The sequence below is a fragment of the Pseudomonas medicaginis genome (assembly GCF_965119365.1).
In the GTDB taxonomy this organism is placed as follows: domain Bacteria; phylum Pseudomonadota; class Gammaproteobacteria; order Pseudomonadales; family Pseudomonadaceae; genus Aquipseudomonas.
In genome coordinates this window covers 3,030,541-3,145,150 of sequence record NZ_OZ221631.1, presented here as the reverse complement: position 1 = coordinate 3,145,150, position 114,610 = coordinate 3,030,541, and the positions used below count along the sequence as shown (strand labels likewise).

Annotated in this window: 104 protein-coding genes and 4 pseudogenes (2 of these 108 running past the window's edge); 59 read left to right on the top strand and 49 right to left on the bottom strand. The window is 58.1% G+C overall.

The window, feature by feature from the left end; translation table 11 throughout:
• On the bottom strand, positions 1-302 hold the beginning of the coding sequence (locus tag ACMTA2_RS14045; protein WP_413795292.1) for an ABC transporter substrate-binding protein. 457 nt of this gene lie to the left of the window's left edge; 302 of the gene's 759 nt are visible here — the first part of the coding sequence; its start codon is at positions 300-302; its stop codon lies off the left edge, out of view.
• 164 nt (positions 303-466) lie between these two features.
• Between ACMTA2_RS14045 and ACMTA2_RS14040 the strand changes: the two genes are divergently transcribed.
• Positions 467-1,243: an IclR family transcriptional regulator gene (locus ACMTA2_RS14040; protein WP_413795291.1), complete on the top strand. Its 777-nt coding sequence runs from the start codon at positions 467-469 to the stop codon at positions 1,241-1,243.
• A gap of 39 nt (positions 1,244-1,282) precedes the next feature.
• On the opposite strand, the pseudogene ACMTA2_RS14035 reads toward ACMTA2_RS14040, so the two are convergent.
• Positions 1,283-1,423: pseudogene (locus ACMTA2_RS14035) on the bottom strand (LysR family transcriptional regulator); the annotation flags it as partial.
• Positions 1,424-1,674: 251 nt separating this feature from the next.
• Between ACMTA2_RS14035 and ACMTA2_RS14030 the strand changes: the two are divergent.
• Positions 1,675-2,430 (top strand): hypothetical protein, encoded by a 756-nt coding sequence (locus ACMTA2_RS14030; protein WP_413795290.1) that lies wholly within the window; start codon positions 1,675-1,677, stop codon positions 2,428-2,430.
• Positions 2,431-2,569: 139 nt separating this feature from the next.
• A complete protein-coding gene (locus tag ACMTA2_RS14025; protein WP_413795289.1) occupies positions 2,570-4,261 on the top strand; it encodes a thiamine pyrophosphate-binding protein in 1,692 nt (563 codons plus the stop codon).
• A 120-nt stretch (positions 4,262-4,381) separates the two neighbouring features.
• On the opposite strand, the gene ACMTA2_RS14020 is transcribed toward ACMTA2_RS14025, so the two are convergent.
• Positions 4,382-5,209 (bottom strand): SDR family oxidoreductase, encoded by an 828-nt coding sequence (locus ACMTA2_RS14020; RefSeq protein ID WP_413795288.1) that lies wholly within the window; start codon positions 5,207-5,209, stop codon positions 4,382-4,384.
• A 111-nt stretch (positions 5,210-5,320) separates the two neighbouring features.
• Between ACMTA2_RS14020 and ACMTA2_RS14015 the strand changes: the two genes are divergently transcribed.
• Together ACMTA2_RS14015 and ACMTA2_RS14010 are read left to right on the top strand one after the other, a co-directional pair.
• The gene (locus ACMTA2_RS14015; protein ID WP_413795287.1) at positions 5,321-6,244 is read left to right on the top strand and encodes a LysR family transcriptional regulator; all 924 of its coding nucleotides are present in this window, start codon (positions 5,321-5,323) and stop codon (positions 6,242-6,244) included.
• A gap of 65 nt (positions 6,245-6,309) precedes the next feature.
• Positions 6,310-6,624, top strand: a complete 315-nt coding sequence (locus ACMTA2_RS14010; protein ID WP_413795767.1) for a hypothetical protein — start codon at positions 6,310-6,312, stop codon at positions 6,622-6,624.
• Positions 6,625-6,738: 114 nt separating this feature from the next.
• Here the strand turns inward: ACMTA2_RS14010 and catA are convergent, their stop codons facing one another.
• The 3 genes from catA to ACMTA2_RS13995 are packed head-to-tail and all read right to left on the bottom strand — an operon-like array spanning position 6,739 to position 9,140.
• Complete coding sequence (gene catA / locus ACMTA2_RS14005; protein WP_413795286.1) at positions 6,739-7,668, bottom strand: catechol 1,2-dioxygenase; 930 nt, start codon at positions 7,666-7,668, stop codon at positions 6,739-6,741.
• A 41-nt stretch (positions 7,669-7,709) separates the two neighbouring features.
• Entirely contained in the window at positions 7,710-8,000 is a 291-nt protein-coding gene (catC, locus tag ACMTA2_RS14000) for a muconolactone Delta-isomerase (RefSeq protein WP_413795285.1), read from the bottom strand.
• Between the two features lie 12 nt (positions 8,001-8,012).
• Positions 8,013-9,140 carry a muconate cycloisomerase family protein gene (locus ACMTA2_RS13995; RefSeq protein WP_413795284.1) on the bottom strand — a complete coding sequence of 376 codons (1,128 nt, stop codon included), beginning with the start codon at positions 9,138-9,140 and terminating at the stop codon, positions 8,013-8,015.
• A gap of 114 nt (positions 9,141-9,254) precedes the next feature.
• On the opposite strand from ACMTA2_RS13995, the gene ACMTA2_RS13990 reads away from it, so the two are divergent.
• Complete coding sequence (locus tag ACMTA2_RS13990; protein ID WP_413795283.1) at positions 9,255-10,130, top strand: LysR family transcriptional regulator; 876 nt, start codon at positions 9,255-9,257, stop codon at positions 10,128-10,130.
• A gap of 253 nt (positions 10,131-10,383) precedes the next feature.
• Here ACMTA2_RS13990 and ACMTA2_RS13985 read toward each other — a convergent pair whose 3' ends face one another.
• Both ACMTA2_RS13985 and ACMTA2_RS13980 read right to left on the bottom strand, forming a co-directional pair.
• On the bottom strand, positions 10,384-11,874 hold the full coding sequence (locus tag ACMTA2_RS13985; protein WP_413795282.1) for an aldehyde dehydrogenase family protein: 1,491 nt from the start codon (positions 11,872-11,874) through the stop codon (positions 10,384-10,386).
• Positions 11,875-11,921: 47 nt separating this feature from the next.
• Positions 11,922-12,311: a c-type cytochrome gene (locus ACMTA2_RS13980; protein ID WP_413795281.1), complete on the bottom strand. Its 390-nt coding sequence runs from the start codon at positions 12,309-12,311 to the stop codon at positions 11,922-11,924.
• Positions 12,312-12,588: 277 nt separating this feature from the next.
• Here ACMTA2_RS13980 and ACMTA2_RS13975 point away from each other — a divergent pair, with 277 nt between their 5' ends.
• The 4 genes and pseudogenes from ACMTA2_RS13975 to ACMTA2_RS13960 all read left to right on the top strand — a co-directional run bounded on the left by ACMTA2_RS13975 (position 12,589) and on the right by ACMTA2_RS13960 (position 16,492).
• Positions 12,589-13,911, top strand: coding sequence for an alginate export family protein (locus ACMTA2_RS13975; protein ID WP_413795280.1), 1,323 nt, complete (start codon positions 12,589-12,591; stop codon positions 13,909-13,911).
• Positions 13,912-13,964: 53 nt separating this feature from the next.
• Positions 13,965-15,236 (top strand): annotated as a pseudogene (locus ACMTA2_RS13970) (methyl-accepting chemotaxis protein); the annotation flags it as partial.
• 90 nt (positions 15,237-15,326) lie between these two features.
• On the top strand, positions 15,327-16,091 hold the full coding sequence (locus ACMTA2_RS13965; protein WP_413795651.1) for a methyl-accepting chemotaxis protein: 765 nt from the start codon (positions 15,327-15,329) through the stop codon (positions 16,089-16,091).
• A gap of 245 nt (positions 16,092-16,336) precedes the next feature.
• Positions 16,337-16,492 carry a hypothetical protein gene (locus tag ACMTA2_RS13960; protein WP_413795279.1) on the top strand — a complete coding sequence of 52 codons (156 nt, stop codon included), beginning with the start codon at positions 16,337-16,339 and terminating at the stop codon, positions 16,490-16,492.
• A gap of 44 nt (positions 16,493-16,536) precedes the next feature.
• Here ACMTA2_RS13960 and hpaC read toward each other — a convergent pair whose 3' ends face one another.
• On the bottom strand, positions 16,537-17,049 hold the full coding sequence (gene hpaC / locus ACMTA2_RS13955) for a 4-hydroxyphenylacetate 3-monooxygenase, reductase component (protein WP_413795278.1): 513 nt from the start codon (positions 17,047-17,049) through the stop codon (positions 16,537-16,539).
• A gap of 258 nt (positions 17,050-17,307) precedes the next feature.
• Here hpaC and ACMTA2_RS13950 point away from each other — a divergent pair, with 258 nt between their 5' ends.
• Positions 17,308-17,937: a response regulator transcription factor gene (locus tag ACMTA2_RS13950; protein ID WP_413795277.1), complete on the top strand. Its 630-nt coding sequence runs from the start codon at positions 17,308-17,310 to the stop codon at positions 17,935-17,937.
• Between the two features lie 52 nt (positions 17,938-17,989).
• Here the strand turns inward: ACMTA2_RS13950 and feaR (ACMTA2_RS13945) are convergent, their stop codons facing one another.
• The 9 genes from feaR (ACMTA2_RS13945) to ACMTA2_RS13905 form a co-directional block, all read right to left on the bottom strand.
• The gene (feaR, locus tag ACMTA2_RS13945) at positions 17,990-18,910 is read right to left on the bottom strand and encodes a transcriptional regulator FeaR (RefSeq protein ID WP_413795276.1); all 921 of its coding nucleotides are present in this window, start codon (positions 18,908-18,910) and stop codon (positions 17,990-17,992) included.
• A 151-nt stretch (positions 18,911-19,061) separates the two neighbouring features.
• The gene (locus ACMTA2_RS13940; RefSeq protein ID WP_413795650.1) at positions 19,062-20,012 is read right to left on the bottom strand and encodes a PDR/VanB family oxidoreductase; all 951 of its coding nucleotides are present in this window, start codon (positions 20,010-20,012) and stop codon (positions 19,062-19,064) included.
• 88 nt (positions 20,013-20,100) lie between these two features.
• The gene (locus ACMTA2_RS13935) at positions 20,101-20,841 is read right to left on the bottom strand and encodes an SDR family NAD(P)-dependent oxidoreductase (protein WP_413795275.1); all 741 of its coding nucleotides are present in this window, start codon (positions 20,839-20,841) and stop codon (positions 20,101-20,103) included.
• 11 nt (positions 20,842-20,852) lie between these two features.
• Positions 20,853-21,353: an aromatic-ring-hydroxylating dioxygenase subunit beta gene (locus ACMTA2_RS13930; protein ID WP_413795274.1), complete on the bottom strand. Its 501-nt coding sequence runs from the start codon at positions 21,351-21,353 to the stop codon at positions 20,853-20,855.
• The gene (locus ACMTA2_RS13925; protein ID WP_413795273.1) at positions 21,350-22,633 is read right to left on the bottom strand and encodes an aromatic ring-hydroxylating oxygenase subunit alpha; all 1,284 of its coding nucleotides are present in this window, start codon (positions 22,631-22,633) and stop codon (positions 21,350-21,352) included. Before ACMTA2_RS13925 ends, ACMTA2_RS13930 begins: the two co-directional genes overlap by 4 nt.
• Before the next feature lie 23 nt (positions 22,634-22,656).
• Positions 22,657-23,805: an amidase gene (locus tag ACMTA2_RS13920; protein WP_413795272.1), complete on the bottom strand. Its 1,149-nt coding sequence runs from the start codon at positions 23,803-23,805 to the stop codon at positions 22,657-22,659.
• Entirely contained in the window at positions 23,802-24,272 is a 471-nt protein-coding gene (locus tag ACMTA2_RS13915) for a nuclear transport factor 2 family protein (protein ID WP_413795271.1), read from the bottom strand. Before ACMTA2_RS13915 ends, ACMTA2_RS13920 begins: the two co-directional genes overlap by 4 nt.
• 3 nt (positions 24,273-24,275) lie before the next feature.
• Positions 24,276-24,647: a hypothetical protein gene (locus ACMTA2_RS13910; RefSeq protein WP_413795270.1), complete on the bottom strand. Its 372-nt coding sequence runs from the start codon at positions 24,645-24,647 to the stop codon at positions 24,276-24,278.
• Positions 24,648-24,677: 30 nt separating this feature from the next.
• Positions 24,678-25,841 carry an acyl-CoA dehydrogenase family protein gene (locus tag ACMTA2_RS13905; RefSeq protein WP_413795269.1) on the bottom strand — a complete coding sequence of 388 codons (1,164 nt, stop codon included), beginning with the start codon at positions 25,839-25,841 and terminating at the stop codon, positions 24,678-24,680.
• A 240-nt stretch (positions 25,842-26,081) separates the two neighbouring features.
• On the opposite strand from ACMTA2_RS13905, the gene ACMTA2_RS13900 reads away from it, so the two are divergent.
• The 7 genes from ACMTA2_RS13900 (at position 26,082) to tynA (ending at position 33,618) form a co-directional block, all read left to right on the top strand.
• Positions 26,082-27,560 carry an ATP-binding protein gene (locus tag ACMTA2_RS13900; RefSeq protein ID WP_413795268.1) on the top strand — a complete coding sequence of 493 codons (1,479 nt, stop codon included), beginning with the start codon at positions 26,082-26,084 and terminating at the stop codon, positions 27,558-27,560.
• 167 nt (positions 27,561-27,727) lie between these two features.
• Positions 27,728-28,876 carry an amine dehydrogenase large subunit gene (locus ACMTA2_RS13895; protein WP_413795267.1) on the top strand — a complete coding sequence of 383 codons (1,149 nt, stop codon included), beginning with the start codon at positions 27,728-27,730 and terminating at the stop codon, positions 28,874-28,876.
• A 13-nt stretch (positions 28,877-28,889) separates the two neighbouring features.
• Positions 28,890-29,429: a MauE/DoxX family redox-associated membrane protein gene (locus ACMTA2_RS13890; protein WP_413795266.1), complete on the top strand. Its 540-nt coding sequence runs from the start codon at positions 28,890-28,892 to the stop codon at positions 29,427-29,429.
• A gap of 3 nt (positions 29,430-29,432) precedes the next feature.
• Positions 29,433-30,053: a methylamine dehydrogenase accessory protein MauD gene (gene mauD, locus ACMTA2_RS13885; RefSeq protein ID WP_154976926.1), complete on the top strand. Its 621-nt coding sequence runs from the start codon at positions 29,433-29,435 to the stop codon at positions 30,051-30,053.
• A gap of 19 nt (positions 30,054-30,072) precedes the next feature.
• Complete coding sequence (locus tag ACMTA2_RS13880) at positions 30,073-30,594, top strand: methylamine dehydrogenase light chain (protein ID WP_008079640.1); 522 nt, start codon at positions 30,073-30,075, stop codon at positions 30,592-30,594.
• Between the two features lie 103 nt (positions 30,595-30,697).
• Positions 30,698-31,219 carry a cytochrome C gene (locus ACMTA2_RS13875; protein WP_413795649.1) on the top strand — a complete coding sequence of 174 codons (522 nt, stop codon included), beginning with the start codon at positions 30,698-30,700 and terminating at the stop codon, positions 31,217-31,219.
• A gap of 110 nt (positions 31,220-31,329) precedes the next feature.
• A complete protein-coding gene (gene tynA / locus ACMTA2_RS13870; RefSeq protein WP_413795265.1) occupies positions 31,330-33,618 on the top strand; it encodes a primary-amine oxidase in 2,289 nt (762 codons plus the stop codon).
• Positions 33,619-33,749: 131 nt separating this feature from the next.
• Here tynA and feaR (ACMTA2_RS13865) read toward each other — a convergent pair whose 3' ends face one another.
• From feaR (ACMTA2_RS13865) to paaY, 3 genes are all read right to left on the bottom strand, one after another.
• Positions 33,750-34,664 (bottom strand): transcriptional regulator FeaR, encoded by a 915-nt coding sequence (gene feaR / locus ACMTA2_RS13865; RefSeq protein ID WP_413795264.1) that lies wholly within the window; start codon positions 34,662-34,664, stop codon positions 33,750-33,752.
• Positions 34,665-34,749: 85 nt separating this feature from the next.
• Positions 34,750-35,673 (bottom strand): phenylacetic acid degradation operon negative regulatory protein PaaX, encoded by a 924-nt coding sequence (gene paaX / locus ACMTA2_RS13860; protein WP_413795263.1) that lies wholly within the window; start codon positions 35,671-35,673, stop codon positions 34,750-34,752.
• 52 nt (positions 35,674-35,725) lie between these two features.
• Positions 35,726-36,322: a phenylacetic acid degradation protein PaaY gene (gene paaY / locus ACMTA2_RS13855; RefSeq protein ID WP_413795262.1), complete on the bottom strand. Its 597-nt coding sequence runs from the start codon at positions 36,320-36,322 to the stop codon at positions 35,726-35,728.
• Positions 36,323-36,693: 371 nt separating this feature from the next.
• On the opposite strand from paaY, the gene paaF reads away from it, so the two are divergent.
• The 15 genes from paaF to paaZ all read left to right on the top strand — a co-directional run bounded on the left by paaF (position 36,694) and on the right by paaZ (position 52,359).
• Positions 36,694-37,467 (top strand): 2,3-dehydroadipyl-CoA hydratase PaaF, encoded by a 774-nt coding sequence (gene paaF / locus ACMTA2_RS13850; RefSeq protein WP_413795261.1) that lies wholly within the window; start codon positions 36,694-36,696, stop codon positions 37,465-37,467.
• 66 nt (positions 37,468-37,533) lie between these two features.
• Positions 37,534-38,325 carry a 2-(1,2-epoxy-1,2-dihydrophenyl)acetyl-CoA isomerase PaaG gene (paaG, locus tag ACMTA2_RS13845; protein WP_413795648.1) on the top strand — a complete coding sequence of 264 codons (792 nt, stop codon included), beginning with the start codon at positions 37,534-37,536 and terminating at the stop codon, positions 38,323-38,325.
• Between the two features lie 3 nt (positions 38,326-38,328).
• Entirely contained in the window at positions 38,329-39,846 is a 1,518-nt protein-coding gene (paaH, locus tag ACMTA2_RS13840) for a 3-hydroxyacyl-CoA dehydrogenase PaaH (protein ID WP_413795260.1), read from the top strand.
• Complete coding sequence (paaI, locus tag ACMTA2_RS13835) at positions 39,839-40,288, top strand: hydroxyphenylacetyl-CoA thioesterase PaaI (protein WP_413795259.1); 450 nt, start codon at positions 39,839-39,841, stop codon at positions 40,286-40,288. Before paaH ends, paaI begins: the two co-directional genes overlap by 8 nt.
• Positions 40,281-41,492 carry a 3-oxoadipyl-CoA thiolase gene (gene pcaF / locus ACMTA2_RS13830; protein WP_413795258.1) on the top strand — a complete coding sequence of 404 codons (1,212 nt, stop codon included), beginning with the start codon at positions 40,281-40,283 and terminating at the stop codon, positions 41,490-41,492. Before paaI ends, pcaF begins: the two co-directional genes overlap by 8 nt.
• Before the next feature lie 98 nt (positions 41,493-41,590).
• On the top strand, positions 41,591-42,916 hold the full coding sequence (gene paaK / locus ACMTA2_RS13825) for a phenylacetate--CoA ligase PaaK (protein WP_413795257.1): 1,326 nt from the start codon (positions 41,591-41,593) through the stop codon (positions 42,914-42,916).
• A gap of 231 nt (positions 42,917-43,147) precedes the next feature.
• Positions 43,148-44,137 carry a 1,2-phenylacetyl-CoA epoxidase subunit PaaA gene (gene paaA / locus ACMTA2_RS13820; RefSeq protein WP_413795256.1) on the top strand — a complete coding sequence of 330 codons (990 nt, stop codon included), beginning with the start codon at positions 43,148-43,150 and terminating at the stop codon, positions 44,135-44,137.
• 27 nt (positions 44,138-44,164) lie between these two features.
• On the top strand, positions 44,165-44,446 hold the full coding sequence (paaB, locus tag ACMTA2_RS13815) for a 1,2-phenylacetyl-CoA epoxidase subunit PaaB (protein WP_003208899.1): 282 nt from the start codon (positions 44,165-44,167) through the stop codon (positions 44,444-44,446).
• 8 nt (positions 44,447-44,454) lie between these two features.
• A complete protein-coding gene (paaC, locus tag ACMTA2_RS13810; RefSeq protein WP_413795255.1) occupies positions 44,455-45,216 on the top strand; it encodes a 1,2-phenylacetyl-CoA epoxidase subunit PaaC in 762 nt (253 codons plus the stop codon).
• Positions 45,203-45,736 carry a 1,2-phenylacetyl-CoA epoxidase subunit PaaD gene (paaD, locus tag ACMTA2_RS13805; protein WP_413795254.1) on the top strand — a complete coding sequence of 178 codons (534 nt, stop codon included), beginning with the start codon at positions 45,203-45,205 and terminating at the stop codon, positions 45,734-45,736. The genes paaC and paaD overlap by 14 nt, the downstream gene beginning before the upstream one ends.
• A 33-nt stretch (positions 45,737-45,769) precedes the next feature.
• Positions 45,770-46,846, top strand: a complete 1,077-nt coding sequence (gene paaE / locus ACMTA2_RS13800; RefSeq protein WP_413795253.1) for a 1,2-phenylacetyl-CoA epoxidase subunit PaaE — start codon at positions 45,770-45,772, stop codon at positions 46,844-46,846.
• Between the two features lie 169 nt (positions 46,847-47,015).
• Entirely contained in the window at positions 47,016-47,324 is a 309-nt protein-coding gene (locus ACMTA2_RS13795) for a DUF485 domain-containing protein (RefSeq protein ID WP_413795252.1), read from the top strand.
• Positions 47,321-48,967, top strand: a complete 1,647-nt coding sequence (locus ACMTA2_RS13790; protein ID WP_413795251.1) for a cation acetate symporter — start codon at positions 47,321-47,323, stop codon at positions 48,965-48,967. Before ACMTA2_RS13795 ends, ACMTA2_RS13790 begins: the two co-directional genes overlap by 4 nt.
• Before the next feature lie 34 nt (positions 48,968-49,001).
• Entirely contained in the window at positions 49,002-50,255 is a 1,254-nt protein-coding gene (locus ACMTA2_RS13785) for an OprD family porin (protein ID WP_413795250.1), read from the top strand.
• A 52-nt stretch (positions 50,256-50,307) separates the two neighbouring features.
• Entirely contained in the window at positions 50,308-52,359 is a 2,052-nt protein-coding gene (gene paaZ / locus ACMTA2_RS13780; protein ID WP_413795249.1) for a phenylacetic acid degradation bifunctional protein PaaZ, read from the top strand.
• 64 nt (positions 52,360-52,423) lie between these two features.
• Here paaZ and ACMTA2_RS13775 read toward each other — a convergent pair.
• The 7 genes and pseudogenes from ACMTA2_RS13775 to ACMTA2_RS13745 all read right to left on the bottom strand — a co-directional run.
• Positions 52,424-52,666: pseudogene (locus tag ACMTA2_RS13775) on the bottom strand (hypothetical protein); the annotation flags it as partial.
• The gene (locus tag ACMTA2_RS13770) at positions 52,665-52,805 is read right to left on the bottom strand and encodes a DUF1737 domain-containing protein (protein WP_413795647.1); all 141 of its coding nucleotides are present in this window, start codon (positions 52,803-52,805) and stop codon (positions 52,665-52,667) included. The gene ACMTA2_RS13770 and the pseudogene ACMTA2_RS13775, both read right to left, overlap by 2 nt.
• A 283-nt stretch (positions 52,806-53,088) precedes the next feature.
• The gene (locus ACMTA2_RS13765; RefSeq protein ID WP_413795248.1) at positions 53,089-54,078 is read right to left on the bottom strand and encodes an aspartate-semialdehyde dehydrogenase; all 990 of its coding nucleotides are present in this window, start codon (positions 54,076-54,078) and stop codon (positions 53,089-53,091) included.
• A gap of 54 nt (positions 54,079-54,132) precedes the next feature.
• Complete coding sequence (rarD, locus tag ACMTA2_RS13760; protein WP_413795247.1) at positions 54,133-55,056, bottom strand: EamA family transporter RarD; 924 nt, start codon at positions 55,054-55,056, stop codon at positions 54,133-54,135.
• Between the two features lie 2 nt (positions 55,057-55,058).
• Positions 55,059-55,805 carry an iron-containing redox enzyme family protein gene (locus tag ACMTA2_RS13755; RefSeq protein WP_413795246.1) on the bottom strand — a complete coding sequence of 249 codons (747 nt, stop codon included), beginning with the start codon at positions 55,803-55,805 and terminating at the stop codon, positions 55,059-55,061.
• Between the two features lie 85 nt (positions 55,806-55,890).
• Positions 55,891-56,685 (bottom strand): HalD/BesD family halogenase, encoded by a 795-nt coding sequence (locus ACMTA2_RS13750; protein ID WP_413795245.1) that lies wholly within the window; start codon positions 56,683-56,685, stop codon positions 55,891-55,893.
• A 56-nt stretch (positions 56,686-56,741) separates the two neighbouring features.
• Positions 56,742-57,959, bottom strand: a complete 1,218-nt coding sequence (locus ACMTA2_RS13745) for a cation:proton antiporter domain-containing protein (RefSeq protein ID WP_413795244.1) — start codon at positions 57,957-57,959, stop codon at positions 56,742-56,744.
• 424 nt (positions 57,960-58,383) lie between these two features.
• Between ACMTA2_RS13745 and ftrA the strand changes: the two genes are divergently transcribed.
• Together ftrA and ACMTA2_RS13735 are read left to right on the top strand one after the other, a co-directional pair.
• Positions 58,384-59,379, top strand: a complete 996-nt coding sequence (ftrA, locus tag ACMTA2_RS13740; RefSeq protein WP_413795243.1) for a transcriptional regulator FtrA — start codon at positions 58,384-58,386, stop codon at positions 59,377-59,379.
• A gap of 387 nt (positions 59,380-59,766) precedes the next feature.
• Positions 59,767-59,913: pseudogene (locus ACMTA2_RS13735) on the top strand (type II toxin-antitoxin system RelE/ParE family toxin); the annotation flags it as partial.
• A 218-nt stretch (positions 59,914-60,131) separates the two neighbouring features.
• Here the strand turns inward: ACMTA2_RS13735 and ACMTA2_RS13730 are convergent.
• Both ACMTA2_RS13730 and ACMTA2_RS13725 read right to left on the bottom strand, forming a co-directional pair.
• Positions 60,132-61,367 (bottom strand): aromatic ring-hydroxylating oxygenase subunit alpha, encoded by a 1,236-nt coding sequence (locus tag ACMTA2_RS13730; protein ID WP_413795242.1) that lies wholly within the window; start codon positions 61,365-61,367, stop codon positions 60,132-60,134.
• Between the two features lie 266 nt (positions 61,368-61,633).
• Positions 61,634-62,602 carry a LysR family transcriptional regulator gene (locus ACMTA2_RS13725; protein WP_413795241.1) on the bottom strand — a complete coding sequence of 323 codons (969 nt, stop codon included), beginning with the start codon at positions 62,600-62,602 and terminating at the stop codon, positions 61,634-61,636.
• 333 nt (positions 62,603-62,935) lie between these two features.
• Between ACMTA2_RS13725 and ACMTA2_RS13720 the strand changes: the two genes are divergently transcribed.
• From ACMTA2_RS13720 to gbdR, 9 genes are all read left to right on the top strand, one after another.
• Positions 62,936-64,096 (top strand): quaternary amine ABC transporter ATP-binding protein, encoded by a 1,161-nt coding sequence (locus tag ACMTA2_RS13720; RefSeq protein WP_413795240.1) that lies wholly within the window; start codon positions 62,936-62,938, stop codon positions 64,094-64,096.
• A gap of 97 nt (positions 64,097-64,193) precedes the next feature.
• On the top strand, positions 64,194-65,147 hold the full coding sequence (gene proW, locus ACMTA2_RS13715) for a glycine betaine/L-proline ABC transporter permease ProW (RefSeq protein ID WP_413795239.1): 954 nt from the start codon (positions 64,194-64,196) through the stop codon (positions 65,145-65,147).
• Positions 65,148-65,203: 56 nt separating this feature from the next.
• Complete coding sequence (gene proX, locus ACMTA2_RS13710) at positions 65,204-66,232, top strand: glycine betaine/L-proline ABC transporter substrate-binding protein ProX (protein ID WP_413795238.1); 1,029 nt, start codon at positions 65,204-65,206, stop codon at positions 66,230-66,232.
• A 312-nt stretch (positions 66,233-66,544) separates the two neighbouring features.
• Positions 66,545-67,864, top strand: a complete 1,320-nt coding sequence (locus ACMTA2_RS13705) for an NAD(P)/FAD-dependent oxidoreductase (RefSeq protein WP_413795237.1) — start codon at positions 66,545-66,547, stop codon at positions 67,862-67,864.
• Between the two features lie 137 nt (positions 67,865-68,001).
• Entirely contained in the window at positions 68,002-68,904 is a 903-nt protein-coding gene (locus ACMTA2_RS13700; protein WP_413795236.1) for a dihydrodipicolinate synthase family protein, read from the top strand.
• 1 nt (position 68,905) lies between these two features.
• Positions 68,906-70,396, top strand: coding sequence for an aldehyde dehydrogenase (locus tag ACMTA2_RS13695; protein ID WP_413795235.1), 1,491 nt, complete (start codon positions 68,906-68,908; stop codon positions 70,394-70,396).
• 145 nt (positions 70,397-70,541) lie between these two features.
• Entirely contained in the window at positions 70,542-71,888 is a 1,347-nt protein-coding gene (gene dddP, locus ACMTA2_RS13690) for a dimethylsulfonioproprionate lyase DddP (protein ID WP_413795234.1), read from the top strand.
• 10 nt (positions 71,889-71,898) lie between these two features.
• Positions 71,899-72,855 (top strand): GlxA family transcriptional regulator, encoded by a 957-nt coding sequence (locus ACMTA2_RS13685; protein ID WP_413795233.1) that lies wholly within the window; start codon positions 71,899-71,901, stop codon positions 72,853-72,855.
• Between the two features lie 41 nt (positions 72,856-72,896).
• Positions 72,897-73,910: a choline metabolism transcriptional regulator GbdR gene (gene gbdR, locus ACMTA2_RS13680; protein WP_490166888.1), complete on the top strand. Its 1,014-nt coding sequence runs from the start codon at positions 72,897-72,899 to the stop codon at positions 73,908-73,910.
• Positions 73,911-73,942: 32 nt separating this feature from the next.
• Here gbdR and ACMTA2_RS13675 read toward each other — a convergent pair whose 3' ends face one another.
• The 7 genes from ACMTA2_RS13675 to ACMTA2_RS13645 all read right to left on the bottom strand — a co-directional run bounded on the left by ACMTA2_RS13675 (position 73,943) and on the right by ACMTA2_RS13645 (position 80,050).
• The gene (locus ACMTA2_RS13675) at positions 73,943-74,938 is read right to left on the bottom strand and encodes an isopenicillin N synthase family dioxygenase (protein ID WP_413795232.1); all 996 of its coding nucleotides are present in this window, start codon (positions 74,936-74,938) and stop codon (positions 73,943-73,945) included.
• Positions 74,939-75,216: 278 nt separating this feature from the next.
• Positions 75,217-75,465 carry a ribbon-helix-helix protein, CopG family gene (locus ACMTA2_RS13670; protein WP_413795231.1) on the bottom strand — a complete coding sequence of 83 codons (249 nt, stop codon included), beginning with the start codon at positions 75,463-75,465 and terminating at the stop codon, positions 75,217-75,219.
• A gap of 50 nt (positions 75,466-75,515) precedes the next feature.
• Positions 75,516-76,136, bottom strand: coding sequence for a dimethylsulfonioproprionate lyase family protein (locus ACMTA2_RS13665; RefSeq protein ID WP_413795230.1), 621 nt, complete (start codon positions 76,134-76,136; stop codon positions 75,516-75,518).
• 40 nt (positions 76,137-76,176) lie between these two features.
• Complete coding sequence (locus ACMTA2_RS13660) at positions 76,177-77,175, bottom strand: Ldh family oxidoreductase (RefSeq protein WP_413795229.1); 999 nt, start codon at positions 77,173-77,175, stop codon at positions 76,177-76,179.
• An 88-nt stretch (positions 77,176-77,263) separates the two neighbouring features.
• Entirely contained in the window at positions 77,264-78,163 is a 900-nt protein-coding gene (locus ACMTA2_RS13655; protein WP_413795228.1) for a glycine betaine ABC transporter substrate-binding protein, read from the bottom strand.
• 202 nt (positions 78,164-78,365) lie between these two features.
• Positions 78,366-79,301: an electron transfer flavoprotein subunit alpha/FixB family protein gene (locus ACMTA2_RS13650; protein WP_413795227.1), complete on the bottom strand. Its 936-nt coding sequence runs from the start codon at positions 79,299-79,301 to the stop codon at positions 78,366-78,368.
• Positions 79,301-80,050 carry an electron transfer flavoprotein subunit beta/FixA family protein gene (locus tag ACMTA2_RS13645; protein ID WP_413795226.1) on the bottom strand — a complete coding sequence of 250 codons (750 nt, stop codon included), beginning with the start codon at positions 80,048-80,050 and terminating at the stop codon, positions 79,301-79,303. The genes ACMTA2_RS13650 and ACMTA2_RS13645 overlap by 1 nt, the downstream gene beginning before the upstream one ends.
• 210 nt (positions 80,051-80,260) lie before the next feature.
• Between ACMTA2_RS13645 and ACMTA2_RS13640 the strand changes: the two genes are divergently transcribed.
• From ACMTA2_RS13640 to ACMTA2_RS13630, 3 genes are read left to right on the top strand one after another with little or no spacing between them, the layout of a single operon-like run.
• Complete coding sequence (locus tag ACMTA2_RS13640; protein WP_413795225.1) at positions 80,261-82,297, top strand: oxidoreductase; 2,037 nt, start codon at positions 80,261-80,263, stop codon at positions 82,295-82,297.
• Between the two features lie 57 nt (positions 82,298-82,354).
• Positions 82,355-83,479 (top strand): S-(hydroxymethyl)glutathione dehydrogenase/class III alcohol dehydrogenase, encoded by a 1,125-nt coding sequence (locus ACMTA2_RS13635; protein WP_413795224.1) that lies wholly within the window; start codon positions 82,355-82,357, stop codon positions 83,477-83,479.
• A gap of 41 nt (positions 83,480-83,520) precedes the next feature.
• Positions 83,521-83,904 carry a VOC family protein gene (locus ACMTA2_RS13630; protein WP_413795223.1) on the top strand — a complete coding sequence of 128 codons (384 nt, stop codon included), beginning with the start codon at positions 83,521-83,523 and terminating at the stop codon, positions 83,902-83,904.
• Between the two features lie 44 nt (positions 83,905-83,948).
• Here the strand turns inward: ACMTA2_RS13630 and ACMTA2_RS13625 are convergent, their stop codons facing one another.
• Positions 83,949-84,734 carry a pyrroline-5-carboxylate reductase family protein gene (locus tag ACMTA2_RS13625; protein ID WP_413795222.1) on the bottom strand — a complete coding sequence of 262 codons (786 nt, stop codon included), beginning with the start codon at positions 84,732-84,734 and terminating at the stop codon, positions 83,949-83,951.
• Positions 84,731-85,432, bottom strand: a complete 702-nt coding sequence (locus tag ACMTA2_RS13620; protein WP_338495727.1) for a TetR/AcrR family transcriptional regulator — start codon at positions 85,430-85,432, stop codon at positions 84,731-84,733. Before ACMTA2_RS13620 ends, ACMTA2_RS13625 begins: the two co-directional genes overlap by 4 nt.
• Positions 85,433-85,886: 454 nt before the next feature.
• Between ACMTA2_RS13620 and choW the strand changes: the two genes are divergently transcribed.
• The 6 genes from choW (at position 85,887) to ACMTA2_RS13590 (ending at position 92,457) form a co-directional block, all read left to right on the top strand.
• Positions 85,887-86,735, top strand: coding sequence for a choline ABC transporter permease subunit (gene choW / locus ACMTA2_RS13615; RefSeq protein WP_413795221.1), 849 nt, complete (start codon positions 85,887-85,889; stop codon positions 86,733-86,735).
• Complete coding sequence (gene choV, locus ACMTA2_RS13610; protein ID WP_413795220.1) at positions 86,732-87,955, top strand: choline ABC transporter ATP-binding protein; 1,224 nt, start codon at positions 86,732-86,734, stop codon at positions 87,953-87,955. The genes choW and choV overlap by 4 nt, the downstream gene beginning before the upstream one ends.
• A 29-nt stretch (positions 87,956-87,984) precedes the next feature.
• Positions 87,985-88,923, top strand: coding sequence for a LysR substrate-binding domain-containing protein (locus tag ACMTA2_RS13605; RefSeq protein WP_413795219.1), 939 nt, complete (start codon positions 87,985-87,987; stop codon positions 88,921-88,923).
• A gap of 128 nt (positions 88,924-89,051) precedes the next feature.
• On the top strand, positions 89,052-90,308 hold the full coding sequence (locus ACMTA2_RS13600) for an aromatic ring-hydroxylating oxygenase subunit alpha (RefSeq protein ID WP_413795218.1): 1,257 nt from the start codon (positions 89,052-89,054) through the stop codon (positions 90,306-90,308).
• 9 nt (positions 90,309-90,317) lie between these two features.
• Positions 90,318-91,454 carry an FAD-binding oxidoreductase gene (locus ACMTA2_RS13595; protein ID WP_413795217.1) on the top strand — a complete coding sequence of 379 codons (1,137 nt, stop codon included), beginning with the start codon at positions 90,318-90,320 and terminating at the stop codon, positions 91,452-91,454.
• Positions 91,455-91,542: 88 nt separating this feature from the next.
• On the top strand, positions 91,543-92,457 hold the full coding sequence (locus tag ACMTA2_RS13590) for a LysR substrate-binding domain-containing protein (RefSeq protein WP_338495732.1): 915 nt from the start codon (positions 91,543-91,545) through the stop codon (positions 92,455-92,457).
• Between the two features lie 68 nt (positions 92,458-92,525).
• Here the strand turns inward: ACMTA2_RS13590 and ACMTA2_RS13585 are convergent, their stop codons facing one another.
• A complete protein-coding gene (locus tag ACMTA2_RS13585; protein WP_413795216.1) occupies positions 92,526-93,467 on the bottom strand; it encodes a LysR family transcriptional regulator in 942 nt (313 codons plus the stop codon).
• 202 nt (positions 93,468-93,669) lie between these two features.
• Here ACMTA2_RS13585 and ACMTA2_RS13580 point away from each other — a divergent pair, with 202 nt between their 5' ends.
• The 5 genes from ACMTA2_RS13580 to ACMTA2_RS13560 all read left to right on the top strand — a co-directional run bounded on the left by ACMTA2_RS13580 (position 93,670) and on the right by ACMTA2_RS13560 (position 101,378).
• Complete coding sequence (locus tag ACMTA2_RS13580) at positions 93,670-94,050, top strand: nuclear transport factor 2 family protein (RefSeq protein ID WP_413795215.1); 381 nt, start codon at positions 93,670-93,672, stop codon at positions 94,048-94,050.
• A gap of 193 nt (positions 94,051-94,243) precedes the next feature.
• A complete protein-coding gene (soxR, locus tag ACMTA2_RS13575; RefSeq protein WP_413795214.1) occupies positions 94,244-94,702 on the top strand; it encodes a redox-sensitive transcriptional activator SoxR in 459 nt (152 codons plus the stop codon).
• 896 nt (positions 94,703-95,598) lie between these two features.
• Positions 95,599-96,654 (top strand): efflux RND transporter periplasmic adaptor subunit, encoded by a 1,056-nt coding sequence (locus ACMTA2_RS13570; protein ID WP_413795213.1) that lies wholly within the window; start codon positions 95,599-95,601, stop codon positions 96,652-96,654.
• A gap of 33 nt (positions 96,655-96,687) precedes the next feature.
• Positions 96,688-99,864: an efflux RND transporter permease subunit gene (locus ACMTA2_RS13565; protein ID WP_413795212.1), complete on the top strand. Its 3,177-nt coding sequence runs from the start codon at positions 96,688-96,690 to the stop codon at positions 99,862-99,864.
• Positions 99,861-101,378 carry an efflux transporter outer membrane subunit gene (locus tag ACMTA2_RS13560; RefSeq protein WP_413795211.1) on the top strand — a complete coding sequence of 506 codons (1,518 nt, stop codon included), beginning with the start codon at positions 99,861-99,863 and terminating at the stop codon, positions 101,376-101,378. The genes ACMTA2_RS13565 and ACMTA2_RS13560 overlap by 4 nt, the downstream gene beginning before the upstream one ends.
• Before the next feature lie 136 nt (positions 101,379-101,514).
• On the opposite strand, the gene ACMTA2_RS13555 is transcribed toward ACMTA2_RS13560, so the two are convergent.
• Entirely contained in the window at positions 101,515-101,955 is a 441-nt protein-coding gene (locus ACMTA2_RS13555; RefSeq protein ID WP_413795210.1) for a nuclear transport factor 2 family protein, read from the bottom strand.
• A gap of 784 nt (positions 101,956-102,739) precedes the next feature.
• Between ACMTA2_RS13555 and ACMTA2_RS13550 the strand changes: the two genes are divergently transcribed.
• Positions 102,740-103,852 carry an alkene reductase gene (locus ACMTA2_RS13550; protein WP_413795209.1) on the top strand — a complete coding sequence of 371 codons (1,113 nt, stop codon included), beginning with the start codon at positions 102,740-102,742 and terminating at the stop codon, positions 103,850-103,852.
• A 51-nt stretch (positions 103,853-103,903) separates the two neighbouring features.
• Here the strand turns inward: ACMTA2_RS13550 and ACMTA2_RS13545 are convergent, their stop codons facing one another.
• The 8 genes from ACMTA2_RS13545 to ACMTA2_RS13510 form a co-directional block, all read right to left on the bottom strand.
• Positions 103,904-104,830: a LysR family transcriptional regulator gene (locus tag ACMTA2_RS13545; protein ID WP_413795208.1), complete on the bottom strand. Its 927-nt coding sequence runs from the start codon at positions 104,828-104,830 to the stop codon at positions 103,904-103,906.
• Positions 104,831-105,841: 1,011 nt separating this feature from the next.
• Positions 105,842-106,834 (bottom strand): SDR family oxidoreductase, encoded by a 993-nt coding sequence (locus ACMTA2_RS13540; protein WP_058542097.1) that lies wholly within the window; start codon positions 106,832-106,834, stop codon positions 105,842-105,844.
• A 34-nt stretch (positions 106,835-106,868) separates the two neighbouring features.
• The gene (locus tag ACMTA2_RS13535) at positions 106,869-108,455 is read right to left on the bottom strand and encodes a vitamin K epoxide reductase family protein (RefSeq protein ID WP_231139222.1); all 1,587 of its coding nucleotides are present in this window, start codon (positions 108,453-108,455) and stop codon (positions 106,869-106,871) included.
• 43 nt (positions 108,456-108,498) lie between these two features.
• Entirely contained in the window at positions 108,499-110,292 is a 1,794-nt protein-coding gene (locus ACMTA2_RS13530) for a glycoside hydrolase family 15 protein (protein WP_413795207.1), read from the bottom strand.
• 2 nt (positions 110,293-110,294) lie between these two features.
• Positions 110,295-111,950, bottom strand: coding sequence for a GMC family oxidoreductase (locus tag ACMTA2_RS13525; RefSeq protein WP_413795206.1), 1,656 nt, complete (start codon positions 111,948-111,950; stop codon positions 110,295-110,297).
• Positions 111,940-112,581 (bottom strand): gluconate 2-dehydrogenase subunit 3 family protein, encoded by a 642-nt coding sequence (locus ACMTA2_RS13520; protein ID WP_064106792.1) that lies wholly within the window; start codon positions 112,579-112,581, stop codon positions 111,940-111,942. The genes ACMTA2_RS13525 and ACMTA2_RS13520 overlap by 11 nt, the downstream gene beginning before the upstream one ends.
• A complete protein-coding gene (locus tag ACMTA2_RS13515; protein WP_081264395.1) occupies positions 112,578-113,558 on the bottom strand; it encodes a hypothetical protein in 981 nt (326 codons plus the stop codon). Before ACMTA2_RS13515 ends, ACMTA2_RS13520 begins: the two co-directional genes overlap by 4 nt.
• Before the next feature lies 1 nt (position 113,559).
• Positions 113,560-114,610, bottom strand: partial view of an enolase C-terminal domain-like protein gene (locus ACMTA2_RS13510; RefSeq protein WP_058545220.1) — the 3' portion only. Its footprint extends 74 nt past the window's final position; 1,051 of the gene's 1,125 nt are visible here — the last part of the coding sequence; its start codon lies beyond the right edge, outside the window; the stop codon is at positions 113,560-113,562.

Here is a 114,610-nt window from a genome sequence, read left to right as displayed (position 1 = left end):
CGCGCCGGCGTTCGGAGCATGGCGGCGGAAATCAGGTCGATCTTGTTTGAAGTCAGTGACGGGATCAGCGAAGCGAAGGTGGTCTGCTGGATCTCCACCTCGAAGCCGCCAGCCTTGCCCACCGCCTGTGCGGTGTCGATCATCATGCCCTGGATACTCTGGCTCTTGACGTCGAGAAAGGTGAAGGGAATCCCTGTTGCGGTTGCGCCGACCTTGTAGACGGGCTCGGCGACGGCGTTGGCTGAAGCGATGCCGGCAGCCAGGGCAACAACGAACGTGAGTGCACGAAAACGAGTAAGCATGGCGTATCTCCCATTGGACGCTTTTATTGTCTTAAGTCCGGTGAGGGTTGCCCCATATGGATGGCAGGAGGCTCAAAATGACTCTAAAGCGATTTACAAAAATCGTAAAGAGATTTATAAATATCGAATATCGATATTTACAGCTCAGAATTTAAGGATTTCCCATGAGCGACAACCCTCATCCGCTGTTCAATCAGTCATTGGAAAAAGGCCTGGCGGTGTTGCGGGCGTTCAACGCAGCCCGGCGCACAATGAACCTGGCGGATATCGCCCAAGCTGCAGACATCAACAAAAGCTCGGCACAACGCATGATCCATACCCTTGAAGAGCTGGGTTATGTGCGCAAGCATCCGCAAACCAAACGCTTTCAGTTGACCCCGAAGGTCATGGAGATCGGCTACAACTACCTGGCCGCCGATACACTGGTAGACGTGGCCAACCCGTTCCTTGCCGAGTTGGCACAGGCTACCGGGGAGACGACCAACCTGACTGAACCCGACGGGCTGGACATGGTGTACGTGGCACGCTTCGTGGCGCCGAAATTCATCCCTATCCACATGCCCATCGGCAGCCGGATCCCGATGTACTGCACCGGTTCCGGACGAGCTTTCCTGAGTGCCCAGCCCGATGACGAACTCGTTGCCGCACTGCAAGCCAGCGAGCGCAAACGCCATACCCAGTACACCCTGACCGCGATCGACGACATCATCGAGCAGATCGAGACCACACGGCGCAGGGGCTACGCCACGAACAAGGAAGAGTTATTCCTTGGCGACATGTCCATTGCCGCGCCGATCATTGGCAGCCAGGGCCTGCCGGTCGCAGCCGTGCATGTGGTGGTGCCCACGAGTCGCTGGAGCATGGAGGAAGCCGAGCGCAAGCTGGCGCCCGCGGTGATCGAATGTGCACGGGCGATTCGTTCGTCAATACGAACCCTTTAGCGGGTTGCCGCCAAGGTTCGTGAGTGACGACCACATACATCAAACCGAAGCCTTCAGATCCACCCCCAGTGCCTGGGCAAAGGCCTTGGCCAAGGGGCTGCGCACAGTGTTGTGGCGCAGTATCAGACTGAACGGCGTGACGATGTTGATCCGGTCCGGGAGCACGGCGCGAAACGCTGCAAAGGCGCATATCAATACGGATTTCCAAGTCGGAAATCTGTTTGCTGATGGCCCCTTTATCGCCTGACATGTTCCTGTCAGCCTCCCGTCACCCTGACGTCAGATCACTCCGCCTAAAGTAACGCCAGGATTGCTCCCGCAGCACCAGCGTGAACCTGCGCGCTCCCGCAGAACTTGACTTAACCGGAGATTCTGCACCCGAGGTTGCTTTTTGCTGGAGCTCTTGTCATCAGCCGGAAGGAGAAACGCAAATGAACCACCCTGACGGGCACGACAGCGCGCTTGATCAATTCATCTGGCCATTACCAGACGGCATTCTGGACCGTAAAGACCTGTTGCTTCGCCTGTGCGCCGAACAGCGATTCATGGCCGCACAGGACCCTGCATGCAGGCTCGATCAACGAAACTACCTGCTTTCCCTGATCGATTCGGTATCAACACGGGCCGGCGGCGCCGCGCAACGCCCAGGTTTCGATGCCCGGCGAATGCGTAGCGTCATCATCGAAGCGGCCACAAGAAGCCATTGGGGCAAGCCTTCAGGAGGTCGCCGAACGCAGGGCATCGCCGCACACTACGATGCGCAGACTTGCATGGCCGCGGTACTCGATGTCGAGCTGAGCGCCGAGGGGCGCTTGATTGTGCATGACGCGGTGGTCGTCGCTGACCTGGGCGCCGTAGAAAGCCCCGGTCGCCTACGCGCCCAGCTTGAAGGTGCGTGCCTGATGGGGGTCGCATTCGTGGCATCTTCTGAATTTGGTGTGACGGCGGCCGCTCTGTGCCCGACGATCGCACAGCGACCCCGCTGGCCACTCGTCTCATGGCTACCAGGGCATATCGCGGTACATTTGATCAACCCAACGGGTGCGCTCCAAGCCTGCCAGCCCAGCCAACTGAGCTACGTACCCATCGTCCGGGCCTTGTGCAATGCGATTTGCAAAGCCTCGGACAAGCGTACCAGCGATTGGCCGCTCAGAAGCCAGTTGCTCGAAAGAACAGGCGGACGTTAAGTCACTGCCGGGCTTCAAATCAAACCCAGCGTCAGGGCTTTCAACCTCGCCGCCGAATGGGTGGTGCATTGCCATTGGCAATCCGATAGCCACGAAAGCAGGGTAAAGTATTTCTTCCAAATGAGTGAGGCTTCGCGCCATGCCTTCAACGCCCTGTATCTCGTCCAGCATCCGTGGGCAACGCGGCGCGGACCTGCTCGTAGAAGTACTGCGCAGCGAAGGCGTTCACCATGTCTTCGGCAACCCGGGAACAACGGAGCTGCCTTTGCTCGATGCGCTCTCGGGCGTCTGCGACATTCACTACGTGCTTGGCCTCCAGGAGGCCTCCGTCGTGGCGATGGCCGACGGTTATGCGCAGGCATCCGGCCGCCCTGGTTTCGTCAACCTCCATACAGCAGGAGGCCTTGGCAATGCGATGGGCGCCATTCTGAACGCGAAGATGGCGAACACGCCGCTGGTGATCACTGCGGGCCAACAGGATACCCGCCATGGCGTGACCGACCCGCTGCTTCATGGTGATCTGGTCAGCCTGGCCCGACCGAGCGTCAAATGGGCGGAGGAAATCCAGCATCCCGAACATATCCCGATGCTGCTGCGTCGCGCTTTTCAGGACTGCCGCACGGGGCCGACCGGCCCGGTTTTCCTTTCGCTGCCAATCAACGTGATGGAGCAGCACACCGATACCTGTGCTGGCCAACCGGCGCGAATCGAACGAGGTGCGGTGACCGCGGCGATTGACCCGTTGGCTGACGCCTTATCCACGGTTCCCCCCGGCCGTCTGGCGATTATCGTCGGAGAGGAAGTATTCCAGTCGAATGCGCAAGTGGAAGCGGTGAGACTCGCCGAAGCACTCGGCGCGCCGGTCTTCGGGCCATCCTGGCCCGGGCATATCCCCTTCCCCACCGCTCATCCTCAATGGCGCGGCGTCCTGTCACCCAAAGCTGCCAATATCAGCGAAACGTTCGCTGACTTCGATGCGGTCTTCCTCCTGGGCGGCCATTCGCTGATCAGTTACCAATACTCGCAAGGCCCGGCGATCCCCCCTCATTGCCGTCTCATTCAATTGACCGGCGATGGTCACCAACTAGGCAGAGTGCATGGAACGGCGCTGGGATTGATAGGCGACATAAAGTTGTCCTTGCAGTTGTTGCTGCCGTTACTGGATCAGACACTGGCCCCACACAGCCAGGCAATCGCGACGCTGCGAAATGTCGCTGCGCACGAGCGCAGTACCCGCCGAATCGAAGTGGCCGAGCGCGCGAATCGCGAATTCAATACGCCCGTGACAACGCCTTTCGTTGCGGCCCATGAAGCCGTCCGGGCAATCGGCCCTGATGTATGGATCGTCGACGAAGCGCCGGTCACCATCGCTCATGTGCGTGCGTGCCTGGATTCGCATTCGGCCCGCCAGTACCTGTTTACGCGTAGCGCCATCCTCGGCTGGGGCATGCCTGCGGCTGTCGGTACATCGCTTGGCCTGGGCCGCAACCCGGTGGTCTGTCTGGTGGGCGATGGCTCGGCGATGTATTCACCCCAAGCACTTTGGACAGCAGCACACGAGCGTTTGCCCGTCACTTTTGTGGTCATGAACAATGGCGAATACAACATCCTGAAAAACTACGCGCGTAACCAGACGCACTACCGAAGTGCCGGTACGAACCAGTTCATCGGCATGGACATCCGGGATCCGGCCATCGACTTCCAGGCCCTTGCCTCCTCCCTGGGGGTTGCTTCGCGCAGGGTCGAGCGCGCCGGCGATATTGCTGAAGCGGTCGAGGATGGCATTCGCTCAGGCCGCCCCAATCTCATCGAATTACCGATCATGGCTTAAAGCTAACGGGCGCTCACCTTTGGCGCGGATCCATGTAAATTGCGGCCCTGGGTCAGGCGACCGCGTTCATCTGAGCTTCTGTAGAGCAAATACCTGTTGCAACTTTTTCCTGAACGGAACTCACTCGGTCTCAGTACTCATTGCAATTCCCTTGTACTGCTCCAGCTCAGCCAATCGCTGGCTCAGGGCTGCGTGGACACGTCCATAAGCACCGCTGCCTAACAGCAGACGTTTTGGCGCCGATTCGGCTTCGGCGATCCCCAGCATGGCTTTGGCCATTTTCTGCGGATCTCCTGTCAGGGGGAAAGCACCACTGGCGACCGCCCTACGCACCTCGCCGGCAGGCGTCTGTTCGTATTCCGACATCACCGGAGGGCTGACTAAGGCCGTGGCAAAATTCGTACGAGTCGGGCCTGGCTCTACAAGGGTGAACTGAATGCCAAATGGTGCAACCTCCTGCGCGACTGATTCGACAAAACCCTCAATGCCCCATTTGCTGGCGTGGTAAAGGCTGAAGTTTGGATAAGCCAGTTGGCCGCCCTCCGACGATACTTGCAGAATTCGACCGCCCCCTTGCCGACGGAGAAAAGGCAGGCAAGCGCGAATCAACTGGATTGAGCCGACCAGGTTAGTTTGCAATTGCTGATCGATTTGTTCGTCATTGCACTCCTCCGCGGCGCCGAATAATGCGTATCCTGCGCTGCTTACCACGACATCAATGCGCCCTAGTTCAGTGAATGCACGGTTAACGACATTCCGAATGGCGGACGTATCGTTCACATCCAGTGCCGCTGTCCACAACCGTTCGCCGTAGCGCTCTTTCAAGTGACCGAGTGCTTGAGGCTCACGCAACGTCGCCGCCACGCGGTCCCCTCGTTCCAGCAATTGCTCTACTACCGCCAAGCCAATGCCGGACGAGCTGCCAGTGATTAACCAAGTTTTATTCATCGGTGTGTTCTCCTCAGAGCGAGCCAGGCAGGCTTGCGAGGGTCTAACGCTACGCGCCTTGAATTGCTGCTACTATCCAGCAGAATGAGAATGGCCTGATGAAAAATAGCCATGAATGAATTTCCCCTGTCACTCTCTGATATACGTGCGTTGGCGCTGATCGTTGGCCACCGTAGCTTTCGCAAAGCGGCGGATGAGCTGGGTTTGTCTGCGTCCACGCTTAGCCATTTGATGAAAACCCTCGAGGCAAGGCTCGGGATTCGTTTGCTCAATCGCACAACACGCAGCGTCGCTCCGACGGCAGCGGGGGAGCGCCTGCTGAGCCGGTTGAGCCCGGTGTTGCGAGAGTTTGCGCTGGCTGTAGATGAAGTTAACAAGTATCGGGATCTTCCAAGTGGCACCCTGCGCATCAATGCGAGCGATCAGGCTGCCCGCGTTTTGATGGAGTGTGCCCTGCCGACATTCCTGCAACGTTTCCCGCAGATGTCGGTCGATCTTGTCACCGATGGTCGCCTGGTTGATATCGTTGCCAACGGCTTCGACGCGGGCATCCGCTTGGGTGAGTCAATACCTCAAGACATGATCGCCGTCCCGATAGGGCCGGATATTCGGTTTGTAACCGTCGCTTCCCCGGACTACCTCAAGACTCATTCATACCCATTGACCCCAGATGATCTGCTTCAACATCAGTGCATCGGCATCCGAATGCCGAGTGGTAAACCTTATCGATGGGAGTTTGAAAAGCATGGGCAGTTATTGGTAATCGATCCCAAAGGACAGCTGATCCTTGATAACCCGGAAATTATGGCCGAAGCCGCCATTTCTGGACTCGGCATCGCCTACGTGCCAGAACGCGTAGCCTCTCGATCTTTGGCTGCCGCGCGACTTGTGAAGGTTCTGGAGGACTGGTGCCCGCCAATTCCAGGATTGTTTTTATATTACCCGGGACATCGCCATATCCCATCTGGGTTGCAGGCATTCATCGAAGTCCTGAGGGAATGCACCACAGCCAATATTGAAAATAATGATGCTTAGGTGTAGTGGTCTAATAAAACCGGACACCCATTTAGGCGAGAATGCTCGCCAGATCGAGGTGTCAGATGACCAAACAACGCCGTTCCTTTTCTGATGAGTTCAAATGCGAGGCTGCCGACCTCGTGCTGGCTTCGGTTACGCAGCCGGGTGAGCGGGCGTTGTCGGAAAAGCCGGACGCCGATCTGGTTATCAAGGCGCTGGCTATGGCTTACGAGCAACGAGGAAGACCTCAGGGTCTGGTCGCAGGGCGCCTTGGGTGGCGGTGCAGGAACATCAAATTTCAGCGTTGCCCAACTCGGGATCATGATTCAGGGGCACAAGCCGAGCGTTTTATAATGTTGAACAATTGGCGGGGCATGCTGAACTCGGTCCAAGCCTGAGCACAACACAAATCAAGCAGGCTTGCTCGCGATTGCGGTGTGTCAGTCGATAGATGTGCTGACCGAATCCACCGCTATTGTGAGCAAGCCCGTGCACCCATTTGTTTATCGCGTTCAATCCTGGAGTGCGCGAACGCGCTGCATGCGTTGCTGCTCTACCGGCGCAGCGGCCACCTGCAGTTCAAAGTCAAAATCAATCTGCGCAAACCGCCCCTCGACACCAAACTCCCGCGCCAGTTGCTGATCGTCACTGAAGCGGATCTGCGCAATCAACTCATCGCGCGTCGCATAGGCAAAGTCGTCGTGCAGATAGGGGTCGCCCGACAGATTGATTTGCGTAGTCAGGTGCCGATAACCCGGTGCCGAGATGAAGAAATGAATATGCGCCGGCCGTTGCCCGTGGCGCCCCAATTGGTTAAGCAACTGCTGGGTCGGACCAGTCGGCGGGCAGCCATATCCCGACGGTACAATGCTGCGAAACCGGTAGTTGCCCCGGACATCGGTCTCGATGCGCCGACGCAGGTTGAACTCCGATTGCGTTTGATCGAACCAGGAATAGGTACCGGCGGTATTGGCCTGCCACACGTCGACGATCGCCCCCGCAACAGGTTTACCATCGGTATCGCGTACCTGGCCGCGCATGAACAGCGGTACCGCAGGGTCCAAGCCATCATCCAGGCGTGCTTCGTACTTGGACAACGGCGCACCGGCCACGTACAACGGACCTTCGATGGTGCGCGGCGTGCCACCGGTCTTGCCCGCTTCTTCGTCGGCGGCGTCCATCAGCATATCCAGGTAATGCTCAAGGCCCAGGCCGGCGACGAGCAAACCAGCCTCCTGGTTCTTGCCCAACTCGTTCAGGTAGTTGACTGCCTTCCAGAACTCTTCCGGAGTGACGTCCAGGTCTTCGATAATGTTCACGGTGTCACGCAAGATCCGGTAGATCAACGCCTTGGTGCGCGGGTTACCGCCGTCGTTGAGATTGCCGCTGACTTCTTCGAGAAAATGCTGGGCGTGGGCAGTCTGGGAAATTCGAACGGGCATGGTGTACTCCTCATCTTGTCGTTATTAGGTAGAAAGCAGGCTTAGCTGTCGTCCCCATGGATCGACGACGGATGCCGGCACAGGGCGTTCACTTCGATGGCCATGTAGGGAAAAAGCGGCAGTTGCATCAGTAAGTCATGTAGATCCTGAGCGCTATCGACATCGAACACGCTGTAGTTGGAATAGTGCCCGGCGATGCGCCACAGGTGGCGCCATTTGCCCTCTTGCTGCAACCGTTGCGCCAAGGCTTTTTCTTCGGCCTTGAGGCTGGCGGCACGTTCGGGGTTCATGTCGAAGGGCAGGTTCACGGTCATTTTTACGTGAAACAACATGGCAGGCGCCTCTTAGTGTTTGTCGCGACGAAAGAACGCCAGGCGCTCTTCATCAATAGCCAGGCCCAGGCCCGGAGCGGTGGAGACATGCAACTGGAAATCGCGATACACCAGCGGCTCGCTGAGAATGTCTTCGGTGAGCAACAGCGGGCCGAACAGTTCGGTATCCCAGGACAGCTTGTTCAGGGTGAGGAACGCATGGGCGGAGGCCAGGGTGCCGATGCCGCCTTCAAGCATGGTGCCGCCGTACAAAGCGATGCCGGCTGCTTCGGCGATCGCCGCCGTGCGCAATACCGCTCGCGGGCCGCCGTTCTTGGCAATCTTAAGAGCAAACACCGACGCGGCACCTTCACGCGCCAGGTTGAAAGCATCCTCGACACATTCGATGGATTCATCCGCCATGATCGGCGCCGGGCTCGACAGGTTCAGCCGCGCCATGCCATCACGGTTGTTGCGCGAGATCGGTTGCTCGATCAGGTCGATACCGTTGTCACCCAGTACCTTGCACGCTCGCAGCGCCACGGCCTCATCCCAGGCCTGATTGACGTCAACGCGGACACTGGCGCGCTCACCCAACGCCTTTTTGATCGCGATCACATGGGTCAGGTCGCGGCTGACGTCACCGGCACCGATCTTCAACTTGAAGATGCGGTGACGGCGCAGGTCGAGCATCTTCTGGGCTTCGGCGATGTCTTGCTCGGTGTTGCCGCTGGCCAGGGTCCAGGCCACCGGCAAGGCGTCACGCACACGGCCGCCGAGCAGTTCGCTCACAGGAAGATTCAGGCGTTTGCCCAGCGCATCAAGCAAAGCGCTTTCGACACCGGACTTGGCAAAGGTATTGCCGCGGATACTGCGCTCCAGACGCAACATAGCGGCGTTGATATTGCTGGCGTCCTGGCCGACCAACAGCGGCGCAAAGTGGTGGTCGATGTTGATCTTGATGCTGTCGGGGCTTTCGTTACCGTAGCTCAGGCCGCCGATGGTGGTGGACTCGCCGATGCCTTCTATACCGTCGGCGCAGCGTACGCGGATGATCACCAGCGTCTGGTTTTGCATGGTGTGCATCGCCAGTTTGTGCGGGCGAATGGTGGGAAGGTCGACGATAATCGTCTCGATCGACTCGATGGCGCAAATCGGCATGGTAATACCCGTTGAGTTCTTTATGGGTTTTAGCTGATTCTGCGCCCCACATTTCCAAGCTTCCAATATAGAATTAGTCTTGATAAATACTCTAAAGGTATGGATGGAGCCATCATGGAACTGCGTCATCTGCGTTATTTCCAGGTGTTGGGCGAAACCCTCAACTTCACCCGCGCCGCCGAACGCCTGCACATCGCCCAGCCGCCGTTGAGCCGGCAGATCCAGCAATTGGAAGAGGAACTGGGGGTGATACTGCTGGAACGTGGCCGGCCGCTGCGCCTGACCGAAGCCGGGCGGTTTTTCTATGAGCACGCCAATGTGTTGCTCGAACAACTGAGCAAGGTCTGCGACAGCACGCGACGCATTGGCCAGGGCGAAAAAACCTGGTTGGGCATCGGCTTCGCCCCATCGACCTTGTATGGCGTGCTGCCGGAACTGATACGACGGCTGCGAACCCATGAGGCGCTGGAACTGGAATTGGGCCTGTCGGAGATGACCACCTTGCAGCAGGTCCAGGCGCTGAAGGCCGGGCGCATCGACGTGGGCTTCGGTCGCATTCGCATCGACGACCCGGCGATCGTCCAGCGCGTACTGGTGGAGGATCGGCTGGTGGCTGTGCTGCCCGCCACTCACCCGTTGCTCGCTGCGCCCGCCACCCTCGCCCAACTCGCCGCCGAGCCGTTTGTGCTGTACCCCGGCAACCCACGCCCCAGTTATGCCGACCATGTGATCGCGTTGTTCGACGCCCACGGTTTGAGCATCAAGGTGGCGCAGTGGACCAACGAGTTGCAGACCGCCATCGGCCTCGTCGGCGCTGGAATGGGCGTGACGCTGGTGCCGGCCTCCGTACAAGTGTTGCATCGCGCGGACATCGGCTACACGCCAGTTGTGGAAGCCACTGCGACCTCGCCGATTATTCTCAGCCGAAGGGTAAATGATAAGTCGCCGGGGCTCAGTCATTGTTTGCAGTTGGTGGAGGAATTGATCTGAACTCTTGTAGCCGACAAAACAGTTGCGCCAGACGATTCCACACCGGCCCTATCACGCAACTCAAAACGGGCCCACGGGGAACCCGCCGGCCAGCACGCTGAGCGAGCTGGCCGCCGATACACCGCAGAAGCAGCCGCCGAGCATGGCCATTGCATTGCGACAACGGCTTACGTCTACCCTGGTCGATTCCTCAGGTATCCAGCACGAGTTTTCGTTGCCGGGGCCGTAAATGTCACTTCCAAGGCCGGCCAAATCAGTGTGCGATGCACACCGATTTCAGTTCGGTGTAAGCCTCAATGACTGCGCGACCGAACTCACGACCCATACCGGATTGTTTAACACCACCAAATGGCATTGCAGGGTCGAGCAGTACGTGAGCGTTGACCCAAACGGTGCCCGCTTCGATACGCGGCACCAGATTCATGGCCTTGCTCAGGTCGTTGGTCCACAGGCTGGCGGCAAGGCCGTAGCGATTGTCGTTGGCCAGGGCAATCACCGCATCTTCATCGTCAAAGGGCATCACGCCCAGCACCGGACCAAACACTTCTTCCCTGGCCACCGCCATGCTGTGGTCGATATCGGCCAGAATCGTCGGCTGCACATAAAAACCACCACCTTCCAGCAACTCGCCGCCCGAGACCACGCGCGCACCTTCCCGGCGAGCCAGCTCGATGTGCTTGAGCACGCTTTGTTGTTGCTTGCGCGACACCAGGGGGTTGATCGCTGCGTCGCAGTTCATACCCGCACCGACCGGCATGGCCGATACCGCCGCCGCGAGACCTTCGACAAACTTGTCGTAGATCGAACGATGCACATAGAAGCGCGAGGCCGCTGCGCAGACCTGGCCGTTGTTCAGCAGGCCACCCAGGATCGCGCCCTGGATGGCTTTTTCGATATTGGCATCTTCAAGAATGATCATCGGGTTTTTGCCACCCAACTCCAGGGCAAAACGCGTCATGTTTTCCATGCACGCAACGCCGACACTTTTGCCCACAGCGGTGGAGCCGGTGAAAGACACTTTGCTTACCAGCGGGTGCGCCGTCAGCGCGCCGCCTACAGAGGCGCCACCACCGGTCACAACGTTGAATACGCCCGCAGGAATGCCCGCCTCAATGGCCAATTCAGCCAGACGCATGGCGGTCAACGGGGTTTCCATCGCAGGTTTGATGATCACCGTACAACCGGTGGCCAGCGCCGGCATCAGCTTCCAGGCAGCGATCAGCAGCGGAAAATTCCACGGCACAATCCCGACCACTACCCCCACCGGTTCACGCTTGGTGAAGGCGGTGAACTTCGCACCTGGTGGCAGCGGGATTGACACATCAAAGGTTTGCCCTTCGATCTTGGTGGCCCAACCGGACATGTAACGCATGAACTCCACGGTGGCATTCAGATCAAGCGCACGCGCCATGTTGATCGACTTGCCTTGGCTCAGGGTTTCCAACTGGGCCAACTCTTCAGCATGTTCCTCAACCAGGCGGGTGAAGTTCAGCAGAATGCGTTCGCGGTCCGCCGGGCGCAAACCGGACCAGACGCCGGACTTGAAGGCGGCATGGGACGACTGCACCGCGCGCTCGACCACTTCCAGCGGCGCATCCAGCGTTTCGCAGAGGGTTTGCCCGGTAGCAGGGTTGACCACGGCAATGCTTTGCCCTTCAGCGAACACCCACTGACCGTCGATGAAACAGCCATGACGGCGGTCGAGGAATGCAGCCACCTGCGGCAGAATTTCAACGTTGCTCATAATTCACCTTTCGTTCAGACGAGTTGTTCAGCCATAAAACCGGCTGATTACTGTTGTTCTTTAAGGAAACACACGACCGCCTGGCGATCGTCTGCAGAAGCCAGCCCCATGTAGGGCATGTAGGTCCCCGGCACAAAGGCCTGGGGTTGAGCGATGAGTTGCGCGATGTTTTCGGCTTGCCAATCGATGTCTTTGTTGCGCATGGCCTGGGAGTAGTTGAAGCCTTCCAGCGAACCGGATTTACGCCCGACCACACCCGCCAGGTTAGGTCCCATCATCCCCGCCACCCCCTTGCTCACCGAATGACAAACGCCGCACTCATTGGCGAAGACCTGGGCGCCATGGCCCTGATCGGGTGTGCACTCGGCCGCCAGCGCGGTGTGCGTCAGGGTGAATGAGAGCAAACCCATGAGGGGCAATCGCAGGGAGGTAAACATAAGAAAACGACCTTGGAATCCGCGCGCTCGTCAAACGAGCGCCAACACTGAAAGTACCGATACAGCGTCGCATCGGTGGGTTGGTACGGATTGTCGATGGTCGTCGGCACGCAGGTTTTGTCCTGCGTGCCAGTCGTGTTGGTGGGGCTGCCAAACGGGCCAATCTGGCAAGCACAGCCAACTCTTTGGCAACCACACAAAAGGGCGGAAAAGTTCCGGGCCGTAGTATCGAAAAAGACCGCAAACCTGCGCTCAAGAACAAGAACGGATGCCACATATGCTCAAGTCCCCCTTGCTTCGTCTCTCGACTCTCGCGCTGATGATCAGTGCCAGCCAGGCTGGCGCCTACGAACTCTATGCCGATGATGACAGTCACCTGAACGCTACCCTGGAAGCGGTATTCGGTATTTTCCACAGCCAGGAAAACTACGCGCTGTCCGGCCGCCTCAACCAAGGTTCGTCGTCGTGGCGCGAGGGCTACATCAAATATGGCCTGAGCTTCGACAAAGGCCTCGCCGGTGTAGGCACCGCGTATGGCGCGGCGAACCTGCTCAGTTCCGGCACCTGGGGCGACGGCGATGCCGCGGGCTTCAGCGACGGTTCGGAACGCACCACCAAGTTCGAAGACGCCTACCTCGGCTGGCGCTCGGGCAAGCTCTTTGACGTGCTCGGTGAGGACGGCGTGGACCTGTCCTTCGGCCGCCAGAACATTGTGGTCGGTGACGGGTTCCTGATTAATGGCGACGCGCTCAACTTGGGCAAAGGCCTGGCCGACGGCGAATTCAACCGTGGAGGCGCCTACTGGCTGGCCGCGCGCAAAGCGTTCGACGAGACCGCCGTGTTGCGTCTGGGTGGCAAGGAAGGCTGGCGTGGCGACCTGATGTGGTTGAAATCAGACAATCGCGCCCAGGCCAAGACCGAAATGTACGTCGGCACGCTTGAACACGTCGCAGAAGCTGGCACGGTCGGTTTGACCTACATCGACAGCACCGATGTCGACGAGCAATTCGCCTCCCCGGCGCAACTTGAGCGCGACGGCATGAAGACCTACAGCCTGCGCGCGACTGGCAACGCCGGGGTGAAAAACCTGTTCCTCTCCGGCGAATACGCCAAGCAGGACAAACCCCACACCCCTACCGAAGATGCCTGGTACCTGGAAGCCGGCTGGACCTTTGCCGACATCGCCTGGACGCCGTATGTCAGCTATCGCTACAGCCGGTTCTCGGAAGGCTACGACACCCTGTTCTATGGTTTCAGCCGCGGTTTCGGCACCTGGTTCCAGGGTGAAGTCGCCGGTAACTACGCAGGCCCGTTCAACACCAACTCGCGCATCCAGAACGTCACACTGAAAGTCTCGCCTCTGGAAAACCTGACGGTGGGCGCGATGTATTTCAACTACGACACCATCGACCGCAGCCTGGGCAATACCGACGGCCATGAAATCGACCTGTATTCCGAATGGCACGTCAACGAGCACCTGACCGTGATGCCGCTGATCGGCCTCTACCAACCGGACAAGAGCGCCGCAGAAGGCGGCACCCAGCTGGGCAGAAACGACAAGAACCTCTACAGCCAAGTGGTGTTTGCCACCACGTTCTAAGCCAGAACGGGGCAGTGGCGCATCCACTGCCCCTATGGAAAAAGGCCTTTCCAATGCACAAACAATTCCTGACGATCCAGAGCAAAATCGCCCTGCTTGCCGGCCTATGCCTACTATTGGTGGTGGGTTTGTTGATGGGCTTGTCGCTCTATCAAACACATCAAAGCAGCCAGCAAGTAGCTCATGCCAGCAGTAAAATGCTAGCCGATGCCGCCAAGGAACATATGCAAGCCCTCGGCAAAGTGCAGGCCATGCAAGTGCAGCGCACCTTCATGCAGACTCACGAGTTCGGCCAGGGGCTGTCGCGCTATTTGCTCTACTTAAGGCAACTGCAACATAAAGGCAGTCTGACCCGCCAACAACTGCGGCAGGAGCTGAGTACACAGCTTCACCAGGCCCTGGTCGACAAGCCCGATTTGCTCGGGCTTTATGTCATTTTCGAGCCCAACGCACTGGACGGCGACGACGCCAGTTTCGTCGACCAGGCCGCCATGGGCAGCAACGAGACCGGTCGTTTTTCCCTCTATTGGGTACAAAGCAAACCCGGCGAACTGCAAGCGGTGATCGGCGACGAAGCGCTGCTCGCCAACACATCTCCCGGCCCCAGCGGCGCCCCGTATAACGCTTTCTACACCTGCGCTCGCGATACCCGTCAGGCTTGCGTGCTGGAACCCTATTTTGATGAAGCGTCCGGCAGCCGCAAACTGGTCACCAGCATTGCTTTTCCGCTGATGGGCAATGACAAAGTCATCGCCGTGGTCGGCCTCGACATCAACCTCGCCGCCCTGCAACAAAACAGCGAAGCCAGCGCGCATCAACTGTTCGATGGCCATGGGCAGATCAGCATCATCAGCCCGCACGGGGTGATTTCGGCCAACAGCCAGGACGCCAGTCGCCTCGGCCAACCGTTGGACAGTGCCGAGGTGTTGGACACGTTGCATCAGGGGCAACCGAAAGTCTTTGTCGATCAGCAGCAAATCAAGGTGCTCGAACCGTTGGCACCAATTACCGGCGCTGCGTCATGGGGTGTACTGGTGGATGTGCCGCAGCAGGTGCTGCTGGCACCGGTTAGCACGCTGCAAAAGGAGCTCGACGCACAAGGCGTGCAAAGCACCGCGCTGGAACTGCTATTGGGTGGCGGCTCCGCCCTGCTCGGCTTGTTGTTGATCTGGTACACGGCGTTTCGCATCACCCGGCCGCTGCAAGTGTTGAGCCGGGTCATGGAAGATATCTCCCTGGGCGAAGGCGACTTGACCCGGCGCCTTGAGGTGCAATCCCGGGATGAGATCGGCCAACTGGCGACCGCCTTCAACCGCTTTGTCGAGCGTATTCATCAGTCGATCCGCGAGGTGTCTTCGGCGGCGATTGGCGTAAATGAAGTGGCCAAGCGCGTGCTGCTGACCTCCAACTCGTCGATGAGCAACTTCGACGAACAATCGACCCGGACCAACAGCGTCGCCGCCGCCATCAACGAGCTGGGTGCCGCCGCGCAGGAAATAGCAAGTAATGCGTCCAATGCTTCACAGCAGGCCTCTGCCGCACGACAACAAGCCGAAGACGGGCGCCAGGTGGTTGAGCGCACGATTCAAGTGATGAACGAACTGTCCGGAAAAATCAGCGCATCGTGCGTCAACATCGAGGTACTGAACGATAAAACAGTGAACATCGGGCAGATCCTGGAAGTGATCAAAGGCATCTCCCAGCAGACCAACCTGCTGGCCCTCAACGCGGCAATCGAGGCGGCGCGGGCAGGCGAAGCGGGCCGAGGCTTTGCGGTGGTCGCCGATGAAGTACGCAGCCTGGCCGGGCGCACCCAAACGTCGGCACTGGAGATTCAGCAGATGATTGAAGAGTTGCAAGTGGGCGCACGCGACTCGGTCACCACCATGACCGAGAGTCAGCAGCACAGCGAGGAAAGCGTCGGCATCGCCAACCTTGCCGGAAAACGGTTGGGCAGCGTGACCCAGCGCATCAGTGAAATCGACAACGTCAATCAGTCCGTCGCGGCTGCGACTGAGGAACAGACCGCGGTGATCGAGGCTTTGAACGTGGACATTACTGAAATCAACACACTGAATCAGCAAGGGGTGGAAAACCTGCATTCTACGTTGCAGGCCTGCACTGAGCTGGAGCGGCAGGCTGATCGGCTTAATCAGTTGGTGGGCAGTTTTCGTATCTGAGATGGGTGTTGCCTGACACACCGCTTTCGCGGGCAGGCTCGCTCCCAGAATGGATCTCCAGCGAACACAAAATTTGTGCTCGACAGAAATCATGTGGGAGCGAGCCTGTTCGCGAAGAACGATAACGCGGTGTCGCTGCTCTCCCCCACTACGCCAAATCTGGCGCCTACACGCAACCAGATGGCATGCGCGCAGACAAGCCACACCGCCCAACGCAGCGCCCGCGATCAGTTTCGGCGGCATCTGTGCAGCAGCGTCTGCAAGTGCTCGCCAGCAAGCAGCGACACCACCTACCTGGGCTGGATCCATACCCGCAAAAAGACACGCAGATCGCGATTGAAATGGCACCGATGCTGATTGATCGGGCCTGTCAGTTGGCTCAGGTGTACCTGCAACAGTAACGGCGCCCCTGCCCCCTCTCCCGCCAGCGTGAGAGGGGACTGCTTCAGCATGACGCGCTGGCATGCTCGATACGGTGAAACAGGCGGTTGAAATACACCAGGCTGTCGCCCTGCTCGCGCACACCGACCTTCTCCAACTCCACGAACATCACCGAGTGCGACCCCACTTCCTTGCATTCGCTGATGCGGCCTTCCAGCCGGACCAGGGCATCCCGCAACACCGGCACATCATCGGCGCCGCCGTCCCACAAGTCCCAGGCAAAACGTTCTGCCATCGATACCTTGGTCATGCCGGCAAAGTGTCGAGCCAGTTCCTCCTGCTCGCCGCACAGGACGTTGACGCACAAGCGGCCATTGGTACGGAACACATCGTGGGTAGCACTACTACGGTTAACGCAAACCAGCACGGTGGGCGGCGAATCCGTCACCGAACACACGGCGCTGGCGGTAATACCACAGCGCCCGCCCGGACCATTGGTGGTGATAATGTTTACTGCGGCAGGCAGCTGCGCCATGGCGTTGCGAAAGTCTATTTGTTGCTGGCTCAGGTCGGCCATATCGTTGCCCCTCCTTCAGGAGGACCGCCCGTATGCGGTCCGTAGGTGATGGAACAAGACTAAGGCCCGGCGTGCCGCTCAACTATCCTGACGATCCCCATGGTGAGGTTGGCTTTCCGCTAGTCGACTAGGTGGTTTCTTTATCGTCAGGGCCAGTCACAGGGGGTATTCTGCTAACGGGCTCGATGACGAGCTGATGTCCGCCGCAGCGTGCGCGCGTGCGAAAACAATAATGAGAAATTTTCGTGGCAGTCCCTGATGGAAATCCGCAAACCGATTGTTTACATCGTTGATGACGACAAAGACCTGCGCACCTCGCTGGCCTGGTTGCTGGAGTCGGTCAGCGTGCAAGCGCAGTGCTTTGCCGGCGCTGAAGAGTTCCTCAACCAATACGACCCCACGCAGCCGGCGTGTCTGGTGCTAGACGTGCGCATGCCGGAAACCAGCGGCTTTCAGTTGCAGGAAATTCTCAACCAGCGCGGCAGCACCTTGCCGACCATCTTCGTGTCCGCCCATGGCGACATTCCAATGTCCGTGACAGCGATGAAGAACGGCGCACTGGATTTCGTTGAGAAGCCCTATAACCCGCAGCAAATGATCGAACGCATCCAGGCCGCGCTGAAGGCTGCCGTGCACGCCCAGGCCGATCAGGAACAACGCCAGCACCTGCAAAGCAAGCTCAAGTTGCTCACCAGCCGCGAACGGGAAGTGTTGATGCTGGTGATCGATGGCAAAGCCAGCAAGGTGATTGCCCGAGAGCTGAACATCAGCGTCAAAACCGTTGATGTGCACCGCACCAAAATCAAGGAAAAGATGGGTGTGACCAGCATCGCCATGCTGGTGCGTGAAGTGCTGCATTTGCCGGCCGATGAACCAACGCGACACTAAGGCACACACGCCTCCTGTAGCGGCTGTCGAGCTTGCGAGGCTACTACGGGGGTCAGTTTTGGCTGTAGCGCTTGCGATACGCGCCAGGCGACACGCCAAAACGTGACTTGAACGCCGACGAGAAGTAACTGGAGTCGGAGAATCCCCAGGCGTAACACAGCGCCGAGAGCTTCTGCTCGACATCCGAGCGGCGCAGGTTTTCCGCGCAGAAATCCAGGCGTCGGTGCTTGATGTATTGCGCCACCACCAGGCCGCGCTTGGAGAACATCCGGTACAGCCCCCGCACCGAAATCCCCACCTCTCGGGCAATCAACTCAGGACACAGTTCTTCGGCGCTGATGTGTTGGTCAATGTAGGCGATGATTTTGCGAAACTGCCGCTCGTGGGTATCGCCGCCACTGTCACGGGGGCTGATCCCCGGCAAGAGCAGGCTGACCAGAGCGTCGAGTACGGCTTCGCTTTCCTGCATGTCCAAACCTACCTGCTGCCGAGTGTCCAGCACCAGCTTATTGGCCATAGCAGCCAGTGGCGTGTGGGCCGCGATACGCGTGGCGCAGTTGACAGCATTGAAGTGCGAACCACGCTCCACCACCTGACGCGGCAGGATCAGTGACAACTGTCGGGAATCATCGTTGTAGGTCATGTCGCTCGGGCGGCAGGCATCGATCAGGGCGATGTCGCCAGTGCCCAACTGAGCGCGGTTGTCACCCTGCTCCAATTGCGAACTGCCGCGCATTTGAAACACCGCGTAGTAGTGGCCGTCACTGCTGACACTGACGTCTTTGCTGGTGCGATACAGATGAACGTGCGCCATGTCGACGACACTGAGGTTGATGGCGCCGCTGCGGTACTCAGCCAGCTCACCGTAAAAATCCGAATCCAGCGCTCGGGCATCGAAACGCCCACAGGCTTGGTTGACCTGACTCAACCAATTTTCGAACGCCTCATTGCGAACCGCCGAAGAAGTCATCATCACTGCAAAGCCTCTCGCGTGTTTTATTGTTATTTCGACCGCTTCGTCGAGCGGTTCGGCAAATGTTTCGTACTGGGTCGTCACCTCCTTCGACGGCCGCCGTCCCCCCATTCAACAGGCTCCAGCGTGAGCTTGCCAGCGTTCTCTCTCGTTAAATGTCCAATACCAGACGAGCGGAAAGCGCTCGCGAAACGCAGGCGCAAATCTGCTTGTTGGCCGCCTTCTCTTTGTTCGACAAACAGTTGTCGCGGTGCTCCGGTACACCTTCCAGTACCTCCACTATGCAGGTACCGCAGATGCCTTCGCGACATTCGGTGTCAATATCACAGCCGTGGGCCTGCAGCACATCGATCAGGCTGGTATTGGCCGGTACCTGGAGGACCACGCCAGAGCTGGCCAGCTCCACTTCGAAACCGCCACTAGGGCCGGCATTGGCGACCGAGTCGGCTGCAAAGTGTTCGAGGTGTATCGCATCGTCAGATCGACTGCGCGCGGCCACTTCCACCACTTTATTCATGAACGGTGCCGGACCGCAGGTGTACACATGCGCTGCACTGCCCGCCTGGTGCAGGCATTCACTCAACGCTACATCCAGATCACACGGCTCGATGCCGTAGTGAAACTGCACATAACCGTCAAAGGTGCTCGCCAGAAGGTCAGCAAACGCTGCGTAAGCCGGCGAACGGGCGAAATAATGCAGGCGCCACGGCTGGGCATTTTCCGTCAGCCGATAAGCCATGCTCAACAGCGGCGTAACACCGATACCGGCCGCGAACAACACGTGCTCGGTCGCCGACGGGTCGAGATGGAACAGGCTGCGCGGCGAGCCCATTTCCAGCTCCATACCCTCTTCCACCTGCTCGTGCAACGCCAACGAGCCACCGCGCGATTGCGCTTCTTTCTTCACCGCCACCAAATACGCACGGCGATCCTGAGGTGGACCGCACAGTGAATACTGGCGAGTCACCCCGGTCGGCCCGGTCAGGTCGACATGCGCCCCCGGCTCATAGGTGTCGAGCGGCTGGCCGTCACTGCGCACAAGGCGAAAGGAACGGATATCCAGCGCTTCGTCGACGATCCTTTCGATTTTCACCTTCATTATTGCATCACCTGAATACGGTTGTTTTTGTAATGGGGCTTGTGGCGAGGGGATAAATCGCCTCACCACAGTGATCTTCAACAGGCCGGTTTCAGCGCATGAACAAGCCGCCGTTGATGTCCCAGCATGCACCCGTAACCGACGCCGCGTGGTCAGCGATCAGCAGCAACACACTGTCGGCGATGTATTCAGGGTCTCCCAGAGTGCTGACAGGGATGATTTTCAGAATCTGTTCCAGGCGCTCCGGAGCCACGGTTTCGCGCACCACGGGCAAGTCCAGCGGACCCGGCGAAATGCTGTTGACGGTAACACCTTGCGGGGCCAGTTCCCGGGCGAACACTTTGGTCAGCGTTGCAACGCCGCCCTTGGCCGCGGCGTAATGCGCGCCGGTGGCGGTGCCGCCGTTTTGTCCCGCTAGGGAGGCGATGTTGACGATGCGACCAAAACCGCGCTCGGCAAAGTGCGCACCGAACACCTGGCACGCAAGGAAGGTGCCGCGCAGGTTGATCGCCATCGACTCATCGAACTCTTGCGCAGTGATGTCCATCAGTGCCGCGACTTTCGACACGCCGGCGTTATTCACCAGAATGTCGGTGCCGCCCCAACGCCCGGCGAGCAGATCGCGGGCCCGCTCAAAATCGGCTTTGTTGCGCACATCCAGTTCAATTGCGACGGCACTCGAACCGCTGCCATCAAGCTCAAGAGCAAGACTTTGCACACCGTCGATACGCACATCCGCCAGACCCACGCGATAACCCACTGCATGCAGTCGACGAGCGATACACTCGCCTAAGCCACGTGAAGCGCCGGTCACAAGGGCGACTCGGTTCATGGTATTGGCCCTCATAACAGGAAGCCGAGCGCGCTCAGGCTGTCGGTGGAGTTGATCAATCGCACGACCTTGCGCTCCAGCTTCGCGACACCGTCGTTGAAGCGGATGCGGTGGTTCAGATCCGCCACGAACGGCGTGTGTAGGCCGCGCTTGTAGGCATACAGTAGCTGCGCGCTATTGACTTCAACCAGGTCGCCCGCCGCTTCCACCAAACGGAACCGCGAGACACTGCGAACGGTTTTCGCCGCATCTACCGCCGAAGGTGAATAGCCGGCGGTCAGGCGTTCGATGCGCAAGTCACGCATGCGCGCATCGTCGTAGGCGTAGTTGAGGGTGGCTTCAAAGTCTTCGGTATCCGGGTCGATTGGCACGATGTACCGGCCGCTCTCGCTCCACAACGAAGCCCACTCGGCGTAGTGCTTGTGGTCGAGCAGTTCGGCTTCGCGCCAGATGAATTCGATGGCCAGGGCCAACGGGCCGGAAAAACCGTTCAAGCTGTCGTGATTGCTCATTGGCTCATCATCCTTTTCCACATGTCATAGGCACCGCGCATGCCGCCCTCGTCGGTGGCATGGGAAACCTTGTCGCCGTTCTCAGCGGTGATTTCTCGATTGAGGCCACGGTTGACCAGGATTGGCGCGTCGACGCCGGCGTACGAACCGCGCTGCACTCGGTCCCAGGCCTCGGCATCGTCTGGGCTGCCGAAACCGAACGGTCCCTGGAAATGCTCGTGGATGCGCATCCGTTCGCGGTTGGCAATGTCCGGGCCGCCCTCCATGCCGAGCGCGACATGGCGGATCTCGGTTTCGGTCACCGAGACCGGACGCAGCACGCGGAAAAACGACATCGACATGGCGACGTTCGGGAACAAATTCAGATTGAAACCGGCGCCGTGCAGCGAACGCACGATGCGGCGCACCTGCGCAGGCTCCATGGTTTTCGAAAGTTCTTCAGTCACATGGGCGAAGCGTTCTTGCAACCGTTCGGTACCGTCGTCGTGATCAAGGTCAACGTGCTCCGGCACCATCACCATTACGCTGTGGCCATTGCCAAGAGAGTGCGTCACGGCTAGCTCGTCGGTCATGAACGAGAGCATTTCCGAGGTTTCTTCATCCACCGACGACATGAACGACTTGTGCACGATCGGGAAGTGGTAACCGTCGGTGGTGTTTTCCAGCTGGATCTTCCAGTTGCCCTTGAAGCTGAATTTGTGTTCACCCTGAGTCTTGATCGGGTAGCCAGCACCCTGCTTCATGAACAGGTCCATCCAGTGTCTGGCGCCGCCGAGGAAATCCACCAACGGTTCGATCTCATCGTTGTAACTGGCAAACACCATGCCGGCATAGCTTTCGACCCGCAGGCTGGTGAGCGGCAGTTCGGACTTTTCCAGAATGCCTTCGTAGCCGTCCGGATAAGGCAGTGCACGCAGCTTGCCGTCCAGGCCATACGACCAGCTGTGATACGGACAGGTGAAACCGGTGGTGTTGCCTTTGTGTTTTTCACACACGGTGGCGCCACGGTGCCGGCAACGGTTTTCCAGCACATTGATGTGGCCCTTCTTGTCGCGTACGACAATCACCGGGCGACGGCCGATTGTGGTGGTTTTGAAGTCGCCGGCGTTGCGCACTTCACTTTCGTGAGCCACCCACACCCAGGTGCGGTAGAAAATCTTTTCCAACTCGGCTTCGAACAGCGCCGGGTCGTTGTACAGCGAGACGTCAACGCGGTCGTGTCTGACCAGTTCGTCCGGGCTCTTCGACGTTGCGATCAGCCGGTATTCATGAGTGCTCATGCGGTTCTCCTCATGGCTTTTTCTTATGCTTTCGTTTGAGAGGCAGGCCGTTCACCGGCCATGCTCTGTTGCAGTTGCGCACCGAAGGCGCAGACCAGTTCGTCCTGACCCTTACGACCAACAATCTGCAGGCCGACTTTCAGCCCGCCACAATCCAGTTCCACCGGCACCGTCAGCGCTGGATGGCCGCTCAGGTTGAAAGGCCGTACCAGCGGTGTCATGCCGGCCACGGCTTTGCTCGCGCTGCGGGCTTCGTTCAGCGTTGGCGGCAAACTCGGCATCGTCGGCAACAGCAGCACGGCAAACTCTTCCAACGCGGCATCCACTTGCTGGCTGAAGCGCATGCGGACTTTTTCGGCTTGCGCCAGGTCAGCGGCGCTGGTGTGGCTGGCGGCCAACAGGCGCTGCTCCACATCCGCACCGATCAGGCCTTTGCCGGTGAGGTGGCCAAACGCGGCCCAGTTTTCGACGTTAATGACGGTGAGGCCGGCGGCGAATGCAGCCTCGAATTCGTTCAGGTGCAGGTTGCTGCGACGCCAGCCTGCATGGTCGGCGGCAGCGCCAAGGCACGCGTGCACGTGCGGATCGCAGTCGACTTCAAGGAAACCCACCGATGCGTTGCTCGATGGTACCCCCTGAACACGAAAGCCAGGGCAAATCACTTGCATCGCAGTGATCAAATCCGCCATATCTGCGGCAAACGGCCCCACGCAATCGAGGCTGGACACCGCTGGATGCGCCCCCACACGACTGACTCGCCCGTAAGTCGGTTTCAACCCGGCAATGCCGCAGCACGCCGCCGGCACCCGCACAGAGCCACCGGTGTCTGTGCCGATGGCTATATCCGCCAGGCCCGCCGCAACGGCGGCTGCCGAACCGCTGGAGGAACCACCCGGCACCCGATCAGGCGCCTGCGGGTTGATCGGCGTGCCGGTCCAGTCGTTAATGCCGGTAACACCAAAGGCCAGCTCATGCAGGTTGGTTTTGCCGACGATCTGCCAACCGGCGTCGAGTATCGCGTCCACCACCTCGGCGTTGCGTGTTGCTGGCGCGGCATCGGCAAATGCGCGACTGCCCGAACGAGTTGGATGCCCGGCAATGTCGATCGAGTCTTTGATCGCGACCCGTTTGCCGCTGCCGCCCAGTAGGAACTCGCTGATAAAGGTACTCATGCACCCAACCCCGTGTTGAACAAGCGTTGTGTACGGAAATGCGCGATCAACCAGACACCGTCGACCAGGCGAAAATCGATGTTCAGCCGCGTGCCGAACAATTCGCTGCGCCGGTCGGCGTAGGTGGAAATCTGCTGCATGATCCACTGCCCTTGCGCCGTGCTGCCGGCGACCACGATCGACTCGCTGGTGAGGTAATGCAGGTTCAGGCGAAAGTGTTCCGAGGGCGGTAAATAACCACCGACGAACGCCGCCACCGCATCCCGTCCACAGTGCTGACCAAAGGTCTGCGCGGTCTGGCTGCCAACGCCCTCCCAGATCGCATCGATACAGAACAAATCAGCCAACTCGTTGATATGAGTGGCCTTCCTCGGCACATCGCAAAGGTCCATGTAGCGCGCCATCAAACGGCGCACCTGGCTCTCCCCTTCGAGCGTCTCGAGACGCTGCAGCAAGGCCTCATTCATGACTTAAACCTTGGCTGCGTCAGGGATGGTCAGCGCACGGCCGATGCGCGCTTCGACCTTGGCATAGCGCCACAGGCTGTATTCGTTCACTGGCGTGGTGCGGAACAGGTTGCAGGCATCGATTACCGATTGATGGCAGTCAACGTCGGCCATGATGTAGACGGTCCATGGCGAGGTCGTGGATGGGCCGACCATTAAGCGGTCATCGTCCATCGCTCCGAGTACGGTGATGCCCGGCATGGCGCCGAGTGAGCTCATCATTTGACTGAAGCCTTTCCACACGCTCAGGCCTTCACCGGTCGGAAGGTCGAAAAAGTTCTGGGTGATGCCGATGCAAAAGACGACGCGCAGGGGTTCTTGGGTAGCTTGCGACATGGGATTGATCCTTGAAAAAGTGATAACGATTCAGATGTAGCCCGGGAATGGCGGCACGCCGAGGAACACCGAACCGGCGCCGTCGTACAGGCCTTCACTGAGGAAGGCGTGCTGCGTGACCACCATCGAGTCACGCAGGTAACGCTGCAGCGGATGGCGTAAATAAATCGCGGAGGTCCCGGCCAGGCTGTAAGCGCTCTGCACCACGCCCGCACCCGCCTGGGAAACGTGAATGGCGGACAGGCGCAACAGGCTGGTTTGCTCAGGGGTGATAGGGTTGCCGGCGAGGATCGAATGCCACACCTGCTCGGTCGCGTTGTAGAAGAAGCCGCGTGCGGCGGCGAGTTGCGCTTCGGCCCTGGCAATCTCGATGCGCACATAGGCACGGTCGGCCATCTTCGGCGCGCCGGTGATGCCACCGCCGCCGGCCATGCGGCTGACTTCGTCGAGCGCGGCACGGGCCAGACCGAGGTTGACCACCGCCAGCACTTGCGCGGCGTAGGCGATCGACGGGTAGCGGAACAGCGGTTCATCGACGGTTGAGGCACCACCTCGAATGAAGGTCCAGCGCTCATCGATGCGTTTGTCGGTGACACGCAGGTCATGGCTGCCGGTGCCTTTGAGACCGACCACATCCCAGTTTTCGATGATCTCGACCTGGCTTGCCGGGAATACCGCTGTGCGCGGCTTGCCGCCGGCAGCGCCGATACCGACACCTAGCAAATCAGCGCCTTTGCAGCCGCTGGCAAATTTCCAGGTGCCGTTAACCTGCCAGCCGCCCTCTACTGCTTCGGCGGGCTGCAACGGGAACAAGCCAGCGGCGAACACCAGATCAGGGCTTTGCGCGTAAATCTCGGCCAGGGTTTCTCTCGGCAAAGCTGCAAGATAGACGCCGGCGCTACCGAAACTGGCCACCCAGCCTGCTGAGCCGTCAGCTTCGGAGATGCGTTCAATTATTTGTAGAAATTGTGCCGGTGGCAGGGCATCACCGCCGTAGCATTTCGGCGTCGCCGCACGGTAGATCCCCACCTGTTTGAAGCGCTCGAGCATGTCCCGTGGCACGTGGGTGCCGGTGTCGAATTCGTTCCGACGCTGGCGTACCTCATCGAGTACCTGCTGAAATTCCCGACTCTCGACGATACTATCGACAACGCTTGGCAGAGCGTCTTTTTCCGCGACAGCTGAACGCAGCATGGCTTCTCTCCGTTTATTTGTTATTAGCCGGAGCCTGCCTGGAGGCGTGGCTACCGTTGATGGGCTCAGTGTAAAAACCGCATCCGCTTGCCACTATTGGGGCGTGCAGCCCCTCGGCTAAAGAAATCCCCTAGCCCTCCCCCGGTTACTTCTGAGCGCATCCCCACTCGCAAGCCGGTATAAAAAGCCATACTTCTACTTTCACCCGTAGTGGAACTCTCTGCCTCCAAGGGTCGCGCGATGTACCTGCCAAAACCGAACGACTTTTACACCCTCACCGAAGCCATGCCGTTGTGCATCATTCTTCACGACGCACAGAGCAAGGAGATTCTCTGGGCTAACGCCGCCGCCTTGAAGGCGCTCGGCTTTACCCTGGAAGAACTGACTCCGCTGAAAGCCCCGGACATGACCCGCGACGCGCCGAAGTACCGCCGCTCGGTAGGTTTGCGTTGGCTGGAGGGTGCCGCGCGCACCGGCCAGCGCGCTATCGAGTGGTGTTATCGCTCCAAACAAGGGGTGGAAATTCTGTCCGAAGCGGTCGCGACCCTGGTGCATCTGGATGGCCGCGATGTGCTGATGGTGCAGTTCCGCGACATCTCCAAGGAAGACAAGGTCAAGCGCGACCTCAAGCGCTTTGAAAGCCGGCTCAAGGCGTTTATGCAGGACCTTGCCGAGGGCGTTGCGGTGCTCGGCCCACAAGGTGATATCCGCTTTATCAGCGACTCCGGCGCGCACTTGCTCCATAGCGAAGAGCACGCGTTGATCGGCGAAAACTTCCTTGCCTGGTGCGACGAGCCTTCGCGCCTGCGCCTGCTGCAACAGCTGGCCAGCGAACAACCGGAGCACGCGCCCTTCAGCGTGCACTACCACGTGCAGCGGCATGACGGTGAGTGGCGCTGGCATGACGCGACGTGCCGCTTTATCGAGATTGAAGACGACCTGATCGGCCATCTGCTGCTGTTCCGCGACGTCACCGAGCAAGTCCGCGCCGAAGAAGCACGGCGCGTCAGCGAGCAAAAGCTCGAATACCTGGCGCGCTACAACGCGATGGGCGAAATGGCCGTGGCCATCGCTCATGAACTGAGTCAGCCACTGGCCGCCACCCGTAACTTCATCGAAGGCGCAGTGATTCGCCTGGGCAACGTTGAAACGACTGAACAAGTCGCCTGGGGTTTGCAAAACGCCGTGCGACAAATCGAGCATGCCTCGCTGATCATCAAAAGCGTACGCGATTACGTGGTCAAGCTGGAGCGGTCCGAAGAACTGATCGACCTCAATGAGCTGTTGCGCGAAACCCGTTACTTCATAAGCCTGCGCGCCGACCCAAGCTTGATCAAAGTCCAGATTGTCACCAGCCCCGAGCCACTGCTGGTCAGTTGCGAGAAAGTGTTGATCGGCCAAGTCATCCTCAATCTGGCCTTCAACGCAATTGAAGAGATGAGCGATCTACCCGCCGAACGACGCCTGCTGCGCATTCATGCCAGCACCGACAAGGATGTTGCGTTGGTGAGCATTGAGGACTGCGGTCGCGGCATCCAAGCCGAGGCGCAAGAGAAGCTTTTCGACGGCTTCTTCTCTTCCAAGGTCAGTGGTAACGGCATCGGCCTGGCCCTGTGTAAAAACATCATCGGCCGTCACCGTGGTGATATCTGGGCGCAAAACCTCGAGCCCTGCGGCGCCGTTTTTACCTTCTCGCTCCCCCTCGCACTCCCCGCCTGACGCCGTAATCGCGGTGTGTGTAGCCAGTTTCATCAGACTGGCACAGACACACAAACACTTGGCAGCCACAGCAATTCTCCGGTTTTCCCGGCGAGGCAGAATCGAACTGCAAAAATCTGCCACTGCACCCGCGATATGCGAGAACAATAATTCAGGGAGTTCCCCTAATGCGAGCCACCAGGATCACCGTACAGTCAGGGCTGAGTCTCAGCCTGCTGGTACTCGGTTTGAATAATGCCAGCGCGGACCTGCCCGCTGACACGATCGGCCAGACCACCTTGGCGTTTCCCGCTGAAGCACACCGAGCATTCATCATTGATGTCGAATTCGAAAGTTTCGTGGCGGGCCGTGTCACCGTGGTCGACCCTGACAAAAAACGCGTCCTCGGCATGGTGCCGACCGGCTTTGCCGCCCCTTCGACGCTGAGCCATGACCGCAAGACTATTTACAGCGCCGACATCTTCTACTCCCGCGGTACCCGCGGTACGCGTACCGATGTGCTGACCGCCTGGGACAGCTCGACCCTGTCGCCAGCCTGGGAGCTGTTGATTCCTACCAAGCGCGCCGAATCGCTGACCCAGCGCTACTCGTTGAAACCCAGTGGTGATGACCGTTTCGTCTACGTCTACAACTTCACACCCTCGACCTCGGTGACCGTGGTCGATACCCAAGCCAAGGCGGTCACCACCGAAATCGCGATTCCGGGTTGCGTACTCAACTACCCGATCGGCAACCGCCGTTTCGCCTCGCTGTGTGGCGACGGCAGCTTGCAGGTGGTCACCCTCAATGACCAGGGCCAGGAAACCACACGCAGCCGCACACCGTTCTTCGATCCGAATGCGGAAAAACTGGTAGAGCGCGCGGTGAACGTCGGCGACACCTATTACTTCACCACCACCACGGGCACCGTGCGGCCGGTGGATTTTGCCGGTGATGCGCCAAAAATCCTGCCGTCCTGGTCCTTGATCACCGACGAGGAGAAGAAAGCCGGCTGGGCTCCGGGTGGCTGGCAGCTGATGGCCGTCGCGCCGAAGCTGAACCGCTTGTATGTGCTGATGCACGACGCTCACGAACCGATGAAATGGGAAGACCCAAGCCCACTGATCTGGGCGTTCGATCTCAAAACCCATAAAAAAGTGGCGACACTGGAAGCCCCGGTTCCGGTGTGGAGCATGCAGGCGACCGGCGACGACAAACCGCTGTTGCTCGGCACCGACGTTGAAGGCGGCTTGCAGATCTTCGACCTGTCGACCAACAAGCTCACCGGTAGCATGCCAAAAGTCGCGAAAACGGCGACCCAGGTTCTCAGCTACTAAAAGAGGTTCGGCCATGCACACAGATCCGATCTTCATCATTGCCAGCGCACTCGCCATTGCGGTGTTGCTGGCCAGTGCCGCGACTCACAAGTTGCGGGCACCGGCGCGTTTCGCCAAGCAACTGGCTGACTACCAACTGCTACCCGACTCACTGGTGCGTCCGAGCGCCGGCCTGATTCCGCTGCTTGAGTTGGTGATTGCCTTCGCGTTGCTGGTTCCGGTCAGCCGTGCCTGGGCAGCGTTGAGCGCCGCAAGCCTGCTGGCACTGTATGCCGCCGCCATCGGCATCAACCTGTGGCGCGGCCGTCGGGACATCGACTGCGGCTGTGCCGGCCCGGACCAGGCGCAACCCCTGCGCCCGGTTCTGCTGCTGCGCAACACGGTGCTAGTGGGGCTGGCGCTGCTTGCCAGCGTGACGCCGATGGTCCGTGACCTGAACATGTTCGATGGCTTTGTGACTGTCTCAGCCAGCGCTGTTGCGCTGCTCATTTACGCCGCAGCCGACGGCTTGCTGGCGAACTCCCCTCTTCTACTCAAACTGATTGGTAGGTGATCAATGGAAGGCTTAATCGTTTCCAACGTTCTGCTCTGGATGCTATTGCTGGCCGTGGCGTTTGTCGTCATGGGCCTGGTTCGGCAGATTGGTGTGCTGCACGGCCGACTGGCCCCGGCCGGTGCACTGATGGTCGACAAAGGCGTGGCCGTCAACGAGCCCGCGCCGCAGGTCACCGCGACCGACCGTCACGGTCGTCCGGTGAACTTCGGCTATGCAGGTGAAAAATCCCAACTGCTGTTCTTCCTGTCGCCAACCTGCCCAATCTGCAAATCCCTGTTGCCGGCGATCAAGTCCATCGCCAAGGAGCAGGCCGATCGCCTCGACGTGGTGTTCATCAGCGATGGCGATATGGACGCCCAGCAAGCACTGATCCGCGAACACAAACTGGACGACGCCACGTACGTGGTCGGACCGCAAGTGGGTATGACCTATCAAATCGGCAAACTGCCTTACGCCGCGCTGATCGACAAGGCTGGCACCCTGCGCGCCAAAGGTCTGGTCAACTCCCGCGAGCATCTGGACAGTCTGTTTGAAGTCGAGCATCTCAAAAGCGCCACGCTGCAGGAGTACCTGAACAGCCAACCTCACACGCACGACCATAGTCACGGCCATAGCCACTGATTAAGGCAGGGAGACTTTTATGAAACTGCTGGATCTGTTGTTTGAGCGCTCGACTCGCCGTGTTGCCGACACCACCTCGCGACGCAAACTGCTGGCGCGCATGGGTTCCTTGATGGTCGCGGGGGCTGCGTTGCCGTTGCTGCTGCCGCTGGATCGCACCAGCAAAGCCTTGGCCGCCGATAACCCGAAGGCCGGTGACCCGGGCGATCCGAACAGCTGCGATTACTGGCGTTATTGCTCCATCGATGGCTTCTTGTGCAGCTGCTGCGGAGGATCGGTGACGTCGTGTCCACCCGGCACTGAAGCATCGCAAGTCACGTGGATCGGCACTTGCCGCAACCCGGCGGACGGCAAGGACTACATCATTTCGTACAACGATTGCTGCGGTAAGCAGAGCTGCGCTCAGTGCGCGTGCACCCGTAACGACAGTGAAGAACCCGCCTATCGTCCGTTCAACAACAACGATGTCAACTGGTGCCTGGCCGCTAAATCGCACATCTACCACTGCACCGTTTCGATCATTCGTGGCGTTGCGGTTTAACGCGCATTTGCCGTCGGTTGCTCGTGCAATCGGCGGTTTTTTTTCTCTGTTTGTGGGCTGTTTTTTGTTCATTGTTACCGACAACAAGAAAAAGGTACTTGTCATGCGTAGGTTACTATTGCTCGGTCTTGTCTGCGTCATGACCGCCCCGCTCGTTTATGCCAGAGCCATTCCCAACCCCGCGCAGCGTCATGCTCCGGGCAACGAAGAACTTCAAAAACCCATTTCCGAGGCGGGCTACAGTGTTGGCGTGAACTACCAACTGCAATGCGCCGGTTGCCATCTGGGGGATGGCATGGGATCCCCCACCAATGACACGCCTCGGCTACAGGGATTTGTCGGTAATTTTCTGAAAGTACCCGGCGGTCGCGAATTTCTCGTGCGTGTGCCCGGAATGTCACAATCGGCGCTTAACAACGCACAGTTGGCCGACTTACTCAACTGGTTAATGCGTGAAGATGGCATGGCTGGCAAAAGCACCCCCGCGCACTACCAGCCTTACAGCGCCGAAGAAGTCTCCGTGCTGCGCCAAAAAGCCATGCTCAACCTCCCTGGCACCCGCGCCCAGTTGATACAGGAGATGCGCGCGCAAGGCATTGCGATTGAAGACGGGATGAGTTACTGATCTCGGCACAGAGCAAAAGGATTTTGGCAAGAATCAAAAAGAATCCATTGACCAGTTGTGGCAAAGTGCTATGCGTGCCTGTCCTCGACTCGTATCAAGGAAACTTAGAAATGTTGACGTCCGTAGCGTTGCTAAAAAGAAAGCCGCTTGCCCGGCTCGCGCTGGCCATCACCTTGGGCACGCTCGGATTGCCTTGCTGGCTGCCCAATGCCGACGCCCATGGGGCTGCCGCCGAAATGGTGCCTCTGCAATCGACCCTTGAAGACTTCGGCGCCACGGTCAAATGGGACGACTATTCCGACCTGTTCGTGATTGCCAAGGATGGTGTCTACCTCAAAGTCAAACCGGGTAGCAAGGTGGCCGTACTCAACGGCAAACGGATGGAGTTGTCAGTGCCGGTGATGTTCAAAGGCAAGACGGCGTTCATGTCCAAGGACTTCATCAATCAGGTCTTCCAGTCCGGACTGGACAAGACGTTTGTCGTCGAGACCCGCCCTAATCCGCTCAACCCGCTAAGCGCCGACGAAATCAAGGCGGCGGTGGATGTCGTCAAAAATTCCGCCAACTACAAGCCTGGCTTTCGTTTCACCGAAGTGTCCGTCAATGAGCCACCCAAGGATCAGGTCTGGAATTTCGTCTACACCGGCCAGAACGTAACCCAGCCTCGCCAGGCCAATATCGTGGTGCTCGATGGCAAGCACGTGATCGAGGCGCTGGTCGATCTCGATAACAAGACACTCAAGTCCTGGAAACCCGTCGAAGGTGCTCACGGCATGGTCTTGCTGGACGACTTCGCGACCGTGCAATCGGCCGTAGAGTCGAGCCCCGAATACGCGCAAGCATTGGCCAAACGCGGTATCACTGATGTAAAAAAAGTCGTGGCCACGCCGTTGACCGTCGGTTACTTCGACGGCAAAGACGGTCTGGCGCAGGATAAACGCCTGCTGAAAATCGTCAGTTACCTCAATACCGGTGACGGCAACTACTGGGCGCACCCGATAGAGGGCCTGGTGGCCGTAGTCGACCTGGAGCAAAAGAAGCTGATCAAGATCGAAGACGAGGCGATCATCCCCGTCCCGATGAAGCCGACACCCTATGACGGACGTGGCCGCAAAGGCACGCAGGTCAAACCTCTGGAAATCATCGAGCCGGAGGGGAAAAACTACACCATTACCGGCAACAGCATTCATTGGCAGAACTGGGACTTCCATGTTCGCCTCGACTCTCGGGTCGGCCCGATCCTGTCTACGGTCACTTATGACGACAAGGGCAAGAAACGCAAAATCATGTACGAGGGCTCGCTGGGCGGCATGATTGTGCCTTACGGCGATCCCGACGTCGGCTGGTACTTCAAGGCTTACCTCGACTCGGGCGATTACGGCATGGGCACGCTGACCTCGCCGATTGCGCGCGGCAAAGACGCCCCGCAGAACGCTGTGCTGCTGGACGCCACGATTGCCGACTATACCGGTGCACCCACTTCGATCCCGCGCGCGATGGCGGTATTCGAGCGCTACGCCGGTCCGGAATACAAACACCAGGAGATGGGCCAGCCCAACCTCAGCACCGAGCGGCGTGAACTGGTGGTGCGCTGGATCAGCACCGTCGGCAACTACGACTACATATTCGACTGGGTCTTCCAGCAAAACGGCACCATTGGCATCGATGCCGGTGCCACCGGGATCGAAGCGGTCAAGGGTGTGAAATCCAAAACCATGCATGAGGCCACGGCCAAGGAAGACACCCGCTACGGCACTCTGCTGGATCACAACATCGTCGGCACCACCCACCAGCACATCTACAACTTCCGTCTGGATATGGATGTTGACGGTGAAAACAACTCACTGGTGGAAGTTAACCCGGTGGTTGTCGCGAACGACCGTGGCGGGCCGCGGACCAGTACGATGCAGACCGAGCACAACGTGGTCAGCACCGAACAACAAGCCGCGCAGAAATTCGACCCTTCGACTGTCCGGTTGATGACCAATTTCAGCAAGGAAAACAAAGTCGGCAACCCGGTTTCCTATCAACTGATTCCTTATGCCGGCGGAACCCACCCGGTGGCCAAAGGCGCTAACTTCGGCAAGGACGAATGGCTCTATCACCGCCTGAGTTTCATGGACAAGCAATTGTGGGTCACGCGCTACAACCCGGATGAGAAGTATCCGGAAGGTAAATACCCGAATCGCTCGGACAAAGACTCGGGCCTGGGTCAGTTCAGCCACGATAACCAGTCCATCGAAAATACCGACGATGTGGTCTGGCTGACCACAGGTACCACGCACATCGCGCGGGCCGAAGAGTGGCCGATCATGCCGACCGAGTGGGTTCACGTTCTGTTGAAGCCATGGAACTTCTTCGATGAAACGCCGACGCTGAACCTCGACGCCCCTCACTAAACACACACAACCCCCTGTGGGAGCGAGCCTGCTTGCGAATGCGCTGGATCAGTCAACATCAATGTTATCTGACACCCGGCCTTCGCGAGCAGGTTCGCTCCCACAAAGGGTAAACGTTTATTCAGTGAAACTCAGGTGTGTTGCTTGCGGTATTCCCCGGGTGAAATACCAAAACGGGATTTGAACGCCGTGGAGAAATAGCTCGAATCCGAGAACCCCCAGGAATACCCCAACACCGACAACTTCTGATCCGGACTCATTTGACGCAGGGATTCGGCGCACAAATCCAGTCGCCGATTCTTGATGTAGCGCGCCACTACCAGGCCCTTCCTGGCGAACATCCGGTACAAACCCCGCGTCGACATACCGACCTCGCGCGCTAGCCATTCGGGGCACAATTCTTCCGAGCGGATGTGCTCGTCAATAACGCCAAGGGTCTTGCGCAAGGCCCGTTCATGCGCATCACCGCACTCTTCACTATGACTGATCGCCGGGCGCAGAAGGCTGACAATGGCCTCCAAGGTCGCTTCGCTTTCTTGCCGGCTAAGGTTTGTCTGGGACGCGGCGTCCAGTACCAAGCGGTGAGACAACATCGCAATCGGGGACGTCCCGGCAATCCGGTGACCGCACTTGACCGGATTGAAGCGCAGGGTTCGCTCGACCAGTTGCGACGGCAGAATCAGCGACAACTGCCGGGAATTTTCACTGTAGGTGAAGTCACTGGGGCGCGAAGCATCGATGAGCGTGATGTCACCCGCCGAGAGTAAAACCTTGTTGTCACCCTGGGCCATGCCGGCCGTGCCATCGAGCTGGAACACCGCAAAGTATTTCCCGCCCTCGCCGGCAGCGACTTCCAGTGGTGTGCGGAACAGTCGAGCCTGGCAGGCATCGACAAAGCTGAGTTTCAGCACGCCGTCCTGGTGTTCCCGGATGTCGCCGGCAAACTCAGCGCCCAGCGGTTGCGCATTGAAGGCGCCACAGATCTGGTTGATCTGATGAATCCACTGATCAAAACCATCACGGCGCTGTGCAATTGAAGAAATCATGTCGGGCCTCACGCAGGCTTATTTTTATTGTCTACGCCAATCCACAGGTTCTCCTGAACAGTCATTCTCCCTGAACGTTAACGGGCTACTTGAGCCCGCCAAACCTCCGATAGAAGCTTTCTCCCACATCCGGCAACGGGCCATCGGCGGTTTCCAGCGCACTGTTCAACCATTCCTCGGCTTTGGCGTAGATCAACCGGTAAATGTTGCGGCACAACTGGCGGGCGGCCCGACCTTCCCAATCACCGGGCAACAACTCGTCCGGCAATTGCGGGTCGCGCAACAGCAATTTGCGGTACTCGTGAATAAGCAGAACCCGTGCCAGGAAGCAGTCGCTGGGTTCGAGGTTCTCTTGCTCGCGAAGCGCTTGCCAGAGCGGTCGGAACAACTGAATGAACTCGCTGTAATGGGTCGCCAGTTCTTCGATGTTCCAGCTCTCGCGCACCTGCAAACGCAAGGCCTTGGAGGCCAGCACGTCCTGCGCGGTGGTTTCGAAGACAATGGTCTCTTCCTGGGCGCCGAGGTCGAGCAAGGTTGCATTAAGATCGGTACGGTCGCTGCGCGGACAGGCCAGCACTACCGGCGAAATCGCACCAAAACCTTGCCACTCGAGTTCTTCACGCACTTGTTTGCGCTTGTCCTGGGTCAGTTGCGTGAGCATCACCAGGCACCAGGAGCCATCCCACGCCGGCACGGTGGAGCTGTAGACCCGCTTGAAGGCCTTGTCGAAACGCCGGCGACCGGTGCCGGTCAGGCTGTAATAACTGCGGCGCCCGACTTTCTCGGCGGTCAGCCAGCCTTCCTTGGTCAGACGGAAGATCGAGGTGCGGATCAGCCGCTCGTTGATGCCGATGGGCTCGAGCAATTGAATCAGGCTGCCCAACCAGACCGTTCCGCCGTGCGGTTCGATGGCATCGCCGTATAACGTGATGATCAAGGAGCTGGCGCGGATCGGCGTCTGCTCTTGGAAGCGGGTAATCAGATGGTTCAACGGTGTCAGGGACGACATGGGCGTACCGAGTTGGAAAAAAGGAAGGAATATACCGGTAGGTCGTCGCCGTTCACAGTGCACTGCCTTTTGGCCGCAAACCGCTGTCGCTGATACGCGGGCGATCGGGCTCCGGTTCGGTCAGCGGCTCGCAGACTTGCATCTGTTCAAGGCAACGCTTGGCCAGTTGCTGATATTCGCGAGTGCCCGCCTGCTTCCATGACACTTCCTCATCGCTGAGGCTGCGCTTGACGCTGGCCGGTGCACCCATCACCAGTGACTGCACCGGGCATGTGAATCCGGCTTTGACGAAGGCTGCTGCCGATACGAATGAGCGAGGTCCAATCCGCGCGTTGTCCATCACCACCGCATTCATGCCCACCAGTGCATCGGCGCCTATTCGGCAACCGTGCAGCACCGCGCCGTGACCAATATGGCCGTTGCGTTCGACCACGGTGTCGCTGTCCGGAAAACCGTGCATCACGCAGGTGTCCTGCAGATTGGCGCCCTCCTCCAACACGATCCGGCCAAAGTCCCCTCGCAGACTGGCCAGCGGCCCGACATAGCAATGAGGGCCGACAATCACGTCACCGATCAGAACGGCCGACGGATGAACGTAAGCAGTGGGGTCAACCACCGGGGTCAAGCCATCGAGGCTGTAGCAAGGCATGAGACGCTCCTTATTAATCGCAATGCCGGGTGTATTTGAAAAGCAATGACGATATGGACTTACCTTGTATCACATCGATTTTACCAGCACAAAGACAGTAATCCGTATCACTTTTTCAGGACCTTTGGAGAACGTCCGACAACACGTCTGGCGCAACCATCTACACCAATAAAATCGCTGTAAATCCGCTTAATAGTTTCCTCAAAAAGCTGCCACTCAAACACCATACACTCGCCAACAAGACACATTATTTGTGTTTTTGTATTGCATTTTCGTATCACGTTGTAGGTATACTCAGGCAAAACCGGCCTACCATGCCGATCCAATAATGAGCCGGCAGTACAGCCGAGCGTGCACCGTGAGAGCCCGCCATGCCTCTAACCCTTGCTGTCGAGTTCATCGAGCCGGGCGTCCGCCTGATTACCCTGCAGCGCCCACAAGCACTGAACGCCCTGACCACCGAATTGCTCGGTGAGCTGGCGGACGAGCTCGACGCCGCGCAAGCCGATCCCGACACCCGCGCCGTGGTCCTGACCGGCAGTCGCAAAGCCTTCGCGGCCGGCGCTGACATCAAGGAAATGGCCGAACGCAATCTGGTCGGCATCCTCGACGACCCACGCCAGGCCTCGTGGCAGACCATCACCCGTTTCAACAAACCGCTGGTCGCCGCCGTCAACGGCTTCGCCCTGGGCGCAGGCTGCGAACTGGCGATGCACGCCGACATCATCATTGCAGGTGAAGATGCGCGCTTCGGTCAGCCGGAAATCAACCTCGGGATCATGCCCGGCGCTGGTGGCACCCAACGCCTGCTGCGCGCCGTCGGGAAATCCATAGCCATGCAGATGGTCCTGACCGGTGAGGCGATCGACGCCCGCCAGGCCCAACGTGCCGGCCTGGTCAGTGAAGTGACCCAACCGGAATTCACCGTCGAACGCGCCCTGCAAATCGCCCGCAGCATTGCCGGCAAAGCACCGCTGGCCGTGCGTCTGGCCAAGGAATCATTGCTCAAGGCCATGGACACAGACCTGGCCAGCGGCCTGCGCTTCGAACGCCACGCTTTCACCGTGCTGGCCGGCACCCTCGACCGTGATGAAGGCATCCGGGCCTTTCAGGAAAAGCGCACGCCGACCTTCATCGGCGAATAACCCGCCGATGAGCCATCCCTCACCACCGAAAAAGCAGCGAACGACCTCTCAGAGAGCGCCATGACCATGAACTTCGAACACATCCTGTTTTCCATCGAGGCCGGCGTCGCCCTGCTCAGCCTCAATCGACCGGACCAACTCAATAGCTTCAACGCGCAGATGCACGGCGAAGTGAAGGAAGCGCTGAAACAGGTCCGCCAGAATCCGGACGTGCGCGTCTTGCTGCTGACCGGTGAAGGTCGCGGTTTCTGCGCCGGGCAAGACCTCAGCGACCGCAATGTTGCACCGGACAGCGCCGTGCCGGATTTGGGTGAGTCCATCGAGAAGTTCTACAACCCGCTGATCCGCCAACTGCGCGACCTGCCGATGCCGGTAATCTGCGCGGTCAATGGCGTGGCAGCCGGGGCCGGCGCCAATATTCCGCTGGCCTGCGACCTCGTACTGGCGGCGCGCTCGGCGAATTTCATCCAAGCCTTCTGCAAAATCGGCCTGATCCCTGATTCCGGTGGCACCTGGACCTTGCCGCGCCTGGTCGGCATGGCACGCGCCAAGGCGCTGGCCTTGCTCGGCAATCGCCTGACGGCCGAGCAAGCGGTGCAATGGGGGCTGATTTACCGCTGCGTGGATGATTCGCAACTGCGCAACGAGGCCCTGACACTTGCCCGCCACCTGGCAACGCAACCAACCTACGGCCTGGCGCTGATCAAGCGCAGCCTGAATGCCAGCCTGAGCAACACGCTTGACGAACAGCTGGAGCTGGAAAAAGACCTGCAACGCCTGGCCGGGCGCAGCGAGGATTACCGTGAAGGCGTCAGCGCTTTCATGGAAAAACGCAGCCCAAGCTTCAAGGGGCACTGAGTCATGACTGCACTGAACACTAACGCGCGCATCGCGGTCATCGGTGCCGGTGCCATGGGCGCAGGCATTGCTCAGGTCGCAGCACAAGCCGGCCATCCGGTGTTGTTGCTCGACAATCGTCCGGGCGCTGCCGCTCAGGCCATCGAGGGCATTGACCGGCAATTGGGAAAACGGGTCGAGAAAGGCAAGCTCACGGCCGAAGCGCGTACGGCGACCATCGCCCGCCTGCAAGCCGTGGACGCCATCGAAGCGCTGGCCGATTGTGAACTGGTCATCGAAGCCATCGTCGAGAACCTAGAGGTCAAACGCACCCTGTTCCGGCAGTTGGAACGTACCTGTAATGAGCGCTGCATTCTCGCCAGCAACACCTCATCGCTGTCGATTACCAGCATCGCTGCACAGCTGAATCATCCCCAACGCTTGCTGGGTCTGCACTTTTTCAACCCCGCCCCGATCATGGCGCTGGTGGAAATCGTTTCGGGCCTGGCCAGCGATCCGGCATTGGCCGAGTGTCTGTACGACACCGCCAGGGCCTGGGGCAAAAAACCGGTACACACTCGTTCTACGCCGGGTTTCATCGTCAATCGAGTGGCCCGGCCGTTCTATGCCGAGAGCTTGCGTTTGCTTCAGGAAGGCGCTGCCGATTGCCCGACGCTGGATGCACTGATGCGCGATGCCGGTGGTTTTGCGATGGGCGCGTTCGAACTGACCGACCTGATCGGTCATGACGTCAATCATGCCGTGACCTGCTCTGTGTTCGATGCCTATTACGGTGACACCCGTTTCCTGCCGTCGCTGATCCAGAAAGAACTGGTGGATGCCGGACGTCTGGGGCGCAAAAGCGGCCAGGGATTTTACAGCTATGTCGAAGGTATCGAGCGTCCGCAGCCCAGTTCAATCAGCAGCGAACGGCCCGTTGAAACCTGCGTTGCAGAAGGAGACCTGGGCATCGCAAACACTCTGATCTCGCGCTTTCGCGAGCACGGCATCGACGTCGTCCAGCGCGATGGCCAGGGTTTGCTGCGCGTCGGTGATGCGGTGCTGGCCTTGAGCGATGGGCGCATGGCGTGTGAGCGCGCCAACACAGAGGGCTTGCGCAATCTGATCCTGCTCGACCTGGCGTTCGACTACGGCAAGGCCAGCCGAATCGCCATCAGTTGCTCGACAGGCATCGAACCTTGCGCGCTCGAACAGGGGGTCGCGTTGCTGCAACAGGCCGGATTCCAAGTCAGCTATCTCAGTGACAGCCCGGCCCTCGCCGTTTTGCGCACCGTCGCCATGCTCGCCAATGAAGCCGCTGACGCCCTGCTGCAAGGCGTGGCCTCGGCCGCCGACATCGATCTGGCGATGCGCGCCGGGGTCAATTACCCGAAAGGCCCACTAGCCTGGGCTGATGCAATCGGCCTTTCGCACATCCTCAACGTGCTGGAAAACCTGCAAGCCAACTACGGCGAAGAACGCTATCGACCGTCGCTGCTATTGCGCCGCCAGGTCGCCGAAGGGAGAAATTTCCATGACTGACCACGAAGCGATGAACTTGGCCAGCACCTGCGCGCAAACGATGCTCAAGCGCGACGCCGCCAGCCAGGCAATGGGTATGCGCCTGCTCTCGGTTGCGCCAGGTGCCGCCCGCGTGGGCATGAGCGTGCGCGCCGACATGATCCAGGGCCACGGCACCTGCCACGGCGGCTACCTGTTTGCCCTCGCCGACTCGGCGTTTGCCCTTGCCTGCAACAGCTACAACGAGGCCACGGTGGCCATCGGTTGCAGCATCGACTACATCGCCCCGGCGCGCCTGGGCGACACCTTGAATGCCGACTGCATCGAGCAAAGCCGTTCCGGTCGCACCGGTAACTATGACGTACGCATTGAAAACCAACAGGGCCAGCTCATCGCGCTGTTCCATGGCAAATCCTACAAAGTGCGCGGCGCTGTGCTGACGCAGGAGAACCCGAATGAATGACGCCTTGATCATCGATGCGGTGCGGACCCCGATCGGCCGCTACGCCGGAGCCTTGAGCAGCGTGCGCGCCGACGACCTCGGCGCGGTGCCGCTGCGCGAATTGCTGCGCCGTCACCCGCAAGTCGACTGGAATGCCGTTGATGACGTGATCTACGGCTGCGCCAACCAGGCCGGCGAAGACAACCGCAACATTGCACGCATGTCGGCGCTGCTGGCCGGGTTGCCGGTCAGCGTGCCGGGCACCACCCTCAACCGTTTGTGCGGTTCCGGGCTGGATGCCATCGGCACGGCCGCGCGGGCGATTCGCTGTGGCGAGGCCGGCCTTATGCTGGTCGGCGGTGTCGAATCGATGTCCCGTGCACCGCTGGTGATGGGCAAGGCCGAGCAGGCGTTTTCCCGCGACGCGCAGGTCTACGACACCACCATCGGCTGGCGCTTCGTCAATCCACTGATGAAGAAAGCCTACGGCATCGACTCGATGCCGGAGACCGCCGAGAACGTCGCCGAGCAGTTCAACATCTCCCGCGCCGATCAGGACGCCTTCGCCCTGCGCAGCCAGCAACGTGCCGGCGCGGCTCAGGCCAGCGGACGCCTGACCAAGGAAATCGTCGCGGTAGAAATCCCCCAGCACAAAGGACCGGCCAAGGTGGTCGAGCATGACGAGCACCCGCGCAGCGACACCACGCTTGAACAGTTGCAGAAGCTCGGCACACCGTTTCGCGAAGGCGGCAGCATCACCGCCGGCAATGCGTCCGGGGTCAACGACGGGGCTTGTGCCCTGTTGCTGGCCAGCCCGGAAGTCGCTAAACGCCACGGCCTGAAGGCTCGCGGCCGGGTCGTGGCGATGGCCACTGCCGGGGTCGAACCACGGATCATGGGCATCGGCCCGGTATCGGCGACGCGCAAGGTCCTGAAGTTGGCGAACCTGAACCTGGCCGACATGGACGTGATCGAGCTCAACGAGGCGTTTGCCGCTCAAGGCCTGGCAGTGTTGCGCGAGCTCGGCCTGAGCGACACCGATCCGCGGGTCAATCCCAACGGCGGAGCCATTGCCCTCGGTCATCCCCTGGGCATGAGTGGCGCACGGCTGGTGACCACCGCCCTGCATGAACTGGAAGAACGTCAGGATCGCTACGCCTTGTGCACCATGTGCATCGGCGTCGGCCAGGGCATCGCACTGATCATTGAGCGCCTATCCGACTAAAGAACCGCGATTCCCGAGGAGCCGAGAGGTATCCTTGGGGCATGCACTCTAAGCCCTTGTGCAAAGGGCTGAAACACAAAAATAATTCGAGTGAAGTTATGAACATGCCAATTGCCAAAGCCGTGCTTGATCCAGTGCTGGACCCGATTGAAACCGCCAGCATCGACGAACTCCGTCAGCACCAGCTGGATCGCCTGCGCTGGAGCCTGAATCACGCCTACAACAACGTGCCGCTTTACCGTCAACGCTTCGATGCGCTGGGCGTGCACCCGGATGACATCAAGTCGCTGGAAGACTTGGCGAAATTTCCTTTCACCACCAAGTCCGACCTGCGCGACAACTACCCCTACGGCATGTTCGCCGTGCCAATGCATGACGTAGTGCGCCTGCATGCTTCCAGCGGCACCACAGGCAAACCGACCGTCGTCGGCTACACCCAGAACGACATCAACACCTGGGCCAACGTGGTGGCCCGCTCGATCCGTGCGGCGGGTGGCCGACGTGGCGATAAAGTGCATATTTCCTACGGTTATGGCCTGTTCACCGGTGGACTGGGTGCCCACTACGGTGCCGAACGCCTGGGTTGCACAGTGATTCCGATGTCCGGCGGGCAGACTGAAAAGCAAGTGCAACTGATCAAGGATTTTCAGCCAGACATCATCATGGTCACACCGTCCTACATGCTCAACATCGCCGATGAAATCGAGCGTCAGGGCATCGACCCGCACAAACTGGCCCTGCGCCTGGGCATCTTCGGCGCCGAACCCTGGACCGCCGAACTGCGCAGTGCCATCGAAGCGCGCCTGGGCATTACTGCTCTGGACATCTACGGCCTCTCGGAAATCATGGGGCCAGGTGTCGCCATGGAATGCGCCGAAACCAAAGATGGACCGACGATCTGGGAAGACCACTTCTACCCGGAAATCATCGATCCGGTCACGGGTGAGGTGCTGCCGGACGGACAGATGGGCGAGCTGGTGTTTACGTCGCTGAGTAAAGAAGCACTGCCGATGATCCGCTATCGCACCCGCGACTTGACGCGTCTGTTGCCGGGTACTGCACGGCCGATGCGACGTATCGACAAGATCACAGGGCGCAGTGATGACATGTTGATTATTCGTGGGGTCAATGTGTTTCCGACGCAGATTGAGGAACAGGTGCTGAAAATCAAACAGCTTGCAGAGTGTTATGAAATTCATCTGTATCGCAATGGCAACCTGGATAGCGTTGACGTGCATGTGGAGCTTAAGCCTGAACATCAGCATTGGGGGGACGACCAGCAGAAAGCTGTGTGTGCGGAGTTGAGCCGGCACATCAAAACGTATATCGGGATCAGTTCGCGAATTGTCTTGCAGCCTATGCATTCGATCAAGCGGTCCGAGGGGAAGGCTTGCCACGTGATGGACAAGCGCCCGAAAGCATGACTGCCGCACCCTTTATGGCCCCGCTTTGGCGGGGTTTTTTTTGGATTTTTTTTGTGCATCTCCGTTATCGGAAAATCAGATACACGCGCATAACAATCTCTCCCAAAGCGACCACTCATCCCAAAGCGATACACAAATACATACGACACTACTATTTGTGTTTGATATTAATTTCTGTATCGCTTATAAAGTTCTCCATGCCATCAAACAGATTCACGGCGGGAGCCCCCCATGTACGCACAGCTCGTAGAAACCGGCATCAAGCACATAAAGAACCTGTCGGAGATGTCCGACCAGGAACGCGCGTTCCAGGAAAAAATCGATTCAGAAATCAAGATAGAAGCGAAAAACTGGATGCCCGATGCCTATCGCCAAACCCTCATCCGGCAGATTTCCCAGCACGCCCACTCGGAAATCGTCGGCATGCTGCCCGAAGGCAACTGGGTCACCCGCGCGCCATCGCTCAAACGCAAACTGCAACTGATGGCGAAGATTCAGGACGAAGCCGGCCACGGCTTGTACCTCTACAGCGCCATGGAAACCCTCGGCGCCGATCGCGATGAAGAGATCGCCAAGCTGCACAGCGGCAAAGCCAAGTATTCGAGCATCTTCAACTACCCGACATTGAACTGGGCCGACATGGGCGCCGTGGGCTGGCTGGTGGACGGTGCGGCAATCGTCAATCAGGTAGTCCTGCAGCGCACCTCCTACGGCCCCTACTCCCGGGCCATGGTGCGGATCTGCAAGGAAGAGAGTTTCCACCAGCGTCAAGGCTACGAAATCCTCCTGACTATGATGCGCCACGGCAATCAGGCGCAAAAAGACATGGTCCAGGACGCGATCAACCGCCTGTGGTGGCCGTCGCTGATGATGTTCGGCCCAAGCGACGAACACTCGCCAAACAGCGCCCAGTCCATGGCCTGGAAAATCAAACGCCAGAGCAACGACGAACTGCGCCAGCGCTTCATCGACCAAACCATCCCGCAGCTGGAACTGCTGGGCTGCACCTGCCCCGACCCGGACTTGAAGTGGAACGCCGAGCGCGGCCACTACGACTTCGGCGAAATCCAGTGGAACGAGTTCTACGAAGTGCTCAAGGGCAACGGCCCGTGCAACCAGGAACGCGTTGCCACCCGCCGCAGAGCCATTGAAGACGGTGCCTGGGTTCGCGAAGCCGCAGTCGCCCATGCTCGCAAAAAACAGAACAAGAACGCTGCCTGATCGGCCACCTGATGTGGAGTCACTGATATGTCTGAATGGACCCTTTTCGAAGTGTTCGTGCGCAGCAAGCACGGCCTCAACCACAAGCATGTCGGCAGCGTGCATGCCGCCGACACCACCATGGCCATCGAGAACGCCCGCGAGTTGTACACCCGCCGCAGCGAAGGCGTGAGCCTGTGGGTCGTACCTTCGGCACTGATCACCGCGTCGTCGCCCGATGAAAAAGACCCGCTGTTCGACCCGGCGGACGACAAAGTTTATCGCCACGCCAGCTTCTACGAGCTGCCGGCCGAAGTCGGGCACATGTGAGGTCGACCATGAACAAGCAGACTGATCTGATCGAATACCTGCTGCGCCTCGGCGACAGCGCCCTGATCCAGGGCCAGCGCCTGTGCCAATGGTGCGGTAAGGCCCCGGCGCTGGAAGAAGAACTCGCGCTGATGAACGTCGGCCTCGACTTGGTAGGCCAGGCACGCAACTGGCTGGAATACGCCGCCGACCTGCTGAACGACGGTCGCGACGCCGATCACCTGGCGTTCCGTCGTGATGAGCGTGCCTATCGCAACCTGCTGCTGGTGGAACAACCCAACGGTGATTACGCGGTGACCATCCTCAAGCAGTTCCTCTACGACGCCTGGCACCTGCCAGTACTCAGCGGCCTGAGCCAGTCCAGCGACGAGCGTATTGCCGGGATCGCCGCCAAAGCGGTGAAGGAAGTCACCTATCACCTGCGCCGCTCCGGCGAGTGGGTCGAGCGCCTGGGTGACGGCACCGAGGAAAGCCACAAACGCATGCTCGCGGCCATACCCGAGGTTTGGCGTTTCACCTTCGAATTGACCAGCGCCGACGAAAGCGAGCAGCGCCTGTCCGACGCCGGCATCACTCCGGCCACTGCGCAAGTCACCGCAGCCTGGCAAGCCAAGGTGAGCGAGATTTTCACCAGCGCCACCCTGCCGATGCCTGGCGTACCGAGCTATTTCTACCTGAATGCCCGCCGCGGCTTACACACCGAACACCTGGGCATTCTGTTGGCCGAGATGCAATCACTGCCACGAGCGTACCCCGATGCAACCTGGTGAGCTGATCGCCAGCGACCAGGGCGCACGGCCGGCCCAGCCAACCGACCTGGCTGCTGCGTGGGCGACACTGGCGCAGGTCATGGACCCGGAGGTGCCCGTGGTCAGCGTGGTTGACTTGGGCATCGTTCGCGATCTCGACTGGCGGGCCGGGCACCTGCATGTGGTGGTCACGCCGACTTACTCCGGTTGCCCCGCCACCGAGGTGATCGAAAGCGATATCCGCGAAGCGCTGAAACTCGCCGGGTTCAAGGCACCGCAACTGGAGCGCAAATTGACCCCGGCCTGGACCACTGACTGGATCAGCGACAACGGTCGTGAACGCCTGCGCACCTACGGTATCGCGCCGCCCAGCGGCAGCGCCAGCAAGCGCAGCCTACTCGGCGAAAGCCCGGTAATTGTCTGCCCGCAATGCGGCAGCGCGCACACCGAAGTGCTCAGCGAGTTCGGCTCCACCGCGTGCAAGGCGCTGTACCGCTGCTGCGATTGCCGGGAGCCGTTCGACTATTTCAAGTGCATCTGAGCGGCAATCGGCCGTCCCAGTTGGAGAATAAAAATGAGTAAATTTCACCGTCTGACCATCAAGGACGTGCGTAACGAGACCCGCGATGCGGTGTCCATCGCCTTCGAGATCCCACAGCACTTGCAAGACAGTTTTCACTTCACCCAGGGTCAACACCTGGTGATGCGCACCCAGATGGACGGCGAAGAAGTCCGCCGCTCCTATTCGATCTGTACCGGGGTCAACGACGGTGAACTGCGCATCGCCATCAAGCGCGTGGCGGGCGGGCGTTTCTCTTCATTTGCCAATGAGCAGTTGAAGGCCGGGCATAGCCTGGAAGTGATGCCGCCGGCGGGGAACTTTCATGTCGAGCTCGACCCGACCCGCCACAGCAACTACCTGGCAGTCGCGGCAGGCAGCGGTATCACGCCGATCCTGTCGATCATCAAGACCACCCTGCAAACCGAGCCGCACAGCCGTGTCACGCTGCTATACGGCAACCGCTCCAGCTCCGGCGCGTTGTTTCGCGAACAGCTCGAAGACCTGAAAAACCGCTACTTGCAACGCTTGAACCTGATCTTCGTGTTCAGTCGCGAACAGCAGGATGTCGACCTGTACAACGGCTGGATCAACGCCGAGAAATGCGAGCAGCTGTTCTCTCGCTGGCTCGACGTCAAATCCCTCGACGCGGCCTTCATCTGCGGCCCGCAGGAAATGACCGAAACCGTACGCGACAGCCTGAAAGCCAAAGGCATGCCGCCTGAGCGCATTCATTTCGAACTATTCGCCGCCGCTGGTAGCCAACAAAAACGCGAGGCCCGGGAGGCGGCCCAACTGGTTGATGCAGCCGTCAGCCAGATCACCGTCATCAGCGACGGCCGCGCCCTGGCCTTCGACCTGCCGCGCAACAGCCAGAGCATCCTCGACGCCGGAAACGCCCAGGGCGCCGAACTGCCTTACTCATGCAAGGCCGGCGTGTGCTCGACCTGCAAATGCAAGGTCATCGAAGGCGAAGTGGAAATGGACAGTAACCATGCCCTGGAAGACTACGAAGTGGCCGCCGGCTATGTGCTGTCGTGCCAGGCGTTTCCGGTGAGCGACAAGGTGGTGCTGGATTTCGACCAGCTCTGAAGAACAACACCAATCTCCTGTGGGAGCGAGCTTGTTCGCCATAGCGGTGGATCAGGCAACGCTGATGTCGACTGCCCCGGCCACATCGCGAGCAAGCTCACTCCCACCCGGACCGCGTCGCACCCGAAACATGTTCCACCCCAAAAAAAACAACAACAGAGAGCGCGCCATGACACCCACAGACGTAGAACTCATCCGCCAGAACCCCGATTTCATCCAGTTGGTACGCCGCAAACAGAACCTGTATTGGCCGCTGTCTCTGATCATGCTGGTGATCTATTTCGGCTTCGTCTTACTGGTGGCGTTCTCCCCCAGCACCCTGGGCCAATCCTTGAACGGTGGCGTGACCAGCGTGGGCATGCTGGTCGGCGTGGTGATCGTGGTGCTGGCCTTCGCCCTGACCGGTTTCTACGTCTATCGCGCCAACAACGTGATCGATCCGCTCAACGAAAAACTGAAACAGGAGTGGGCCCGATGAGCCGGTTTCTGTCGTTATTCCTGCTGCCTCTGGCCTTCGTCGCTGACTTTGCGACAGCGGCCGAGGGCGCGTCCCGCCCACTGAACTGGAACGCGATCGGCATGTTCCTGGTGTTTGTGCTGTTTACCCTTGGTGTGACGCGCTGGGCCGCGCTGCGTACCCGCTCCGCCAGCGATTTCTACACCGCTGGCGGTGGCATGAGCGGTTTCCAGAACGGTCTGGCGATTGCCGGCGACATGATCTCCGCGGCGTCCTTTCTGGGCATCTCGGCGATGATGTTCCTCAATGGCTATGACGGCTTGCTCTACGCGTTGGGCGTACTAGCGGGCTGGCCGATCATTCTGTTCCTGATCGCCGAACGCCTGCGCAACCTCGGAAAATACACCTTTGCCGACGTGGTTTCCTATCGCCTGGAACAAACTCCGGTGCGCCTGACCTCGGCCTTCGGCACCCTGACCGTGGCCCTCATGTACCTAGTGGCGCAAATGGTCGGCGCCGGCAAGCTGATCGAATTGTTGTTCGGCATCGATTACCTCTACGCGGTCATGCTGGTCGGCGTGTTGATGGTGTTCTACGTGACCTTCGGCGGCATGCTCGCCACCACTTGGGTGCAGATCATCAAGGCCGTGATGCTGCTGTTCGGCACTACGTTCATGGCTTTCATGGTGCTCAAGCATTTCGGTTTCAGCACCGAAGCAATGTTCGCTGGCGCCACTGCCGTGCACGCCAAGGGCAACGCGATCATGGCGCCCGGCGGTTTGCTGTCGAACCCGATCGATGCAATCTCGCTGGGTCTTGGCATGATGTTCGGCACCGCCGGCCTGCCACATATCCTGATGCGTTTCTTCACAGTCAGCGATGCCAAGGAAGCACGCAAAAGTGTGTTCTACGCCACCGGATTTATCGGCTACTTCTACTTGCTACTGATCATCGTCGGCTTCGGCGCGATTGTCATGGTCGGCACCGATCCTGCGTTCCGTGACACCAACGGCGCGATCATCGGCGGTGGCAACATGATCGCTGTGCACCTGGCCCAGGCCGTGGGCGGCAACCTGTTCCTCGGGTTCATTTCGGCGGTCGCCTTCGCCACCATTCTCGCGGTGGTTGCCGGGCTGGCGTTGTCCGGTGCCTCGGCGGTGTCCCACGATTTGTATGCCTGTGTAATGCGCAAGGGCCAGGCCAGCGAACAGCAGGAAATTCGTGTGTCGCGGATCGCCACGCTATGCATCGGTGTCCTGGCGATCATCCTCGGTCTGTTATTTGAATCGCAGAACATTGCCTTCCTCTCTGGACTGGTACTGGCCATCGCCGCCTCGGTGAATTTCCCGGTGCTATTCCTCTCGATGTACTGGAAAGGTCTGACCACTCGCGGCGCGGTGACCGGCAGTCTGGCAGGGCTGACCTCAGCGATTGTCCTACTGGTACTGAGCCCGGCGGTGTGGGTCAACGTGCTGCAACACGACAAGGCGCTGTTCCCCTACTCCAACCCGGCGTTGTTCTCCATGGGCCTGGCGTTCCTCAGTGCCTGGTTTTTTTCGGTCACCGATACGTCCCCGCGTGCAGCCCTTGAGCGCGGACGTTATCTGGCGCAGTTCATCCGCTCGATGACCGGCATCGGTGCGTCCGATGCCAGCAAGCACTAAACAACGACCGATCTGATGTCAGGGAACAAAAATAATGAAGCCCGCGCGTACCGCACCCTACGAATCACTGTTTTCGTTAGCCGCCGTATTGAGTCTACCTATGGTTGCCCCCAGCGCCATGGCCGACCTCATCGACGACAGCAAGGCCCGCATTGAAATGCGCAACCACTACATCAATCGCGATTTCCGTCAGGGCAACGCGCCACAGTCCAAGGCCGAGGAATGGGCACAGGGGTTCACAGCGCGCATTGAGTCCGGATTCACCGACGGCACATTCGGCTTCGGTCTCGACGCGCTTGGGGAGCTGGGACTGAAGCTTGACTCCAGCCCGGATCGCCGTGGCACTGGGCTGTTGCCCTACGGCCCAAACAGCCATGAACCGGCAGACGAGTTCAGCCAACTGGGATTGACCGGCAAGCTGCGGGTGTCCAAAAGCGTGTTGAAGCTTGGCACCCTGCAACCCTTACTGCCGGTGGCGACCTACAACGACACCCGCCTGCTGGGCTCGACCTTTGAAGGTGGGTTACTGACTAGTCAGCAAATCAGCGGCCTGACGGTCAATGCCGGACGCCTGACCAAAGCCAACCTGCGCGACTCCTCCAGCAACGATGAAATCGGCTACGGCGCCGCCAGCAGCGATCACTTCGACTTCGGCGGCGGCAGCTACGCCGTCAGCCCGCAACTGAACCTGAGCTACTACTACGGCAAGCTCGAACAGATTTATCGCCAGCAGTTCTTCGGGCTGGTGCATACCCAACCGCTGAGCAACGGTTTCAACCTGCGCAGCGATGTGCGCTATTTCGACAGCCGTGGGGATGGCACCGAGCGCGCCGGACGCATCGACAACCGCAACTTCAACAGCATGTTCACCGTCTCTCACGGTGCTCACAAGGTCAGCGCCACGTACCAGCAGTTGTCCGGCGACAGCGCCTTTCCGTTCCTCAATGGCGGCGATCCCTACGTGGTCAACCTGGTGACCTACAACACCTACACCCGTGCCGACGAGGACTCCTGGCAGCTGCGCTACGACTATGACTTCGCCGCGCAAGGCATTCCCGGCCTGACCTTCATGACCCGCTACACCGACGGCCGCCACGTCAAGACCGGCAGCGTCGACAACGGTACCGAATGGGAACGCGACACCGATATCAGCTACGTCATCCAGAGCGGCATGTTCAAGGACGTCAGCCTGCGCTGGCGCAATGTGACCTTCCGTTCCGGCAATGGCTTGACCACCGCCCTCGATGAGAACCGCCTGATTGTCGGTTACACCGTTGCGCTTTGGTAATCCCTGAAGGGCGCGGTCGCGCCAACATCTTTCATAACCTGGAGGAATCGTGATGCCTCACGCCCCTACCCTGCAAAGTTTCATCGCCGGTCGCTGGATCGGCCAACACGGCGCCCAAATGCTGCGCAGCGCCATCGATGGCCATGAGATTGCGCGCACCCATGAAGAGCATCCGGACTTCGCCGAAGCCGTCGAGCACGGCCGTCGCCAGGGCGTCAGCGGCTTGATGGCGCTGGACTTCCAGCAACGGTCCCAGCGTCTCAAGGCACTGGCCTTGTACCTGAGCGAACGCAAAGAACAGCTCTACGCCATCTCCCACCACAGCGGCGCCACCCGTGCCGACAGCTGGATCGACATCGAAGGCGGCAACAGCACGCTGTTCACCTATGCCAGCCTCGGATCCCGCGAACTGCCGTCGGGCAATATCGTGCACGAAGGACCGTCGATGCCGCTGAGCAAACTCGGCACCTTCGCCGGCACGCACATTCTGGTGCCCCGTGGCGGTCTGGCAGTGCACATCAACGCCTTCAACTTCCCGATCTGGGGCATGCTGGAAAAGTTCGCGCCAAGCTTTCTCGCCGGCATGCCGTGCATCGTCAAACCAGCCAGCGCCACCAGCTACCTGACCGAAGCCGTGGTGCGCCTGATGGACGAATCCGGCTTGCTGCCCGCAGGCAGTTTGCAGTTGATCATCGGCAGTACCGGTGACCTGCTCGATCGCCTGCAAGGCCAGGACGTAGTGACCTTCACCGGCTCGGCCGACACCGCCGCCAAGCTGCGGGTCAATCCGAATCTGATCCGTAACTCGGTGCCGTTCAACGCCGAGGCTGACTCGCTGAACTGCGCGATCCTGGCCCCGGACGTGACGCCGGACGACGAAGAGTTCGAGCTGTTCATCAAGGAAGTCGCCCGGGAAATAACCACCAAGGCCGGGCAGAAATGCACAGCCATCCGCCGCGCCATCGTTCCGGCCAAGCACATCGATGCGGTGGCGACCCGCTTGCGGGATCGCCTGGCGAAAGTCGTGGTTGGCGACCCATCGGTGGAAGGTGTGCGCATGGGTGCGCTGGCCTCTCACGATCAACAGAAAGACGTGGCTGAGCGTCTTGAAAGCCTGTTACAGAGCAGCGATCTGCTGTTCGGTGCGCGTGACGGTTTCGCACCTCGTGGCGAAAATGTCAGCCAGGGCGCTTTCTTTGCACCGACGTTGCTGCAGTCGCGCGACCCGCATGCCGAGGGCGGTGCTCACGATATCGAAGCGTTCGGGCCGGTCAGCACCCTGATGGCCTACGAGGATCTGGACGAAGCACTGGTCCTGGCCGCTCGCGGCAAAGGCAGCCTGGTGGCCAGTTTGATCACCAAAGACTCGCAGATCGCCGCCAAGGCAATCCCGGTAGCGGCTGCTTGGCACGGTCGCTTGCTGGTGCTGGACCGCGAATCCGCCGCCGAATCCACCGGCCACGGTTCACCCCTGCCACAACTCAAACACGGCGGCCCGGGTCGTGCCGGCGGTGGTGAGGAACTCGGCGGTCTGCGCGCCGTGAAACACTACCTGCAACGCGCGGCCGTGCAAGGTTCGCCGACTATGTTGGCGGCGGTCACCGGCGAATACGTGCGTGGTGCCAAAGTCATCGAAACCGAAGTGCATCCGTTCCGCCGGTTCTTCCAGGACCTGCAGATCGGCGAATCGCTGCTGACTCACCGTCGCACCGTGACCGAAGCCGATCTGGTGAACTTCGGTTGCCTGTCCGGCGATCACTTCTACATGCACTTCGACGACATCGCCGCCAAAGAATCGCAATTCGGCAAACGCATCGCCCACGGTTACTTCGTGCTGTCGGCGGCGGCCGGCCTGTTCGTGTCCCCGGCGCCGGGCCCGGTCCTGGCCAACTATGGCCTGGATACTTTGCGCTTCATCAACCCGGTGGGCATCGGCGACACCATCCAGGCGCGCCTGACCTGCAAACGCAAAATCGACCAGGGCAAAAAGAGCCCGCAAGGCATTCCGCAAGGCGTGGTGGCCTGGGATGTGGAAGTGACCAATCAATTAGGAGAACTGGTAGCCAGCTACGACATTTTGACCCTGGTAGTGAAGCGCGAGTAGTCATCCGACTCAAAAGCCTTGAACGACCAAGCCCGCTTATCAGCCCCCACAGATAGGGGATGTCTCAAAGCGGGCCTGTCAAAAAGGCCGAGGGAGGGGTAATACCAACAATCGGCAAGAGATGTCGCAAACACCGCATGGAACAAGCTAGCGAGACCATGGCGGCGTAGCTTTTCGCGAGCTTGTCGGTGCGTGTCACGATCCGGCGGTTTTCTTTCAGCCAGCCAAACATGCGCTCGATGATGTTGCGCTCTCGGTATTTGGGCCAATCAAACAGTCTTGGTAAGCCAGGCTTGGGCTTGCGCTCAGCTCCCGAGGCCCGGCGATTGGGGTTCTCGGGATTTCGTACAGAGCCTAATACTCGCAGGCCAAATAACCGCCTGCGCAACGATCACCCGTTCTTCATTGAACGCGACGGCTGGAGCGCCATGCAGCCCGTAACCCATTTTCAATGGTATCGCTGACCCGATGGAAGCATGAAGCATCGTCGGTCCCGTCAGAACGCCATAAATTGGAAGCCGTTCCGGCGGTAGATTCATGAATCAGTCTCCTCAGCTCGACGGCAGCCAACTTCGACTCCCGTACGGGCGCGTCCAGCGCTGGGTGAAAACGTCCGGGAATGCCTAGCCTTCTGGACGTTTCCTGCCCCCCCTTCCATCGAACCAACCTTGATCGCAACGTGTGGGCAGAAGGTATTGGCCTCATGGCGAGATCGGCAAGGGCCAGCCTTCAATCGGCGATCAATTGCATGATCTCGAACGCGTTCAGCGCCGCCCCGCGCAACAGCTGATCGCCGCTGATGAACAGATCCAGGCCATGCTCCTTGTAGATCAGGTTGTAGCGGATCCGCCCGACCTCTACCGCGTGTTTGTAGGTCGAGGTCATGGGCATCGGATAGCAGCCCTGCTCGGGCGTATCCACTACTTCAACCCCCGGAGCGTCACTGAGTAGTTGGCGAACGCGAGCCAGCGAGTGGATCGGTTTCTTGAAGTGCAGACTCAAGGCTTCGGCGTGGGAGCGCAGGGTCGGCACGCGCACGGCGGTGGTGCTGATGGCCAGGCCCGGTTCGCCCAACACCTTGCGCAGCTCCCAGACCACTTTCATTTCTTCGCGGGTGTAGCCGTTGTCTTCGAACGAGTCGACCTGGGGAATCACGTTGAACGCCAGGTTATGCGCGAAGTGCTCGGCGCCGTCGTGATCGCCGTAGTCGGTGAAGGCCTTGGCCCGCTCCCGCAGCTCTTCCATCGCCGGTTGCCCGGCGCCGCTGGCGGCCTGGTAGGTGGAGATGATTGCGCTGTCGAGCTGGTATTCGTGATGCAACGGGCCAAGCACCATCAAGGCAATGGCCGACGAGCAGTTGGGGTTGGCGATGAGTTTTTCACCGGCATAGCGCTGGCCGTTGATGGGCGGGACCAACAGCGGCACGTGATCGGCATAGCGGAACGCCGACGAGTTATCGATCACATAGGAAGACTGGGCAAGGCGCTCGCCGTACTCCAGGGCAAACGCCCCTGAAACACACAGGAAGACGATGTCGCAGGTGGCGCAGCCTTCGACCGAGAACGGCTCGATCAAGTGCTCGCTGTCGCCGATCTTCAATCGTTTGCCGGCCGAGCGTGGCGAGGCCATGCACACCACCTCGTACGCGGTATTTTCAAGCAGTTGGAGCATGGTCATGCCCACGGCGCCGGTGCATCCGACCACAGCGACTTTCTTCATTTCAATCTCCTTATACCCCGTCGCGCCGCCCACAGGGGCGGCACGCGGGTGGGCTCATGCAGTACGCAGTTGAACAGATAATTTGGCGGTAGCCGCCGCCCGTTGCACCCGAATCGAGTTCCAGGTGAACAACGTTAGCGCCAGCCAGATGAACGCGAACGCCGCCAGTTTCAGTGACGAGACCGGCTCACCGTAAACGAATGCCGCCAACACAAAGTTGCAAATCGGTGGAACAAACTGCAGAAAGCCCAGGGTAATCATCGACAGACGCTTGGCCGCCAGGCTGTACCACCACAATGGCAGCACGGTGATCAGACCGGTGGCGACCAACAGCAAATCGTGATTGGTCGACAGCAGGAACTGATGCCCTTGCCCCGCCGCGTGGGCCAGTGCCAGGAACACCGCGGCAAACGGCAACAACACGCCGATTTCCAGGCTCTGGACCACCACCGGATCTCCAGGCACCTTCTTCTTGAATATCCCATAGAAGGAATAGCAGAAGCCAATCACCAGCGCGATCCAGGGGAATGAGCGCAGGTTCAGCAACTCGAAGGCCATCAGGGTGACGCCGGTCACGGCAAGGAAGATAGCCCAGATCTGCAAGGTCGTCAGTCGCTCCTTGAAGATCAGACGCGACACCAGCATGCTCATGATCGGACTGAGGAAATAGCCGAAAGCCACCTCCAGCACCCGCCCCGTCATGATCCCGTAGATGTACATCAGCCACCACAGCCCGAGCACCGCCGCGACCGTCAGCACATTGCCCGGGCGCACCGTCTTGAGGGTTGAGCGCAGCACCGGCAGGCGCCCGGTCAGCAGCAACAGCGCCACGAGGAACAACTCAGCGAACACCACCCGCCACGACAGCAGGTGATAGGCATCCAGCCCCGCCAGCGGCTTGTACCACAGTGGGTAGGAACCCCAGAGCAAGGTGGCGCCGAGGCCGAAGGCCACGCCATTGCCAGATTCTTTATTCACCGTCATTGGAGCGCCTCGACGTTTAGTTTGCGTTCAATGCCGTCCCAGAACACTTCCATCAAGTGCAGGTACTGTTCAATGCCTTCGGCGAACAGGCGACGCTGTTCTTCGGTTTGCAGGTGTTTCTCCATGACGTTGAACACCGCGTTGGAATGGCCGACTTCCACTTCCATGTGCAATGTCCAGAAGAACCGACCGCGCTCGTCCACGCCTTCGTGGATCAGACCGTCGTTGTATTTGGAAACCATCGACGCCGACATCGCTTCATCAGCAAATAGGCCACCGAGGGCTTTCTGCAACGGCGGTGTGCTGTACAGCGCGCAAATACCGTCGTTCAGCGCTTGGGTGCTGGGCAGGCACTTGTAAGCCTGGATCTGCGCTTCATCGATGCCCTTGTCGTGGAGGAATTTGCGATACAGGTCCGAGTGCGAGCGGGTTTCGCCCAGCTCGTCACGGGCGTTGAAGGCAATCGTGCGCAGCACCGCTTCGTCACGGGTAATGGTAGAAATACCACAGACGTAGAACGGCAGGTATTTGAAGTAGTGCAGAGTTTCCAGGTACAACACCTTGCTCTGCTCGGGGCTCAGGCCTTTCTGCGCATAGGCATTAAGGAACGGGTGCTCGGTAGCGCGATGCTTGAGGATGTAGTCAATCTGCTGATCCATGAACAGCTTGAGTTCGAGATCGACTGCAGTATCACGAACCACGTAAGCGGATTCGGACTGGAATGTTTCTTGACTGATGGACATGGCACTTCTCCTTGAAGATACGAATAGCAATGGCAAATGAGGTGTAGGCCGCACGGATGGCTGCTTTCGTTCAGCAACAGCGGTGTCAGGCTTCTGACGTTTCGGCCGTGCGCGCTTCGGTGCCCCAGATCACGTCGATACTTTCGTGGGCGACATCGGTGCGGCGATCATGGGCACTGGCCCAGCAAGTGTTGAGAATGATCCGGGTGGTTTCCTTCTGGATCGGCACCACGTGGTGTAAGGTGGTATCGGATTTCAGGAAGTACACGTCGCCCTTGAGGTGGTGATACGACTTGATGTCGTTGTTAAGGATGTACTGCCAGATCTGCGGGTTCTGCTTGTCCCATTCACTGTGCGGCACGCATTGCAGCACGCCACCGATCGCTGGGTCTTCAGGTGCTTCGATGATCCAGATCATCGTGTAGGGGTAGTCGCCCCAGTGCCAGCCGTGGGTATCGCCCGGGTGGCTGAGCTTGGTGACCAGGTACTGTTCCTGCTCCCAGCAGGACGCCAGATCGTCACCGGCAATATTGCCGAGAAAGTTGCGCAGCGCCTTGGACTGGTACAACGCCGGAATCAAGGTTCCGCCTTCGGCGATTTCCGGTTGATTGACGTTATACATTTTGCGGTAGGTATTACCGGTGGACGGAACGGTTACATCGCGACGCACCGAATACTCATCAAGCAACTCATGCACTTCTCCATGGACGCTTTCCAATATCTTGCGCGGCAGGAAGGTGAAATCCTTGAAGTTGAAATAGCCATCGCGACGAAACTCATTGCGAATCCTCTTCATACGATTTTCATCGGAAAGAATTACTTGAAAGTGCCGTTCAAGCTGTTGCTCAAGTACATCTTCGACCAGACTTTGCTTTTCCATGGTGGCTCCCTTTCCTTTTTTATTAATTGGTACAACTAAGCGGTGAATTTTTCAGTTCAAGACTGATGAACAACGCCGGCAACCGGCCACTGACGGCTTTTCAAACTTAATAAAGGACCGGTCATCAAGGTGGTGACAATGGTCATCACCACCAACGCGGTAAACAGTTCCGCGCCGATGATGCCCAGGTCCAGGCCAATCTTGAGCACCACCAGTTCCATCAAGCCGCGGGTGTTCATCAAGGTGCCGAGGGTCAAGGCCATCGACCACGGGTAGGCCATCAACCGCGCACCGAGGGCGCTGCCGACGACCTTGCCGACTATGGCCACCATCAAAATCACCGCCAGCACCGGCAAGCCCAGGCTGGAGAACGCCGAAGCGCTGGTGCTCAGACCGGTCAGGGCGAAGAAACACGGCATCAGGATGATCAGCGAGACGTGCTCCAGGCGCTCAATGATCATTTCGAGCAGTTGCTGCTCCCGTGGTAGGCACAACCCGAACAGGAACGCCCCGAACACCGCATGCACGCCGAGGGCATGGGTCAGGCTGCCGTAGATCAGCACCCCGGCCACCAGCATGATCAGCACCTTGGGTTGGGCCAGGCGATCTTCTACGGCCAGCCATTTACGCAGCAGCGGTTTGAGCAACAGAAACGACACCACGGCCAGCAACAACAGCCCGATGATTCGCCCGCTGAGCACCAGCCAGCTACTGTCGTGGCCGTTGACCATTGCCACCAGTGCAATCAGCAGCCAGGCGACCACGTCGGTCATGGCCGCCGCCACCAGGGCAATCGTCCCGACCTCACTGTCGAGCATGGCGCGCTCCTTGAGAATCCGCGCCAGCACCGGAAAAGCCGTGACCGAAAACACTGTACCGATAAATAGAATGAAGCCGAGCCGCGACACGCCCGGCAGCGCAAAGCGCTCGAACAGCCAGGGCGCAATCGCCATGCCCAGCGCAAACGGCAGGACGATGCTGAACCCGCCAATCACCAAAGCCTTGACTCCGGTCTTGCTGCCTTTGGCGGGAAAGCGGAATTCAGCGCCAATGACGAAGGTAAACAGCAGCAACCCCAGTTCGCTGAGAACTTTCAACTGACGGATAGCGTCGGCATCAAACAGCTGCTGGTGAAAGCTCGGAAACAATTGCCCGAGGATGACCGGCCCTAGTACGAAACCGGCGATCATTTCACCCACCACCTGAGGTTGACCAAGACGTGCCAGCGCGGCGCCGAGCAACTTGGCGGTCAACATCACGAATAGAATCTGCACAAATAACATAGTCCATTCCCTCACAACGTCCTGGTCAATCCTGATATAGCAATCGGTGTTTAACGAGCGCCCACTCGCTACTGCAGAATTCCTGTAATTTATCAATTAAAGTTATTCTGACAGCCCTGATCCTTAGATCATTTAGTGCTTTAACAACAGGAGTTAAATACTATGGAAACTTTAACCAATTCATATAACAGATCGAGAAAACTCGCACTTGCCGGATGGGCAAGTCAACCTGTTCATTGTATGGACAAGTGGGCAATCCTCTGTCGGCGTATTCGAGTGGCCGCCGACAACGCGACTGTCGCTTGGGTAAAGCGCGGTCGTCTGTACTTTTCGTGATTGCCCGGCAACGATTGTAGGGAACGCAATCGGTCGGCTACAGTGCGACACTCGACAATAAACGGTAAATTTACGCCAAATGCACGATCACCCTGGAACTGTTGCCATCCTGACCTATAAAGGCCTCTGCGTTTTCGAGTTTGGCATCGCGCTGGAGATCTTCGGCCTACCGCGCCCGGAACTCGATGTCCCTTGGTACAAATGCCAGATTGTTGCCGTCGACCCCGGTCCCATGTATGCGCTGGGCGGCATTCAAATTAGTGTCGATGCCGGGCTGGAGCTGCTCGACAGTGCCCAGACCATCATTATTCCGGGCTGGCGCAGTCGCCACGAAACCCCTCCCGAAGCTTTGTTGCAAGCGTTGCGCAATGCCCACGCGCGGGGCGCCCGCTTGTTGTCGATCTGTTCCGGGGTGTTCGTCCTCGCCGCCACCGGTTTGCTCGATGGCAAAACGGTAACGACCCACTGGCAACTCTCCGATGAACTGGCCGAACGCTTTCCGCTGATCAAGGTAGACCCGAACGTGCTGTACGTCGATGCAGGGCAACTGATTACCTCGGCGGGCAGCGCTGCCGGCATTGATGCCTGCCTGCACCTGATCGTCCGCGACTTCGGCACCCACGTCGCCAACTCGGTAGCCCGGCGCCTGGTCATGGCGCCCCAACGCACCGGCGGCCAGTCACAATTCATTGTGACTCCGGTGAGCAAATCACCGCGCAACGAACTGACCCGCGTACTGCAATGGGCCCGCGAACACCTGAACGAACCGTTGAGCGTCTGTGAGATGGCCAGCCAGATGGCCATGAGTGAACGCACCTTCCTCAGGCGCTTTGTCGAAACCACCGGGTTATCGCCCATGGCCTGGCTGCAACAGGAACGCCTGAGCCGCGCCCGGGAATTGCTGGAAAGCACCGACCAGAGCACCACCACCATTGCGCAGGTGTGCGGCTATCGCTCGGTGGAGAGTTTTCGCAAGGCGTTTCGCAACACCGTCGGCCTGCCACCCTCCGCCTACCGTGAACGCTTCGGCGGTGGCGTGACCTGTGAACAGGCGGCCTGGCCGGCGAGTTGCTGACTCATTGCAGTTGCGCCAACCCCACTTAAGTTCGTCGAGGGTGATCGACAGCGGTGGCGCAACACGGTTTCGTGGGCTTCACGGGTCAGCACACGTTCCTGGAGCAAGACTTCGCAGCTGGGCACAAGCGCCCAGGTCTGAGGGTTGTTGCCGGCTTCATCCGTCGGTTGCAAGCTCCGGATTAATGTACTTAGAAAACGTTGATGGTGGTGTTTTCGAATGGAGCTTACTGAAACTAAAAAAGGGGCCGAAGCCTCTTTTTTCAGTTTCTACTCCTGAGGCACTACGCGCTCAAGTCACAGTGTCACACCACCTGCTGAACCTGATCCGCTTCAGTCTCCAGCGCAACTACTGTCGCGACATGGTTGGTGATACCGAAAGGAATGTGCACGCCAGCAGTCCAAACAACTTCATGGCGTGGTCAAAAGTCCGCGACATATCGTCTTCTATCGTGTGGGAGACGGCGACGTGATTGAGATCGTCCGACTCCTCCATGACGTCATGGAGGTGCAGTTGCATCTGCCCAACGATTGACCACAAACTCTAAAGGCTGACGCCTCCTGCACATAAATCTCAGGCAAAAAAAGCCCCCGAATGCGCTACTCACGCAAATCGGGGCTTCTATAGCCGATATGTACCCAGCGCTATTGCCGGGGGTCTGCAATTTCCAGTACGAAATGGCGACCTATGGCGTTCATAGCTACAGAGACATGTCGGTGGCCAGCGGAACCGCTGGCCGTTGTCGCACGAAATCAATCCACCGGTTTGAGTGGTATCTGAGCCGGTAGACGCTTCAGCATGGTTTCACAGTACCAATCATCGAACTGGCATACGCCGTTCTCTGCGATGTCCGAAAAAGGACCGGGTTCGTAAGTCGGAGAGGTAACACCGGCTTGCGTACCCTCGACCAGACGACGGTCTTGATCATTGGTGGCAAGCCAGACTTTTGTCAGCCGATCGATATCGTAGTCAACACCTTCAACCGCAGTACTGGGTACAAGCCATTTGGTCGTCACGAGCGTCTCGCCAGGCCCAATCGGAAGTACGCGGAAGCTCAATGCGTGATCGCCGAGAAAGTGGTTCCAGGTAGACGGATAGTTAAAGTAGAGCAAGGCACCAATGTCCGGCTCGCCGCTTTTATCCAGACGTCCCGTAACAGCGGGCTTGCCATCCATTGTGTAACTCACGGCGCCTGCGGAAAGCGGAATGCGCGTCATTCGAAAACGGCCATTAGGATCCATGACGAGCTTGCTTGGCATACCCGCGGTTTCGCAGCGATGCCAGTGTGCGGTCAGTTCGGGATCATCTTCGCCGCCGACCCCTGCCACCGAAAGGTTCTCGACAAAGGAATTCATCAATTCGGGATGCGTACCATCGCAATGGAAGCACTCGCGATTGTTCTCAAATACGAGCTTCCAGTTTCCCTTTTCCACGAGATTGGACTCGAAAGCAACCTTGCAGTCATCCAAGAAATGGGGGGCAATAAAAGGACTTACAGAGTTCCTGAAACTTTCAAACTCAGGCGCCTCATCAGCGACACATACATAAATGTATGTATGAACAATTTCACAATGAACAGACTTGAGATTGTATTGCGCCCTGTCGAAATCGCCGCCCATATTACCGGCAAACAAAAGACTGCCATCCAGCTCAAAAGTCCATTTATGATAAGGACAGACCAGTTTTGCGACTTTGCCATGGGCATGCTCGCAAACTTTAGAACCACGATGACGACAGGCGTTGTGAAAAGCACGAACCTCGCCACTTTTATCCCTGATGATCAAGACGGGATAGTCACCGATCTGCAACGTCAAGTACTGTCCGGGTTTTTCAATCTCAAAGGTATGCCCGGCAAAAATCCAGTCCTTGTGCCAGATTTGCTCAAGGTCCTGGCGAAAAACCTCGGGTTCAATATACAGTTCACGGGGAAGCGCGTGTCGCGCTTTACGCTTTTGAATCAGGTCGATCACGGATGCTTTGATATTCATTATTATCCTCTACACACCAACCTGACGGTCAATGGCAAGTACGCCCAGAAAATGGTGTCATGGCCACGGATCCTGCGCACTAATTGTCCAACGCAGCCGCTGATTAAGTATTTTCAGCCATGTTTAACACGAAGGGTACGACAGCCTGCCCAGTCGACAAAACTACATTTTCGTCGCTCAACTGATAACTTGGCGTTATGACCACCAATTCGGACAATACTTTTCTTACAATCGCTTCCGACCGAGAAAACTAAAAAAGAAAAAAATCATATGCTCCATCTGGAAAACTTCGAAAGAATCCAGTCCCGTACTCTCCGACAGGCATCCTCATATTCAGTCCTTTCATTGCAGGCCACATAATGAAGACTGTTTCGAAGCGTCACCTGATGCTCCACAGGGCGAACAAGCTGCCCTCTCTCGACCATTGCACCGACAAGCTGGTTCCAGCCCAGTGCAACGCCTTGGTGGGTCAAGACCATACTCATGATCAGGTTGTAGTCATTGGCATGAAAAATAGGCGGACAGTCGGAAGGACGCTCATCAATATCAACGTTCAGAAAAGCCAGCCATACCCCCCAATCCACATGTTCAGCCACCCCCGACCGCCCATAGGGGCTTAGATTGAGTAGTGAAGAATCGCGCACCCCCTCAAGCGAAGTCAGTTCGGGATGCGCATCCAGAAATATCGGGGAGCAAACTGGATAAATAATATCGTGGCATAACTGATAACTTTTGTACCCGTCCCCCACCTTGCGGATCTTTGAGATGATGATATCCGGCTCCACGCCCGGTTCCATATTCACAAAGTTCTGAGTGGTGATCAGGTTGAACTCAATATCCGGGTTAGTCGCACGGAACTCTGGAAGATGCTCTGACAGCCATAATGCAGAGAAGGCGGGTGAGCAACAAACAGTCAGAATATGCTTCTGCGTCGGAGCGGTACGAATTCTTTCAGCTGCCTGTGCGATATTAACGAACGACAGTTGCGCCGCCTCAAAAAAAACCTTCCCTTCGGCGGTTAGTTCTACTGTGCGCCCGGCACGCATGAACAGTTGAGCGCCCAACGAGTCCTCAAGCTCTCGAATCTGCCGGCTGATCGCGGCTTGCGATACGCACAAAGCTTCCGCTGCCCGAGTAAAGCTTTCATATTTAGCAGCGGCGACAAACGCTCTGACAGCCCGAAGGGAAGGCATTCTAAGCAGTAATGTATCGGGGTCAACGTGTCTGCTGAGCATGGTAAGCCCTCATACTCCTATCAATCCGCGAAAGCGGCGGAGCGTAACTCAATAGCCTAGCCCAGGCCATACAAAACGTCGTGATTGCCCCGAGGCGGTCGCTTTAGTGATGGTCGATAACGTTAGGTTATCCATAAAGCCCTGTAAATGTTGTTGGATTTAAGATCCGGATACCCATAGATTTAAAAAAAGCCCGAACACAAGGGCAAACAATAAAAATCAGGTACAGGTCATGCGCATATCCATCTTCTATTACTGCCCGCCTAAATTACCAACGCTCGAGCTCAATTTGATTTCGCGCGCTTGTAGCGTTACACGCAAAGGAGGGACGCAATGACTGATCCAGACGAAATCATTTCCGTTAAGAACGTTTTTAAAATATTTGGCGCACAACCTGATGCGGCGATGAAAATGCTCAGCGCCGGAGCAAGCAAAAAAGATGTCTTTGAAAAGACGGGCCAGGTAATTGGTGTTTTCGACGCCAGCTTTGCCGTTAAGCGCGGTGAAATCTTTGTGATTATGGGGCTTTCAGGTTCTGGAAAGTCCACAATGGTGCGACTGTTCAACCGCCTTATCGAGCCGACCTCAGGCAGCATTTATCTGAACGGTCGAGAAATTACGGGGCTGGATGACAAAGCTCTTCTCGATGTCCGCCGCAAAGAGATGGGCATGGTGTTCCAATCCTTTGCCTTGATGCCCCATATGAGCGTTCTGGAAAACACCGCCTTTGGGCTGGAAATTTCCGGCATCAGTGAAAAGGAACGACATGGCCGCGCAAGGGAAGCCCTCGCCCAGGTCGGTCTTGCAGGGCAGGAGTACAGTTATCCGCATCAACTTTCCGGCGGCATGCAACAACGCGTAGGCCTGGCCCGTGCGCTTGCCAACGACCCGACCATCCTGCTGATGGATGAAGCCTTTTCCGCTTTGGACCCGCTTATCCGTAGCGAGATGCAGGGAGAACTCATTCGCCTGCAGGCTGAGCAAAAGCGGACCATCATCTTCATTTCCCACGACATCGAGGAAGCCGTTCGCATCGGCCACCGCATCGCGATCATGGAGGGGGGGCAAGTCGTACAGATTGGCACACCCCAAGAGTTGATCAGTCAACCAGCCAATGACTATGTACGCGCATTCTTCAAAGGATTCGACAGCTCTCGGATTCTCAAGGCAGGCGACGTGGCCAGACTTGATCCGGAATGGGTTCGTAAAGCAAATGGCCAGGCACCACAGTTTAAGACCGGCCTACCGTTTGGTTATCTGATCGACGAACTTGGAAAACTACTCGGAGTCGTCGATATCGATACGAACGGCACGGGTGGCAGTACGCATTACACCCAGCACAAACATCAACCCGTATTTACCGATACTCCCCTGCATGAAGTACTGGAGATTGCGGCCCATCTGCCCTATCCGGTCCCTGTACTCGACCGTTCGGGCGCGCTCACCGGGACGCTGTCAAAGAGCGAATTACTGCAAACGCTCAGCCGCCACTAATACAGCCGCGCCCCACTAAGCTGGCGCGTCCCTGATGAACTGAAGTATCCGCGGCCTTTATAGCGCCGCTGTGGTGATGATGAAGAGGTAAGCCCTGATGTCCGAGTTCAGTTTTCTCGATCCGTTTCAAGTCGCCACTGTCCCACTGGGTGATTGGGTGGAAAGCATCCTCAATTTTCTGGTGCACAACTTTCGCGATGTGTTCCGCGCCATCCGTTGGCCGATTGACCAAGTACTAAACGGTGTCGAATACATTCTGCTGAGCATTCCACCCAGCATTGGGATCCTCCTGTCTTCTTTGCTGGGCTGGCAACTGGCCGGGAAACGCATGGCGTCACTGTGCTTTGTGACGCTCACGCTGCTGGGCCTTATCGGTGTCTGGTCCGAGTCGATGACCACCTTGGCGCTCGTGCTGACATCGGTATTCTTTTGCGCCCTGCTGGGTGTACCTCTGGGGATTCTCTGCGCCCGAAGTGACAATCTGGAAAAGGTCCTGCGGCCCCTACTCGACGCCATGCAGACGCTGCCGGCGTTCGTTTATCTCGTGCCCGTCGTCATGCTGTTCGGCATCGGCAACGTGCCTGGCATCCTGGTGACCATTGTCTTCGCCCTTCCCCCTCTGGTGCGCCTGACTAACCTGGGCATCCGCCAGGTACCGGAGGACAAAATAGAAGCCGCCCGCGCTTTTGGCTGCACTCCACGGCAGATGCTGACCCGCGTTCAATTGCCACTGGCGACGTCGACCATTATGGCCGGACTCAATCAGACCCTGATGCTGTCCCTGTCGATGGTGGTTATCGCGTCGATGATCTCGGTGGGTGGTCTTGGCCAGATGGTCCTGCGCGGCATCGGCCGCCTGGACATGGGCTTGGCCACAGTCGGCGGGACAGGCTTGGTGCTGCTTGCCATCTTCCTTGACCGATTGACCCAAGCCATGGGCGCACGCACCGGAGCCGACCCAAGCCTGCGCTGGTATCACACCGGTCCCGTAGGCCTTCTGCTACGCCTGTGCGGCGCGAGCCAGCCGGCTGGGCGGAGCAAGACCGCTTAACCCTTCTATTCGATCTGCCGCAGTGAAGATAAAACCCCAAAAAAAGGTACGCGACGATGTCTGAATTCAAGCTTTCCCGCAGCATGCTCAATTGCGCTACAGCCCTCGCCATTGCGGCCATGTCGCTTTGCGCCAACGCTTCGGCGAACCAACCAGGAGACGGTGTAAAGATCACCCCCATCTTCCCTTCTATCGCTGAAGAGCGATTTCGCGGTGAAGTGGCCGTCGAGGGCCTTCGAGAACTGGGGTACAAGGTACAAGAGCCCAAGGAGACGGAGTACAGCGTCATGTTGATGGCCTTGGCTAACGGTGATGCGGACTTTACGGTGCACTTGTGGGACAAGCTGCACGACAAATTCTATCAGCAGGCCGGGGGCGATAAGGTCATGGTCAAGGCGGGCGACATCATGCCCGGCGTACTCCAGGGTTATTTGATCGACAAAAAAACCGCTGACACCTATGGCATCAAGTACATCACTGACCTGAAAAAGCCTGAAATCGCCAAACTGTTCGACACCAACGGCGACGGCAAAGCAGACATGACAGGATGCAACCCTGGATGGGGCTGCGAGCTGGTCATCGCCCATCACATGAAGGCCTATGACCTGGAGAAAGCGATTAACGTGAACCAGGGCTCCTATTTTGCGCTGATGGCCGACACCATCACTCGCTATAAAGAAGGGCAGCCGATTCTGTACTTCACTTGGGTCCCCCAGTGGATCGCCACTGTTTTGGTAGAAGACAAGGATGTGGTCTGGCTGGAAGTACCGAAAACCGACCTGCCTGGTGGCAAGAATGATGTCGACACGATGTACAAGGGCAAGAATCTTGGCTTTGCAGTAGACAAAGTCGAGGCTGTGTTGAACAAAGACTTCGCCCAAAAAAATCCGGCGGCCTTGAAGTTCCTTTCGGTGATGCAAATTACCACGGCTGACGAAAGTGCCCAGAACTTGAAAATGCAAGAAGGCGAGAAAAAGCCTGCTGATATCCGCCGTCACGCCAAAGAGTGGATCGCAGCACATCGGCAGCAATTTGACGAATGGTTGCAAACCGCTCGCGCTGCGGCGACACAAGCTAACAATTGATATGAATACAGCGGTGGGGCAAATCGATGAGGGGCCCCACCCTGCAGATTTGAGCCAAGTTCGGGATGTAAGCCGGCATAGATTCGATAACCCAGGCAACTGCAAAAACACTTCAATGCCGTCTGACCGCATAGTCGCTTGAAACTGTAAAAGCTGAACAGCTACGTCTATTGAACACTCGCTCGCATGAATTGCCAACTTTCGCTGGCGCATACAGTGGTTCAACGGTTGATGGGACGATGACCGCATTCCTCGGCTCTCGGTCGTTTTGCATGACTGGCGTCGGATCGGTTGAATGAACAGGATCTTGAAATGTTGAAAGTATCTTCGTTACCTGCCGATGACCAATCTTGCGGGTGGTACCACTTGAGCAGGGGGCGCCAGATCAAGCCCGCCCATCAAGGCCATAGCAGCGCACGCTGGGTCATCGTCGGCGCCGGCTTCACGGGGCTTGCCGCGGCCCGCCAGCTCGCGGCTCATTTTCCTGACGATACCATCCTGTTGATCGAAGCTCAGGAAGTGGGCTTTGGTACTTCCGGCCGCAATGCCGGGTTCGCTATCGACTTGCCGCATGACATCGCCGCAGAAGATTACATCGGCGATATCGCCACGGCAAAAACAACACTCAAACTTAATCTGAGTGGCCTGAATTATCTAAAAGAGTTGGTTGAACAACACAGTATCGATTGCCAAATGAAACATTGCGGCAAATATCAGGCCGCCGTTGAACCCAGAGGCATCGCCGTTCTGGATGCCTACCGCCGCGGACTCGATAAACTCGATCAGCCCTACCAGATGATCGAGGCAGGTGAACTACCCGAACATATCGGCACGCAGTTCTACCGCAAAGCGTTATTTACCCCTGGGACTTCTTTGCTTCAACCTTCGGCGCTTGTCAAAGGCTTGGCCGACAGCCTCCCCAGTAACGTGACGCTGTACGAAAATACTGCGATCACTCATGTGGAATATGGCACAAAGACCGTGCTCAAGCATGCCGCAGGTTCAATCACCGCGGACAAACTGATCCTGACCAATAATGCTTTCGGTATGAGTTTCGGCTTCCTGAAGGGGCGAATGCTACCGGTGTTCACTTATGCCAGCCTGACACGCCCCATGACCGAACAAGAGCAAACTCGCCTCGGCGGCCGACCTTATTGGGGCGTCATCCCTGCGGATCCATTCGGTACTACGGTACGTCGCACACCGGACAACCGTCTTTTGATCCGTAACAGTTTCAGCTTTAACCCGGACGGCCGCAGCGATTCAAAATACCTGAAACGCTTTGTCGCCAGGCATCGGGCCTCTTTCGAGCAACGGTTTCCCATGTTGCCTGAGATGAAGTTCGAATATACCTGGGGAGGCGCATTGGCGCTTTCACGTAACCATATGGGTCATTTCGGCGAGCTATCGCCCAATGTCTACGGGGCACTGTGCTGCAACGGGTTAGGTGTTACCCGCGGGACAGCTACCGGCAAACTCTTAGCGGATTGGCTGGCTGGGGAACACTCTGAGCTCATTGATTTTGTCTTGAAATCACCGGGTCCATGCCCTAACCCACCCGCTCCACTGGTTTCAGCAGGCGTCAATATAAGTTTGCGATGGGGGCAATACCGAGCCGGTAAAGAAAGTTGACCCGTCCCACACTTTAAGAAGTTGTAGTCCGCTTGCTCGTTCTTCTGCAGGCGGTCTCCATTGGTTGAAAAACTGGCTGCGCTGGCCTACCGAGCGGCGCCGCTTGATAGACAGTGACACTAACTGGAGCGAGATTGATGAAATTTGAAGGCATCTACACACCGGCCGTTACGCCCCTGGCCTCGGACGGCAGTATCGATAAGACAGCCTTTGCCGAAGTACTGGAGTATCTGGTCGATTCCAAAGTGCATGGCGTCATTATTGGCGGCTCAACCGGCGAATATTATGCCCACACTCCTCAGGAGCGTTTCGACTTGGCCGCCCAGGCCAAGGACGTGTTGCGCGGTCGTCTACCGCTGATCGTGGGTACCGGCGCCATTCGCACTGAAGACTCGGTCGCCTACGCCGAAGCGGCGAAGGCCATCAAGGCCGATGCACTGTTGGTTGGCTCGCCACCCTACGCACTGCCGACGCAAAAAGAAATCGCGTTGCATGTCAAGGCGGTGGACCGCGCGGCCTCGCTGCCCATCATGCTTTACAACTATCCAGGCCGCATGAGCGTCAGCATGGGCGAGGAATTCTTTGATGAGGTCAGCGACGTCGCAAACATCGTCGCCATCAAGGAAAGCTCCGGCGACATGGCTCAGTTGCACCGTTTGGCCTGTAAATACCCGCGCATCGCCCTGTCTTGCGGATGGGACGATCAAGCCCTGGAGTTTTTCGCATGGGGCGCCCGCAGTTGGGTGTGTGCCGGCTCCAACTTCATCCCTCGCGAGCATGTCGCTCTGTACGAGGCCTGCGTTGTCGAGAAAAACTTCGACAAAGGCCGCCGCATCATGGCGGCGATGATGCCGCTGATGGACGCTCTGGAAGGCGGAAAGTTTGTCCAGTCCATCAAGTACGGGTGTGAACTGAACGGCTTGAGCACCGGTGGCCTGCGCGCCCCTCTGCACGGCCTGGACCTTGATGAAAAGCAGACGTTGCAAGGCGTCGTCACCGAGCTCAAGCGCAACATCGCACAGATCACTGGAGGTGCCTGAAATGGCTGATTTACTGACCAAGGAACAGTACGCGGCCATCGCCGCCAAATTGGAGTTCCCTACCCAGGCATTCATCAACGGCGAGTTCCGGGATGCACTTTCTGGAAAAACGTTCATCACGACGAACCCTGCCACGGGTGAAAAACTTGCAGAAGTAGCGGCATGCGATACCCGTGACGTCGACGTTGCCGTGGCTGCCGCCAAGCAAGCGTTCGAGGATGGACGCTGGCATAAGCTGTCACCGGGCGCACGCAAGCAAGTGCTGCTGCGCTTCGCCCAATTGCTGGAAGACAATGCCCACGAGCTCGCTGTGCTGGAAAGCCTCGACAGTGGCAAGCCTGTCAGCGAGTGCCAGAACGTCGACGTTCCCGATACCATCCATACCCTGCGCTGGCATGCGGAGTTGATCGACAAGGTGTACGACAGCACCGCGCCGACCGGCCAAGGTGCGGTAACCCTGGTGGTGCGCGAAGCGATCGGTGTCGTCGGCCTGGTCCTGCCTTGGAACTTCCCATTGCTGATGCTGGCCTGGAAGATTGGTCCCTCGCTGGCCGCTGGCTGTTCGATCGTGGTCAAACCGGCCAAGGAAACCACCCTGACCGCGCTGCGTGTTGCCGAGTTGGCACATCAGGCCGGTATTCCACCCGGCGTATTCAATATTACCCCTGGCGGTGGCCGGGAGGCTGGCGAGGCAATCGGTCGGCACATGGATGTGGCGATGGTCAGCTTCACCGGTTCTACCGACACGGGCCGGTTATTTCTCAAGTACGCGTCCGAGTCGAACCTCAAGCGCGTGGTGCTGGAACTGGGGGGTAAAAACCCCGCCGTAGTGATGAATGATTGCGAAGACCTTGATCAGGTTGCCCAGTATGTGACGGCCGGCGCTTTCTGGAACATGGGCGAAAACTGCTCGGCCTCCTCACGGCTGATTGTCCATAAAGACGTCAAGGATGAATTGTTGAAACTGATCGGCAAGCATTTGCGTGATTGGAAAATGGGCGACCCACTGGATCCTGAAAATCGCCTCGGCGCCATGATCAGCAAAACGCATTTCGATAAGGTGCGTTCATATCTGGAGTTCGCCGCCGAGGAGCAACTCAATGTGACGCAAGGTGGCGGCACTGAGTCCGGCGTGTTCGTACAGCCGACGATCATCGACGGAGTCGAACGTGAAAGTCGCCTGTTTATCGAGGAGATCTTCGGGCCGGTGCTGAGTGTCACCAGTTTCAGCACCCTCGACGAAGCCATAGAGCTTGCCAACGACACGGTCTACGGCCTGGCGGCATCCGCCTATACCGGCAGCCTGCGCAATGCCTTGCGCCTGTCGCGGGAGATTCGTGCGGGCGTGGTCACAGTCAACTGTTTCGGTGAAGGGGACGCCTCCACGCCGTTCGGCGGCTACAAGGAATCTGGCTTTGGTGGACGCGACAAATCCGTCTGGGCGCATGACCAGTACACCGAGCTGAAAACCATCTGGATTGATGCTTCGTGAGCTGATCGAACACGCGCTGTATTGACGACGTTCAGCACACCGGTCACCGCTTCACGCAAGCGGTGACCGAGTTATTGAGTGCACTCGGCTTTTTGGTCGCCTGGCCAAGCAGAACCTTTCAACAGATTGAACTCTGGACGCCATCATGACGACTTCACCTTTTTCGATTCCAGCCAATGCTCGGCGCATCGACCCGGCCAGACAACGTGCAACTGCATTAAAAAAAGATGGCTCCGCCAATGACAACGACCGAGTCGAAATAGGCCCCACCCCGCTGGCTTTTGCGGAGTGGGAGCGTTTGGGTCTGGAGCCGCCCCATTTGCCCACCCTTCGCACATACCGATTGCAACGATTGGTGGATCAGTTGGTAGCCCGTGACCTGGGCGGTATTCTGTTATTCGATCCACTGAATATCCGCTACGCAACTGATACCACCAATATGCAGTTATGGACGACCCATAACCCCGCACGGGCATGCTTCATCGCCGCCAGTGGGCATGTTGTCCTGTGGGATTTCCATGGCTGCGATCATCTGTCCGCCCACTTGCCGCTGGTAACGGAATTGCGCAGCGGCGCGTCTTTTTTCTTTTTCGAGACCGGTGAGCACACCGATCGACACGCCAGACATTTCGCCGCGCAAATCGACGAGTTGCTGCGCCAACACGCCGGCGTCAACCGTCGGCTTGCGGTGGATCGAATCGAAGTCGCCGGCTTGCGCGCCTTAGATGCATTGGCGATCGACATTTGCAGCGGCCAGGAAGTGACCGAATTTTCCCGCATGATCAAGGGCCCTGATGAAATCAAGGCGATGCGCTGTGCGGTGGCCGCGTGCGAAGCCTCAGTGGCCGAAATGCACCAGGCCATGCGTGCCGGCGTGACTGAAAATGATGTCTGGGCAGCCCTGCATGCCGGCAATATCCGCCGCGGTGGCGAGTGGATAGAGACTCGAATCCTCAGTTCCGGCCCTCGCACCAACCCCTGGTTCCAGGAGTCCGGGCCACGGGTGTTGAGCGACGGCGACTTGTTGTCGTTCGACACGGATCTGATCGGCACCTACGGCATGTGTGTGGACATGTCCCGCAGCTGGATTTGCGGAGGGCTGGAGCCTACGGCCGAACAGAAACGCCTGTATCGAATTGCCCACGACCATATCACCCACAACATCGAGCTGGTCAAGCCAGGCGTGCGCTTCACGGAACTGACCATCAAGTCGCATCGGCTGCCCGAACCCTGCCGCGCCCAGCGGTACGGCGTGCTGTTCCATGGTGTCGGCCTGTGCGACGAGTACCCCAGTATCCGCTATCCGGAAGACCTGGAATCTTACGGATACGAGGGCGAGCTGCAGCCAGGCATGGCCCTCTGCGTCGAAGCGTACGTGGGTGAAGTGGGTGGCCGCGATGGCATCAAGTTGGAGAACCAGCTGTTGGTCACCGAAACCGGCTATGAATTGCTGACGCACTACCCATTCGACGACAGTTTTCTGCAAGCATGAAACTTGATCGATGAATCAGTTAACCGAGTGTCATCAACCATCAAGCATCGGCTTTCTCTTGCTTGAGAACTTCTCGCTGACATGTTTTACGCAATGTCTGGACGTGCTGGTGACGGCCAACCTGATTCGGCCAGGCTCGGTAAAATTCCATACATTCAGTTGCAACGACTCCGAAGTCACGAGCGACCTGGCCATTCCAATCAGGCCGGATACCCCTCTCACCGATCTTAGAATCGCTTCCCTGGATCTGATGATTGTCTGCGGTGGGTTGCGAACGCCAAGAGCCGTGCCTGGCGGGCTGGTGAAACTCTTGAACAAACTCGCCAGCATGCCCATCGCGCTCGGTGGGTTGTGGAATGGCGCCTGGTATCTGGGTAAAGCCGGGTTACTGGATGGCTACCGCTGTGCCATTCACGCAGAACAACGGATCGCCTTATCCGAATGTTCGCCCAACACAACTGTAACTCAGGACGCCATGACATTTGATCGAGACCGGCTCACGGCGGCTGGCCCCGCAGGCGCATTTCAAATGATGATGAAGTGGCTTTATACAACACTTAATCAGGATGTCGTGAACGCAGTTTTCGAGCTGCTGGATCATGACCAATCCAGGTTTCGTACATCAGTGCCGGTTCAAGATGGCAAGGTCAGCGCCGCGCTACGAGAAATAATCACATTGATGGAATGTAACTTGGAGGAGCCGTTAAGCCAGGATCAACTCGCCGAGTGTGTTCAGCTATCAAGACGTCAAGTGCAACGTCTCTTCCAGGAACAATTGGGAGTTGCTCCACAACGTTACTACTTGGCATTACGCCTTAAAGGCGCCCAGCGCCTGATACGGAACTCAAGCCTAACGATCATCGATGTTTCAATCGCCTGCGGCTTTGCCTCAACCCCCCATTTCAGTAAATGCTACAGCTCTTTTTTTGGTTATCCACCGTCGAGGGAAAGTCGCCACGAACTATGAGAGCTACACGGGTACGTAACATCCAAAAGGAGCGTCACACAGTGTTCACTTCGCCCCCCCCTGCCCCACATTACGTCGGATTCCTGCTGTTGGATGGCTTCACATTCATTTCCCTCGCATCAGCGATAGAACCCTTGCGCATGGCCAACCAGCTCTCAGGTAAAGAGTTGTACCGATGGTGCACCCTGGGCAAGGAAGCAAAACCTGTGTGTGCCAGTGCCGGCTTGCAAATAACACCCGACACCAGCATGCAAGAAACCCCTGCGTTATCTACCGTGATCGTGTGCGGCGGAATGGATATCCAGGACAGCGTCAGCCATGAGCATGTACTTTGGCTGCAGAGCCAGGCCCGCCAGGGTCGCAAGCTGGGGGCCGTCTGCACAGGGACTTGGGCGCTGGGCAAAGCCGGGCTGTTGGAAGGACACCGATGTAGCGTTCATTGGCACTGCCTGGAGCTGATGCGCGAAGCGTTTCCAGTGGCAGATATAACGCCACACCTATTCTCCATCGATAGAAACCACTTGACCTCTTCGGGTGGCACGGCACCGATGGACATGATGTTGCACATCATCAGAAGCGAACACGGCCGTGAATTGGCGGCGGCTATTTCCGACATGTTCATGTATGAACGAATGCGGGATGATCAGGATGAGCAGCGCATACCGCTCAGGCATACACTGGGCGCCAATCAGCCCAAACTGCAAGCGGCCATCCTGTTGATGGAGGAGAATCTGGACGCGCCACTCGATCTCAAGGTGCTGGCGTTCAAGGTCGGGATTTCACGGCGCCAGCTGGAGCGATTGTTTCATAGGTACCTGGACACTTCTCCATCGCGCTATTACCTCAAGCTGCGTTTAGTCCGGGCACAACAGTTGTTGAAACAGTCCTCATCGCCCGTCCTGAAAATAGGGGAGCTGTGCGGCTTTGGTTCAGCAGCCCATTTCACAAGAAGCTATCGTGGGTATTTCGGCGTAACCCCACGTGATGAACGCACTTCGTCGAATACCCATGGGACAACCTCAACGCGCTCACAGGCAGCCACCGCCTCTACGTAGACGGTGGCCGGGTTTGATGGGCTCAACAACACCTAGCGGTTGGCGCCTTCGATGGGCTGCAGATGGGCGTAGCTGGCGACAAAGCGATTGTATTTGTGTTGACCGCAGGTGTAAGGCGCGTATTTGACCGGGTTATCGGCGCTGATGCACGTGGCGACGGTTTCGACCGGCGCGTCGAAGTCCAAGTCAATGAAAAATGGAATGGAATACCGTTCGACACCGCTGGTATTGATGACGCGGTGCATGGTCGACGTGTAGCGATCATTCGTCAGGGTTTGAACCAGATCACCGATGTTGACAATGAACGTATCCTCCACCGGCGGAGCGCTTACCCATTCCCCAGCACGATTGCGTACTTGCAAGCCGCCGACCTTGTCCTGGAAAAGAATCGTCAGAAAACCATAGTCCGTGTGCGCTCCGATCCCGATTTCCTTTTGTGAAATCTCGCCACTCTGCGAGGGGTAGTGCAACAACCGCTGAATGGTGATCGGTTTGCGTTGCAGTTTTTCAAAGTAGTCCGCGGGCAGATCCAGGCTCAAGGCAATGGCGCTGATGAGCTTACGCGCCAGGTCAAGCATTGCGCGATGGTAGGCCTCACAGACATCCGAAAATTGCGCAGGCTCAGATGGCATCAGGTTCGCCCCGAAGAACGGGGACACCTGATCATCGTGGGCGCCGTAGTCGAAGCATTCCTTGAAATCGCGGGTGTTTTCCGGATCGACGTTCTCCGCGTACATAGGAATGTAGCCGCGAAGTGTGGGACCTGAGTGAACCACGTTTAGCTCATTCTTCTTATCAAAAGGCATGGCAAAGAATTTTTTTGTCTGAGCGTACATCGCGTCTATCAAGGTGCGAGAAACGCCATGATTCTTGATATAGAAAAAACCGACTTTCTCACAAGTCTCCCCGATCTGGCGCGAGACTTTTTGTGGATCGCTACCATCCAGCAACGGCGCGATATCAATAAAAGGGATTTCTTCGAATGTAGTCTGTTTGCTTGCAAGCCGGGCATCGATCAGCTGCATCATCGGTAATCCTCAACAAAAGCGCCGCGTTTTAGTTATTCTGAAGAAAGTTCTAGGGCATGGAATCAACGCCACTCATCTTGATCCCTTATGCTGCAGATATTGTTCAGGACTGAACGGACACCAACAAACCATTTTTCATTCAATACTCATGAGAAAAAATCAATCATGAAAACTGAATCAAGCCTATAACTTATGATGTTATATGCATGTCACTTCACGGTTTGTTTAAGCCAGGTTTCGTCAATGATTCTTAGACTTGGCAGGTTCAGGACACGCCATCAGGTTAACTCATCAGTACTGCTATCTTTGCGAAGCCGTCGCGCAATGCTGTGGCGCCTCGTATCTTTTTCCAAAAATTCGACCGTTATGAACGCCTCGATCCCCGCTCCAGCTTCAACTTGTTCAATAAAACTCAGAATCGCCTTTCTCATGAACCAATGGGAGGTGCGATCCAGCTTAGCCGATGCGGACTTCAGCCTGGCCCGCGTTTCTTCGTCCAACTTGATGCCCTGCGTGGTCACTGCCATATTTTCTTCCCTCAATCATTACCGAGTTTGTTCACACTCATAACGAGGCATTAATGCATCAGGCCCCACAGGGCCAGAAGCGGAACATTCGTCGATTTCATGGCATGGATACAGGAAGGAAAGTTGAACACGACGCCCCCCACCCCGGGAGTCCACCACCCCACATCCTCCCGATACCAGTCGCCCGGCGACAGAACGAGATAGAACTCAGCAGGCGGGTGCTGATGATAGGGATAACAGGTCTGCGGCATCATGAGTGCCAACCCCAAGGTCAAGGTGGAACATTCCAATAATCCTCCCGGGCCTGCGATTATCCCGTGACGATGTCGCTCCACGAAAGCGCTATCCTGGTCGGTCTGGGCCTGGCGGTTTATCCAAGTGACATGGGGCAAGAGCGTGCCTAACGCGTCCCGTATCGATATCAGGTCATCATCGGTCCTGGGCATCGCCCGAAGTGCCTCGGATAAGTGAAGTGCCAGAAAATCTGGCAGCGCATTTGAAGTTTTCGCAGATTTGCTGATCGTCCATTTAGCCGCATTCAGAGACGCGACATGCACTTGCGCCTCATCACGAACGCTGCACGACAGGACGTTTTGAAGCGAACGCTTCAGCACGTCGCCGCTGCGGGCAATGTCCTGATCCCACGCCACCTCTTCAGTGCTGCTCATCATCGTTTTCGACCTCATTTCTCAAGCGATGTATCGAACGGGCTTACAAACGGCTCAACTGTTCCAGCAAATCAACGGGAACATGAATCCCATCATTCTGTGCGTTGACCATTGAGTGTTGCCGGTCCCATCCCGGCCTGTGAACGCCCATTTGCGTCAAACGAGTCATTTGACTGGCAAGCCGCTGCTCGAATCCCTCTGAAAAAAACGTCGGCGCCAGAAGCAGTATCAACAGGCCACAACCCGGCGACTGGGCCCCCTGGTTGAACGCCGGCGCATCCAGCGACCAGTTGGCGCCCGTGAGCCCCGCTGCCAGTACTTCGACCATGAGCATCAGGTTGGCCCCGCGATGACCACCAAAAGGCAGTAGCGCACCACTCAGCGCCGCCAGAGCATCACGTGTTCCGTTGCCATACTGGTCCACCGCCCACCCCTCGGGAATACCGCTGCCTGTCGCGGCGGCATGGGCGATATTCACGAATGCCGCAGCACTGCACGCCTGGTCGAACAACAGCGGGATGCCGTCGGCCGAGGGTGCGGCAAATGAGATTGGATTGGTCGAGTAGGTCTTGCCCTTGGCGCCAGGAACGGCAACCAGGGCCGGCCCGTTCGCGACCGCCAAGGCGATCAGCCCGGCCTGGGCAAACCGCAGCGTGTAGTCACCCAGTTCACCGCTGGTGAAACTATTGCACTGGCTCAACGTGGCCATGCCATTGGCACGCGCGGCATGACACAGCGAATCGAAGCATCGATCGACGCCAAGCTGGGCAATGCCGCCTTGGGCATCAGATTTGAAGATCATCGCGCCGACGCGGGAGATGCGTGGCTCGACAAGTGGATTAATACGCCCGGAGGAAAAGCCCGGCAAATAATCGGCGAGATGCCGAAACCCCACGGCCTGGTTACCACGCGCTTGCGCCGCAACGGTGGCGTGGGCCAATGAGTTGGCAACCGCTGGAGAGCAGCCCTTCGATTCGCAGAGATGCTTCACCCAGCCAATCGCTTCATCAAGGGTAAAGCGACGATAGACTGTGGTTTTCAAGGGTATCGCCTGAAAGTCCGTTCGACGAATCCGGTGCCCTTCGCGAAAGGCACCGGATTGCAACACAACTATTGGATAGCAACAGCCCTTACTGGGACGGTGTTGCGGAGGCGGTCTGGCTGCCGAACATCGCCTCGAAGCGGGGCTTGTTGGCGGCGTAGTATTCTGCAACGACCTTGTCTGCCGAGCTGTCGCGGGCGGTCGCCATCAGTTTCTCGAGGTCGGCCTTGGGAATCTTGAAGTTGGCGAAGAAGCGAGCGACATCGGGATGTTCGGCGCTGAAGCCTTTGCGTGCAACCGCGTGAATTTGCTCGGCGCCACCGAAAATCTGCTTCGGATCGTCCAGGTAGCGCAGCGGCCACTTGGCGAACATCCAGTGTGGACTCCAGGCGTTGATCAATGCCCATTTGTCACGCTTGAGGTTGCGATCCAGTTCGCTCAACATGCCAGACTCCGAAGAAGCGACCATCTTGTAGCCATCGAGTTTGTATTCCTTGATGGCCTTTTCCGTCAGTTTGTACTGACCATTGCCCACTTCCGACGTCAGGATCTTGCCGCCGAGTTTTTCCCGCACTTCAGGCTTGTTGAGATCCTCGACACTGGCAATCTCGCTGGTGGGAATGGACGTCGGCACGGCCATGCCGATCCGACCTTCATACAGCACGCCAAGGTCTTCGAGCTTATCCTGGTACTTGTCGTAGAACGCCTTGTGGGTGCTTGGCAGCCAAACCATCGGGATCAGGTCGATATTGCCGTTAGCCAGGGCCTGGAACTGAATGCCAATATCGGCGAGCACTAACTTGACCGGTTGTTTCAAGTGGTCGCGCAATGCGGTGTCTGCCAACTTTACAGCGATTTCCGTATCCGACCAATTCACCCATCCGATGCGGATGGGCGCGGGCTCCTCAGCGTGGGCCATCAGGCTGCCGGCAATCAACGCCAGGCCTGTAAACCAGCCGATACAAGTTTTACTGGATAACGTCATCATGGTGCATCTCCGCGTGCTGTATTAATAGTTATTGGCAGGACAGAAGAAGAATTAACGCGCCCCCATAAGAGCAGAGTGCCATTATGCTCCTCAAGGGATTTAAAGTTATGCTCGAATAAGTTTTAGTTATGCGAAAAGCCTTCATGTTTCGCGGTCGTTCTGCCCTCCTCCACCCTTCGGCGGAACTTGCCAATGTAAGCATTCACAGTGCTTTTTCGAGTGCCGGTAAAGCCTCGAACACATCCGCCACCAACATGTAGTCCGCCACTTGGGCAATCGGCGCTTCAGCGTCCTGGTTGATCGCGACGATGACCTTTGAACCACTCATGCCTGCCAGATGCTGAATGGCACCACTAATACCCGCCGCGATGTAAAGCTCCGGCGCGACGATCTTGCCTGTCTGCCCGACCTGCAAATCGTTGGGGGCAAAACCCGAATCCACTGCGGCACGCGATGCACCTACGGCACCGCCAAGCTTGTCTGCCACTCGTTCGATCAAGGCGAAATTTTCTTTGCTCTGCATCCCGCGACCGCCGGACACTACGACACGGGCGCTCGACAGATCAGGCCTTTCGCTGGCCGTCAGTTGCTCGCTCACGAAGCGCACGTTGCTCGCGCTTTGCCCGCCCTCCACCGCCACCACTTCGCAGCGATGCTCCTGGGACAAGGCTTGGGCGAACGCCGAGGCGCGGACCGTGAGCAACTTGATCGGATCAAGGGACTGCACGGTAGCGATGGCATTGCCGGCGTAAATGGGCCGCTGGAAAGTGTCCGCCGAAACGATTTGGGTGACGTCGGACAGCATGCCGACGTCCAGGCTCGCCGCGACCCGTGGCAGCACGTTGCGGCCCATACTGCTGGCGTCGGCAACGACATGCGTATACCCCTCGGCCACCAGTGAAGTGACCAGCGGCTGAATATTCTCAGCCAAGGCATTTTCGAACATTATCCCTTGCGCCAGGAGCACCCGATCCAGACCCTGGGTCAGCGCCGCCTGTTGCGCCACTGCCGAGGCGGTCGTCCCACCCATCACCAGTAGATCCATCTTGGCACCCAGGGCCATGGCGGCCGTCACGGCACTCCACGTACCTGCCGTCAGTTGACCGGCGCTGTGTTCGGCGATCACCAATGTACGCATCAAATCACCCCCGCAACGTTCTTCAATTTATCCACCAGCTCGGCCACCGAACCAACGGTTATCCCCGCTTTGCGCACCGCGGGCGGGACAACCCCTAATAATCGAGCGTGTTCCTTCACGCTCGCGCCCAAGGTGTCAGCGGCAATGATCTCAAGCGGTTTTTTCTTGGCTTTCATGATGTTGGGCAACGAGGCGTAGCGCGGTTGGTTCAGCCGCAAATCGCAGGTCACCACGGCTGGCATGGCGAGGGCGAGCACCTGGCTGCCGCCGTCGACCTCTCGCTCGATAACCCATTGCCCGTCGACGTGATTGACTGCTGAGGCGTAGGTGGCCTGACCGCTGCCAATCAGATGCGCGACCATTTGCCCAACCTGGTTGTTTTCCTGGTCGATCGCCTGTTTGCCGAACAGGATCAATTGGGGCTTTTCCTGATCGACCACCTTGCTCAGGTACTTGGCGACGTTGAGCGGTTCAAGCCTTGCATTCGTCTCCACCAGCAGCGCCCGGTCCGCCCCGAGTGCCAATGCCGTGCGCAGTTGTTCCTGGGCGGCCGACGTGCCCACGGAGACGACCACCACTTCGGATGCCAACCCCTTCTCCTTGAGGCGAATCGCCTCCTCCACCGCGATCTCGCAGAACGGATTCAAGGCCATCTTCACGCCACCGAGCTCGACGTCTGAACCGTCGGCTTTCACCCGGACTTTCACATTCGGGTCGATGGCGCGCTTTACCGCAACGAGCACTTTCATAGTTCTTCGCACTGCCCCCTTGCACTTTGGATCGATGCGGGAGGGTCGGGCGCAAGTGCCGCCCCCCCTGTTTCGACTGGATGGTAATCCTGGTTTTTCCGTCACGCAAGAAAAATGTACACCTATGTCTCAATCGTTGACACAGATGAACATTCGACATACCGTTATGTCAAAACCAAGCCTGATGTTCTGTTCCCGGAGCGCAACACCATGTCCAGCGATCCTCTGCTGCAGCCCTACAAGATCAAACACCTGACCCTCAAGAACCGGATCATGACCACCTCTCATGAGCCGGCTTATCCTGTCGACGGCATGCCGAAGGATCTGTACCGCGCCTATCATGTCGAACGCGCCAAGGCTGGCGTGGCACTGACCATGACGGCGGGCTCCGCCGCCGTCTCTCGTGACAGCCCGCCGGTATTCAACAACGTGCTGGCGTACAAGGATGAAGTGGTCAAATGGATGAAGGACCTGACCGACGAATGCCACGAACACGGCACCGCAGTGATGATTCAGTTGACTCACCTGGGGCGGCGCACGCGCTGGGACAAGGCCGACTGGCTACCGGTCGTCTCACCGTCCCATCGCCGCGAAGCGTCCCACCGGGCCTTCCCGAAAAAGATGGAAGACTGGGACATCGACCGCATCATCAAGGATTACGTGGACGCCGCCGAACGCATGAAGGCCGCCGGGCTGGATGGTTTGGAACTGCAGGCCTACGGACACCTCATGGATCAGTTCTGGTCGCCACTGACCAACGACCTTGACGGCCCTTACGGCGGTTCGTTGGAGAACCGGTTGCGCTTTACCTTCGACGTCCTGCGCGGCATCCGCCAGCGCTGCGGCGAAGATTTCCTGCTGGGGGTTCGCTACACCGGCGATGAAGACCTGCCCGGCGGTTTCGGTGCCAAGGACGGCATCCAGATCTCGCACATGCTCAAGGACAGCGGCCTGGTCGACTTCCTCAACGTCGTTCGCGGCCACATCGACACCGATGCCGGCCTCACCGACGTGATTCCGATCCAGGGCATGCGCAACTCCCCGCACCTGGATTTTGCCGGCGAGATCCGCTCGGCCACCGGCTTCCCCACCTTCCATGCTGCAAAGATTCCCGACGTAGCCACGGCCCGCCACGCCATCGCGTCGGGCAAGGTGGACATGATCGGCATGACCCGGGCGCATATGACCGACCCGCACATCGTGCGTAAAATCATTGAGAAGCGCGAAGAAGAAATCCGCCCTTGTGTAGGCGCGAACTACTGTCTGGACCGTATCTACCAGGGTGGCGCGGCGTACTGCATCCACAACGCCGCCACCGGGCGCGAAACCACCATGCCCCACGAAATCCCCAAGGCGTCGGTCAAGCGCAAAGTGGTGGTGATCGGCACCGGCCCGGCGGGCCTGGAAGCGGCACGAGTGGCCGGCGAACGGGGCCACGACGTCACCGTGTTTGAAGTCGCCGATCAACCCGGCGGTCAGATTCGCCTGACGGCGCAGAGCGAGCGCCGCCGCGAGATGATCAGCATCATCGACTGGCGCATGGCGCAATGCGAACGCCTGGGCGTGAAATTCCACTTCAACACCTGGGCCGAGGCCGAGACGGTACTGGCGGAAAACCCGGACGTGGTGATCGTCGCCACCGGCGGCTTGCCGCATACCGAAGTGCTCAAGCAGGGCAATGAACTGGTGGTGTCGACCTGGGACATCATCTCCGGCGACGTCAAGCCCGGCCAGAACGTGCTGATCTTTGACGATGCGGGCGACCATGCAGCGCTACAAGCGGCCGAAGTCATCGCCAACAGCGGCGCGAAACTGGAAATCGTCACACCGGACCGCTCGTTCGCGCCCGAAGTGATGGCGATGAACCTGGTGCCCTACATGCGCAGCCTGCAAGACCTGAACGTCACCTTTACCGTCACCTATCGGGTCGACTCGGTGGAGAAACGCGACGGGCAATTGGTGGCGAACTTCGGCAGCGATTATGGCCAGGTGCATAAACAGCGAGTGGTCGATCAAGTGGTCATCAACCACGGCACCTTGCCCCTCGACGATCTGTACTTTGAGCTGCGTCCCCATTCGCGCAACAACGGCGCGGTTGAACAGCATGATCTGATCGCCGGGAAAACCCAGAACATCGTGACCAACCCCGAGGGCCGCTTCCAGTTGTTCCGGATCGGCGACGCGGTGTCGGCGCGCAATACCCACGCGGCCATCTACGATGCGTTGCGACTGGTCAAGGACATCTGAAGTCATGCCCCTGATCCTGGATCAGGGGCAACTCCCTATTCGAAACGAGGCTCTACCATGTCAGCACAGACCTTGAAATCAAGGGCTGCGGTCGCATTCGCGCCCAATGAACCGTTGCAGTTGGTCACCATCGATGTCGCACCGCCCAAGGCTGGTGAGGTCCGGGTACGTATCGTTGCCACCGGCGTCTGCCACACCGATGCGTTTACCCTTTCAGGAAGCGATCCGGAAGGTATCTTCCCTAGCGTCCTGGGCCATGAAGGTGGCGGTATCGTCGAAGCCGTCGGCGAAGGCGTCACTTCGCTGCAGGTTGGCGACCATGTGATTCCGCTCTATACCGCCGAATGCGGCCAGTGCAAGTTCTGCCTTTCCGGCAAGACCAACCTCTGCCAGGCCGTCAGGGCGACCCAGGGAAAAGGCTTGATGCCCGACGGTACTTCGCGCTTTTCCTATGAAGGCAACCCCCTGTTCCACTACATGGGGTGCTCGACGTTCTCCGAATACACTGTGTTGCCGGAAATTTCCCTGGCGAAGATTCCCAATGAGGCGCCGTTGGAGCAGGTCTGCCTGCTCGGTTGCGGGGTGACCACCGGAATCGGCGCCGTCCTCAACACTGCCAAGGTCGAAGCGGGCGCCAGCGTAGCGGTGTTTGGGCTGGGCGGTATCGGCCTGGCAGCCATCATCGGCGCAAAAATGGCCAACGCCGGGCGTATCCTGGCTATCGACATAAACCCTGCCAAGCGAGACGTCGCACTGTCGTTGGGCGCGACGGACTTTATCAATCCCAAGGAATACGACAAGCCGATCCAGGACGTCATTGTCGAGCTTACCGATGGCGGCGTGGACTACTCGTTCGAATGCGTTGGCAATGTGCAACTGATGCGTGCCGCACTGGAGTGCTGCCACAAGGGCTGGGGCGAGTCGATTATCATCGGCGTCGCCGGCGCAGGCCAGGAAATCAGCACCCGACCCTTCCAGCTCGTCACCGGTCGTGTGTGGCGTGGCAGCGCGTTTGGTGGCGTGAAGGGCCGCACCGAGTTGCCCAGCTATGTGGAAAAGGCCAGCCGAGGAGAGATCCCACTGGACACCTTTATCACCCACACCATGCCCCTGGAAGAAATCAACAAAGCATTCGAGTTGATGCATGACGGGAAAAGCATTCGTACCGTCATTCATTACTGATTCGGCCGATCCTCATTTCCCCCCACAAAAAGGAAGCAACGATGTCCGTTTTTACCCATGTAACCGTCGGCACCAATGACCTGGCAAAAGCCCGTGCGTTCTATGACGCAGCACTGAAAGAGATCGGTCTCAAACGCGTCGCCGACCTCAGCGAGAATGGCTCCATCTGGGGCGTCGACAAGCCTTCGTTTTTCGTACTCAAGCCGGCCAACGGCAATCCGGCGACTGTCGGTAATGGCGGCACCGTCAGCTTCGAGGCGCCGAACCGTGCTGCGGTCCACGCCTTCCACGCCGCCGCGCTGGCAAACGGCGGCGTCTGCGAAGGTCTGCCTGGCACGCGTGGCTGGGCTGAAAATGCCTATGCCGCTTACGCCCGGGATCTGGATGGGAACAAGCTGGCGGTTTACTGCTTCAAGGCAGAGTAAATAAGACGCTTACCGAAGCCCCCTTGACCGGGGGCTTCGGTTTATCAGGCATGAAGCCCTTTGCGGGCAACCGCAGCACCGGCCTCCAGAGCCCTACCGATGTGCGCTTCGAAACGACTATCGATCATTGATTGCAACGCCGCGGCCGTGACACCTCGATAGGCGACCAAGGCCTCGATCATCTCCAGCGCATCGTGGTTTTCCAGAAGCTGGCTGCTATTGACCACGACGTTCTTGGCAGCCAATTGCGCAATATCGGAAGGAATGCCGGCAGCCCTCGCCTGATTCGCCAGCGAGTTCATCAGCAACGCAGGAAAAGCCGGGCCGGTACCCGAGAGCGCCGAGAGGTAGTCGATGAAGCCCTCTTCCTGAACCTCAGCCGCAGTGCCTACCGATTCGAACAGCCGCTGCACCCATTCCCTCGCCGCCGCGTCCACCTCCCCCCAGCAAAACCAGGGCGTAAAGGATTGCCCGATTTCCACCGCCGCGTTGGGCATCGCCCGCACGACTGCCGAAGCCGAGGTCTGTGCGGCTATCGCCTGCGCCGTAATTCCGGCCATCAAGGACACGATGGTCTTGCCCGTTGCGTCGATGTCCAGACTGGCGAATTGCTCGGGGCGCACCGCGATGATCACCATGTCGCTACGTGTCACCAGCGCCTGATTGTCCGTGACCAGGCAAACGCCTTGTTGTGCCAGCGGATGGCTGCCGGAGCGATTGGAGATGATCAGATTGCCAGGCGGCAGCAGCGACTTCGCCATGAGCGCTTTCGCAATCGCTGCGCCCAACCAGCCCGTTCCGCCGATGATACCGAGCGATTCGTTGATCATTTTGCAGAGACCTCCTCGAAAGTCTCCGTCAAGGGAACGAAAACCCCTGGCTCTTTCTCGGCGTAGCCGAACTTCCCATAGAAGCGATCCAGCTCGCGCTGCTTGGGAACCTTGCCGGTGAAGATGCTGACGTAATGAGGAATACGCTGGAAACGCGTGGTGATCAGCTCACTGGTGTTCATGCTGATATAGCCGATCTGGGTCAGGTAAATCGTGCGGGCCCGGGTATCGGCACCCTGACTGTCATAGCCAAAACGCTTGAACATGTTTGCCAAAGCGCTCATCCGCTGTTCGTCCACGGTAGCGACCTCCTGAGCCACCTCAGCCGACTGCAGCGCCCAACTGCGCACGGCAAATTCGAATTGGGAGTCGAACAATTGCGGGTTGAGCCAGCACTCGAACACATTCAGGATCGCCTCGGAAATGCTTTCGGCATAGCTTTCACTTTGCCGGATCAAGCCCCCCGTGTTGGTCTCCCGCCAACGGGAAAGCAAGGCGGCCAACAACTGTTCGCGATCTTCGAAAAACCAATAGAAACTGGTGCGTGACAAGCCCAGGCGCTTGGCCAGCGGCATGACTCGAACAGCATCGATGCCCGATTCCTTCAGGGCCTCGTAGGCCGCTTCCAGCCAGCCCTCCGGCGAGCCCCGCCAGCCTGCGTCCTGGGCCTTGCCACGTGCCTTTCCTACCTGGGGCATTCTGCTCACCTTCTTGATAATGCGTAATGCGAATGTACTCGGATGACAGCTTAATGTACACCAAAGTACATTTAGTTGACTTTTACGCCTCAGAGTAAGCGAGATCATTAATGATAAAAACTCATGAGACGCGGACATAAAATGGTTTGTCGGCAAAAGCCCCCTGACTGACCATACCCCACAGGCAATGGACTCCAAACCAAAACAACAATGAGCCGCCATCATGAATCTTGCAGTGCACACCTCTGAAAGCCTCTCGACCTCCGGTCTAAGAATGCCGGGGCGACTGGCATTGCCACACGCTACTTCTGTTACTTATCCCCTGCCCAAACTTCGATAACTGCTGAAGCGACGCCTCCTGCAGTCGCTTTGTATTGCCTGCTAACCCGGCGCGCGAAGCTGTGCCCGGACGGTTGCTGGCGTGGGATTTCTTTCTATCAGTCGGATCAGTGATATGTGGATGACACAAGAAAAGCTTCCCTTGGGCGAACACATCGCTCGGTATGTCGAATGGTTGACTCAGCATGGCGCAGGTATTTTCGACGCCATTTCACTCTCGCTTTCGGGTGTCATTACCGCGTTTAGCAGCGTGCTCCTTTGGTTTAACCCCTTGGCGTTGATCGCTGTATTTGCCCTGTTGGCCTACTACATCCAGCGCAAGGTGAGCCTCACCCTCTTCGTCACCCTCGCCTTCCTGCTGATATTCAACCTCGGTTACTGGCAAGAGACCCTGGAGACCCTTGCTCAAGTAACCTTCGCCACACTCGTCTGCGTGGTCATCGGTGTACCACTGGGCATCGTCGCGGCACATCGGCCCTGGTTCTATGCGGCCTTGCGGCCGGTCCTCGACCTGATGCAGACCGTACCGACCTTCGTCTACCTCATTCCTACCCTGACCCTCTTCGGCCTGGGTGTGGTCCCGGGTCTGATCTCCACGGTGGTATTTGCAATCGCCGCACCTATTCGCCTGACCTACCTGGGCATCAGTGATGTTCCCGAAGAACTGATGGATGCTGGCAAGGCCTTTGGCTGTTCGCGCCGCCAATTGTTGGCTCGCATCGAGCTGCCCCACGCCATGCCCAGCATCGCCGCCGGCATCACCCAATGCATCATGCTGTCACTTTCCATGGTCGTGATCGCCGCCCTCGTGGGGGCCGACGGGCTGGGCAAACCCGTGGTCAATGCGTTGAACACCGCCGATATCTCGATGGGTTTCGAAGCGGGCCTGGCGATCGTGCTGCTGGCGATCACGCTCGACCGCATCTGCAAGCAACGTGAGCCCCTGAAAAGAGGTGAGGTATGAGCATCATCCGTTTTGAAGACGTCGACGTGATCTTTTGCGCTCGTCCGAAGCCTGCCCTGGAATTGCTTGACCAAGGCTTTTCACGTCCGGAGATTCTTCAGAAGACCGGTCTGATCGTCGGCGTGGAAAAGGCTAACCTGGAAATCAACAAAGGCGAGATCTGTGTACTGATGGGCCTGTCCGGTTCGGGCAAATCCAGCCTGCTGCGCTGCATCAACGGCTTGAATACCGTCAGTCGCGGCAAGTTGTTCGTCGAACACGAAGGCCGCCAGATCGACATCGCCTCCTGCTCCCCCGCCGAACTGAAGATGATGCGCACCCAGCGCATCGCTATGGTCTTCCAGAAATTCGCCCTGATGCCTTGGCTGACGGTGCGCGAGAACATCAGCTTCGGCCTGGAAATGCAGGGCCGGCCGGAAAAGGAACGGCGCAAGCTGGTGGATGAAAAGCTGGAGCTGGTGGGCCTGACCCAGTGGCGCAACAAGAAGCCCAACGAACTGTCCGGCGGCATGCAGCAGCGGGTTGGCCTGGCCCGTGCACTGGCTATGGACGCCGACATCCTGTTGATGGACGAACCATTCTCGGCCCTCGACCCGCTGATCCGCCAAGGCTTACAGGACGAATTGCTCGATCTGCAACGCAAGCTGCACAAGACCATCGTTTTCGTCAGCCATGACCTGGACGAAGCCCTGAAGCTGGGCACACGCATCGCCATCATGAAAGATGGCAAGATCATCCAGTACAGCAAGCCCGAAGAAATCGTCCTGAATCCGGCCGACGACTACGTGCGCAATTTCGTCGCCCACACCAACCCGTTGAACGTGCTGTGCGCGAAAAGCTTGATGACACCGCTGGACCAATGCGTTGTCGCCCGCGACGAATACTGCCTGGATACAGCTCAGAACATGTGGATGCTGCTGAGCGCGCAGCGTCATTTGACCAGCCTTCGAAAAGGCGCCACTACCGCGCACGTCCAACCCTGGAATCCGTCCAAGGCAATCGAGACCTTGGCTCGACAACCGACGTGCGTCCCCTGCACTACCACCATGCGCGACGCACTGCAGATTCGCTATGAAACCGGCCATCCCCTGATTGTGCAGGACCAAGCTGGCACCGTATTGGGCATATTGGGTGACGGTGAGCTGTATCGGGCACTGCTGGGGCACAACATGTCCCAACCTGTTCCTACTGAACCCGCACGAGAGTCTTCGGTGGCTTGAGTCACCAGGCAAGGCGTTGGAACACACCTATGCAACCCAGCGATATCGATAAAAAGGTCAAGGGCTACCGACGGTTGATACCGTCGATGACGGCGTTGCTGGAGTTCGAAGCCGTGGCGCGGTTGACCAGCTTCACCCTGGCCGCCCAAGAACTGGGCGTGACCCAGGCAGCCGTCAGCAAACAGATCCGTTTGTTGGAAGATACCCTGGAGACCAAGCTGTTCCATCGCCTTCATCGGTCGATCAAGCTGACTCACGAAGGCTATGCCCTGCATCTGGTCGTCGCGGAGTCCATTCATCGCATGGCCAGCGTCTTCGACAAAATTGCCGAGGGCATTGGTGAACAGGAAATCACCATCGCCTGCACCGAGGCGTTTTCTCACTTGAGAATACTCCCTAGATTGACCGCGCTGCGCACCCTGCAACCAAAGTTGAAGTTGCGCTTGATGACACACCAGGTCTCGCCCAGTACATACCGGGATGACGTTGACCTGGCCATCCGTTTTGGTGATGGAAAATGGGAGGGTGGGAGTTCGGTTTTCCTGTTCGACGAAGAAGTGTTTCCCGTTTGTTCGCCGGCCTGGCTCGCCGCCAACCCGCCCCCTTCATCCGTTACCGATTTTCTGGACACGGCGCTGATTGACTCCGATTCCACCCTGGAAGGCTGGATGACCTGGAACCGTTGGTGCCGGGAACTCGGCGATCTGCGCCCCAAGCTCAATTATTCATTTCGCTGCAGTTCCTATAACGATGCGGTCCAGGCCGCCATTCAAGGCCATGGAATTGCATTGGGATGGAGTCGGCTGATCGCACACCGACTCAATAGCGGTGAGCTGATCAGAATTACGCCCTATAGGGTCAAGCCCAAGGACGCCTATTACCTGGTTATTCCGAGCGGCCGGAAAGTTGAGCCTATTACCCAGGCACTGGTCGATTGGCTGCGCGATGATAGTTATTTAACTAACTGATTAGAAAGAAATTTTACGCATAACTAAAAGTTATGCGAGCGTGAAAATAAAGCGCGTTGACGGTCTTATTCCACTTTTCCAAACTGTACTTGCCGCCTGATCAACTTTGAGTTTGAGCGAGACCCATAATGACTATTAATGCCGTGAAAACCCATCGTGAACTTCTGACCGACCGCACTCCCGGCCATGGCATGCCGGGTAGCTTGTTTGGTCGCCAGGATATTTTTGAAACCGACGTCGACATCTTTTTTACCAAACATTGGATTCTGGTGGGAGTCACCAGCGACATTCCCGAACCCGGTGATGTCTCCACCCTCGACATCGGCAAATCTTCCATCCTTCTGGTGCGCGACGATGACGAGCATGTGCAGGCATTCCGCAATGTCTGCCGTCACCGCGGGGCTCGCCTGAAACAGGCCGGCAAGTCGACCGTGGGCATGCTGGTCTGCCCCTATCACCAGTGGAGCTACGACCTGGATGGCAGCCTGAAACATGCGGCACACATGGGCAAGGACTTCGACCCTAAATGCAAAAGCCTGATCCCTGTGCACACCCGGGTCATCGGCACTCATATCTTCGTCTGCCTGGGCGACGAACCACCGGAAGACATCACGTACCTTGAACAGGTCATGACGCCGCGTTTCGCCCAATACGACATTTCCCATTCCAAGATCGCCTACGAATCGGAAATCATCGAGAACGGCAATTGGAAACTGGTCATCGAGAATAACCGCGAGTGTTATCACTGCGCTGCCACTCACCCGGAATTGACCGCGTCTTTCCTGCCCGAAGATTTTGGATTTTGCACCGACGGCCTGGGGGAGGATTCTCTTCGGGCGTTGGCGGAGTATCACCAACGCAATGCCGACACCAAGGCCAACTGGGAGAGCGAAGGCTATATCTGCGATGCCGTCGAACACCTGGGCGAAGACGCCGTGACCCAATTTCGCTCGCAGCGACTGGCCATTGCCGGCAACGGTGAATCGCAAACCCTGGACACCCGCGTGGCATGCACCCGCCTCTTCGGTGACCTCACCCGTCGCGACTTGGGCGACATGCATCTTTGGACACACAACTCGTGGACCCATGTCATGAGCGACCACGCCGTTGTCTCCTACATCATCCCACTGGCACCCGATAAAACCCTGGTCCGGACCAAATGGCTGGTCCATGCCGATGCCGTCGAAGGCGTCGATTATCAAGTGGATAAGGTGACTGAGGTCTGGGTCGCAACCAACCTGCAAGACGCCAATCTCGTTGGTATTACCCACAGCGGCACCCAGGACCCTTCCTACACGCCTGGACCGTTCTCGGCCTTTACCGAAACCTATGTCGACCAGTTTTCTCGCTGGTACGCGGCGCGTCTGGCCGCCCATGGCGTGTGAGGAATGAACATGACGACTTATGAGAACTTGACGCGCCCTGAAAACGCCCGAGCGGCCCAGCACTTTACCGACCCGACCACCTGGGGCACGTTTGGCGCGCAGTGGCACAGCGGGGAACAGAAAACCCTGCAGTGCTGCGCTGTGCGCCAGGAAACCCATGACGTCAAGACTTTCATTTTTCGTTGTGCGGACTTCAGCGCCCTGAGCTTCGAGCCTGGTCAATTCATCACGATCTCGCCGGTCATTGGTGGGCAGACCATCGCTCGCTGCTACACTCTGTCGTCCTCTCCGACCCGGCCCTTTGCGTTTTCCATTACCGTCAAGCGCGTGCCGGGGGGCGTGGTGTCGAACTGGCTACATGACAACCTCAAGCCAGGCGATAGCCTGAAAGCGTCCGGCCCCGCCGGCAGCTTTACGCCGATCGGCCATCCGGCAGGTAAATTGTTGTATCTGTCGGCCGGCTCTGGTGTGACCCCCTTGATGTCGATGACTCGGGCAGCCTATGACATGGCCGCCAACCTCGACATTGTTTTTGTGCATAGCGCCCGTACGCCGGTCGACATCATCTTCCACGCGGAGCTGACGCGCATGCAGGCCGCCATGCCGGGACTTCGGGTGATCAGCATTTGCGAGGGACTTGGCGAAACAGCGCAATGGCAGCAACCCATAGGCCGACTCGATTTGCCTTCGTTAAGCCAGCTGGTACCAGACTACAAGGAACGAGAGATCTTCACTTGCGGCCCCCAGGGTTATATGGAAGCGGTCAAATCGCTGCTCAGGGAAGCGGCATTCGACTTCGCCCACTACCATCAGGAAAGCTTCGATATCACCGCCCTGAATGAAGAGCCGTTGATCGAGCAGGCCGCTTCGCTCGACCAGCAAGCCGTGTTCACGGTGACGCTGGCGCGTTCAGGCAAGACCTTCAGCATGTCGGGTAATCAGACGGTGCTGTCTGCCGCAAAGAAAGCCGGTGCCATTGTGCCCTCCTCCTGCAGCCAGGGCGTCTGCGGTACCTGCAAGACCGCCTTGATGCAGGGCACGGTCGAGATGAAGCACAACGGCGGCATCAGGCAGCGGGAAATCGACAAAGGCCTGCGTTTGTTGTGCTGCAGCAAGCCCACTTCTGACCTGGTCCTCGATCTCTAGACGTGCCGCACTAATTTGATAGTCACTGCACAAGGGCTTCTGCACAATATCTGCGCGCCCAACACCTATAGAACAGTGACCCAGCCTGATGAAACTGCAACCTTTGCCGCCGCTCAACAGCCTGGTGGCGTTCGAGTCCGCAGCCCGCCACTTGAGTTTCACCGTGGCGGCCCGCGAACTGAACGTCACCCAAGGCGCCATAAGCCGCCAGGTACGATTACTCGAAGATTACCTGGGCACGGCGCTGTTCACCCGTACAACTCGGGAAATCAACCTCACCGCCACCGGCAGCCAGTATTACGAAAGTGTGCACGACACATTGCAGCAAATCGCTCAGGCCACGGCGGGTATACGTCACTGGCAAGGCGCGCAGCAAGTTACTGTCGTCACCAGCACGGCAATGGCGTCGTTGTGGCTGCTGCCGCTTGTAACGGAGTTCCAGCGCCAGAATGAGGAGATTGACCTGCGCATCATCGCAACGGATCAAGTCAGTGATTTTTCCCGGCTGGACTGTGACCTGGCGCTTTATTACTGCAGCACGCCGCCAAAAAACATGAAAGTTACACCGCTGTTCAACGAAGAGATTTTCCCGGTATGCAGCCCCACCTATCTGGCGCAACACCCAGGGATCGAGACGCTGGAACAGTTGGGGGGATGCACCTGGTTGTGGCTGGAAGATCAGCACCGGGACTGGATAGGTTGGAAAGAATGGTTCCAACGCCTCGGCTACCCGGCGCCAGAACCCAGGCGTCGCATCAATATCAACAGCTACGCCATGCTGATCCAGTCAGCGCTGGCAGGCCAAGGGATCGCCCTGGCTTGGTCGGGCCTGCTGAGCAACCACTTGCAGACCGGCAATCTGGTGCGGCCGACGAAAGCAATATTGCGCACCGATGCGCAGTTCTGCCTGCTGGAACCCCAAGGCCGAGCCCAGAACAGACAAAGTGTCAACCGCTTCCGCCAGTGGCTGATGGCACATCTTGCCAAAACAGTTGATACCTGAGAGACAGTCTCGGGTGGACGTTGAAGCGCTGGCGGGCCAACCAGACCATGACTACGTCCAGGCAACTTTTATCGGTCGTCGAACGGAGCAAACACATGCACCACCCATTCGACGAACAGCCGAGTCTTTGCGCTGAGATGCCTGTTGCTCGGATAGACCACGCTCAGTCGATGTCGCGGCCGATTCCAATCGTCGAGCACGGTGCGCAGTTTTCCGCTCTCCAGATGCGGCGCAACCATGAACCTGAACGCCTGCCCAAGGCCCACTCCACTGAGCAGCGCGCTCAAATACGCGGAGCTGTCGTTGACCCCGACCACCACCTGTCCCTGGACTAGAATCTGGTCGGCTGCCTTGCAGAACTCCAGGGGAAAAGGCCTCCCAGTAAGTGATGAGAAATAGCCCAGGATCGCATGCCCCGGCCCGCACATCTTGTCCTTTGCCGCTGGCTCAGGGTGCATCAACTCGGACGGATGGATGGGAACCCCGTGCACGGCAAGATACGACGGACTCGCACAGGTGACCCAGTCAAGATCTGCAAGTCGTCGCGCGACGAGTGAGGTGTCGGCCAACTCACCACCGCGGATGACGCAGTCGACACCCTCGCCGATCAGATCGATTGGACGGTCACTGACACCGAGGTCGATATGGAGCTTGGGATAGAGCTCGCGGAAACTTGGAAGCGCCGGAATCAGGATCATGTTCGCCAGCACCGACCCGATATCGACGCGGATGCGACCACGCGGCTGAGCCTGTGCACTCGCCATACTCTCGTCCATGTCATCAAGGTCGCCGATAAGCCGCGTCGCACGCTCGTAGTAAGCAGCCCCCTCCGAAGTCACGCTGACGCTTCGCGTCGTTCGGTGTAGCAGCTTCGTGCCCAGGTGACGCTCCAGGTCTTGCATCAGTTTGGTAACGGTCGGGCGCGGAATGTTCATCGAGTCCGCGGCTTTTGAGAACGCGCCTGACTCGGCTATACGGATGAAAACGCGTAGGGCAAGCAACTGGTCCATGGTCAAAAAACGTCGGAATGTCTAAAAAAGGTGGAAGAAGATTATTCACCACAATGAATTAATAAATAGATTATTGCATCTTTATTCACCCCAATAAACCATCTAATTTGTCATCCATCGTCAACACAGACCTGCAATAGATGGCGATACGGGACAAGACTGACGAATACACACTAAAGATCCAGACCCCCAAGAGGACACCATGAAAACTGCTCTCGAATTGCTTCAAGCCTATCAAGACAACATCCAGGCACCGACGTCAGCCGCAGCCTTATTTGCAGAGGACGGCGTGCTGGAAATACCGACTGTTCATGTTCACGCACAGGGCCCGGCCGCCATTGAGCAGCTGGTAGCCGATCTGCTTGTGAAGATTCCGGACTTCCGGTTCAAGGATTTCAAGGTTTGGATCGATACGCCCGACAAGGTCTTCGGCGAATACTCCGTCGAAGCGCTGGTCGTCGGCACGGGCAAGGTCTATCGGCAAACTTATGCAGGCTTACTCATCGCAGAGGGCGGGAAGATAAAGCTGCTCAGAGAAGCACTGGATACGGCTGCCGGAGCGCGAGCATTTAGCGTGGATTGAGGGACCTAATGCAACGGACCTCCTTATTGCCGCGCATCTGCAGGCATGTCCGTTACCCAATCCCAATACTAGGCTCGCATCTTTTAGGAAGAACCTCCAGCAATGGCATCACCACAACGGTGAATTGGCACGTAGAGATCAAGAAAGTAGAATCTAAACTTAACTTGATATCTTGGAGGTGGAGATGCCTAAGATGCCTGCCGTTCCGGATGGCGCCAACGTGCGCATGTTCAGCGTGGGAGAGATCGCAAAACGCAGCGGCGTAGCAGTCTCCACGCTTCACTTCTATGAGTCCAAGGGGCTCATTAGCAGCATCCGCACAGCGGGCAATCAAAGGCGCTACACGCCAGGTGTACTTCGCTACATTGCGATCATAAGAATTGCTCAACGCGCGGGCATACCGTTGGACGAGATCCAAGGAGCCTTGGGCGATTACGATCCGATGGTAAGGGTTACCGCGGCCAAATGGAGATCCATGGCAACGCGATGGCGTGCAGCATTGGAAGATCGGATTTTCCAGTTGGAGCGTCTGCGCAGTGAGCTGACTGGGTGCATCGGTTGCGGCTGCTTGTCACTAAAAGCGTGCCCACTCCGAAATCCTGAAGACAAGCTTGCGGCCTTGGGACCAGGCCCTCACTTCGAAGACTCCTGACGCAGATCCAGGGTGGGGCCCCCAGGCTTTCTGCATCGGAGATCTGTAAAGTTCAAGACAACCTAGACCTCTACTCTTCGATCAGCAGTTGGGGGCCAGGCCCCTTTTTGGCGAGACCATCGCCGAAGTTACGCAGAGAGCATTTCCTGAGAGACAAGCAGCCATACCAATGCAGCCGCCAAGCTGACCTCCGGAGAAGCAGCCTCGAGCGAACTGAGGAAGAGGTAGCAGCGAGTAGCCATGGAATGACTCCGAAGGTTGATCGGACAGGTTGCACAGAGACTGACGTTCGCCAAATTGACTGTTGGTTTATGTTCTCCATCAAGCTTTATAAAACCTAAAGCTTTATTGAGATCAGGGGTGTATTTCCAGCACGTCCGAGCGCAAGCACCTTCTTGATCCCATCTCTCTGCTTATCAAGCGATGCGCTGCCGACCCGCCATGGTCAGCCAAAGACGCTTCAATGAGGCAATCCCCCGAACCAAAGCGCCCAATGGATCATCGACGGCCATCAGTACGCTGCTGGAGAATTTATCTCTTGACCTCAAGTTATGTTGAGGCTTTATAAATTCGTCCGTTCACCGTGGCCAGCGCTTTTGATCCACGTTTGCGTGTACCACGGCAGACATCCGGCGATACCCCACCCATCGCACTCCCCATTGCCGACCACACCTACTGAGCTCCAGTTTGCGGTTGAAGGAGGTGTCGATGGGCCAGGCGTGTCACGTCGTTTCATTTCATTCTGAGGACGTCTGATGACTCACTCTTGCTCCAGCATGGCGTACGCGCGTCCCCGGCTGGCCGTGCTCGCACTCAGTACGCTATCTGCGGTCATACTCGTTGGCTGCAGCGGCGAAGCCCCCCCACCCGCCTCCCCGGCGCCCCAAGTCAGCATCGTGCCGGTCACACCCAAAAAAATCAGCCGCTGGGATGAGTACAACGGGAGAATTGAAGCCATCGAAGTGGTCGAGTTGCGTCCCCGTGTATCAGGTTACGTGGATCGGGTCGCATTCAAGGAAGGCCAGGAAGTCCGGAAGGGAGATGTCCTTTTCACTATCGATCCAAGAAGCTACCGCGCGGAACTCAGCCGCGCCGAAGCGCAGTTGTCTAGAGCTCGAAGCTTGGCCAGACAGAGCAAAGGCGAAGCAGATCGTGCCAAAGTGCTGGTCGAAAGTCAGGCCATTTCCACCGAGTTGTGGGAGCAGCGCCGCGCCGCGGATGAAACCGCCCAGGCGGATGTCCAGGCGGCACAGGCCGCAGTAGAGACGGCAAAGCTCAACCTTGAATGGACGCAGGTTCGCGCTCCAATCGATGGACGCGCTGATCGTGCGTTTGTGACGGCGGGAAATCTCGTGGCCGCTGGAGATTCGGCGAGTGTGCTCACCACACTGGTGTCTCAGGACAAAGTCTTCGTTTACTTCGAAGCTGATGAGAACGCCTTCCTCCGCTACGCGCGTATGGCTCGCGAAGGGCAGCGTCCGAGCGAACGTGAGGGGAAACTGCCGGTTCAAATAGGATTGGCCGATGAGCCTGATTTCCCTCATACAGGCACCGTCGACTTCCTATCCAACCAGGTAGATCGTGCAAGCGGAACCATCCGAGTGCGGGCGGTCCTGGACAACAAGGCCCGCGTGTTCACTCCGGGTCTCTATGCCCGCGTGCGCTTGCTGGGAAGTGGACAGTTCAACGCCCTCCTGATCGACGACAAGGCCGTTCTCACCGATCAAACGCGCAAGTACGTCTACATCGTCGATGACAATGGAACAGCGCAGCGCCGCGACGTCAGGTTGGGAGGAACTTCGGAGGGTTTGCGCGTCGTCGAGGAAGGGCTGAAGGAAGGTGATCGGGTGATCGTCAGCGGCGTACAAAAGGTTTTCATGCCAGGCATGCCCGTCGATGCGCAGCCGTTGGCAGCTCCCACGCCAGCCACTGCCGGAAGTGCGAAGAACTAGCGCACAGCCCACTCAAGATTGACGAGGTTCTCCATGGATTTTTCCAAGTTTTTCATCGAACGACCGATCTTCGCGGCGGTGCTGTCGATCGTAATATTCGCCGCAGGCCTGATTGCCATACCGAGCCTTCCGATCGGTGAATATCCTGACGTCGTTCCTCCATCTGTCGTCGTGCGCGCCAACTATCCAGGCGCTAACCCCCAGGTCATCGCCGAAACCGTAGCCACGCCGCTGGAAGAAGCGATCACCGGCGTCGAAGGCATGATGTACATGAAGTCTGTTGCCGGCTCGGACGGCGTTCTGCTGATGACAGTGACTTTCCGACCTGGCGTGGACGCTGATGACGCAACGGTCCGCGTTCAGAATCGCGTGGCACAGGCCAACGCGAAGCTTCCAGAGGACGTACGTCGGCAGGGCGTGACGGTTCAGAAACAATCACCCACCTTCCTGATGGTGGTGCATCTGACTTCACCCGACCAAAAGTACGATGCGCTGTACCTGCGCAACTACGCGCGCCTTCATGTCAAGGACACGCTGGCGCGTATCCCGGGTGTGGGCGACGTCAACATGCTCGGTGGCGGTGACTATGCGATGCGCGCGTGGCTCAACCCGGAAGCGATCGCGGCGCGTGGCTTGACCGCGGCTGATGTTGTCGCAGCCATGCGGGAACAGAACGTGCAGGTGTCGGCCGGCCAGATCGGCGCTGAGCCAATGCCAAACAGTGACTTTCTGAACCTCATCAACGCCAAAGGACGCCTGCGCAGTGAGCAGGAGTTCGGCGATATCGTGCTCAAGGCCGGCCCTAGCGGTGAGCTGGTTCGGCTGCGCGACGTTGCACGGCTGGAACTTGGTGCTGGTGACTACACGTTGCGCGCCAAGCTTGATCGCAATAACGCGGTGGTGGGCATGGGCGTTTTCCAGGCGCCGGGGGCCAATGCGCTGGACATCCGCGACCAAGTCATTGCGACGATGGACAAGATGCAAAAGACTTTCCCCGAGGGCGTGAAGTATGAGGCTGTCTATGACACCACCATCTTCGTCCGGGAGTCGATCAGCTCAGTGGTGCACACGCTCCTGGAAGCTGTGATCCTGGTCGTGCTGGTGGTGATCCTGTTCCTGCAGACCTGGCGTGCATCGATCATCCCGCTCATCGCGGTTCCGGTGTCCATCATCGGTACCTTCGCGGGCCTGCATCTTCTGGGCTTCTCGATCAACACGCTGACGTTGTTTGGCTTGGTACTGGCGATCGGCATTGTGGTCGATGACGCCATCGTTGTGGTGGAGAACGTCGAGCGAAACATCGAAGGCGGGCTCAGTCCAATCGCCGCCGCACATCAGGCCATGAAGGAAGTCTCTGGGCCTATCGTCGCCATCACGCTTGTCCTGTGCGCCGTGTTCATACCCATGGCGTTCCTTGACGGAGTCACCGGGCAGTTCTACAAGCAGTTCGCCGTGACGATCGCAATCGCGACGGCGATATCGGGTTTGAACTCGTTGACGCTCTCACCGGCCCTTGCTGCGCGTCTGCTGAAATCCCACAACGCGCCCAAGGATGGACTGACTCGACTGATCGATCGACTCTGCGGTTGGATATTTCGACCTTTCAACCGTTTCTTCAAATCCAGCTCTGACAAGTACGAGCGTGGGATCTCAAAAACACTGGGAAGCCGAGGCGCCGTGTTCGTGGTCTACGCCTTGTTGCTTGCAGGTACAGCATTGATCTTCAAGACCGTTCCGGGAGGCTTCATTCCTACGCAGGACAAGATGTATCTCATCGCTGGCGTGAAGATGCCCGAAGGATCCTCGCTCTCACGCACGGACGCTCTGTTGAGCAAGGTAGTCGACATTGCGCTCGAGACCGATGGGGTTGCGAGTGCTGTCGCTCTCCCTGGTCTGAACGCGCTGCAGATGACCAATACCCCCAATACAGGCATGACGTTTCTTATCCTGAAGCCCTTTGAGGATCGCAAGGGCCGGAGCGCCGCTCAGATCAACGCCGAGATCAATCAGAAAATTGCGGGACTTCAAGAGGGTATCACCTTCTCGATGATGCCCCCTCCCATTCTCGGGTTGGGCAGTGGCGCCGGTTTTTCACTGTTCGTCCAGGACCGCGCAGGTCTGGGGTACGGCGAGCTTCAGAATGCGGTGAGCGGCTTCCAGGGCGCTCTGTCGCAGGTGCCCGGTATGGGCTACCCGATCACCAGCTATCAGGCCAACGTGCCGCAATTCGATGCCGAAGTGGATCGAACCAAGGCCAAGTCGCAAGGCGTACCGCTGACCGGTGTGTTCGATACGCTGCAGACTTATCTCGGGTCGGTCTATGTCAATGACTTCAACCAGTTCGGACGGACATGGCAGGTGATCGCCCAAGCCGATGCGCCTTTCCGCGACAGTATCGACGACATCGCTCGGCTGCGAACGCGCAATGCTGCGGGCGACATGGTGCCCATCGGATCGGTTGTGAACGTAAAGCAGACATTTGGACCGGATCCAGTCTTGCGCTTCAACGGCTACCCGGCTGCGGATCTGGCTGGCGAAGCAGATCCGCGTGTGCTCTCGTCCGCGCAGGCGATGGGAACCGTGGCCGGTATGTCGCAAAAGGTCTTGCCGCCCGGAATGGAGATCGAGTGGACTGACCTGAGCTATCAGCAGGCGACCCAGGGCAATGCCGCACTGATCGTGTTCCCCCTGGCGGTGATGCTCGCCTTCCTAGTCTTGGCTGCGTTGTACGAGAGCTGGACGTTACCCCTTGCGGTGATTCTGATTGTTCCGATGTGCTTGCTATCGGCACTATTCGGGGTGTGGATTACGGGCGGTGACAACAACGTGTTCGTTCAAGTGGGTTTGGTCGTGCTGATGGGCCTAGCGTGCAAAAACGCGATCCTTATCGTCGAGTTCGCCCGCGAACTGGAGATGCAAGGCAAGAGCATCATCGACTCAGCGCTAGAGGCGTGCCGCCTGCGTCTTCGACCGATCGTGATGACGTCCATCGCCTTCATAGCCGGTGTGCTGCCACTCGTTCTTTCGGCGGGGGCAGGAGCGGAAGTGCGTGCCGTAACCGGCGTCACCGTCTTCGCCGGCATGCTGGGCGTCACGCTCTTCGGCTTGTTCCTGACACCGGTCTTCTATGTGACCCTGCGCAAGCTCTCTGGCCGCAAGCTGGTACAGCACGGTCATTCATCGTTCGATCCGGGGGCGGCTCAATCATGATCTTCATCTATCTCCAAAAAACCCGTCCCAGAACCCACAGCAAGGGGTTTGCGAGGCGACCAGATGCATTGAGAACTGTCGCTTCAATGGCTGCAGTGCTGTTGCTGGCCGGCTGCGCAGTCGGCCCGGACTACGTGAAGCCTGAGTCCCCGGATCTGCATGACTATGCGCGGCAGCTGGACACGGCCGCCACCTCGTCCTCACAAGCGTCACCACAAGCAGACCCGAAGTTCTGGCGGATGTTCGACGACCCTATGTTGGATCGATTGATCGATTCTGCCTTGGTGCACAACCACGACCTGCGCATCGCTTTTGCCAATTATCAGCAGGCAAGCGCGCTCCTGCGCGGGGCTAGGTACGACCAATTTCCAACCATCACCGCGGACGCGCAAGCCGGATCCGCACGTAACAGCGCCGATCAAGCGCCCGGGGTGAGCCGGTCAGATCGCGACCATGATCAGTACGAAGGCAACATCGGCTTCAGTTGGGAGCTCGATCTGTTCGGCCGGGTTCGCAGGAGCGTTGAGTCTCAGCGTGCGGAAACCTCAGCCACAGCAAACGATTTCGCCGCAATGCAAGTTGCGGTCGTGAGCGAACTGGTGCGTACCTACTGGCAACTGCGAGGATGGCAGTCGCAGTTGCGGATCGCGCAAGAGAACTCAGCGAATCAGGAACGCACACTCGATCTTTTAAAGCTGCGACTGGATTCAGGAACGGCGACTCCCTTTGACGTGGACAGGGGTCAGACCCAGTTGGAGACTACGCGTTCGCGCATTCCCCCGCTCCAAGCAAGGGTCGAGGTCGCGACTCATCGCATCGCTGTACTCATCGGTGAGGTCCCAAGAGTTCTCGCGGATGAGTTGGAGATTCCAGGCGAATTGCCTGCCCTACCCAAAAACTTCGTCGTAGCTGCACCAAGCGAACTGCTGCGTCGTCGCCCTGATGTCGCCGGTGCCGAACGGCGCCTGGCTGCAGCCACCGCCCGCGTGGGAGTTGCAACTGCCGATCTGTTCCCTCGTTTCACCTTTGGAGGGCTGATTGGCGCACAAGCGTTCAGGGCGGATGCCTTGTTCGAACGTGACAGCGAAACTCGTTTGGTATCCTTGGGCGTCGATGGGTCTTTCCTGAACGTAGGCCGTATACGCGCCCGGATTGCTGCTGCCAACGCTGCGACTGCCGCGGATCTTGCCGCCTATGAGCGCACCGTTCTCACTGCGATCGAGGAAACTGAGAATGCGCTGGTAGGAGTCAACCGTACCGAGCAGGAGAATGCGTATTTACAGCACGCGGCAGAAGCTAGTGTTCGTGCATCTGACATGGCAAAACTCCGCTTCGATCAGGGTTCGATCAACGTTCTTGAGCTTTTGGATGCGGAGAATGCGCGACTCCTCGCGCAAGACGCCTATATTCAGAGTCGTGCGCGTAATACCTTGGCCATCGTAGCGCTATACCAAGCAGTGGCCGGCGGCTGGGGAGACTATGTCCCGGACGCGAAGATCGCCGGCAGACAGTAAGACGAAGTCCGTGGCATGGATCTCGTACCCACGCCATGCCTTCAACCGACCTTCGAAACGAGTGCTTTGTGCATGCTACCTCAGAGGGGCGTGTTAACGCTTAAAATGGCCCAACGCAAGTTGGGTCATTTTTCCTCTACTCAGACGTCGGCCAAACCACGTCAAGCCGGGTGCGGGTGATACGCCATTGGCCATTGATGCGCTTGTACTCATCCGCATAAAGGCCCAAAAGCAACAATGGATTGGGGTCCGGCTTGGTGGCTGTTTCGAAATCGATCAGGTAGCAACGCCCTTCAGCGGTATCTGGCCCGGTCAGTTGTATCCAATGGTTAACTATTGCATGCATAAAAGGGTAGCTGCCCCGACGATCGCGGTCATAGAGTTTGAAGGCTTCATCAAGTCCGGTCCGGATGGCATCGATGCCTTCCATCTTACCAACGGTGACCTCCACTACCGCATCGCTGGAGAAAACCTGATCGAGAGCTTGGATGTCGTTGCTGTCCAGATGGTGGGCATAGAGCGTCCTTAGGTTACGTATCTCTTCGCGGTCGAGCAGGCCTTTAAGTAATGCATCCATGGTGTTGATCTCTTTAGATAGCAGTGATGAAGGAAGTCCGAACCCGAGCACAAGCTACCTCTGGCAACGCTCGTGCGTAGTGCGTAGTGCGTAGTGCGTAGTGCGTAGTGCGTAGTGCGTAGTGCGTAGTGCGTAGACAGTGAAGACGATATAGACCGACTCTAAGCTTGTTTCCAGAAAAGAAAATCCGTCTTCGAGTATGAACACTCAGGAATCCTAGGATGGAATACGTGTTGTATCGATCACCTTAGCGTCAAGACTTTCATGTGCGGAAAAAATTGAATGATTGGAGCACCATGGCCGCTTCCTGTCGCAGCAGCTCAAGCTCCCTGCGTGCCGCCCGGTCCAGACTGCCTGCGTTGGGAGCACTACTAGCTCACCGCAGCGTTTTTTCTGCATGTGGCTACTTGACGCTTGTCTTGCCTAAAGGTTTTGCAGCTTATCTCCGCACACCCTGCAGGCCACCAACGAGGATCAGTTTGAACGCGCGATCGATTTCAACCTTGTGGAAGGCTCCGCAATGCCGTCGTACTATTGGAGTTGCTTCATAGCCACGACCAAGCCAAGGCATTGGCTGATCGACTCAATGCCCTGAACGAGCGTTCAGTCGCCAAGGCGTTTACCTTCTGTCTCCTGGAATTTATCCCGCATTCCATCCTCCCAGGACAAACTCAGTATCTTGTTCACTTATTAATCGCTTTCAGCTGATGGATTATCCTCGGGACCAACGTTTAAACCTTCCCGAGCGATTGACCGCTCTCCACTCTTTCAAGCGAGAACAGCGATGAGCAAACTTTTTCAGCCCTTTGATCTGGCTGGCACGCCAATGACAAACCGTATTGTCATGGCGCCCATGACGCGCGCCCGTGCCCTAGAGGATATTCCCGACGAGCATACGGTTCTTTACTACAAACAGCGGGCATCGGCGGGCTTGATCATTACCGAAGGCATACCTATCTCGCGCCAGGGTTGTGGCTACCTGTTCAATCCTGGCCTATACAACGACGATCAAACCCAAGCGTGGCGCAGCGTGACTGATGCGGTTCATACCGCCGGTGGACATATTTTCGCGCAGCTCTGGCATGTCGGTCGTCTGTCACACGTGTCGATTCAGCCGGATAACGCTGCCCCGGTGTCATCGATGGCAGTTGTTGCCCAAAACAGTAAGGCCTATGCGTGGGTCGAGTCCGGCAAGCCTGGCCCGGTACAAGCCAGCAAGCCCCGTGCACTGAGTGTCGACGAGATACACGACATTGCCGCTGAGTTCGTGGAAGCGGCTCGCCGTGCCATCAACGCCGGTTTTGACGGCATTGAGCTGCATGGAGCGAACGGCTATTTGTTCGAACAATTCATCAACGGTGCTTTGAACACTCGCACAGACGAGTACGGCGGTTCCCCTGAAAACCGCCGGCGTTTTTTGCTCGAAACGCTCGATGCATTATGCGCGGAAATTGGCAGTCATCGGGTAAGCGTTCGGCTGTCGCCATTCGGTCGCCTCTATGACATGCAGCCTTATGCCGACGAAAAGGAAACATGGCTGACGCTGGCGGAGGCATTGTCTAAACGTGACCTTGCCTATGTGCATCTCAGCGACCAACTGTCCATTGGCGCTCAACGCATTCCCGAGGGCTTCGCCACTCAGTTCCGCCAAGCTTACCGCGGCACGCTGCTGGCGGCAGGCGGGTTCACCCGTGAGACAGCTGATCTTGCACTGGAGCGCGGTGACCTCGATCTCATTGCATTCGGTCGCCCTTTCATCGCCAATCCTGATCTTGTGGCGCGCCTGGAGAAGGGATTGCCCATTGCCGAGGCTGATCGTGCAACCTGGTATGGCGTCGAGGGCTCCGTCACTCGCGGGTACACAGACTACCCGACCTACGACGCCGCTCAGGCCTAATAGGTCGACTGGAATGAGGGCAGTAGCAAGTGTTCCTGCCCTCGCCTCCCGTCATGCGTCGTCCGGTGCAAATAACTCATTGTATTGCTCCGACATCGCCAGCAACTCGTCAATGACAATCCTGACCTTGGGTTGTATATAGCGAGTTCGCGGCCAAATGACATGTATCGGCATACGTGCACCCGCGTATTGATCCAGCACCGTTACCAATGCACCGCTTTGCAGGTGCTCGTCTACCAGCCACGTGGGCAACTGACATAACCCGCCCCCCTCCACCGTCGCCTTGAGCATCATTTCACCGTCACCAAACTCGTGCCGTACACGTATTTCCTGGTGCTCCAGCGAGCCCTTGTCGCCCTTGAGAAGCCATGTAGCCCGTAAGCCTTTGCGCCAGGCAATGATGCAATCGTGGGTTAGAAGGTCTGATCTTTCCTTCACGAGCGGTCGGCCGCGCAGATAGCCAGGCGCTGCGCATATCACCAGACTTTGCTCGCCTAACCGGCGCGCCACAAGTTCCGGGTCATCCATCAAATCACCAATGCGCACAGCTAGATCAATACCCTCGGCCACCATATCGACTTTACGCTCACCGAATGACATGGTCAGATCCAACTGAGTGAATTGCGACGTCAGCCGAATCAACATCGGTGCAATATGGCGCCGTCCAAACGCTGCTGGCAGGTCTATGCGCAAGCGCCCCCGGGCTTCGGCGTGCCCGGTCGATAGCCAGCTTTCGGTTTGCTGCAGACTCTCCATCACCTGCACACAGGTCGCCAGATAAGCCTCACCCTCGCTTGTCAGACTTAACCGTCGTGTTGTCCGATGCATTAACTTGATGCCAAGGCGTTTTTCCAGACGTGAAACGCTCTTGCCCACGGCAGAACTGGTAACACCAAGCCTCAGTGAAGCTGCGGTGAAGCTCTCGAGCTGAGCGGCCAGAATGAACTCGGGGATACCATCGACTTGCAGCGTTTCCATCAACATCACCGATTACCAAAGATTCATTGAACACTGAAGCGTCCAGCGCATCCAGTCCACTATGAGGAAATCCACTAAACGAAGACTCGTCCAATACTATTCGAAAGCGACCAATGCGAAGACGTCGAACCTCAAGCCGGCGTATGCCTGTACTTCCGAGGCGCAGTAGCAGGGTAAGTGCGTAAATAATATAGTCGATCGCCACACAACCACTGACATTGGGAAATCTCAGGCAAAAAAAAGCCACTCAGATGAGTGGCTTTTTTTTCTGAATCTTGGAGCGGGAAACGAGACTCGCATTTAGCGTCCGACCCTTTGAAATCTAAGGGGTTTATTTTCTTGCCAGAGCAGGAAAAGACTTAATTCTGGACTTGTTTTTAGGGTGTATCAAGAGCAAAAAAAGGGCATCGCGGCTTTGCTCCTTCTGCATGAATTAGGCCCCTTGAGAAGGACACGTGGCCGTTACCGCCCCTTCATCGAGTTCAACCTAATATTTCTGGGTCGCTTCGTCGGTTGGCTCAAGCCGATGCTCGCTTGCAGCAAGACCAACCTCTCAATCACGGTGTCAACCTGCTCCGTTCCGCGCTCATCCCGCTCCTCACTTACCAACGACCCCTTTCCGGTAAATTGTTCAGTAAACGGCCGCGAAATAGAACAACCGCAAAGCGTCGGCGATCACGCCAAAAACGTATGGCCCCCGATGTAACTCATGATGGCCAGAACAAAAAACAAAAAGGCTATCGTCACGTAGTTGCTCAGCGCACCAAGAAATTTTGACGGTGTGACTCTTCACTTCTGAGGTGCTGGATGTTCAGCGAAACTTAAGCTGCGCGACGAAGATGATGATGATGATCCAGGTCGTCATGTTCCCGGTAGCTGCAACTGCCGTTAGCCAGATGAACATCTTAGTGGGTGCCAGATAATTGAGGACCAGCCCAACAACGAGAATCGCTCTCGAACGTGTTCACGAAAGGGGCTAGTCGTCTACGTCGGCGAGCCCCAAGAGCAGGGTCAACCAACTGCCGTTGCGATGACCAAGCCTGTCACCATGACAACGAGCACAACCATGATACAAATCAGTTTACCGGCTGTCTCAGAACTAAGCCCCACAGCCTTGCCGCAGGCCCGCTCCGAGAAACGTCCCGAGGTACGAGCCAGGCCATTCACTGGTCCATAAAGATTGTCTGATCGGTCAGGGTCCTCCTTCTCGTCAGTGAGCTGACCATCCCACGCCCGTTTGGCCATGACCCGGTCAAGCAGACCGGGAAATAACATGCCGCCCAGAATTGCCTCGAATACTGCTTTGCCGAGCCAGAGTTCACGTGGAGCGTCGATGGCTGCGCGCAAAATCGACAGGGCGGCGACCTCCGGCGAGTAGATCGGGGGCACAGGCTTTGGCCGTTTTCCTAGAGTATTGCGGGCCCAGTCAAACTGCGGAGTGTTGTGTCCTGGTAACTGGACCATAGTCAGACGGATGCGGCTTTTATCGTGGATAAGTTCACTGCGCAGAGAGTCGGTGAACCCGCGGATGGCAAACTTGGCGCCGCAATAGGCTGCCTGCATAGGAATCGCGCGATAGGACAGTGCTGAGCCGACCTGGACAATGGTACCGCGGTCGCGTCCACGCATATAACGTAGTGCGGCGAGGGTTCCGTGAACGAACCCTAGATAGGTGACATTAGTCACTTGACCGATATCAGCCGCCTGGAGGGTCGATACGGGTCCAAAAAGCGTAACCATGGCGTTATTGACCCAGACCTCTATAGGCCCCAACTCTTGTTCGACGCGCTCGGCGGCACGATCCACCGCGGTGAAATCGGCCATGTCGCATTGGATCGTGAGTACCTTGGCGCCCATGTCCATCAGTTCATCTCGCGTGGCAGCAAGCCCCTGGCTTCCGCGTGCAAGCACTGCCACGCGATACCCGGCTCGGGCAAAAGCCACTGCGGTAGCGCGACCGACGCCAGCGGTCCCGCCGGTAATGACTGCCGTTGGCTCCTTCATGCAATCAACTCCTGCTTCATGACTCTGGTAAGGCTCAGCGGATGATCCGGTTCCAGCCACCAAAGCGGTGTCGAATCGGCCCCTTTGGTAGACTGAGGCCAATTACGAGTACGCCGACGATTAAACTCCCGACTGTCGAGGCCGTCGAACCGCCATCGAGAAACCAGGGCGCTGCCACAAGCCACAGTCCGATAGGCAGGTTCAGAAAGCGCAGCGACCTGGCTACCTCGGCCATAGCCAATACAGTGACGGTGAGCAGCAGCGAGCCCATCAGGTGATCACTGTTGGCCATAGCGCCTGCTGTGCCAAAAGTCAGCCGAGTGAACATCAGCCAGACGCTGAGTAAACAAAGCAGTAGCAGGTTCCATGGCACGTTGACACCGCGCAATCCCTGCTGCGCCATGTGCGATAGGCTACCGGTGAACTCGGGCGTGTCGTCTTGCCGGCAACCCTCCATCGCATCGCCTTTGAAGAAAGTCCGCCACATTGGCTTACCGCGGCGCTTGGCATCCTTGAGAAACTGCCCCATGGCAACCAGCTCATCGAGCGCATAGGGCATCATGACCAGCATCGCTAAGGCCTGGATAAGACACAGGGTGCACCACGTGCCAATAACGATCGGCTGAACGATGATGAAGAAGATGCTCACCGCGCCCAATGGCACCACCACTATACCGAATGCAGCGACCATCCACGGCATCGTGCGCCAGCGCCGGGCGTCACCCATCACCGCCATGGTCAACTCAATCATGTAGGCAAGCACGCCGACGCCAGCATCGGACACCGGCCAGGCACGCGACATGGGGGATGTAATGATGATCTCGGTGCCATTAGCCTTTACCGTAGGATCAGTGGAGGGCCCCCCAAAAAAAGGATCCCAGGCACTATTGGTATGACCGATCTGGTAGGCAGCGAGATAATGCGCAAGGAGAACCCCGATAAATGCCAGCAGGGCTATTGGCAGGCGTTGCAGCCAAGTCGAGGGATTGTAGTCCCAGCCCGGGGGCACGGAGCCTTTTTGCATCATCCCGCTCATGCTCATACCGGGCATCATTGGCACCAGCACAGAAAAAGCAATAATCAATCCGCCTACCAACAAAGCGTTCCCGTAGCTGGCGGGGGAAGGTGTCCAAAATACCAACGGCGCGCTGATCAACCAAAGCCCCATAACAGTATTGGCCCAATTGGCCCAGCCGACTCGCTTGAGTGAGAACAATGCGAACGTCACGATCAATATGCCACTAACGATATCATTCCAAGTCATCATCCAAGCGCGGGTGGCAACATCCGCAAGTTCTCGCTCGACAGCCAGACGAGGCAGATCAAGGGCGTCCGGCGCAATATTCAGGTAGCCGAAGGTGAAAGGTGCGCTGATTACCCAGAAGCCCAGCAACGCATTGAGGAGATGACACCACAACGTGGCTAAATGCCGACGCTCCATCATTTGCATGTGTTCGTCCATACTCTGGTCGGACTGCATCGCCCCCTGGCGCAAATATTTTCCTTGGTTTTCCATTGATCGAACCTCACTGGAATACGAAAGAAGACGGGCTGGCAGTGCAACAAGCCTACCCACAAATCGACCAAGTAAGCCGCTCGAGCCCAAATCCAAGCCGCTCATGGGCAGTTCTTATGGTCAGCTACTTAGGCCTGAGCGGCGTCCGCTACGGCCTGCTTACGCTGATAGCTGCCCTTATCAAGCCTACATGTGAGTACGCCTGCGGCAGGTTGCCACGCTGATCGCGGGTTGACGGGTCGATCACTTCGGCGAATAGGCCGAACTTACCCTGCAGGATGTGTAATCGCTCAAACAGGGCTTGGGCTTCAGCAAATGCGCCCAGCGCCGCAAGTGCCTCGACCAGCCAGCAACTACAGATAAAAAAGGCCCCCTCTCGGCCCTCCAACCCGTCCGGATCGCACAAGCGGTAGCGACGCAGAAGCCAAGGTTGACCTTCGATTGTCAAGGTCTTGCAGATGGCATGTACAGTGCCGCGATACAGCGCATGGTCGTATTTAATGAAACCGCTACGTGCGATCAAAAGCAGCGCCGCATCCAATTCCCGTTCGCCGTAAGCGCGAACGAAATGACGACCGTCCGCGCTGACGCCTTCTTGCAGCACCTGCTTGTGAATCGTCTCGGCCTCACGCTGCCAAGTCCGTACGTCGGCATTGAGTTGGTGTCGACGCTGCAACCATAGCGCACGCTGCAACCCGGTCCAGGCCATGACCTTCGAGTGCACGAACTGACGTGGCTCGCTCCGTATTTCCCAGATGCCTTGCCCAGGTTCGCGCCAGTGCGCAGCAATGAAATCAGCCACCGTGCGCATGTACGGCCAATGCGCGCGCAGTGCCGGCGCGTTCATTTCGTCACAAATGTACACACATTCGAGCAGCTCGCCGTAAATATCCAGCTGACGTTGCGTATCGGCGGCATTGCCGACCCGCACCGGTGCGGAGCCGCCATAGCCCTCGGCTTCTACGATGATCCGCTCCGTCGGCACAGGCTCGCCATCCACCGTGTAGAAGATCTTCAAGGGCATGCCCTGTCGCTCAACGGTGTCTTGCAGCCATTGCGCCCAGCGGTGTGCCTCTTCATGACAGCCAAGGGTAAATAATGCACCCAGCGTCTGCCCTGCATCGCGGAACCATGTGTAGCGATAGTCCCAGTTGCGCGTCCCCCCGAGTGCCTCGGGCAATGAAGTGGTGCCAGCGGCGATCACCGCCCCGGTCGGCTCGTAGATCAGCAGCTTAAGGGCTATGGCGCTACGCACGATTAACTCGCGATGAAGGACGGGACACTGCAGCCTGGCGCACCAAGCCCGCCAGGCATCAATTGTGGCATCCCGGCGCGCCCAGCATTGTTCCTGCGACAACGGCGTGGGCTGTGCTGAATCGAGCCCCGCGTACAGCGCCACTATAAAACGCTCTCCGACCTTGACCGAGCGCCGGCCGCGCCAGCCCTTGTCGGTGCGCTCCATCTGGAGCTTGGTGTCGAGTCGCAGCGGCGGGCTTTCAGTCTGCAACTGCCCCGACTCATTTGGTTCCCATGTTGCTAGCGACTGCCCGAAGCCTGACGCAGGCTCAAACACCAATTCGAAGTTCAGCTCCCCGGATACGCCTTCTACACACCAGAGCAGGCTCTGTTGCATGTTTTCTGCCGGCCATACCATAAACTGCGTGACGCGCGCCTCGCCTTCGGAATTTTCCCACCGCTGTTCAAGGACTGCGGTATTTTCCAAGTAGCGCATTCGCGGCTTGGCACCGCCGGTCGCTGAAAGATGCATCCGGCCGCCACGGGACCGGTCCAACAACCGCCAGATCACGGGATCAGCGTCAAAGCGGCACGGGCAGAACCATTGCAGCTCTCCATCCTGGCCGACCAGCGCTATCGAACGGCCGTCACCCAGAGCCGCCAACGAGTTGATAGAAGGATATCCATCGTACGCGCCATCGGTCATGGTTACAGTTCTCCGCGACTTGCCAACTGTTTGATTCGGTCAGCCGTACGGCAAGCAATGGCCTGAATAGTCAACGAAGGATTGACGCCCCCCACGGTGGGGAATACCGAGCCATCACAGATCCAAAGATTGGGGATATCCCAGCTGCGACAATCGGCATTGACCACGCTCTCTTCGCGACAGGATCCCATGCGCGCGGTGCCGTTGAGATGACAGGTGTCGTCCGTTTCTCGCCAGATGTCACGGCCTCCTGCCGCTTGCAATCCTTGCTCCATGAAATCCAACGAGTGGCGCACCAGACGCCTGTCGTTATCGCACAACGAAAAATCCAGCTTGGCGACGGGCAGGGACAAGCCATCCAGCCGATCGCTTAACGTTACCTGATTGCTCAATTGAGGCAGGGTTTCGCCAACGATTTTGAGTCCTGCAATGTGGTTGTAGCGCTGCATCTCACGGAGCAACGCTTCCCCCCAAAGCCCTCGTCCCGCTTGCACTGCAGCCCATGCCATCGGCAACGGTCCCTGACTCATGAAGCAGTAGCCACCATGGAAATCCTTGCCGCGATCCTCGTAATTCCAATGTTCGCAGAGGGCGAGAGAGGGTGGCCCCTTGTACGAGCGGACCTCTTCCGGCATCTCCCCCCACACCGCCTGGTTGAGTTGCACCATGAGGTATTTACCCACTAGGCCGGAACTGTTGGCCAAACCATCCGCAAACTTTGAATTGGCCGAGTTCAATAGCAGACGGGGCGTTTCAATTGCGCAACCTGCCACCACCACGTTGCGCGCCCGCTGGAAATGCCATCCCCCCTGACGATGGAAATGCACGCCCGAGGCCAGTCCGCGTGAGTCGGTTTCGATGCGCCCGACCATGGCCAGATCACGAATTTCGGCCCCGGCGTTGAGCGCTTTTGGAATCCAGGTATTGAGCACGCTCTGCTTGGCGTTGGTCGAACAGCCACTGACACAAAAACCGCGATAGACACACGGTGGCGCGTTTTCACGCGGTGCTGACAAAGTTGCCAATGGCGTCGGTGCCCAGGCGACCCCCATCGCTTCGCACGCCCGCGCCAAAACCAGCCCTGCTGCATTCACCTCATGATGACGATAGGGATACCGGGGACGCCGAGGCCCCCACGGGTAACGCACCGGCCCGGAAATTTTCAGCATCCGCTCGACTTCACCGTAGTAATGCCACATCTGCTGCCAGTCGATAGGCCAATCCGCTCCGTAACCTAGCAGCGATCGCGACTTAAACCACTCAGGGCGAAACCTGAGCGAAACCATCGCAAAATGCACCGTGCTGCCCCCGACCGCTCGCCCGCTGTTGTTCGAGCCCAGTTTCAAGGGATTGTTACCCGAGCAAAGGCGATCATCCAGCCAGAACAGTTTCTGTTGGTGCAGTTCATCCGATGCAAACTCTTCCAGCGGTCTCCACCAAGCTCCTGCATCGAACGCCACCACCGAAAAGCCCGCCTGGGCCAACCGACAGGCCAGGGTGCCGCCGCCAGCGCCTGTGCCGACAATGGCGAAGTCCACGGGCTGGTCCTGCGGATATTCGCGCATGGGCACCCATCCGCCCGCCCGGAATACATTCGGCGCCAGGCCATTCAATCCGCGCGGTGTGTGCAGCGCATCGAGCATATCGTTATCTGACATGGCGATTGACCTCAACGATCTGAAGTGCCTGGTCTTCCTTAGCCTCGGCGGGCTCCCAAGGGTCACGTCGATCAGGCCCCAGCCGCACGTAGCCGCGTGGACTGGCCGGGCCACCAAAGCCAATTTCGCTCCAAGCACTGGGATGGCTGTAATACGCTACGACCAGGTCATGCATCAGGCGTGATCGAAAAAGCAGTTGGCTTGGCAGATGGTCCCAACGAGGCGAAGTGACCGTGCCCTGCTCCACCGCGATAATCAATGCATGCTGTTGTTCGCAAGACAATTCATGGAAGGCCACGCCATGACATGACATGGCCTCCTCATCGATGGCGACCAATCCCTGACACCATGCCTCTGGCGCAGGTGGCAGGCGGGTATCGATATAGCCCTCGCGAATCGCATTGTGCAATTTGTGGTCGACCATGGCCGCCACAGGAATAGCAGGACGGTCAGCGGGTTGCGGCAAGACACAGGCGCAGAATGCCAGCAGGGTTCGCCATTGTGTGTCGTTGAAAAATCGAGGCAAGAGCGGCACCGCCAGACGTTGCTCGATAACAGTGCGGGTGGCTTCATTCCACGAGGGGCCACTTCGTTTATCCATTACGTCATAACCGGGATAACGCGTTTTCATGATCGATCTCGACGCAACTTGATATGCGTTTCGGCGTCGAGCAAGCGATGCGCTGCGAGCCCAGCCAGCGCCAGCCCCGTAAAGCCTGGTGGCGCGGGAATCGGGGGGCCGACCTGCAGATTCTGACGCCAGTTCTTCCACCCACCGAAATTGCGGCTCACGCCAAAGCCGTGGAAGCAGCTGCCCATCAGCCCCATGATCGCTGTCATGCGCAGCCCTAATCGAGACATCCAGCGCAGACGCGGTTGCGTTTCGCCTCCCAGTACGGTGGCTACCAGCAGACCAGCGGCCATCGGCGGCAAGCTGACCGGCAGGTACATGACGGGATTCTGAAACGCCCCCCTGAAATGTAACAGCCCAGCCTCCGCCACTGTTCCCAGCAAACCTGCTGCGGTCATCCAGGCGACCGCTTCACCGGCAGGCAGGCCGAATACTTTGGGCAACGTATCCTGGGCGGTATCACGAACCCGCTCACCGTAGACGCCGAGCAAGCCTGACAAAATCAGCGCTGCGGGAGCCCCGAGTGGTGCGGCATAAAACAGATTATCGGCATTGAAGCCACCGGGTTTACGGCTGATGTTGTAGAAGTGAAAAGCCGTGCCTACAAACCCCGTAATCACAGCACCGGTGTAGACGTAATCGCGCAGACGATGCGCTGCCGGCGACTGATCCTGCAAACCATGAGCGCTGGCCACCAGTGCCAGCGTGGAAGTCACCAGCGGCATGTACATGGCTCGATTATGAAAGGCTCCACGATAATGCTCCAGGGCGCTGTCCGCAGCGACGGATAGAGCGAGAATTCCCGCACCACGATTGAGGCGTCGAGCGGCGCAGATATGAGGCGAAGAAGCAGTGTGTGGCCCTTCGCAAGTGTCGTGACGCCGGCCACACTCAAGTTTCTGCCAGGCATACGCGCCCCCCCCAAGTACGCCCAGCGCACCGGCGGCCAGCAGTTTCAGCAAACGGCTTGAGGCCATGTCAACCCTCCCAGACTGCGCAGCATTCAACGTCCCTGTGTTTCAACTCCAGCCCAAGGCCCGGCCGATCCGTTCTCACGCGAATCTCACCTTGCTGAATAACCGGTGCTCCATCGAAAAACATCGATTCGATACGGGCGTGGTCGGCGAACCATTCAATGTGTTCAAGCCCTGTGGTCGTACATCCCAGATGCAGGTGCAGCGCGGGCGCGCAATGGGCCGAACAGACGCGGTGGGCGGCTTGTGTCAAGGCTGCGATACGGCGCCACCCCGTGACACCGCCACAGCGTGTGGCGTCAATTTGCAGCACGTCCACAGCCTCGGCTTGGAGCATCCGCATCGCGTCCTCAGGACACCAGATGTATTCCCCCGCCGCGATGTCGATGGGCAGTCCCGCCGCGCTCATCGCCTGACGCACCTGCGAGAGACCGGCAATATCATCAGAAGTGACCGGCTCTTCGAACCAACCCACGCCTTCATCTGCGACGGCATGGGCGAAGGTGATCGCCGTACGCACCGTATGCGCACCGTTGGCATCGATCATCAACTCAGCGACACCCACGGCCCTCCTTGCTTCCCGCACCCGCTCCAGATCCCGTGCGTGCTGGTTGCCGATCTTGATCTTGATCCGGCAACACCCGTCCCTCTGAGTCCAACCTTCCAGTTGCTCAATCAGCTCGGGCGTGTCGAACGAGGTAAAGCCGCCACTGCCATAGACCGGCACGCCATCACGCACCTTGCCCAGCAGGGTCGCAAGCGGCACGCCAATGGCGCGCGCCTTGAGATCCCAAAGTGCGATATCCACGGCTGAGAGCGCCATTGCCGCCAGCCCCGTACGACCAAGGTTGCGAACTTGCGCCTGAAGGCGATCGAACAGTGCCTCGACAGACCAGGCGTCGGCGCCCAACAGTCGCGGTTTGAGGGTCTCGATCACGAACCGGGCCATCAGCGGATCGGTATAGCTGTAGCCCAGCCCTTCGTGGCCACCTGCCTTTATCTGTACCACCACCATGCCGGTAGAGGACCAGCCAAGCGTGCCATCGGTCTCCGGC

What these genes read in the sequence shown, in the direction of transcription:
- ACMTA2_RS13750 (WP_413795245.1), bottom strand. Translation starts at nt 56,685, where the DNA reads ATGGAAAAGCAAAGTCTGGTCGAAGATGTACTTGAGCAACAGCTTGAA.
- ACMTA2_RS13910 (WP_413795270.1), bottom strand. Translation starts at nt 24,647, where the DNA reads ATGTCGCAAGCTACCCAAGAACCCCTGCGCGTCGTCTTTTGCATCGGC.
- ACMTA2_RS13920 (WP_413795272.1), bottom strand. Translation starts at nt 23,805, where the DNA reads ATGAGTACCTTTATCAGCGAGTTCCTACTGGGCGGCAGCGGCAAACGG.
- ACMTA2_RS13550 (WP_413795209.1), top strand. Translation starts at nt 102,740, where the DNA reads ATGAGCAAACTTTTTCAGCCCTTTGATCTGGCTGGCACGCCAATGACA.
- dddP (WP_413795234.1), top strand. Translation starts at nt 70,542, where the DNA reads ATGACGACTTCACCTTTTTCGATTCCAGCCAATGCTCGGCGCATCGAC.
- choW (WP_413795221.1), top strand. Translation starts at nt 85,887, where the DNA reads ATGTGGATGACACAAGAAAAGCTTCCCTTGGGCGAACACATCGCTCGG.
- ACMTA2_RS14030 (WP_413795290.1), top strand. Translation starts at nt 1,675, where the DNA reads ATGAACCACCCTGACGGGCACGACAGCGCGCTTGATCAATTCATCTGG.
- ACMTA2_RS13530 (WP_413795207.1), bottom strand. Translation starts at nt 110,292, where the DNA reads ATGACCGATGGCGCGTACGATGGATATCCTTCTATCAACTCGTTGGCG.
- ftrA (WP_413795243.1), top strand. Translation starts at nt 58,384, where the DNA reads ATGCACGATCACCCTGGAACTGTTGCCATCCTGACCTATAAAGGCCTC.
- ACMTA2_RS13990 (WP_413795283.1), top strand. Translation starts at nt 9,255, where the DNA reads ATGGAACTGCGTCATCTGCGTTATTTCCAGGTGTTGGGCGAAACCCTC.
- ACMTA2_RS13605 (WP_413795219.1), top strand. Translation starts at nt 87,985, where the DNA reads ATGCAACCCAGCGATATCGATAAAAAGGTCAAGGGCTACCGACGGTTG.
- ACMTA2_RS13935 (WP_413795275.1), bottom strand. Translation starts at nt 20,841, where the DNA reads ATGAACCGAGTCGCCCTTGTGACCGGCGCTTCACGTGGCTTAGGCGAG.
- ACMTA2_RS13985 (WP_413795282.1), bottom strand. Translation starts at nt 11,874, where the DNA reads ATGAGCAACGTTGAAATTCTGCCGCAGGTGGCTGCATTCCTCGACCGC.
- paaG (WP_413795648.1), top strand. Translation starts at nt 37,534, where the DNA reads ATGAACTTCGAACACATCCTGTTTTCCATCGAGGCCGGCGTCGCCCTG.
- paaZ (WP_413795249.1), top strand. Translation starts at nt 50,308, where the DNA reads ATGCCTCACGCCCCTACCCTGCAAAGTTTCATCGCCGGTCGCTGGATC.
- ACMTA2_RS13545 (WP_413795208.1), bottom strand. Translation starts at nt 104,830, where the DNA reads ATGGAAACGCTGCAAGTCGATGGTATCCCCGAGTTCATTCTGGCCGCT.
- ACMTA2_RS13630 (WP_413795223.1), top strand. Translation starts at nt 83,521, where the DNA reads ATGTCCGTTTTTACCCATGTAACCGTCGGCACCAATGACCTGGCAAAA.
- ACMTA2_RS13895 (WP_413795267.1), top strand. Translation starts at nt 27,728, where the DNA reads ATGCGAGCCACCAGGATCACCGTACAGTCAGGGCTGAGTCTCAGCCTG.
- ACMTA2_RS13665 (WP_413795230.1), bottom strand. Translation starts at nt 76,136, where the DNA reads ATGATGAGCAGCACTGAAGAGGTGGCGTGGGATCAGGACATTGCCCGC.
- ACMTA2_RS13670 (WP_413795231.1), bottom strand. Translation starts at nt 75,465, where the DNA reads ATGGCAGTGACCACGCAGGGCATCAAGTTGGACGAAGAAACGCGGGCC.
- ACMTA2_RS13975 (WP_413795280.1), top strand. Translation starts at nt 12,589, where the DNA reads ATGCTCAAGTCCCCCTTGCTTCGTCTCTCGACTCTCGCGCTGATGATC.
- ACMTA2_RS13580 (WP_413795215.1), top strand. Translation starts at nt 93,670, where the DNA reads ATGAAAACTGCTCTCGAATTGCTTCAAGCCTATCAAGACAACATCCAG.
- ACMTA2_RS14020 (WP_413795288.1), bottom strand. Translation starts at nt 5,209, where the DNA reads ATGAATAAAACTTGGTTAATCACTGGCAGCTCGTCCGGCATTGGCTTG.
- ACMTA2_RS13565 (WP_413795212.1), top strand. Translation starts at nt 96,688, where the DNA reads ATGGATTTTTCCAAGTTTTTCATCGAACGACCGATCTTCGCGGCGGTG.
- ACMTA2_RS13675 (WP_413795232.1), bottom strand. Translation starts at nt 74,938, where the DNA reads ATGATGCAGCTGATCGATGCCCGGCTTGCAAGCAAACAGACTACATTC.
- ACMTA2_RS13655 (WP_413795228.1), bottom strand. Translation starts at nt 78,163, where the DNA reads ATGATGACGTTATCCAGTAAAACTTGTATCGGCTGGTTTACAGGCCTG.
- ACMTA2_RS13900 (WP_413795268.1), top strand. Translation starts at nt 26,082, where the DNA reads ATGTACCTGCCAAAACCGAACGACTTTTACACCCTCACCGAAGCCATG.
- ACMTA2_RS13720 (WP_413795240.1), top strand. Translation starts at nt 62,936, where the DNA reads ATGACTGATCCAGACGAAATCATTTCCGTTAAGAACGTTTTTAAAATA.
- ACMTA2_RS13700 (WP_413795236.1), top strand. Translation starts at nt 68,002, where the DNA reads ATGAAATTTGAAGGCATCTACACACCGGCCGTTACGCCCCTGGCCTCG.
- ACMTA2_RS14040 (WP_413795291.1), top strand. Translation starts at nt 467, where the DNA reads ATGAGCGACAACCCTCATCCGCTGTTCAATCAGTCATTGGAAAAAGGC.
- ACMTA2_RS13995 (WP_413795284.1), bottom strand. Translation starts at nt 9,140, where the DNA reads ATGCCGATTTGCGCCATCGAGTCGATCGAGACGATTATCGTCGACCTT.
- paaH (WP_413795260.1), top strand. Translation starts at nt 38,329, where the DNA reads ATGACTGCACTGAACACTAACGCGCGCATCGCGGTCATCGGTGCCGGT.
- ACMTA2_RS13540 (WP_058542097.1), bottom strand. Translation starts at nt 106,834, where the DNA reads ATGAAGGAGCCAACGGCAGTCATTACCGGCGGGACCGCTGGCGTCGGT.
- paaI (WP_413795259.1), top strand. Translation starts at nt 39,839, where the DNA reads ATGACTGACCACGAAGCGATGAACTTGGCCAGCACCTGCGCGCAAACG.
- ACMTA2_RS13980 (WP_413795281.1), bottom strand. Translation starts at nt 12,311, where the DNA reads ATGTTTACCTCCCTGCGATTGCCCCTCATGGGTTTGCTCTCATTCACC.
- mauD (WP_154976926.1), top strand. Translation starts at nt 29,433, where the DNA reads ATGGAAGGCTTAATCGTTTCCAACGTTCTGCTCTGGATGCTATTGCTG.
- paaC (WP_413795255.1), top strand. Translation starts at nt 44,455, where the DNA reads ATGAACAAGCAGACTGATCTGATCGAATACCTGCTGCGCCTCGGCGAC.
- choV (WP_413795220.1), top strand. Translation starts at nt 86,732, where the DNA reads ATGAGCATCATCCGTTTTGAAGACGTCGACGTGATCTTTTGCGCTCGT.
- ACMTA2_RS13635 (WP_413795224.1), top strand. Translation starts at nt 82,355, where the DNA reads ATGTCAGCACAGACCTTGAAATCAAGGGCTGCGGTCGCATTCGCGCCC.
- ACMTA2_RS13695 (WP_413795235.1), top strand. Translation starts at nt 68,906, where the DNA reads ATGGCTGATTTACTGACCAAGGAACAGTACGCGGCCATCGCCGCCAAA.
- ACMTA2_RS13600 (WP_413795218.1), top strand. Translation starts at nt 89,052, where the DNA reads ATGACTATTAATGCCGTGAAAACCCATCGTGAACTTCTGACCGACCGC.
- ACMTA2_RS13765 (WP_413795248.1), bottom strand. Translation starts at nt 54,078, where the DNA reads ATGAAGAAAGTCGCTGTGGTCGGATGCACCGGCGCCGTGGGCATGACC.
- ACMTA2_RS13905 (WP_413795269.1), bottom strand. Translation starts at nt 25,841, where the DNA reads ATGCTGCGTTCAGCTGTCGCGGAAAAAGACGCTCTGCCAAGCGTTGTC.
- paaK (WP_413795257.1), top strand. Translation starts at nt 41,591, where the DNA reads ATGAACATGCCAATTGCCAAAGCCGTGCTTGATCCAGTGCTGGACCCG.
- ACMTA2_RS13685 (WP_413795233.1), top strand. Translation starts at nt 71,899, where the DNA reads ATGAATCAGTTAACCGAGTGTCATCAACCATCAAGCATCGGCTTTCTC.
- pcaF (WP_413795258.1), top strand. Translation starts at nt 40,281, where the DNA reads ATGAATGACGCCTTGATCATCGATGCGGTGCGGACCCCGATCGGCCGC.
- proW (WP_413795239.1), top strand. Translation starts at nt 64,194, where the DNA reads ATGTCCGAGTTCAGTTTTCTCGATCCGTTTCAAGTCGCCACTGTCCCA.
- ACMTA2_RS13785 (WP_413795250.1), top strand. Translation starts at nt 49,002, where the DNA reads ATGAAGCCCGCGCGTACCGCACCCTACGAATCACTGTTTTCGTTAGCC.
- ACMTA2_RS13925 (WP_413795273.1), bottom strand. Translation starts at nt 22,633, where the DNA reads ATGAGCACTCATGAATACCGGCTGATCGCAACGTCGAAGAGCCCGGAC.
- paaE (WP_413795253.1), top strand. Translation starts at nt 45,770, where the DNA reads ATGAGTAAATTTCACCGTCTGACCATCAAGGACGTGCGTAACGAGACC.
- catA (WP_413795286.1), bottom strand. Translation starts at nt 7,668, where the DNA reads ATGCCCGTTCGAATTTCCCAGACTGCCCACGCCCAGCATTTTCTCGAA.
- paaF (WP_413795261.1), top strand. Translation starts at nt 36,694, where the DNA reads ATGCCTCTAACCCTTGCTGTCGAGTTCATCGAGCCGGGCGTCCGCCTG.
- paaD (WP_413795254.1), top strand. Translation starts at nt 45,203, where the DNA reads ATGCAACCTGGTGAGCTGATCGCCAGCGACCAGGGCGCACGGCCGGCC.
- ACMTA2_RS14025 (WP_413795289.1), top strand. Translation starts at nt 2,570, where the DNA reads ATGCCTTCAACGCCCTGTATCTCGTCCAGCATCCGTGGGCAACGCGGC.
- ACMTA2_RS13590 (WP_338495732.1), top strand. Translation starts at nt 91,543, where the DNA reads ATGAAACTGCAACCTTTGCCGCCGCTCAACAGCCTGGTGGCGTTCGAG.
- ACMTA2_RS13515 (WP_081264395.1), bottom strand. Translation starts at nt 113,558, where the DNA reads ATGGCCTCAAGCCGTTTGCTGAAACTGCTGGCCGCCGGTGCGCTGGGC.
- ACMTA2_RS13535 (WP_231139222.1), bottom strand. Translation starts at nt 108,455, where the DNA reads ATGAGCGGCTTGGATTTGGGCTCGAGCGGCTTACTTGGTCGATTTGTG.
- ACMTA2_RS13560 (WP_413795211.1), top strand. Translation starts at nt 99,861, where the DNA reads ATGATCTTCATCTATCTCCAAAAAACCCGTCCCAGAACCCACAGCAAG.
- paaB (WP_003208899.1), top strand. Translation starts at nt 44,165, where the DNA reads ATGTCTGAATGGACCCTTTTCGAAGTGTTCGTGCGCAGCAAGCACGGC.
- ACMTA2_RS13950 (WP_413795277.1), top strand. Translation starts at nt 17,308, where the DNA reads ATGGAAATCCGCAAACCGATTGTTTACATCGTTGATGACGACAAAGAC.
- ACMTA2_RS13595 (WP_413795217.1), top strand. Translation starts at nt 90,318, where the DNA reads ATGACGACTTATGAGAACTTGACGCGCCCTGAAAACGCCCGAGCGGCC.
- proX (WP_413795238.1), top strand. Translation starts at nt 65,204, where the DNA reads ATGTCTGAATTCAAGCTTTCCCGCAGCATGCTCAATTGCGCTACAGCC.
- tynA (WP_413795265.1), top strand. Translation starts at nt 31,330, where the DNA reads ATGTTGACGTCCGTAGCGTTGCTAAAAAGAAAGCCGCTTGCCCGGCTC.
- paaX (WP_413795263.1), bottom strand. Translation starts at nt 35,673, where the DNA reads ATGTCGTCCCTGACACCGTTGAACCATCTGATTACCCGCTTCCAAGAG.
- ACMTA2_RS13930 (WP_413795274.1), bottom strand. Translation starts at nt 21,353, where the DNA reads ATGAGCAATCACGACAGCTTGAACGGTTTTTCCGGCCCGTTGGCCCTG.
- ACMTA2_RS14015 (WP_413795287.1), top strand. Translation starts at nt 5,321, where the DNA reads ATGAATGAATTTCCCCTGTCACTCTCTGATATACGTGCGTTGGCGCTG.
- ACMTA2_RS13880 (WP_008079640.1), top strand. Translation starts at nt 30,073, where the DNA reads ATGAAACTGCTGGATCTGTTGTTTGAGCGCTCGACTCGCCGTGTTGCC.
- ACMTA2_RS13585 (WP_413795216.1), bottom strand. Translation starts at nt 93,467, where the DNA reads ATGGACCAGTTGCTTGCCCTACGCGTTTTCATCCGTATAGCCGAGTCA.
- ACMTA2_RS13770 (WP_413795647.1), bottom strand. Translation starts at nt 52,805, where the DNA reads ATGGGTTACGGGCTGCATGGCGCTCCAGCCGTCGCGTTCAATGAAGAA.
- ACMTA2_RS13520 (WP_064106792.1), bottom strand. Translation starts at nt 112,581, where the DNA reads ATGAAAACGCGTTATCCCGGTTATGACGTAATGGATAAACGAAGTGGC.
- ACMTA2_RS13795 (WP_413795252.1), top strand. Translation starts at nt 47,016, where the DNA reads ATGACACCCACAGACGTAGAACTCATCCGCCAGAACCCCGATTTCATC.
- ACMTA2_RS13965 (WP_413795651.1), top strand. Translation starts at nt 15,327, where the DNA reads ATGAGCAACTTCGACGAACAATCGACCCGGACCAACAGCGTCGCCGCC.
- ACMTA2_RS13640 (WP_413795225.1), top strand. Translation starts at nt 80,261, where the DNA reads ATGTCCAGCGATCCTCTGCTGCAGCCCTACAAGATCAAACACCTGACC.
- paaA (WP_413795256.1), top strand. Translation starts at nt 43,148, where the DNA reads ATGTACGCACAGCTCGTAGAAACCGGCATCAAGCACATAAAGAACCTG.
- paaY (WP_413795262.1), bottom strand. Translation starts at nt 36,322, where the DNA reads ATGCCTTGCTACAGCCTCGATGGCTTGACCCCGGTGGTTGACCCCACT.
- ACMTA2_RS13755 (WP_413795246.1), bottom strand. Translation starts at nt 55,805, where the DNA reads ATGTCCATCAGTCAAGAAACATTCCAGTCCGAATCCGCTTACGTGGTT.
- ACMTA2_RS13705 (WP_413795237.1), top strand. Translation starts at nt 66,545, where the DNA reads ATGTTGAAAGTATCTTCGTTACCTGCCGATGACCAATCTTGCGGGTGG.
- ACMTA2_RS13890 (WP_413795266.1), top strand. Translation starts at nt 28,890, where the DNA reads ATGCACACAGATCCGATCTTCATCATTGCCAGCGCACTCGCCATTGCG.
- catC (WP_413795285.1), bottom strand. Translation starts at nt 8,000, where the DNA reads ATGTTGTTTCACGTAAAAATGACCGTGAACCTGCCCTTCGACATGAAC.
- ACMTA2_RS13555 (WP_413795210.1), bottom strand. Translation starts at nt 101,955, where the DNA reads ATGGATGCATTACTTAAAGGCCTGCTCGACCGCGAAGAGATACGTAAC.
- hpaC (WP_413795278.1), bottom strand. Translation starts at nt 17,049, where the DNA reads ATGGCCGACCTGAGCCAGCAACAAATAGACTTTCGCAACGCCATGGCG.
- ACMTA2_RS13730 (WP_413795242.1), bottom strand. Translation starts at nt 61,367, where the DNA reads ATGAATATCAAAGCATCCGTGATCGACCTGATTCAAAAGCGTAAAGCG.
- feaR (WP_413795264.1), bottom strand. Translation starts at nt 34,664, where the DNA reads ATGATTTCTTCAATTGCACAGCGCCGTGATGGTTTTGATCAGTGGATT.
- ACMTA2_RS13875 (WP_413795649.1), top strand. Translation starts at nt 30,698, where the DNA reads ATGCGTAGGTTACTATTGCTCGGTCTTGTCTGCGTCATGACCGCCCCG.
- ACMTA2_RS13915 (WP_413795271.1), bottom strand. Translation starts at nt 24,272, where the DNA reads ATGAATGAGGCCTTGCTGCAGCGTCTCGAGACGCTCGAAGGGGAGAGC.
- ACMTA2_RS13645 (WP_413795226.1), bottom strand. Translation starts at nt 80,050, where the DNA reads ATGAAAGTGCTCGTTGCGGTAAAGCGCGCCATCGACCCGAATGTGAAA.
- ACMTA2_RS13625 (WP_413795222.1), bottom strand. Translation starts at nt 84,734, where the DNA reads ATGATCAACGAATCGCTCGGTATCATCGGCGGAACGGGCTGGTTGGGC.
- soxR (WP_413795214.1), top strand. Translation starts at nt 94,244, where the DNA reads ATGCCTGCCGTTCCGGATGGCGCCAACGTGCGCATGTTCAGCGTGGGA.
- ACMTA2_RS13620 (WP_338495727.1), bottom strand. Translation starts at nt 85,432, where the DNA reads ATGCCCCAGGTAGGAAAGGCACGTGGCAAGGCCCAGGACGCAGGCTGG.
- ACMTA2_RS13725 (WP_413795241.1), bottom strand. Translation starts at nt 62,602, where the DNA reads ATGCTCAGCAGACACGTTGACCCCGATACATTACTGCTTAGAATGCCT.
- ACMTA2_RS14010 (WP_413795767.1), top strand. Translation starts at nt 6,310, where the DNA reads ATGACCAAACAACGCCGTTCCTTTTCTGATGAGTTCAAATGCGAGGCT.
- ACMTA2_RS13790 (WP_413795251.1), top strand. Translation starts at nt 47,321, where the DNA reads ATGAGCCGGTTTCTGTCGTTATTCCTGCTGCCTCTGGCCTTCGTCGCT.
- ACMTA2_RS13650 (WP_413795227.1), bottom strand. Translation starts at nt 79,301, where the DNA reads ATGCGTACATTGGTGATCGCCGAACACAGCGCCGGTCAACTGACGGCA.
- ACMTA2_RS13525 (WP_413795206.1), bottom strand. Translation starts at nt 111,950, where the DNA reads ATGTCAGATAACGATATGCTCGATGCGCTGCACACACCGCGCGGATTG.
- feaR (WP_413795276.1), bottom strand. Translation starts at nt 18,910, where the DNA reads ATGATGACTTCTTCGGCGGTTCGCAATGAGGCGTTCGAAAATTGGTTG.